The organism is Paenibacillus sp. PsM32 (genome assembly GCF_030433815.1).
Lineage (GTDB): Bacteria > Bacillota > Bacilli > Paenibacillales > Paenibacillaceae > Saccharibacillus > Saccharibacillus kyungheensis.
In genome coordinates this window covers 115343-216141 of record NZ_JARUWY010000010.1, presented here as the reverse complement: position 1 = coordinate 216141, position 100799 = coordinate 115343, and the positions used below count along the sequence as shown (strand labels likewise).

Sequence of the window (100799 nt, the reverse complement as noted above, 5' to 3'; positions counted from 1 at the left end):
ATACACATACACATACACATACACATACACATACACATACACATACACATACACAGGAAAAGTTTACTTATAGTTCCGTTTGTGATCTATCTGTATTTATGACAGGAAATTGAGCAAGTTTGCTCTGTAATGCTCGAAAAGCAATTCCACGTTCATCTCCTAATACAAAAGCATGTACACCTTTTTTCTGCCAGTGTTCATATTGATTGATTTGACGTGGAATAGCGCAATATGGAATCTGTCTGGAAGTGGCGACTTGCTGAATATGATCTAATGCTTGACGCACGAGAGTATGCTCGGTCTGCCAGGGTACACCATAAGATTGAGACAGATCAGCCGCGCCTTCAAGAATCATATCGATCCCTTCTACACTCAAAATCTCATCAATCTGTTCCACGCCTTCAACAGTCTCAATCATCGGTATAATCATAACTTCGTGATTCGCACGTTCCATATAATCCACTAGATTGTCTCTACCAAAAATGCCCGGTCGTCCGCTATTCATACTGCGTTGTCCGATAGGAAAATATTTAGCCGCTTGAATAACAGCTTCAACCTGCTCTTTGTGTTCCACTTGCGGAATAACAATTCCCATTGCTCCACTATCCAGCACACGTAAGATTTCTTTGGCATTAATGTCTGCGATACGTACTAACGGGGTAATGCCTGACTGTTCTGCGGCTCGAATCATATGCTCAACCGTTTCAGGATTAATCATGACATGCTCCATATCAATGATCACAAAATCAAAACCAGCATAAGCAATCACTTCAATCATAATCGGTGCAGGTACAGAAGCGATCAATCCGAACACTGTCTGCTTTTGCGCTAATTGTTGACGTAGCCGATTGGTAGTTAACATGTTGCATGGCGGTAAGCATATAATGGATTGATGCCGTTTTTGAAGCGTAGCTCACCATCTCCAAATAGTCTTCGTTTGGTTAACTCTTCAATGAGTACGGTCTCAGCGAACAAATCAAAACAGTCAAATCGTTCTTGATGCTGTGGATGTTGCTGTTGATAATCGTGAATAATATCGGCTGTCATTTTCCAGAACGATTCTTCAGGAAATTGGTAATGCTGCTCCAAAAACATACATAATTCTGTTGCCGCAATAAAAAAGAAAGCATCATATGAAAAATCGCGTACATCTTCAGGGCGATCTGTTTTGATAAATGAATTGCGATTGATCTTCGCATGACTCGCTGGCTCAGGTGTGAGATCAGGGCATAATTCAGGCTCAGCCAGATGAGCGACAGAGAACCGGACACCATCATGAAAATCTTTGAGTGCAATCCGTACAGGCCATCCTTGTTGATGAATTAAAATAATATTTTGCCCGTGTGATTCCATTCCTATTCCATGAGCATATAACATATGGATAATCGGAGTGACTGTTGCTTGTAACATCGCATATGTCCATTGCGCTACCCCATATTGTCGTATCCACGAATCAATCAAAGGAACACCATTAGATTGCACATGGCATAGTCCATTAAAAGGAACTCCATCTTCGCCTTCTTTCAAATAAGTATGCAGACTTTCACGCCAGATCGTTCCTAAAGAACCATAAGTCTGTGCTTGGCGATATTCTGGCAATTTCTCATAATCAAAAGTAATGCCTGCTCGCTCACGTAACACTACAAATCCAAGCTGTTGTGCTGTTTCATTTTGTTGAATCAATTGAGTTAACCAATCTGTAATCAGCGATCCATTAAGCACGGTATGCCCTGCTAAAATACGTGCTGTGGATGTATTCGTAATACTGAGTGCCATTTTGAGATAAGGGGCTTCCGGTCTAGTCTGATTGCCAAGTGTACGAATAGATTGCTGTGCATAATAAGCATCATTTCCATAACCCAGCGGAACAATCTGTTGACTGGCAAGTTCGCGGTAAAAAGCAGAACTAATTTTGTTTTTCCACTGCCACGGATGAACCGGAATCATATAATAATCGTTACTGTTCAACTGTTGCTGTTGTAATCTCTCTTGGAATTGTTGCCATTGCGCTTGTCCTAATGCTTCTTGCATAAATGAGTCATGATCATCCACACCAGTTGAAAAAGCCGCCCGACTGTATTGTTTTGATACAGCTAACCAGATGGGATACAGCGATTGTTGAAATTCGGGGCCGTATTGAGCATTATCTTCTAACGTGAATCCGATTCTAGATTTGTAACATGGATGGTACGGATGACCGTCTTTGATCTGTCCTTCTAAAAAGTCATATTGACGTTGCTCTGCGGTTAGTGCATTTTCTTGCGTATCTGCTTGAGATTGTAAGTCTTTCAAAAGTGTCTGCTCTAGCTCATTGCGAAATTGTTGTAACTTTTCACCTTGTTGTACTTGTTGCAATACTTCATTCAGAAATTCATGCAAACGTGCAGTCTCTTGTTGACCATCTGCGGATATACGTGTAACAGGCATCTGTTGTAATCTCACTCTGCCAAAACTAAGCATGCGCTTACCTGCACATGTATATTGCACCACTTGCTGATCTGTATTCTGACCGGCTATTGTGAACTGATGCGGAGACTGTTGATTGATAGCCGTATCATAAGCGGATGCTGTCTGAGTATAAGGAAGAATATCTTCATAAATAATCGCTTGCATTAATTGACGAATAATCCGTTGCTCTACTGCTTGAAAATGTTCGGAGTGTAGCGCTTGAATCATATAAAAAGGATCAGCAGGTTGTGTTGAAGATACCGTTGAATACGTTGGACGTTGTTGTGTAAAAGACATTATTTCACCTCAAATAAGAGTAGTAGTGTTCCTATCAAATTGCAGTCATACGATAAGCAATAGTGAGCATTGCAAAATCGGTTGATTATCTTTTGGCTATATATAAAGGATTAGGAATATCGAGAAAAGAAGGCTGATCTCCTTTGGCTTGAAAACAACTAATAAAATTGGCTTTAGCTGGTAACGTTTCTACGTGTAGTAAAGATTCAATCAGACGGGAAAGACGGACATGTTGTGTTGATTGTGCTTGTTCGTTCCATCTAATCAATTGCTGTTGTAAGATATTCCAATAATGCTGTTCACTGCACTGTTCATAGTGAGCAATCGCATGAATAAGTGAGCCTAAATGATTGACTACAAAATAGTATTGTGTTCTAAGCCATGCTGTATAAGAATCGTATAGTACATGACTGTCTGCCTCGATCAAAGGCTGTATCCACTCTTCTACTGCCGGGCAAGTGCGATCAATACTTACTCCTTCCAGATCACGTACATAATAACAAGCAGGCAATCCATCTTTTAAAGAAATTAACGAATTTTGTAGATGTGCTTCAAAGCTTATTCCGTAATCAGCAAAAACACGTAATAACGATAATAATGTTATCTCTGTATAGTGTGATAACCATAATGATAGATCAGGCATTGTATCTGCCGAACCCTGCCGAATAACCGATATTAATTTGAGTTCCGCAGAATGAGGTGCTTTTTCTAATAATGAAGCCACTACATACGTATGCTCAGGATCAATACGTTGTGGACGATAAATCACTGTCATAGCAGAAGTCCATTGTTCTTGTTCTGCTAATGTCATCTGGATATCATCATTAGTCTGATTATGACTAGCTGACTTGTTATGATCTAATCCCTTATGAAGAGATCGATCAGTATTCAATTGTGTAAGTAGCGACTGTACTTTCACCGAGCTATACCCTGTTTCTGTTAATACTTTGAAATGATTTGATTCAATCGCTGTCCGTTGATGATCTATAATTCGCGCTGCATCGATTGTACGTTGTGCTTGTTCGGTTGTATTTTCACGAATAAGATTGGTAATTCGGATATGCAAAGGCAACTTGTATCCTCTGCCGTCTTGCTTATTCCATACTGTTCTGACAGAAGAAGTCGGATATACTTCATCACCTAACGATCCCAGTAAAATAATGTGTTGATTCTGTATCGCCTGTTGCACGATAGATAATGTCTGGATATAGTTCACTTGCCACGGATGCATCGGTAATAGATGATACTGATCCCACAGCGATCCTAATCGTTCTTGGGCTTGCTGACGTACTGCTAGCGAGATCGATTCTTGTCTTGCTTGCTCGTGTAACCAGTGTTCATCTATATATGCAGAATGTACAGCTAGATAATACAATTGAAAGCTGGCTCCCATTTCCGGGCTATACAGTGATAGTTCAGATATTGAGAACCCTTCGGAACTTTTGGGAAATGGATGAAACGGATGACCTGCAATCAGCGATTGTTCTGAATAGATATAATCTTGTTTATCTACAGCATGCTGAGATAGATGATGATTATAATAATGTTCCATTTTAGTGAGACTGTTCTGGATTCGTGCTTGCATCAATTGCTTTTGCGAATCCCGTTGCCCGGTCTCTGTATAATGACTTAATTCTTCTATAACGTAATCAATCAATTGCACAGCCGTTATCACTTCTGTTACATATTGCTCATTAATCAATACAAATGTATCGATATAATGATGCTGTCCGATAAGCGAATCATACGTAATCCCTGTCTGTATCCAGCGTTCTGTAAAAGGAAGCTGAATCAATATAGATGTATACGACTGTTCACTTTCCAACTGTTGTTCAGATATCATGTGCTGTTGTAATAGCGGGAAATTCTGAAGTACAGTGGTGAGCTTAGAATCAAATTGCTTTGTTTCTCGCAAATAACTGTTAAGTAATGCTTGTATTGTTGAAGTCAATGCCAGCGGATGATCGGTATGCAGATGATGTTGATATTGATTCATATGATTGTGATTATCCGTTGTTTGCTGTATTTTTTTGTTACTATGACGGGTATCTACAGAAGACACATTATGCACTCCTTTTCGTATGATGAATAGACTTCGTCGGTTCTGCTGTCTGACGCATAAAAAAGGCAGCCGGAATTGTTACTAAAATGATGATGCTCAATACCCAAAATCCTTCATTGATCGTATGCAATGTACTGATGGCATCGGAATTGCCATATCCGATAAGCTGAGTACGTCGAACTTCGTAATAGACTGAAATAATCACGATACCAAGTGAAGAAGTCATGCGGCGAATCACATTATTCATTGCTGAACCTTGAGATACAAATTGTTCAGGAATCGCATTTAATCCTGCTGTCGTTACAGGCATATTCGATAATCCTAAGCCCACTCCGCGCAACATCATAAGTACAAAGATCACCCAGAGCGGTGAATCCAATTGGAGCATCCCAAGCATAGCTGTAGTGATACAAGTCACCGACAGACCTACAAGCACAATCATTTTCGGCCCTTTACGATCAAGATGTTTACCTGCAATACGGACAAATATTCCTGTAAAAATCGCAGACGGTAAAAACACCAACCCTGTAACCATAGCGCTATATCCGTATACATTTTGCACCAGTAAAGGAACCATAAAAATCGTAGCAAACATCGCAATAGCCTGTACACTCACTACGACGACACTAAGCGCATACGTAGGAATATTGAAAATTCGTAAATACAGTAGCGGTTGCTCTTTGGTTAATTGCAGACGTACAAAGATGATTAACAACACGATGCCTACACCTATAAGAACCAGATTCGACCAGACGACCATATCGGCTAGATGTTTAATTTGACCCAGTGTTAGCAAAATAATGCCGACTCCGAGTGTCACCGTAATAAATCCACTCCTATCAAAAGTACGCTTGCGATCAGCAACAGAGTGTGGCAAATATTTCAGCCCGATCATAAGCCCTAACAGACCGATCGGTACATTCATCCAAAATAACGACTGCCAGCTTCCCCATTCAATCATCAATCCGCCTACTGTCGGTCCAATAGCAGGTGCAACCATAATTGCAATTCCCCAGATACCAGTTACACGACCACGTTCATTTTTGGGAAAAGCATCAAATATGATTGCTAGCGAAAGTGGAATCATTAGCCCGCCTGCAACACCTTGCAGACCTCGAAAACAAATAACAGACACTAGATTCCAGGATAGCGATCCAAGTACTGATCCCAGAATAAATAGAAGCAGACCGAGTAAATAGATTGTTTTTTTACCAAAACGATCTCCTAGATATCCTGTTAATGGCATCGTCATTCCCATACCTAGCAGAAAAATAGTAATAATCCAGCTTGTTGAACTAGCACTACTATGAAAAACATTCATAAATTCAGGAACAGCCGGATTGAGCGAGCTGTTATTCAAAATCACTGTAAATGTCCCTAATAAAATACTACATAAAATCATCCATTCAGACGAAATAGTAAACCTAGAGCTGTGATGCTTCATTATAATGTAGAAGTCTGCAAAGCTTGATACGCTGTCGTTACAGCTTCACCAAAAATACGAGTTACTTCTAACACTTGTTCTTGTGTAATAATCAACGGTGGCAAAAAGCGCATCACTGTAGAATGTCTACCTCCGACTTCAAGAATCAATCCACGTTTCAGACATTCTTGTTGAATCAGACTTGCTAATTGTGGATATGCAGGATAGTGCCCTAGATGATCCATTATTTTCTGATCATTAACAATCTCGACACCGATCATTAATCCACGACCACGAATATCACCGATACATCCTGTCTGTTGTTGAATATGTTGCAACTGTTCTACCAGCAATGCACCCATTTGAGTCACATGTTCAGGGATATGGTGTTCACGAATATAGCGTAGTGTTGCAAGTCCTGCTGCCATAGCCATCTGATTGCCTCTAAATGTACCGATATGAGCGCCCGGATTCCATTGATCTAACTCTTTGTTATAGATCACTACAGATAGCGGTAAGCTTCCTCCGATTGCTTTGGACAATACCAATACATCTGGAATAATTCCTGCATGTTCAAAAGCATATAACTTACCTGTCCGACCTAGTCCTGTCTGTACTTCATCAATAATAAGTGGGATATTGCGTTCTTGCGTAATACGGCGCATTTCGCGTATCCATTCGACAGGAGCAGGAATAGAACCACCTTCACCTTGTACCACTTCAAAAATCATTGCACATGGCGATACAATACCACTTTCAGGATCATCGAGAAGATTTTCGATATAACTGCTACTGATCTGGTGGGTCTGTTCTCCTCCTACTCCAAATGGGCAACGATATTCATAAGGATACGGCATAAAGTGAACATCAGGGATTAGTCCATTCACTCGTTCTTTTTGACCCAATGTACCGCTCAGACTCATTGCCGCATGGGTCGATCCATGATATCCCCCTTGAAATGATAAAATGCTACGCTTACCTGTTGCAGTCTTGACTAACTTTATCGCGGCTTCAATCGCATCACCACCGGTAGGTCCACAAAATTGTATTTTGGCATTTTGTGCAAACGATGGTGGTAGACTTGCAAATACTTCTTCTACAAATTTTTCTTTAAGCGGAGTCGTTAAGTCCAATGTATGCAACGGATGTTTGCTAGTCAGCAATTGTTGCATCGCTTCTATCACAACAGGATGATTATGTCCAAGCGCCAAAGTTCCTGCTCCAGCCAGACAATCATAATAGACTTTGCCATCCATATCGGTAATATGAATACCTTCAGCTTCTTTGATCACAATCGGTAATCGGCGAGGATATGAACGAGCATTGGACTCTCTCTCAGATTGGCTTTGCAAATAACGTGTATTTTGAGATAAGGCTGAATCTACAGTTTCTATCATCATAATCGCTCCTTTGATATTGATAATCATTTTCAATTAGGCACTTCTCTAGTATATGGAATAAATTACTAGACTCCATAGACATTTACGTCCTGTATTTGTACAAATACTACATCTTCATTTTTAGGAATCGTTATCACACAAAAAGACGACTCTATATAGGAGCATATAGAAATCGTCTTTTTTAGATTATTTAGAATGTTTCTGATAAGTCCACTGACCGATAAGCTTCTGTATTTCCTCTGGATTGAAAGGCATTGAATCAAGTGTATCTGATTGTAATATAGTATCTACTACGATCTGTTGGTCTATAAATTGACCTCTGATCCAGACATAATGCTTGTGGATAGGCAGTGCTATCTGCCAATGTTCTGTTTGTGTTTGCGATTCGCTAGATGGATAATGACACCACTCCACAGCAGTCCAATCTATAGCATCTGTTGATAAAGCGACCGGTACATGTGGAATAAAGCTACCTGCTCGTACCAGTATAATAATTGGGATCTCACCTTCTGTTATATGATGCCATGTAGAGCCTGTATATCTCTGACCTGTCTGATAATCGATCCATTCTCCAGATGGAGTATATACATCTCTGGATGTTATTCCTTGTTCTAAGATCGGAGCAATTAATAGATCTGTACCTAGCAAATATTGATCTTCAATCTGCCAGACACCCGGCTCATTGGGATATTCAAGTAATAATGGACGTAACAATGGAATCCCCTGCTCTGCACTTAGAACAGCTTGCGTATAAATATAAGGCATCAGCTTATATTTTAAAGATACTGCTTTTCTAAAATCTTCTACAAACTCTTCGTCATAATGCCATGGCTCTTTGGGTGGTGCTCCATGACAACGACTATGCGAAGTCAGCATACCAAAAGGCATCCAGCGGCGATACAATTCTCGCGGACTTTGATGGACAAATCCACCAATATCATGACTCCAAAATGTAAAACCACTTAATCCTAAAGACATCCCTGCTCGCAAAGACGCTGCCATACCGTTATCGGTATTCTCTACATCCCCACCCCAATGTAGCGGATAACGTTGACTACCCGCCCACGCGCTACGTGCCCAGATAATAGAATCGCCGGTGACTTTTTGCGTAATCTCAGACACTGCCTGATTATAACGAAGAGGATATAGATTATGCTCTTTCCACCCTTGCTGACGAGAATAATAAGACCCATGAATCGGTGCACTTTCTCCAAAATCTACTTTGATCGCACTGACTCCTAGATGTAACAGTCCAGCAATCTTTTGTTGATACCATTTCACTGCTTCCGGGTTAGAAAAGTCTAAAATAGCATCTTCTCCGGCAATATAACCGTTCCCATCACTGATGGCATATCCTTTTTCAATGATTTCTTCGTATAAAGGATTGGATGGCATGAAGTAAGGATATTGCCATAAGCTAATTCGGTATCCTTGCTTACGTAAATCAGTGATCATTTGCTCTGCATTATCAAATCGACTGCTCGAAAATTGATAATCACAACGCCAATCATGTTCAAACCAACCGGTATCCAGATGAATGACATCACAAGGAATCTGATGCTCTTGTAATTGATAAGCGACTTCTCTCACTTCTTTTTCAGATTGATACGTAATACGACTCATCCATAATCCGAACGACCACAATGGCGGAACCGTAGACTTGCCAGTTAATGAGGTGTAGCTGGACAATATGTCTTTGGGTGTACCAAAAAAGAAAAATAAATCCAACTCATCTTCACCAATATAGATTGTATTTGCTCCATCAAAATGATGTCCTACATCACAGGTCATCGGACAACTATGATGAAAAAACATACCATAGCCACGATTGCTCCATAATAACGGAATCGGCTTATACATATCTGCGGTCTGGGCGCTTAATGGATCATAAGTAAACCAGTTAAATTTTTGTCCTCGCTTATCCATTTTCAAAAAGGATTCTCCACCACCATATAAACGTTCTCCCGGAGATAGAGCAAAACTCGCCGCCAGACTACGATTCATATCTTTGGCAGATCGGATAAAACAAAACGGCGTTGGATCAGAACTGAGAATAGAAGCTTGATCTGCTAAATGATGTGTACGTGTTAATAGCTTACCTGTTGCATCTCGAAATTCTATTTTCCAGGGAGCATACTTTATCGTCACTGAACCATAATCACTGATATACGTAGTCTGTTCTGCATCATGTTGATGTAGTGCCCACTCTGTACTGACAGGCAATTGCTGTTCTACTAACATCAGGCTATGACGGGGCTCTAACTTCGATTGGCGAGTTGCTAACCGAATCCGAACTGTTCTGGCATCGACGAATTGTAAGTAAAAAGGAAAAGTAGGTGATTCTTCATACGCTGGAAATTCCCACGATTCTGTGGCTGTAAATGGTAATGTATATTTTCCAAAATCCAATCGGGGCTTCCGTGAATATCGTTCCCACCGTATCTGACCTGTCGCTGTCTCAGGATCGAATTCCTCTACCCGCATTCCCATAAAATATGTATTTTCGATACGTCCAAATTCTTTACTCATGTCTATCGGTTCGCCAAGTAACGGTGTATCATATAATCGAATCATACGTTATTATCCTCCTATAGTATATGGTGTATGAAGTCATTGTGACAGCAAATAAAGCAAAATTGATAACGGTTACATATGAGATTATTGTATACTTTTGAGTAACAGTAACCTATGCCTATTCTATGTATTATTCGCACAATATTACGATTTTATTGACAATGGGTTCTAACGGAGGTTCATTGCAGATGGATATATCACCCCCTTATGAAATTACACAGATTCCTGATAAAACATTTCCTATTAATATTTTTCATGTTACAGAACCGAATTGGCGCTGGGTTCCATTACACTGGCATGAACATTTAGAATGGATGATTGTACAAAAAGGGTCTTTTCGTGTTCAAGTGGGTACCGAGCATCAAGATATTACAGTCGGAGATATTGTTTTTGTAAATACACGCCAGATTCATGCTGCTTTTCCTTTGGAAGAAGATACTGAACTGATATGTATCGTATTTAACGAGGCATTGATTCGAAATATACAATTGGATCACACTGAATCACGTTATATTCGTCCGCTTTTGGAGAATCGTCTGACGTTGCCAGCGATTTTCACCAGAGATCATCTATTATCTCAGCATATTACATTTTATCTGCAACAGATGATTATTGAGTATGAGCAATCTACGCAAGGTTCAGAACTGCTGATTAAATCGTATTTACTGGCTTGTATTGGTTGGCTTTATCGAATGGCAGAACAGGATCGTATCCATGTACAAAAGTCCAATCTTCATCCTTCTTATATGCAGCCTTTATTTCAGCATCTCAGTCATCATTTCCGAGAACATATATCTGTGGAGACTGCTGCGAATCTATGTCAACTAACTCCTACTTATTTTTGTTATTTATTTAAAAAGACCACTGGCAAAACATTTATCGACTATATCAATATGTTACGTATTCATGAAGCAGAGCAGTTGTTACGCTCCGGGCAATGGAATATCAGTGAAGTGGCGTATCATTGCGGATTTGCAAGCTTAAATTATTTTGGCAGAGTGTTTAAGCAATACAAACAGATGTCTCCTCGTCGATGGCTTCAACATATTAAAGAATAAATATAAGGTCTGAAGGGGCATTTTTGTGTATAGTGTGTGTGTTTCTACGTATGTCGTAAAAAGCAGTTTATCTTTCTCCATCCTTAAAATACAATAAAATGGAAATTAAACCATATAAAAGGTGGGGTATTCATGTTGATACGCAAGCAGATTGCTATTCTTTTATCCACGCTATGCTTATTTACATTACTAGGGTCATGGACTTGGAACTCTGAAGCCGAAGCAGCAGGCACTTGGAAACAGATCTGGTCAGATGAATTCAATGGATCAAATGGAACAGGTGTAGATGGTTCCAAATGGAATTCAGAAACAGGTGCTGGTGGTTGGGGAAATAATGAGTTACAGTACTATACCAATCGTACCAATAATGCTTATATGGACAATGGCAATCTGATTATTCAAGCGTTGAAAGAAAATTATAATGGTGCTCCTTATACATCTGCTCGCTTAACAACAGCTGGCAAATTTGATGTGAAATATGGAAAAATCGAAATGCGTGCCAAACTGCCTTACGGTAAAGGAATCTGGCCTGCATTCTGGACATTAGGTAGCGATATCGGTAGCAATCAGTGGCCAAATAGCGGTGAGATCGACATTATGGAATATGTAGGACCTAATGCTCCTAATACCGTATACGGAACGATTCATGGGCCTGGTTATTCCGGTGCTGGCGGTCTATCCGCAGGGTATACAATCGGTGAAAATATCAGTAACGCTTATCACACCTTCTCTATCGAATGGGAACCTAATGTAATTCGCTGGTATGTTGATAATAATTTATATCATACTCGTACATCAGCAGATATCGGTGGCAACAAATGGGTATTTGATAAGCCTTTCTTCTTATTACTTAATCTAGCTGTAGGTGGCAACTGGCCTGGATATCCTGACGCAAGTACTACTTTCCCACAAAAATACGCTATCGATTATGTACGTGTATTCCAGCGTTCTGGAGACACAGGCAATATTGTAGCACTCAAAGCGACAGCGAATAACAAATACGTTGCGGCTGAAGATTATGGAAATGCTCCTCTTCTAGCTCGTTCTACTACAGTCAGTGATTGGGAAAAATTTGAGCTTATCGATCTTGGTAATAATAATGTTGCACTACGCTCTATGGCGAACAATAAATATGTATCCGCTGATAATACCGGTGCAAGCCCATTAATCGCTAATAAGACTGCGATCGGAACATGGGAAACATTCCAAATGGGAACCACAGCGGATGGGAAGCGAACATTCAAATCATTAGCGAATAACCTCTATGTCTGTGCAGACAATTACGGAGATAGTCCGCTCATTGCTAATCGCAGTACAGTCAGTGGTTGGGAAGCTTTTGAAGTCATTAAGCAATAATATCGATAACTTATTCTGTTGAAAATGAATAAGCTATTGTTGATGTCAGACCTGTTTTATTGGCTGACGATTTATATACAAAAAAGGAAGCCTTGAATTAACTGGGGCTTCCTTTTTTGTATTAACATTGTGATTATCTATACGTTGTTATCAGATTATTATTTAGAAAGTGTAGAATTATGATTAGCAGCGCGTAAATATCGGAATAAAAAGAGGATTATGATCGCGATCCAGATTGCAAACACTAAGAAAATATTACTGAATGTATTAGCTCCACCAGCATACCATACACTATTTAAAGACCATGGAGACTTCACACGATCCAATATTAATCCCAGTACAGTTGTACCTATAGCTCCTGAAATAAAGCTTAACATCATATATAATCCCATACCGACCCCTACTTGTGCACCAGCTAATGTACGAGAGACTGTATTGGCAAGCCCGACTTGAGCAAAAGTCAGCCCTGTATTGCCGATCACAAGTACCCCCATAATCAACCAATACGACCGATCTGTAAATACCGCTAATAGAGCATATGTTATCAGTTGCAGTACAAACGCAATCCGTAGCAAAAATGTATTTCCTTTGCTATCTGCAATCCGTCCACCTACAATTCCAAATATAGCAGCGATCAATGCACCGGGAAACATAATCAGACCGATTGTAAATGAAGATAATTGATGAATATTGCTTAACATTTGTGGAATCAGATATGGAACACATAGATTAAATATCAACGCCAGACAAGCGATAATCATCGTCGTTGTATAGGTCGAATTACGGAAAATAGCTGGATCCAAAAATGGCTGATCCACTTTACGAATATAGATCACAAAAACAATTAGCATGACAATCGTGATAATAGCCAGAATAAGACTGACATTAGTAATTGCTAATAAAAGCAATGTGACTGTTGTCGCTAATAGGATACCACCCCAGATGTCTATTTTCAGCGGACGTACTTGATCTTGATTGAGATATTTGCGAAAAAAAGGAATAGTCACTAACGATAACAAAGAAATCGCAAACAAATAACGCCAATCTGCAAAACTGGTAATCATGCCGGCGATAATCGGCCCCATCGCCGTACCGAGTGCCATGCCGGAAGAAGTAATTCCGAGCGCTCTTCCCCGCTTTTCAGCAGCTATATAACGAATAGGAATAATCATCGATGATGCTGGAATAACAGAGGCACCTGCGGATTGTAGAATACGACCTGCGATCACCATCCAATAATCTGAAGCGACAAACCCAACAATAGAACCTATCGCAAATAAACATAGTCCAATCGTCATTAAATTTTTGAGCCGATATTTATCTGCTAGCTTGCCATACGTTACCGAGCCAATCGCATAGATAATAATATAGGATGTGACTACCCAACTTACTTGAGAGCTACTAAGATCAAAATCGTGACGAATCGAAGGCAAAGCGACGTTAAACATCGTGGAATTCATAACCGAGATAATCATCGCTAATGCTAGAATATAGATAATTTTCATAATATACCTGAGTGCTAGTCTTATACACTCTCTACAGGTGGCATCAGACTAGCACTATTCTTTCCTTTATCTTATTATTCTGGACGGTGACCGCCCGGAGGAGTAACTACTTTGAGATCAAGTGATTGAATATTGGCAATCACACGATCCATACGAAGCGGGCCAGGTGTATCAGGGAAGATATAGTGTTCATACTCATCACCCAACAAACGGAAAAATGGTTCAAACAATCCACTTACCAGTACACCTACAAATTTCGTATAGTGTGTATCCAGACGGTAAGAATGGACGGTTCCTGCTGGCACATGCAAGAAATCTCCTGGTAACAATTGAACTTCTTCACCATTCGCCCACATCGTCATCTGTCCTTGTACACAGAAAAATGTCTCGGTATGATGCTCATGGTAATGGGATACGATAGCGTCTCCTTTAGGGCCTTCTGTAGATACCATAATATAATCTCCATCTGTAGAAGCTTGAGTTGCGAGTAGACGATGCAGTTGGTCACCTGTTAGCAATTTGGTTCCTTCGCCACTTTCTAATACATACGATTCGACAGCATCTGGAATCACACTGTTATTTACTAATTCATAATTAGGAAATACTGTCTCTGATGTAGCGAAAGTAATATCTGCTTGTTGCATAGCTTGTTGTAGATGTTCTGTAGCATACGTATGATCGCTTACAGCCGGATACTCATATGGTGTATGTGATTGTCCTAATATTTCATAAATATCTGTTACATTCCCTGCAATCGAATAAGAGATAAAAGCATTACGATGGGCAAGCAATTGATACGCATGTTCTGTCATTGGTGGAATATGTGCATAATCACCCGGCAATAATAGATGACTTTGACCGTTGATAACAAATTGAACTTTACCTTCTAATACAAAGATAGATTCGTAAGTATGTTGATGAGTATGAAGCGGGAACGATTCTCCTTTGGGTCCTGAAATAATAGCTGCCGATAAAATATCGCCTGTACTTTGAAAATTCGCTATCACAGTTGCTAACTGCTTACCAAAAAGATAACGCTGTCCTTCTCCTCTACGAAGTAAGTAAGGGGCTAACGTATCTGGTAAATGTGTAATTAATGATGTTGTTGTCATAAGTTCCTCCTGAAATGGTGATGATTCATATAGTCTGTCAACGTGTGTGTTGATCTCTTGTACTATTTTATTGTAGCTAAATCTCCAAATTTGAAATATAGTTGAATACGACAAAAAATTAGGAAAATGCGACATCTGATTATGAAATATAAAGGAGATTCATAATGACATCATCGCCTCGATCATTTGAAATGTTTCAGCATCCTTTTCTGATCGAAACCCCCATTTCTTTCCAAATGGTTACGGTAAAAGGTTCTTTTCAAGAACATGCTCATGAATTTTATGAAATTATCTATATAAGTGAAGGCAAAGGAACGTTATTTATTCATAAAGATTCATTACAGATTGAAGAAGGAGACTTGTTTTTTATTCCGATCGGGATCCCTCATTTACTCAAATCCGAATCTGCTACACCTGCTGTTCCTTTGCAAATGATGACCTGTATGTTCCAAACAGAGTTGTTAGCTCCTCAAAACTCACTAAAAAACGAATTAGAACGTGAATTTGACGCAATAGCCCAATTTTTTCGTCAAAGTGAAGAGTGGTTACGGTATAAAGATCAAGGTGGCGAATTTGCTAGAATAATGTATAGTATGAATTTTGCTGTCAATTCGCAGTCTCCTGGCTACCATTACAAATTATATATTTGCTTGCTTGATTTACTGAATACCATGTACCGACTCAAGCAATTCAGTCTGCTATCCAAACCGGATAAATTAGTGGACCCTGTAGCTTTTGCCATCGAATATATTCAAGTACATTATCGTAACCCGCTCAAAATGGAAGAGTTCTGCCAATGGTTATCGATCAGCCCCCGTCATCTACAGCGTAAATTTAAAGAAACAACCGGTTATACGTATACCCGGATGTTGCAACAAGTTCGTGTACAAAAAAGTTGTGAATTGTTAATCAACACTGATTGGAGTATTCAGCAGATTGCAGACGAAGTAGGAATTCACGATATGAAGTACTTTTACCGACTATTTAAAACAAGCTGTGGTCTAACTCCTCTTCATTTCCGCCAACAAAATATTCGTACCAAATAAAAAGAACCTTTCTGCTACAGTGTGTACTGTAACGAAAGGTTCTTTTTTATTGATTATAGGTGTCACTATAATAGTATGTTGTTTTTCACCATTACATTAAAACAATGCACTTGGTGAAGTATTGATTTTCCACAAACCATCAACTAATTCAAATTTCACAAGCATACGCTCGACAGGTTGTGCATCTTTAACATAAGGAACAGTTAAGCGATATACACGAGTGGTATCTGTCATGCTGATCATTTTAGCTGTAGAACGATTGAATTCTAACTTGCTGTCTTCGTTCGACACCACTTGTGCCAGCTTGCCGTTGTTCTCGATTACATATTTTTGAATATAAGCTTCGCTTGCTTGTTTGGTATATGTTTCTGTCAAATATGCTAATAATTTAGCATGTGTATTGATATCAGTAGATAAGTAACGATATGTTTTGTTATTTAAAGAAAAAGTACTATCAGTTGTAGATGTTTTGCCACCTGTAGAAGTGTATACGTATCTTTTTTCAGCTTCAACGATAAGTGGAGTTACACTATCGTGGTTTAACTTTTTCACTCCAGTCCATACGCCATCTTTTGTATAATAGGAAACTGCTGGTGTCGTCGCAGTCGTTGCTGTAGATGTCATCGCTTTGGATGTACTAGCCGCAGGTAATGTTGAAGTTGCAGATGCTGCTTGTACAGAATGTGCTGAATATAAAGATGCCGTTACCAATGCAGTAAGTGCCCATGTGCCGATTGCCAATTTATTTACTTTTTTCATCATTTCATTTCCTCTCAAATGTGCTTTCTTCAAATTTTATAAGTGTAATCGTTACTATGTAACCTCTTTATTATGACATATCCATAAGACATATACCACTTTCGCTCAAAATATAACCATTTTTAACCATTCAAAGTAAATGCAACCTTTTATTTTAGATCACGTCTATACTATTGTTCATATATTATATTTTACATATTAATTTACTAAAGGAGCTCTTACAATGATATACTCTACGATTCGTTCTACTGCTAAAATAGTTACTATTGCTTTATTTTCTACTGCTCTCTCTGCAACTCCACTGTCTGCTTTGTATACCGAGCCATCAACAACTGCTTATGCAGCTACTTCATCTATAACTCAATCTACGATTCAAGTCATGCTCAACGAGAACAACATTACACAAGATCTCCAAACACCCCCTGTTATGATCAAAGGTTCTGTATATCTACCTTTACGCGAAATCAGTCAAAAAGTAGGTATTCATACGTATTGGAATGCATCCCAACATACAATTACACTAACTTATCCAAAATATTTAACTGAATTGAATGTACAAAAAGGGACGGTTAAAGTTAATACAAAAGTAAAAAACCTCCCACAAGCTATAGTTACGATTAAAAATTTTACTTATGTACCCGCACGTATGATCGCCGAAGCTTCCGGTCAGCAGGTGAGTTGGAACAGCAAGAAAAAGTTAATTACTTTCAAATCTGATATCACTTTCGATAAAGCAAATAGCAAAACAGCTACAATCTGGTTCAGTAACCAAAATAATGAGTTATATTTCTCTTCTTCTGCTTTTGCTACACCCGTACTTGCTGGAAAGTTAAACAATAAGCTAGAAAATGTATCTCGTCTTCAAGTCTATGATGTGAATACAGGTGGACATGTTGTGGAATGGTTAGATAATTATGGCGAACCGAGTATTAATTATGATTTTTATACAGCCTTTATTAAAGATGATAAGATTGTTCGTCAGGCGAATGTCGACTACTGGCAACGGTACGATGACAATATTTTTCAATACAAAGGCAATGCCGTGCTTGTTAATAAAGATACACTTGAATTTCTAGATAGTGAAGGTAAAATCACTTCTACTCGCAACCTGGCTACCTTAGCAGGTATAAAAACTAATTACTCGGTAGTTGGAATCAGTGATCATTATTTAATTGTGCGTCCTAATCGTACAGGTCTTCTTACATTAATTAATTTACGAGATAAGTCTAGCATTCTGCTCTATAAAGAGTTATTGAATAAAGAAGAACAAGAGTATTGTGAAGGTAATGATGTGCCCTATCATGGAGATGATCTGATATTTACAGGTGAAAATAAAAGTGGAGCTTTGACTTTTAAAAATCAAGGGTATTCAACAAGCGGAGTGAAAAAGTATGTATATACGATAAAAGATTGATTATAAAATAGATATTATTTTGAATGATCATAGTGTTATAAAGTAAAAACTAGCTACATCCTATCCTTATATGTGCACAGCAAAAAGGAATTGAATAAGCGACTATTCAATTCCTTTGCTGTACTATAATCTATATATTTGATCTGTCATTACACTACTACTATTAACTTCTTAACAAAATAATTCTGATTACTATTTATATTTCATCCAAATCAAGGTAACAACTGCTCAACCGCTTGACGAACATCCGGTTGATCCAGTTCTCGACCGAAGATGGATACACTTCCACTATCTTCGCGTGAACGGATTAAGCGTCCCATGCCTTGACGGAGACGAAGTAGCATGTAAGGCATATCGACTTCTTCAAAAGCATTTACTGCTTCCGCGCGGCGTGAAGCAAATAATGGATCGTTCGAAGGGAACGGTAATGACCAGACAATCACATTGGACAACGAAGGTCCTGGAATATCTAACCCTTCCCATAACGTAACTGCACATAATACACTAGTCTCATCTTGTTGGAAAGCAGAGATCAAATGACTGATCTCGGCAGATCCTTCATATAACATGCGATATTTAGCATACCCTGTAAAATTTTGTGTACTTTGACGGAACGCAGCTAATTCCTCAACAGAAGAGAATAAGATAAGAGCACGCCCACCCGATTGATCCAACAATCCAAGTACTCTTTCAGACTGTACATTGACAGCATTGAGATCCAACAATCCCAAAGAAGCACCTGATGTAGTCGTCACACCTGGCAATACAGGCATTAGATTCGCTTGCATTTGTTCTTTGTAATCGTAAGGAGAAGCTACTGAGAAGGCAAGATATTTATCGATTCCCAGACTATGCGCAATATAATCAAATGAACCTTCTACCGATAACGTTGCTGAAGAGAAAATAACAGGCATTTTTTTAGCAAATACTTTCTCGTTCAGAATTTCTTTTACTTTTTTCGGCATAATCACCAGTGTAAGATCCGCTTCTTCTCCTGTGACCCATGAGATCAACTGATCTTGTTTGCGACAAAGGTTCAGTGCGATTTGAATCATTTCTAGATGTTCTTCTACAATTTTGAGCTGATAATCATCCAGTGTAAATAATGCACTTTCAAATACTAACTCTTCTTCAATCACAGCAATCTGTGCTTGGACACGTCCGACTTGGTTCATCAGATCTTCGTTCCAGTTGATTTCTTTGCGATCTGAAGCAGGTACAGGCTGACTGTACTTCGCTAACTTTTCGAACAAAATATCACTTTCCAAAATCACTTCTTCTACTGCAAGTGCTAACGTCTCACGAACTTCTCCTTCTAACAAGCGCACAACAATACTTTCAAAAAGAGAATGTTTTAATTTGTGTGTTAAGGCATTTTGAGCTGCTGTTTCTAACAAATGACCTTCATCAAATACAACTGAACTGTGATCAGGCAGTAAAGGAAGTTGCCCTTCCCGTTTGCGAGCATCATATGTCCAGACATGTTCCATATAAAAGTCATGTGAACAAATAATCAAATCAGACGATTTACGGTAATGTTCACGCGATAATGTCTGACCACAGCGATGACGTTGCGGGCATACCAGACAATCTTGAAATACATCCCAACCTATCCGATTCCATTCGCCATCGGTCAATTCAGGATACTCTTTGCGGTTACCATATGGATAAAAAGATTGCATTGTATCCGGGTAATGTACAAACTCCGGCAAACCGGCATAGATATCGCGATACACATCACTTTCTGTTGCATCATCACGTACTACATCCAATTTGTTTAAGCAAATATACTGATCCGGCGATTTCCCTAGACGGGCATCTACTACCAGATTAAGATGCTTGGCAAGCTTGCTAATATCCCCTTCTGGTTTGACCAGCTGTTCGATCAACGACTCATCGGCACAAGCGATAATAGCAGGCTTGCGTGTATAACGAGCATAAGCAATAGCATATAAAAGGTAGACTAGTGTTTTCCCTGTACCTACACCCGCTTCTGCAAAAATAGTTTTCTTTTCGGCATATGCTTTTTCCAATTGAAAAGCCATATAAATCTGTTCGTCTCTTACCTCAAAACCTGCTTCGGGTAAAATATCATAAAAAACATCCGCGATCCAATCACTCGCCTGCTTAATAAATGGTTGTCCGGGATCAAATGTAAATGGATAAGTGTTCAATCCGTGTATTCCTCCAAGTGATCTGATTTAGTGCATCCTTTCATTATACCTCAAATGTGAACAACAAGGTACAACTGTTTATGAACAAATTTTTCACAATTGAAGATATAGATATGAAATATACAAAAAAAGCCGTACTATTCAATGATTTGTAATCCACTGAAATCGTACGACTTTGATCTAACATTGTTGTTGTACAAAAATGCAGTACAAAATAAACAATGTACAAGTTCTTTTTATTTCAACAATCCTTTTTGCTGTAAAAACGTTTTGGCTACTTCGGATGCAGGTTTCCCTTCAACATCCACTTGATAATTCATTTTGCGCATCTCATCATCTGTAATCTGACCGGACAAATGATCTAAAGCTTCTGCTACTTCAGGATATTGCTTCAAAGTCTCATCACGCATCAATGGCGCACCTTGATAAGGTGGAAATAATCCTTTATCGTCTTTGAGCACTTTCAACTTATATCGTTGCAATTCACTATCTGTAGAATAAGCATCCATCAATTGAATATCACCGGACGCGATTGCACTATAGCGTAATTTCGGTTCCATCGTTTGCAAATTAGGAAATGTAAATCCGTACAACTTGGTCATGCCTACATATCCATCATTGCGATCAGCAAATTCGCGTGTAAAACCTACTTTGACTTGTGACGATACATTTTGTAGATCTGAAATATTTTCTAAATTATTCTGCTGTGCGTAAGCCTCAGGAACAGCTAAAGTATACGTATTGTTATATTCCATCGGAGATAACATATCCATATTAAACTTTTTCGCCATTCCTTCTTTCGCTTGATTGTATACTTGATTGCTATCTGTACTTACAGCATCTTCTTTCAAAAATTCAGCTAACGCTGTACCTGTAAACTCAGGATAAATATCGATATTTTTATTTTTTAGAGCGTTAAACAAAAATGGCGTTTTACCCATTCCTGGCTTGAGTTCAACTGTTAGATTGGTATCTTGTTCGATTAATTCTTTGTACATATTGATCAAAATTTCGGGTTCTGCTCCAAGCTTACCTGCAATCACCAGATCTTTTTGCGTATTATTCAGTAACGGAATCACACTTACCGCAATCACGATCAATGCTGTAGCTGATAACCAGATAATAGATTGACGGAATGATCTTTTTTCGATCACACGTAGCAGAACATCAAAGATAATCGCTAACAATGCCGCAGGTACAGCACCCAAGATAAGCAAAGCTGTATCGTTACGGTCAATACCGAGCAATATGATATCCCCTAATCCACCTGCACCGATCAAAGCTGCTAATGTAGTCGTTCCGATAATAAGTACCATCGCTGTCCGAATACCCGCCATAATAACAGGCATCGCTAAAGGCAATTCGACTTTAAATAATCGTTTTGTTGGGGTCATTCCCATCGCATCAGCCGCTTCTAATAACGAAGGATCGACTTTTCGGATACCTGTATATGTATTACGCAAAATCGGCAATAGCGCATAGATTACGATCGCTACAATTGCAGGTACAATCCCGATCCCTAATAACGGAATCAATAAACCGAGCAAAGCAAGCGAAGGAATCGTCTGTAATACAGCGGCAATACCTAATATCCCTTCAGATATTTTCAAATGACGTGCGATATAAATACCTAACGGAATAGCAATAATTAAAGCACATAACAAAGCTACAAAAGAAATAAGTATATGTTGAGTCAATGCTTGTAATAACTGATCTTGCCGCTGAATCATTACTTCCCATATATTATTCATTATTCAGCGTCTCCTTTGCTAGATATAGATGTTTTTTTGAGCAGCGAAGGTGAATTGAATGTATACGATTCCCCTTGTACAGAGCTGAAAAATTCACTTACAAATAGATGTGCAGGATGATGTAACAACTGCTCTGGAGTATCGACTTGAATCATTTTCCCTTCACGCATTAGACCAATCCGATCTCCTAACTTGAGCGCTTCTTGAATATCATGGGTGACAAATACAATCGTTTTCTGAATCGTCACTTGAAGTTCTAACAGATCGTTTTGCAATCGTTCTCTGGCTAGCGGATCAAGTGCACTGAAAGGTTCATCCATTAAAATGACAGGTGGATCAGCAGCAAGCGCACGCAGTACACCGATACGTTGTTGTTGTCCGCCTGATAATTCATCCGGCTTACGAGTGCGGAACACTTTAGGATCAAGCCCTACCATATGAAGTAATTCATCGACACGTTTATCTATTTTTTTGCGATCCCATCCACATAATTCAGGAGTGATAGCAATATTCTCTTCTACCGTCATATGTGGAAATAAAGCGATCTGTTGAAGCACATACCCTATACTTTGACGCAGTTCATGTACAGGAGCATCATTGACTTGTTGATCATTAATAGAAATAAATCCTGAGCTTGGTTCTATTAATCGATTGATCATTTTGAGAGTTGTGGTTTTACCGCATCCACTTGGCCCAACCAATACGAAAAATTCACCTTTTTGAATATGTAAATCCATCGGATGTACAGCAATCGTGCCATCTTCATACTGTTTGGATACTTGTGCAAATTTAATCATGAACATGCCTCCTATTTATAATCAATCTCATCTCTATGTAGTTATGTATAATAATATTTGTAAATAAATACGTACGATAGAGTGTGAACAACAAAAGATTTCTTACAATAAAATAATGGAATATTAACTATATTTCACTTCTTTTACTATTACCCAAGTTATATCCAATGGAACACTTAAAATTAAATACAAAAAAAGGCTCTATAAGTGATTAGCTTATAGAGCCTTTTAGCACCTTAATTACACATAAGTTTATAATTTGTTGTCTTTATATCAACAACTTATTTTCTAGGCAAGTTCAATGGATCGCGTTCGCTGTCCACTCTACGATCATTCAAATCAGGATCAACATTTACACTATCAATACCTGTTCCTGTTGTAGCAGTTGTTGTATCTGTATCATAATATTTTGTATTGGAAGCCTGATTTTTGCGGAAGATATCATATACTGTTACTTGGCGACCTGTATGCTCATCAACCAAGACTAGAATTTGACCTTCTTTTACATTGTTTTCGTACTCTTTTGCTTGATCTTCAGGAATACCAAGACCAATAAGTCCACCTACTAATCCACCACCAGCAGCTCCAGCTGCTGCGCCTGCTAATGTTACTGCAATCGGACCTGCTGCCATAATTGGACCAAATACTGGAATAGCCATCATACCGATACCTGCTAGCAATCCTGCTACCCCACCGATTGTACCACCAGCCGCTGCTCCTGTTGCAATGCCTTCAGGTGCTTTGGTTCCTGTTTCTTCACTGATATGCTTCAGATCTTTTTTGTCTTTGGCGATAACAGAGATATTGTCTTTGTTAATACCAGACGCTTTCAAGTCTTCGATCGCTTGACTAGCTTGTTGTTCTGTTTGGAATACGCCTACCAATTTGTCGTTGTTCAATTCGTTAGTGTTATTTAAATCGTTAGTGTTATGAGTTTCCATAGTGTTTATCCTCCTTGGATTGTAAGCAAATTTATATTGTTCTGTTTCTATCGTTCTGCTATATGATTAACCGTAAAAAAGTGTTTAAAACAGCTATTTTTGGTTATATTCTAATATTTTCATTATTTGTAAAATTATAAATAATGATGTGATGAGTCCTATTGATTAATTGCGGTGTAATGGATTAGTTGGCGTAGAAGAAACATCTTTATCAACTACATTTTCATTACTACGTCCCAGACGTGCTTCTTCACGTAAAATAGCTGTCTGCTCATCTTCGTTTATATTAGCACGATCATTGTTCATCGAATCTGTCGATACCGTATGATCCACAGGTGTACTCAAATGATCTGTTGCTGGTGTTGCCGTTGTTGTTGGGATCGTTGGTGATGCTGCATCATTATGATCATAGAATCGACTATTAGAAGCATGGTTATTGCGGAAAATATCATAAATCATATTGCGATGACCCGCAGATTTGTCTACCAATACCAAAATCTGTCCTTCATTTACATTGTTCTCGTATTCTGCTGCTTCATCTTCAGGAATACCAAGTCCAATCAGACCGCCTACTAGACCACCAGCACCTGCGCCGACTGCTGCTCCTGTTAATGCGACAACGATTGGGCCTGCTGCCATAATCGGGCCAAATACCGGAATAGCCATCATACCCAGACCTGCAAGAAGACCGGCAGTACCGCCTAACAATCCTCCTGCTGTTGCACCTGTAGCAATCCCTTCAGGAGCTTTTGTTCCTGTTTCTTCACTAATATGTTTTAAATCTTTTTTGTCTTTTGCAATAACAGAGATTTGATCTGTAGAAATACCCTCGGCTTTTAATTGTTCAATCGCACGAGTTGCTTGTTGTTCTTCTACAAACATTCCTACAACTTTGTCATTTGTTTGCTCGTTATTGATTTCATTTGTATTGTTATGGTCCATCATTTTTCTTCATCCTCCTCAGGATAAGTACACTTTTTTTGAAAAGTTGCATCATGTATAAATGATTGCATGTAAGTAATAATTGTGCAGACAATTGAACTGCACTTTTTTTATATGTGTTTGTCGCTTATAGTGTTATTAACCGTATAAAAAAGATTAAACCAACCAACATTTGGTTAATGGTAGCGCTTTTCTTCTAATATACACTGCTATAATCACTACTTCTGATCACCATTTATGTTTATTGACTCTCTTTATTCAAACGGTATTATTTCTATAATGTTATATGTAATACTCTATCGTATTCATTGTCTGAGGATCGTGCGATGTTTTCTAAAAAAATATAAAATAAAAAAAACAAGCGATCATCTATACACTGGTTTACAACAAAAATAAATATTTCATTTTTGTCATTTTTAGTGATAGTTTATCGCTTGTTTGTATAATATGAAGTTATTGATCTAAACCTTTTTTGAGATCATCAATCAGATCTTCTCCATCTTCAATGCCTACCGAAATACGTACTAATCCTGGTGTAATGCCCAATTCTGCTCTTCGTTCTGCTGGAATAGAAGCATGAGTCATACGTGCAGGTACTGAAATAAGACTTTCTACAGCTCCTAGACTTTCTGCTAATGTGAAATAAGTCAGCTTTTTGAGTAATTCTGCTGCTTTGGCATCACTACCGACATCAAATGAAATAATACCACCAAAACCTGTTGTTTGCTTTTTGGATAATTCATGTTGTGGATGAGAAGTTAGACCTGGATAGTAGACTTTGCCTACTGCTGGATGTTCGGTTAAAAACGTTACGATTTCTTGTGCATTACGTTCTATCGCTTCCATACGTAGTCCCAATGTCTTGATCCCACGAATCAATAACCATGCATCTTGTGGCCCTAGAATTCCACCGACAGCATTTTGAATAAAATGGATCTCTTCAGCAAGCTTTTCACTATTTACTACAACTAACCCTGCTACCAGATCACTATGCCCTCCCAAATACTTAGTTGCAGAGTGAAGCACAATATCTGCTCCTAATGGAATAGGATTTTGCCAGTATGGGGTAGCAAATGTATTATCGACGACAAATAATAGATCATGTTGATGGGCTACATCGGCTACAGCGCGAATATCTGTAACTTTAAGCAAAGGATTGGTTGGCGTTTCCACATAGATAGCTTTAGTGTTCGGTTGTATCGCTTGGCGAATAGCATCCAGATCGGTTGTATCTACAAAAGTAGACTCGATCCCCAGACGTGCTAACACTTTGGTGAAGATACGGTATGTACCTCCATAGACATCATCTGTAAGCAAAATATGGTCGCCTGTATTGAACATAGTAAATACGGCATGAATAGCCGCCATTCCTGAGCCAAAAGCAAATCCTTTATATCCTTCTTCTAAGTCTTTAATCAATTCTTCCAATGCAAATCGTGTCGGATTGCCTGTACGAGAATATTCATATCCTTTGTGTACACCAATCTCTTCTTGCTTGTACGTACTTACTTGATAAATAGGCACATTGACTGCGCCTGTATGAGGATCACCAGAGATACCGCCGTGAATCAATTTTGTTTTGCGTTTCATATTTAAATACCACCTTCATAAATTTGTTTGCTTAAATAACGTTCACTACTATCCGGGAAAATGGTGACGATATGAGCACCATCGGGCGCTGTTTCAACTTCTAAAAGAGCAGCATGAAGCGCTGATCCTGCTGAACTTCCGATCAATAATCCTTCTAGCCGAGCCAATTCAGCGACACGATGAAAAGCATCTTCATCACTGATCGTATGAATTGTATTGAAATACGATTTATCCATAAATTCAGGAATCATCTCCATCCCGATTCCTTCGGTTTTGTGCGATCCCGATTCGCCGCCATTGATAATAGAACCTTCGGGCTCTACAATGACTGTTTTGATATTTGGATTTTGCTCTTTCAAATAACGGCTTGTGCCCATAAATGTACCACCAGAGCCTGCCCCTGCGACAAATACATCCACTTTCCCTTCAAGATCGTTCCATATCTCAGGTCCCATCGTTTGATAATACGCTTTGGGGTTATCTGGATTGGTAAATTGCCCCGGACAATATGCACCCGGTATTTCTTCTACCAATTCACGTGCTTTATCTATAGCACCACGCATTCCTTTCGCTGTCGGAGTATGCACAATTCGAGCTCCTAACGCTTTCATTAAGGTCTGCTTTTCGATACTGAATTTCTCTGGCACAGCAAATACAACAGAAATATCTTCATGGATCGCCGCCATCGCTAGACCTATCCCTGCATTTCCTGCTGTCGCTTCCACAAGTGTGCCACCTGGTTTGATTTTGCCGGTAGCCAGTGCATCGTGAAGTAACGCTTTACCTACCCGATCTTTGACACTGCCTCCAGGATTCATAAATTCTAACTTGGCAAATAACCGAATACCTCTTGGTAAATCATACGCATTGATTTCCACCAGTGGTGTATTTCCGATCAAATCCATAGTACTGCGATATAAAGCCATTCGAGTTTGCTCCTTTGATGATCTAATCATTGTGTGTTGTTATATGAATAATCATAATAAATATTGTATTTTAAACCATTGGTCAATAAATAGGAAAATAAAAAAACCAATTAAACAAGTAGGAATTATCAATCTATACTTTGAGTGTAGTAAGATTACGGTTAAAAGTCAAACAAGTCAGCACTTATTCTCATAATGGGAAAAACTATACTTCCGCCTCTTATAACACATGTGATCACAAAAAAGCCTGTCACTATTCACTGAATAACAGCGAACAAGACAGACCTTTTTGTACTAACTTCTTTTGTTGTTCATTGATACATCTACTTTTCTTCTCCAGGAGAACGTCTAGCAAAATCGACAAATTGAAATTTGTCTAATCGATGCCTTGATTCGGTATACTGAAAAAGAGTCGTATCTTCTAAATGAACATAGTTGCGTACTACAACAACATGAGTGTACTCTTTTAAGTCTAACAATTCATAATCTTCAGTGGTTGCATCTTCTACAGAAATTACTTTTTTAGCATAACTGATCTGCAAATTCAATTCTTGTTCCAGATAAGCATAGATCGATCCGCTAGCAATTTCTGTTGTTAACAACGGGACAATATCAGAGCGGAAATAGTCTTTATCCAGAATGACCTTTTCGCCTTCTATATTGCGAGCACGAATCACTTGCCATACAGTTGCATGTTTATCTGTTTCCAAATGACGAGCTACTGCATGAGGTATAGGAATATGCTCTGTTTTGTAAACAATCGTTTGCGATTTGCGTCCTATTCGTTCAGACATTTCTTTGAAGCTAACCAGACCACTTAACGGAAAATTCATTCGTCCAATATCAAGTGCAAATGAACCTTTGCCTTTGATCTTATGAATAAACCCATTCTCTGAAAGCAATTGAAGTGCTTTGCGCACTGTTTCGCGAGAAATACCATATTCTCTGGTTAGATCATTTTCAGAAGGAAGTTTGGTACCCGCAGCGATCTCACCGGATTGAATACGTTCTGAATAATCATGATAAATTTGTAGAAAAATATTAGTATTCACTTGTCATCACCACATTTATTGTAGCACTTTTTGAATCATCTGAAATCAGCAAATTGTTTTACGCAATATACCAACGTCACCGAGATCAAGCTTATTGTTTAAGATGAATTTTTAGAATCTGATACTTCAAGTCATTGACTGTACCCGGAAGTTCTTCAATCGATTCAATCATATCTTGACCATCTGGCACAATAATAGGTGTAACGATCGGATACCCTGCTGCCTGAATCACATCACGATCAAATTCTAATAACAATTGACCTGCTTCTACTGTATCTCCTGTCTCCGCATGGACTTTAAATCCTTCGCCTTTGAGACCTACAGTATCAATACCTACATGAATCAGAATCTGTACACCAGTAGCATGTTCCAAAATCATAGCATGCTTACTATTCGCCATAATATGCACAACAGTTCCGGCAAATGGAGCAACAATCTTGCCATCTGTCGGTTCGATAGCGATCCCTTGACCCATTTGTCTTTCAGCAAAAGCAGGATCAGGTACCTGTTCCAACATAACCGCTTCTCCTGTGACAGGAGCTAATACTTCCAACACATCCACTGCATCTGCATCACTGGTAGCATTCGATTGAGAACCAGATAGCGCTTGATGAGCAGAACCTTTAACCGATTCGGTCGTTGTTGGAGTCGTTGCTTTGGATACATTTTTCGTATCATCAGCAGAACTGTTATTTTGCTGACGACGGATCATAATTTTGCCGTATAACAATGTCAGTGTAAAAGGAACAATCAATACGATTGCCATACCGATAAAGAATACGCCCCACTGATCCGGGAAAATAGAAAGGAATCCGGGAATACCGCCGACCCCTATTGAATACGCCAACACATGATTAATCGTGAGCAACACCCCTGCGATAGCTGAACCAATCATTCCGAATACAAAAGGATATTTGTAACGAATATTAACCCCGAAGATCGCCGGTTCAGTTACACCGAGAAAAGCGGATACAGACGATGTAATCGCCAGACCTTTACTTTTTTGATCTTTCAAAATAAGTACCATAGCTAATGCGCCTGCACCTTGAGCAATATTAGATAAAGCTAACATTGGCCATAAGAAGGTGCCGCCTTGTGTTCCGATCAACTGCACATCGACTGCAAGGAACGTATGATGCATTCCTGTAATAACTAGCAATGCATACAATCCACCATAGATTAGACCACCTAGAGCAGGAACGGTATCAAATACATAGACAAAGCTACTTGTAATCACATTACCAATTGCAAACGTAACCGGCCCGATAACGGTAAATGCAAGAAAACCAGTTACTAATAAGGTAATAGGAGCTAACAATAACAGTTTAAAAGAATCAGCTATTCGTTTATTTAAAAATATTTCGATGCGTGATAATACGTAAGCGGATACAAGTACAGGTAATACTTGTCCTTGATAACCGATTTTATTGATTTCCCAGCCAAATAGATTCCATACAGGTACAGTGCCACTATTGACAGCATCTGCGTATTTGTAAGCACTCATAAGATCTGGATGAACTAGAATCAGACCGAGTACAATCCCGAGTAAAGGACTACCGCCAAACCTGGTGGTCGCTGACCAACCGATCAATACAGGAAGAAACGTAAAGGCTGTACTGGCTATCGTATTTATAATAGAAGCAAAATCTTTCCATTGTGGATATACATCAACTAAAGATTGTCCTTCAAAGAAAATACCTGCCCCTGTCAAAATATTATTAATCCCTAATAATAAACCTGCTGTAACGATCGCTGGCAAAATCGGAATAAAAATATCAGCTAGTGTTTTGATTGCTCGTTGAATCGGATTTTGCTTTTTACTAGCTGCACTTTTCACATCGTCTTTGGAAGCACGATTACCGCCCGTAATCGCTATCATTTCGTTGTACACTTTATCAACAAGTCCGGGACCGATAACTACTTGATACTGACCTTGCGATGAAAATTGTCCTTTAACCAGATCATTCTGATCCAACGCATCTTTGTCTACCAGACTATCATCATGCAAAGCAAATCGTAATCGTGTTACACAGTGTGTAGCTACTTCTATATTTTCTTTGCCACCGACTGCGGCTATAATCTGCTCTACACTTTTTTTATCGATATCTGCCACCTAACCCCACTCCTTCACTATGTCTGCATGTTCATGTACTTGCAAAGTAGAACAGATTGATTCTGCTCTACTCCACTCATACTTTATTTGTATAGATTAATGATTGATTATTTGGATCAATTATTGAGAACGATTGGATACAGAACGATCTTCATGCAGAAGCCACATATAAGACGCATACGGTTCTAAAGTTATGGATTCACTTACATGTGGTGTAGTGACTGTATTGCCGATCAATAAAGTAGCCGCATGTAATTGTGCTGAACTGTATTGTTGTGTGATCTGCTCTGGTAAATGAAATACTGCTTGTTCTGCACTAAAATTAGAAATAACGATGATGCGCTCATGTGTATTGCTACGTGTATAAGCAAATATCTGAGGATGGGACTGATCTAATCGTTCATATGTACCATCGGTGAGCACTTCTATTTGCTGGCGAAGTGTAATCAATTGACGATAATGATGATAAACGGAGAACGGATCATGAAGCTGAGACTGTACATTGATATCTGGATAACGTTCATCTACTTTGATCCATGGTGTTCCTGTTGTAAATCCTGCATTAGTGCTGCTATCCCATTGCATCGGTGTACGTGAATTATCACGCGAACGTTCACGAATAATATCTAATGCTTCTGTCGCTGATTTGCCTTGTTCTTGCAAAATGCGATACATATTCGTAGATTCTATATCTCGAAATTCATCAATACTTGACCACTGCGGATTAGGCATCCCTATTTCTTCACCTTGAAAAATATAAGGTGTTCCTTGTAAGCCATGCAAAGTGGTTGCTAATAATTTGGCACTTTCTACGCGGTATTGATCATCATTTAGAAAACGTGATAATGCGCGCGGCTGATCATGATTATTGAAAAATAAAGCGTTCCATCCTCCCCCTTGCTGCATTCCTACTTGCCAGTGGGACAATAATGATTTTAATGCTTCAAAATCATACGGCATCAATTCCCATTTCTGACCATTCGGATAATCTACTTTCAAATGATGAAAATTGAAGGTCATCGAAAATTCTTTTTCCTCTGGATTAGAATAACGTATACAATGCTCCAGTGTTGTTGATGACATTTCCCCTACCGTTACCGCTTGATAAGGTTCAAATACTTTTTCATACAACTCTTTTACATACTCATGTACACGCGGCCCATCAGTATAAAATTTACGACCGTCTCTAATAGCTAGACCACCTTCATCGGTATCGGTTGGGAAATTCTGATCTTTGGAGATCAAATTAATAACATCCATCCGAAATCCGCTAACACCCTTATTTGCCCAAAAAGTCAACAAATCAATCACTTCTTGTCGAACTTTAGGATTTTCCCAATTTAGATCAGCTTGCGTTTTATCAAATAATGTCAAAAAATATTGTCCGCTATGATCATCATATTGCCATGCTGAGCCGCCAAATTTGGACTGCCAGTTGTTAGGAACACCGCCGTCTGGAGCAGGATCACGCCAGATATAATAATGCCGATACGGATTGTCTTTGGATTTGCGAGCTTCCTGGAACCAGTAATGCTCTGTTGAAGAATGATTGACTACAATATCAGTCATCAAATACATATCACGTGCTTTGATCTCTGCGATCAATTCTTCCATATCTTCCATCGTTCCATATTGAGGATGAATACGGTAGTAATCGGCTACGTCGTAACCGTTATCATTTTGTGGGGATAAGTAGACAGGTTGTAACCAGACAATCTCAACACCTAATCCTTTTAGATAATCTAACTTTTGAGTAACGCCTTTGATATCGCCTGTTCCTTTGCCTGTCGTATCATTAAAACTTTGTGGATAGACTTGATACACGACCGATTTGCGCCACCAGTCTTGTCGGGTAATTTGGACTGATTGTGTGGATAAAACATTCATATTCACATTTCTCCTTGAATCAGATTGCTATCGATGTTTATAATATCGCTTACATCTAACTTGTATATACAGGATTATATTCTTGTATATACAAGTTGTCAACGACTATTTATTTTAGCAAAATGGAGCTATGTGTCTACTGGCTAAATAGGCATAAAAAAGACAATTGTACAGTTTAATTACCTGTACAATTGCCTTATGGTTTTCTGATGGCTATTTACAAATTATCTATCATTCATTGGTGTTTTACTCGCAGATCGATTTTTAATGATCTATGAATTACATTTCATCATATTGTGCATTAGAAGCGTTATTTTTGCGGAAAATATTATAAATTTCAGCTCCACGTCCTGTTGATTCATCAACTAATACCAGTATTGCTCCCTCATTGACCCGCTCATCATAATGACGTGCATCTTCTTCAGGTACACCATAGCCTACTAGACCACCAGCAAGACCGCCTGCACCAGCTCCTACAATCGCTCCTGTAAAAGTAGCCGCTATTGGCCCTGCTGCTAATATTGGCCCGATACCCGGAATCGTTAAAGCTCCTAATCCAATTAGCAGACCAGCGACCCCGCCGAGCACTCCACCTGTAGCTGCACCGGAAGCCATGCCTTCTGCTGTATCCATATCAGTCTCTTGCTCTATTCGTTCGATCTCTTCATGGTCTTTAGCAATAACCGAAATATCTTGCTCTGTAAATCCTGCTGCTTTCAAATCTTCTAACGTACGACTAACTTGAGCTTCGTTATCAAATACACCCACAATTTTATCTAACACTTTATCGTTTTGATCCATTTTATAATCATCCTTTAATAAGCGAATTTGTAATATGTAGAATACGAACTTCTTTCTACTTAATGGAAAGAACGTATGGGGATATTTTAAACATAACCCTCTTGTACTAAACATTTTACTTCTCCCCATCACTAACCTCACATATGTAAACGCATACAACTGACATTGATATTTTATATTTATTTTGTAAGCGTTTTATAAATAGGAAAATCATTTATTTATATGTTTTTTGTTAAAATGACTACTTATATGACAGCAAATTTTACATACTTCTTGATCTTTTTGAATAGTAGATTGATATTCTCTATGTTCTATAAAGCCTGTACTGACAAGGAATATGCGCTTTTTTACTATTCACTTCATGATTCACATATTTACGGTTTAACCGTTATATTTCTACAATAAGACTATACACATAGCGGTACACCACTTCTTTATTATTCTATCGTTTCATCAGAAAGGAGGACTATGATGCAAAGAAATGTATCGAATACCGTTCATACTGATTCTATTTCTGAAGTTAGCGTATCTGATCGGCGTAAGTCACTTTGGAAAAGGATCACACGTAATTGGGAATTATACATCTTAATAGCACCTGCATTTTTGTACTTTCTTATCTTTCATTATGGACCTATGTATGGCATTCAGATTGCTTTCAAAAACTTTCTGCCCGCACGAGGGATCGCCGATAGTCCCTGGGTAGGTTTTACGCATTTTAAACGTTTTTTTGAATCTTATTATTTCTGGGATTTATTATGGAATACATTAAGTATCTCGTTATACGAATTAGCTGTTGGTTTTCCTTTACCTATTTTATTAGCACTCGCTTTTAATGAGATCAAAAATGGATTTTTCAAACGCACTGTACAAACTGTAACGTATGCTCCTCATTTTATTTCTGTTGTAGTTATGGCAGGGATTATTATTACATTTCTTTCTCCTTCCACAGGAATCATTATCAAATTTATAGAATGGTCAGGCTTTACCGCGCCTAATCTACTGACCGATCCGGCATGGTTCAAAACGATGTACGTCTTATCCGGTGTGTGGCAAAGTACAGGTTGGGGAACTATCATATACCTTGCTGCTCTTTCCGCGGTCGATCCACAGCTACATGAAGCCGCTATTATGGATGGTGCAAGCCGTTTTCGGCGTATTATTAGTATCAATATTCCAACCATTATCCCGACGATTACAATTTTGCTGATTTTGAGTATAGGGAGTATCTTAGGCGTTGGTTTTGAGAAGATTTTGTTATTGCAAAATGCTCTTAATATGAGTTCTTCTGATGTTATTGATACATTTGTATATCGTACCGGTCTAATTAATGTACAGTACAGCTTCTCAACAGCAGTAGGTCTATTTAATTCAGCGGTTAATGCGATTCTATTGATTACTGTGAATCAGATTGCTCGTCGTACAACAGAACATAGTCTATGGTAATTCATGTACAGCTTATCTATAACGTATTAAGGAGGGATAATCTATGGCTGCTGTGATCAAAGAAACCAAAACAGACCGTTTGTTTCTGATTTGCAACTACCTGTATGTGACGATCGCTTTTGTACTAGTACTCTACCCTGTTATCTACATTTTAAGTGCTTCGATCAGTACACCTTCTTACGTCAATTCAGGCGAAATGTGGCTGTTGCCCAAAGGAATTACATTTGAAGGATACATTAGGGTTTTTGAAAATAGTAAAATCTGGGTCGGTTATGGAAATACGATTTTGTATACGGTTGTCGGCACGTTAATCAATCTACTGGTTACTTTACCTGCGGCTTATGCACTCAGTCGTAAAGATTTTGTAGGACGAGGGTTCTTTATGGGAATGTTTCTAGTCACAATGTTTTTTAGTGGTGGTCTGATCCCTACGTATCTCATCGTCAAACAATTAGGTCTGGTGAACTCGATGTGGGCATTGATCTTGCCAGGAGCTGCTTCGGTCTGGAACATTATTGTAGCGCGGACGTTTTTCCAATCTACGATTCCGATTGAACTTCAAGAAGCCGCTCATATGGATGGATGTACGAATTTGAGATTATTTCTAAAAATCGTTGTTCCGTTATCAACACCTATTATTGCAGTAATGGCACTATTCTATGGTGTAGGTCACTGGAACAGTTATTTTAACGCTTTGGTATATTTAAATGATCAATCCAAGTATCCGCTACAAATGGTATTGCGTCAGATTCTTGTTTTGCAAGAAATGTCTACTTCTGCTCAAGGTGCCGCTACGAGCGGTGAAGCTGCAATGGCGATGAATGCCAAAGCAGATATGGCGGCTCTGCTCAAATATGCTGTTATTATTGTTGCCACATTGCCGATTATTGCGGTCTATCCTTTTGTTCAGCGTTATTTTGTACAGGGCGTTATGATAGGATCAGTCAAAGGGTAAGCGCTTACGATCGAATGTCTACTATCATTTACAAGGAGGATTATTATGACAAATCAATCTCCATTTCGATTCCGTTCTACTTTTATGCGCAAAACAGGTACAGTCGCATTATCGTTGGTATTAGGAACGACGCTACTTGCTGGTTGTTCCGGTGGCAAAGCTGAAGAAGCCGCCAAGTCGAATTCGGCTGAAAATGTAAGCAAAGAAGGCTTCCCTATCGTCAAAGAAAAGATTACTTTATCAATGATGGGCCCTGATGTTGGTCTACAGAACTGGAAAGACATGCCTGCTTTTCAAGAAATGGAAAAGTTAACAAATGTGTCGTTCACTTTCGAAAATCCACCACTGGATAGCTTTGAAACGAAAAAGAATCTAGTATTTGCCAGCGGTGAATATCCAGATATCTTCTATGCTTCTTCTCTCACTCAAGCAGACGAAGTCAACTACGGAAATCAAGGTATTTTGCTTCCACTCGAAGGTCTAATCGATAATTATGCACCTAATCTCAAAAAGCTGATGGACGAAGATCCATCTATCCGTAAATCGATCACTACACCGGATGGTCATATTTATTCATTACCGGTAATCAATCAGCAAAGTATCTGGTATCGCAGTCCGATGTGGTATAACGGTGACTTTTTGGAAGCATTGAAAGTTAAAGATCTACCAACCACTACCGAAGGATTGTATGATCTGTTGGTTCGTTTCCGCGATGAAGATCCGAATGGCAATGGCAAAAAAGACGAAATTCCTTTAGCTTCTGTCAAATTAGATGATATTCGTTCATGGTTATTAGGTGCTTGGGGTATCTATGGAGAAGATATCTATAATGATGCAGATGGTAAAGTACATTTTGCTCGTACCGAAGAAGGATATCGTGAATTTTTAACATATATGAATCGCTTGTGGAATGAAAATCTGTTAGATCATGAAACGTTCTCACAAACTCCTGATCAGAAAAAAGCCAAAGGGGCTAACAATCAGCTAGGTCTTTTCCAAGATTGGCATGCTTATTTTACACATGGCGGTAAGCCGACAACCAAAGACCCGATGTTTGTTCCTGTGAAAAGTGATGCTGTAGACAAGCCGGCTGTTGCTATTCACCCGGGGTTATCTACCGGATCATTCGCTATTACTGAAAGCAACCCTTCACCAGAAGCTTCTATGCGCTGGGTCGATTATATGTACAGCTATGAAGGTGCTATGCTGTTCGACAAAGGCCCTGAAGGTCTGATGTACGAGACGGTTAACGAAAAAGATCATACTAAGAAATGGAAAGAGCTCCCAAGCCAGTACAATAGTCGTGAAGATTACCGTGGGACATTAACACCGAACTATGGTACGCCAGCGCCTACTTTATTAAGCCCTGATTTGCAAAAAGGATTAAAAGAAGAATTTGATACGTGGGTAGATAAGCAAAATGACGAAAAAATTCTTGCCTATGATCCACAGCCACCTTTCCCTATTCTGTATCTAACGCAAGAAGAACAGGCTGAAATTTCAAGTCTACGTGCAGATATGGATACGTATATTGAGCAAATGGAAGCCAAATTTGTTACCGGACAAGAACCGTTAACCAGTTGGGATACGTATCTAGCAACGATCAAGCAAATGGGTGGAGATCGGATTATAGAGATTTATCAGGTAGCGTATGATCGCTGGAAATCAAGCTAAAGAGGTAGACAAGTATACAGCACAAGCACATTATTTATGTGATTTATGTGATTTATGTGATTCATGCAATTTATGTGATTGATATGTAAACGTAGAAATGTACTCATAAAAAAAGACCTCTTTCCGCTAGAGATAGCGATTGAGGTCTTTTTTTATCATCTTTTTTATCCTACAAACAGTGTTGCTCCTGATTATCCTGTACTGTTGTTAATCGGTAGATTATGATCTTCATTTTGCAGACTTTGCTTACGATATTGCCCCGGTGTACAGCCTGTTTCTTTTTTAAATTTGCGAATAAAATTAGCGGTATCCAGATATCCTACACGCAGAATAATATCTTTCAGTGGATCGTTGGTATCGTTCATCTGCCGGATCACTTCATCCATACGCAATTGCCACACATATTGAGAAAACGTATACCCTGTTTTTTCTTTAAAGGTGCGGCTAAGATAGGAACTAGAAATAGAAAACTGCTGAGCCACACCTTCCAGACTTAACGCATAATCACAATACTGTTCCCGTACATAAGCAAGCACTTGATCCATCATAGATAATTGCTTGGTTTCTTCTTTGTGTTCTGCACATGTACAGATGCGTGCAATCAATAGATGTAGTTGTTCTTCTAACTCTTCTGTACGTTCAAAAGAAGCCAGCTTCGGCATATCGCGTATACTTCGTATTAATCCCACTTCTGAAGCCGCTTTGAGCACTGTATTTAATAGATCGAATAAAACACACCGCATCAGTGAAAGTGGTAAGGCTTGTGAGCGTACGTCTGCCACAATCGTCTGCACCATATGGGAAGCAACCATAATATTACCTTGCTTCAAGCTTTGAGATAATTTTAATAACGATTCATTTGTAATCCAATAATGTTCACCTGAAGGACGATCCGCTTCACTATTTAATTGATCAAAGTATGTGACACTATGCTGGGTATCCGTTAATCGATATTCCATCGCTGTTGCCGCTTCGATAAAAGATTGATTCAACTCATCCAGACGTGTATAACTTGTGCCTACCCCTACAGTTGGCAACGTATAATAATGTTCAAACACAATTTCTCTAACTGCTTCTACAATCTGTTTCATTTGTTGCTGACGCTCTACTTCTTCAAGCTGATGCCAGCACACCGCCAAAGCTAACCGATTGCCTGATGAGTACTCTATTCCATAAATATGTGCATTCAAATGAGGAAGATCGATTTCTGCTAAAATATCCGGTAAAAATAAATACGGGTCCAGTAATTTCTCCAAGCGCTGAGTCTCGGCTATGTCTGTATCTGTAGCTTGTAATGTATCTGTATATCTAGCTTCAGATAACATATCACTGGCTACAATCATGACAAAATATTGATGATGATCGGCTTCCAATCCCAGACTGTCTATAACACGTATCGTCTCTGGATCTTCTGGCTTGCCATGCTTCATTAACAATAGTAAGCACTGATGACGAACATACGGTTCCTGCATATCCATCTGATATCGATAATCATGCAATGTGTTTTTGATCCATGTCCACTCATTAGAAGTGCTACTGGAGACAGATGGGATGGTTGAATGATTGGTTTTTTCTTTTGCAAATTCAACCAGATCACGTAGTGGATGATACTGTCTACGCGCTAATAATACTGCGATTGGGATACCTACTAGAGCAATCAATCCGAACACCAATATAATCAATGTCTGAATATGAAAAATCCGACTAAAAAATTGATCACTTGGCATAGTCGTTACATATGTCCAACCATTTTGCGCTGAAGTGACCGACACTACAGACTGCGGTTTTCCATTCAACATCATACTATGAATACCTTCTCCTAGATCTGAAAGCGTATTCAATTCTTGATTTTGCACCGGTTGATCATGGTTGTTGACCGTCAGTACCTGACCTGTATTGTCAAAAATATAACTATTTCCTTTAAAATCATTCAAAATCGAATCCATCATTCCGGTCAATTTGGATTCTTCAATCACATACACTACAGACGCATATGGATACGCATCAGCAGGCTTGATCGGCACAATATGTAATAACATCGACCTTTGGCGTGAATGAGTCCCCAATTGCTCGGTTAAGCGAGTCATCGGATAATTAATCTCATTAAGGTCATGTGTAATCTGTTCATTTGTCCAATTATTAAATTCATATGTTCGTCCAAAAACCACATTCAAATTACTTAATCCTTGAGAAGAATAGATCATCGAATCGTTATGAAAATAAAGAAATAACTCATCAATAATCGAACTATTCGCTCGATATTGAGCCAGTGTATTAATCGCTTCACGACTATAATACGGATGCTTCACCATGTAAGAAGTCAGATTGTTATCATAACTGATCCGGGCTGCAATATCGCTTAACTCTTTCATCCGTCCATCTATCGTCATTCGTACCTGACTTAACTGATTCACATTGGATTGCTCTATTTCAGTACGTAGACTTTTAACAGCGCTTTGATAGACCAGAACAGTAATCAAAATAAGAGGAATCAGAAAAATAAGTAAATAAGACAACATATAACTCCGCAACAACCTTGAACTTGTACGCTTCGGATTCATCTGCTTCCTCCTCACATCAAACGTAATTACGCTATGATTATTGGATCATTGATATTAAATTTACATGTATTCAACAAATATTCACAACTCAATTGTAACGTATTTTTGCGGGCTGAAAAGGTATTTTTGCGATTTGCTTACAAATTTAGTTCTTTTTGATCATAAATGAATTGTTTATAACGTGTAAAAGATAACACTCTATTTACAATCCTGGTTATGTTTATACGTATCTTCTATTTTTGCTATTCCTTTTTATCCATTTTCTGTTATACTGTTGGTGAAATCCCGAACAGAAAGGATGATTCATAATGATGACTATTGAACGTACACCCCATCACACGCCGCATAGAACCTATTTCCAATCGGGAGAAATGAACGGATAACGTAAACAAGCTCCCGATACAACAAAGGAGCTAACTGAATTGAATATTAATGATTATGGATATAACGATTATTTTGCTGCACACTTTGCAGCCTATGAGACGTCGGAACGTCTTATTCCAGCACGGATTAGTGCCGTGTTCAAACATGTATACCGTGTTGTCTCTGAAGATGGAGAACAATTAGCCAAATTAAAAACATCTTCATTTCGCGATGCTCTGCGAGTCGATCGCCCTTCGATTGGTGATTTTGTCGCTCTGGAGAGCCATCCCGGTGATACTTCACTCATCCATCAAGTGTTACCGCGCAAAACGATTATTTTGCGTGATGATCCTGATATTGGTGAACAGGTGGTTGCTGCCAACTTTGATTATTGTCTACTCGTTTGTTCGGCAAATGATGACTTTAATTTGAATCGTATTGAGCGTTATTTAACGATTGCGTGGAATAGCGGAGCACAACCGCTTATTATCGTAACCAAAAGCGATCTAACCGATCAATTGGATCACTATCTTCAACAATTAGAAATAGCTGGCTTTGGTGTTCCTGTCTATCCAGTCGATAGTATTCATGGTGACGGATTAACAGAACTACAAGCGCATTTTGCTGTAGGAGACACACTGGTATTGCTTGGTTCTTCTGGTGTCGGTAAATCTTCACTCGTTAACGCACTTGCAGGCGAATACAAAATGAAAACAAATGCAATTCGCGAAGACGATGCCAAAGGTAAACACACTACTACTCATCGTGAACTCCATTTACTACACAATGGTATAATCGTGATCGATACTCCCGGCATGCGAAGTCTGGGTATAGGGCAAGCTTCAACTGGACTGGAAGAAACATTCCATGATATCGAATCTCTAGCCGAACAATGTCGCTTCCACGATTGTGCGCATACAGAGGATCAACCAGACTGCGCGGTGCAACAAGCATTAACCGAAGGCACACTACCAACTAAACATTACAACAACTGGCTCAAACTCAAAAAAGAACTAGCCTACAATGAACGCAAAAATAACGTCACTCAACTGCGCCAAGAAAAACAAAAATGGAAAACCTTATCCAAAACACATAAACAAAATTCCAAAAACCGCGCAAATCGCTAATTACTATACAAAATCAAATCACATTTAGGTATGTTGGATAAGCATCTGTGAATAGATACTTTCTCCATCCCAACTCTATATGCTATCCCACACTCCCGGCTGTCTATCCCCATTAGACAGCCCCTTTTTTTATTTCCCACTATATTATCCCTTCACAAAATCTTCTTCCCATTCTCACAATAATCCCACTATATCTGACTCTCACTTACCATCTCAATACTATCTATTACTTTCCCACTACATTCTCACTCCCCTCCAAATCTCCCACCCAAACTCCACCTACCCTCCCCCACCCAAGACTTTAATTCCTCCCACTCCCACCGTAGAGCGGAGCGGAGCGAATAGAATCGTTCTGAAAGAGCGAAGCGATCGCCTTTGCTATGAAATCCCGACCGCCAAGCGGTCATTCAAGGGATTCCATAGCACCAGCGACGACAAGAACGATTCTATTGGCGCAGCCCTCCCACCCCCCCATGAGAATTAAATCCCCCTTTTTATACATTTTCATTGACTAACCCCCAAGAGAAGCGTAAAATTTATGATTGCGATTATATTGTACGTCGGTGCAAAATTAAAATTTTTATATATAGGGTGATGAATATGTCTACGAGTCCATACCGGATTTTATTATTTTATAAATTTGTCAAAATTGATGATCATGAAGCACTTGCCGCAGAGCATTTGAAATATTGCAAAAAGTTAGGTATCAAAGGAAGAATTCTAATCGCACCAGAAGGTATTAACGGTACATTGTCAGGTGATTTTGAACAGACTGAACAGTATATGCAAGACTTATTAGCAGATCCACGATTTGCAGATACAGTGTTCAAAATTGATGAAGCAGAAGAACATGCTTTCAAAAAAATGTTTGTACGTCCAAAAGATGAATTGGTCACTTTCCGCTTTGAAGAAGAATGGGATGCTAGTGAGTTTACAGGCAAACACCTTTCACCGAAAGAGTTCTATGAACAACTTCAACAAGAAGATGTGATTGTTTTGGATGGTCGTAACGATTATGAATACGATATCGGTCATTTCCGTGGAGCGATTCGTCCAAATGTTGAATCTTCTCGCGAGTTCCCTGAATGGATCAGAGAAAATATGAGCGAGTTCAAAGACAAAAAGATTCTCACATACTGCACAGGTGGCGTACGTTGTGAAAAGCTAACCGGTTTCTTGATGAAAGAAGGCTTTAACGATGTCGCTCAACTTGAAGGCGGTATTGTGACTTATAGTAAAGACCCTGAAGTACAAGGTCGATTGTTTGACGGAAAATGTTATGTATTTGACGAACGTATTTCGATTCCAATCAATCATACCGATGAAGATATTATTGTAGGCAAATGCTATCATTGCGAAGCACCAACAGACGATTATATCAACTGCCCGACTTGCAATCTGCAACATGTAGTATGCGAATCTTGCAAAGAAGAACACGAACACTTCTGCTCGGATGCTTGCCGCGAGCAAGTAGCTGTTACAGCTTCTAACTAAATAGATAACATCAAAAAAAAGCCATTGATCTTTAAAAAGATCAGTGGCTTTTTGCTAATTATACTATTCTTTTATACGTTTAGACCAAATGACATGCAACCCAGTGATCACTACCCATATTGCGAAATACAGGAACTTCGTCTTTACAACGCTGTTCTGCAAATGGACAGCGAGTATGAAATTTGCAACCAGAAGGTGGATTGGCAGGGCTTGGAATATCCCCTTTTAACACGATTCGTTCACGCTTTAACTTGGGAATCGGAATCGGTACAGCAGACAACAAAGCTTTGGTATATGGATGTAGCGGATGACGGAACAATTCATCTCTGGAAGCTGTCTCTACCATTGAACCGAGATACATCACCCCAATACGTGAACATAGATGTTCGACTACACTCAAATCATGCGAAATAAAAAGATACGTTAATCCTTTACTTTCCTGTAAATGACTAAACAGGTTAATAATCTGAGCTTGAATTGATACATCAAGCGCTGATACCGGTTCATCAGCAATAATCAACTCTGGATTCAATACCAATGCTCGGGCAATTCCGATCCGTTGACGTTGACCTCCAGAAAATTCATGTGGAAAACGATCAATATGGTAGGACGATAATCCGCAAGAAGATAGTACTTCTTTGACCCGATCACGAATATCGGAAGCAGATGCTAGACCATGATCTAACAAAGCTTCACCTATCGCTTCGCCTATCCGTACACGAGGATTAAGCGAACTGTATGGATCTTGAAAGATCAACTGCATTTTGGGACGTAACTGTCGCAACTGCTCCGGTGGTAAATGATAAATATCGGTTCCTTTAAATCGAACTTCTCCGGCAGTTTTGTCGGTTAACCGAATAGCTGTACGTCCTACTGTACTTTTGCCACTACCCGACTCCCCAACCAGACCAAATGTTTCTCCTGGCTGAATCGTAATACTAATATCATCGACAGCTTTGACCTGTCCCACTGTTCGACTAAGTAGACCTGATTTGATAGGAAAGTATTTTTTGAGATGCTGAATATCTAGCAGTGCTTCAGACATGAACGGTTGCCTCCTTTTCATATAACCAGCAAGCCGTTTTTTGACCGTTTTCTAGATCACGTAGTGGCGGTTCTTCAGTACGACAAATATCCATACAATGCTCACATCGCTCATGAAAATAACAGGATTTTTGCAATTCAAGCGGGTTCGGTACATATCCTGGAATCGAATACAGTTCTTTTTGCCGTTGATTGATAATAGGCTTAGAACGTAGTAGCCCTTGAGTATACGGATGGCGAGGATTAGCAAATAATTCAACCACTTCGCCTTCTTCTACTATTTTGCCCGAATACATAACAATCACATAATCTGCCATTTCAGCAACCACGCCTAGATCATGTGTAATCAGCAGAATCGACATATCCGATTGACTACGAAACTCTCGTAACATATCTAGAATCTGTGCTTGAATTGTGACATCAAGCGCTGTTGTGGGCTCATCGGCAATTAACAGCTTGGGATCACAAGAGATGGCGATAGCGATCATAATGCGCTGTAACATCCCTCCACTTAATTCATGCGGATATGACTTAGCAATCTGTTCTGGCCGAGAAATACCTACTTGCGTAATCAATTCTAATACTCGCTGTTGTGCTTGCTTTTTATTCATTTTTTTGTGAATGATTAATGGCTCGCTCATTTGTTCACCGATCGTAAGTACAGGATTGAGTGAAGACATCGGTTCTTGAAAAATCATAGCGATATCATTCCCACGAATACTTCGTAGATGATTTTTACTCAAATTCAATAAATTTTGCCCATCAAAATCAATCACGCCGTCTGCAATCCGTCCAGCAGGCGCTTCGATCAATCCCATTACAGAGAGTGCAGTGATACTTTTACCACAACCGGATTCACCGACAATACAGACAATTTCACCGGGACGAACATGCAAGCTGATATCATCGACTGCTTTGACTGTACCATCATCGGTATCAAAATAGGTGCTTAAATGCTGAATATGCAATAACGAGTCGGTACTCATGTTGATTCACCTACCTTTTTTGTTTCGGATCAAGCACATCTCGCAACCCATCACCAAAAATATTAATGGCTATCACTGTTGCGAAAATAGAAAAACCGGGTGGAACCCATAACCACGGACGTTCTTGAAAATCGATCATATTATTTGCCGCATCAATCATATTGCCCCATGTAGGTGTAGGCGGCATAACACCTAGTCCAAAGAAGCTTAATACCGATTCACTAAGAATAGCGCCACCAATATTCAGCGTAGCAATCACTATTAATAATGGGACTAGATTCGGTAATAAATGATTCACCAATTTACGACGATCACGTAATCCTAAAACGATCGTTGCTTGCATAAATTCCCGTTCACGCAAAGATAACAATTGCCCTCTCACCATACGTGCCAGTGAAGGCCAACCTACCAGACTAAGAATAAGCATTACGATATACATTCGGTAATCTGTAGGTACTTTCCATTCTGATAATAAGGCTCCAAAAATAAACAATAACGGCAGACTGGGAATCGTGAGTAGCAGATCAGCGATACGCATAATCACTTGATCAACAATCCCTCGATAATATCCTGCTATCGCTCCTAACAATGTTCCGATAAATACAGACAAAAACATCGATGCAATCCCTACTGTTAACGAGATTCTTCCTGCTTGCATCACACGTGTTAATACATCCCGTCCTAACTTATCGGTTCCCAGCCAGTGATGGATATTAGGCGCTTTATTCATCATTGCCATATTCACTTTATTGTCGGTATACGGCGAAAATAAAGGCCCTACAAAACAAAGCAAAAACATAAACACAACGACTGCAAATCCACCTACAGCCAATTTATTTTTGACTAATTTACGAATCGACTGTCGCCACAAAGACGATTTGACAGCTTGAGGTCTATGGGTAGATACATTCGTCACTTCAGCCTGTATAGATGGCATATGATCCTCCTTAGTCCGCTAGATTTTTACACGCGGATCAGCGACATGATACAAAATATCCGATAATAACGTACCGATAACGGTTAATACAGCAATAAACATCGTAAAGCCCATTAATAGCGGATAATCTCGAACTGTAAATGATTGCATATATAATTGACCTATCCCTGGCCAATTGAAAATTCGTTCAATAATCAGCGACCCACCAAATAGCGCAGGTAATTCAAATCCTACCAGTGTAATCGCAGGCAATAATGCATTACGCAAAGCATGGGTAAATAACACTTTGCGCTCACTCAATCCTTTGGCACGAGCCGTACGGATATAATCTTGCTGAATAACATCAATCATATTACTGCGGAAATAACGGGTTAATGATCCTACACCCAGCAATGTCATAACAATGACCGGCAACGTCATATGATGAATCACTTCTTTTAGATAAGCCATTCCTGTAGCATTGCTACCTGTCGTTAACATGCCTCCCGGCGGTAACCATTTGAAGTCAACCGCCAATATTTTAATCAGAAATAGTCCAATAAAAAACGACGGAATCGACATAGCGGCAAAGATACCGACCATCACGAGCGTATCAAACCATGAATACTGCTTATACGCTGCGATTACACCGATAATCACAGCGATAAGCCACGTTAGAAATGTAGAGACAATCGCTAACAAAAATGAATTCCATACATACTGATTAAATAACGTGAGTACCGGTTGTTGCTTATCCAGCGAATACCCAAAATTCCCATGAAACGCATTGTTCATCCAGATGATATATCGCTCTAATAACGGTTTGTTTAGCCCGTATAACTCACGCAATTCCGCTTTGCGTTCAGGACTTAACTTGATATTACCTGTTATAAAATCCCCCGGAGTTAACGCATACAGGCAAAAGATCAATAACGAAGCTGCTAATAAAATAAACAGAGTATACGCTAGACGCTTGATTAAATAGCTACTCATATGCTCAACTCCTTGTTACCGATTACTTCAAATTCCATTGCGGTACACTTGATGCAATACCGTTAAATGGACTGACTGTTAAGTCTTGAATACGTCCGTTATAGGCATAGACCACTTTTTTGTAGTTGGTGAAAATAACAGGTAGATCATCATTTAATAATTTGAAAATGTCTGCATAGATTTTTTTGCGTTGTTCAATATCATTGGTTGCTAATGCTTCGTTGTATAATTTCACAAATTCAGGATTATCATACCCTTTGATCTCTCCATCCAAAAATTGCACTAATCCATCTGAAGGATCGGTTAACATCGGTGTCGAGAATGAAGCTAGATCATAATCTCCGCCTTCGACTTTGGAAGCAAGTGAGTTAAAGTCTGCAAATACTTCCGGTTGGAAATCAACGCCGATCGCTTTGAAGTTTTCTGTAGCGACAGCGATAAAGATATCCGTTTGTGGACTTTTGGAACCTAGATAATGAAGAGTCAGCTTTTGGCCATCTTTTTCACGAATACCATCTGCTCCAGCGACCCAACCTGCTTCATCGAGCAATTGATTCGCTTTTTCTGCGCTATAGGCATAAGGATTAATACCCTCTGTTGTATATGCCCATGAGATAGGAGCCGCAGGAATATTAGCTATTTCTCCTGCCCCTTGATTCGCGTCTACATAAATACTTTGACGATCCAATCCGTAAGCAATCGCTTGACGTACTTTTTTATCTTTCAAAGCTTCATGTTCCAGATTGGCTTGTAAAAAGCTGTACGTGCTTGGTGTATACGGCAAAATATCTACAAATCCCAAACTTTTGAGTTTATCGATATTTTCTTGTGTCGCACTAAAGGAAGCAAAATCAATTTCCCCTGTCTCCACATACTGCCAGGTATCTCCTTCTGATGTTTTGTAGATAAAGTTTTTTGTTTTGGGAGCGCCTTTGAAATAATTCTCATTAGCTGTAAAACGCACTTCTTGTCCCGGAATAAATTTGGTTAATACATACGGTCCATTCCCAAGTGGAGTCTGATGTAACTTTTTGATATATTCCAGTTCGCCGAATTTATAGTCTTTGCCATAATAAGCTTTGGACAATACATCGCTACCTAACGTCAATAGTGCAGTTGCATTAGGCTTCGCAATCGTAACTGAAATAGTCTGTGGATCAATAACTTTAATACCAGAGATAGTAGACGCTTTGCCAGCTTTGTAATCTGCTCCACCTACGATGCCTAATGTTGGAATAAGCGAATCATTGTCATACGATTTGTCATGCAAAATCGTCCATGTGAACGCTACATCGTCTGCTGTAAGCGGTGAGCCATCACTAAATTTCAAGTTTTTACGCAAATGAAACGTATATGTAAGTTGATCTTTGGACAAGTCCCAACTTTTCGCTAGATTCGGAGCCGGTAGCCCTTTATCATCTGTTGTCACAAGCGGTGCATACAATAATGAAGAGACATTGCCATCATATCCACTTTGATGAAAATAAGGAGTAAACGCTCCGGCTGGATCAGTTAACGCCATAATGATCGTATCTGTACGTTGCTGAGCAGTAGCAGGTAACTTGGTAAGATCAGGTGCTTTGAACAAACTGGTTAGAGCAGTCGTTGGTGATGCTTCGGTTGTACCATTGGCTACTGAAGAACTGCTATTATCAGCTCCTCCACTAGAGCATGCTGTAAATAACAAAGAAGCCATAAGCACGCCGGATAGTAAAGTTACACTTTTTTTCATTATACATTCCCCTAATATTTATTATTCCGACCTGTTAACTATGTTATTAGTCGGTAAAGCTATTATAGGAATCTAAAGCGGTTCTGTAAAGAGAGAACTTAAAATCATTTCCGAAAAAAGTTAATATATAACAGTTGGTGAGATCAGTCGTGTGTTCAATTCTGCTTATATCTCAGCGCACAGCAAAAAGATCGCTCCTGTATAGAAACGATCTAATCGTATATAAATCTTTATTTATTGATTATCTTCAATAAAATGCATTAACATCTGCTGTAGATGATCAATAGCATGAGTTCGCAGACTATAGACAGTGAGCGTTTCTCCTTGAATATGGGCATGAAGTAATCCAGCACTGCGTAACTTGGTCACATGATCATGCGTAATTCCTTTCGATAATCCCAAATAACGTACAATCTCAATAAAGCTACGTGGACCATTATATAGATATTTTAATATTTTCAACCGGCTCTGTTCAGCCAATGCCCGAATGACTCGATATTCATAAGGCGGTAATTCAGAAGAATCGCCCAGATATAATTTGGCGGGATAATGACAGATAACAAATGAATGATATGCATAAATAATATTAAGCGGTTTGAAATGATAATGAGGTACAAGAATCAGACGCTTGAATTCAGCATGCGGTTCAAATACAATACCGTTGGTCACTTCATCTACAAAAGTAGACAGATGATGGTTCTGCATCAATATCGCTTGCTTCTGCTCATATTCTTGTTGCAGCCCTACGATGATCTGCTGATCGATCCGGGAAAAGTAATATTCATTCCATTGTTGGAACAACATCAATATTCGGCTACGCAGACGAGCCACTCCGGTAACCGGCAGTGACGTATGTTCAGCGATTAGTACTTCTAGTTGCTTAACTGTCATATCTTCTATCCATTGTATAAATTGTTCCGGTGTCTTGTGAGGACAACAACAGACCAGCAAAACAATCAATCTCCACTCTGCGTCGATTCCCGTCTGAGCAAGACGCTCTGCAAATGCAGGAGGTAACTGCTCCTCTACCGATTTGGCCCAAGAAGGATCTAAATCGATCTTTTTGTAAGAAGGACGGCAGATATACGTATGCAAGCTGTTAAGACATTCATATAAAGGGTTAAATTGAAGCTCAATTGTATAGGATACTGACTTGGGAACCGTCACCGAATCACTCAATACAGACACAACCTTTCTTGGGCGTATTTTATCGTATCAAGGATAACTTTGGCAATCTCTGATCATAATTGCAGTCAGTTATTGGTTACAAACCACAACAAAAAAAAGCTGTTTCTTTGATTATGATAGCCTTTGTTGATGACTACTTTCTCTAAAGAAACAGCTTTCCGTTATAACCAGATTGAAATAAAGATTATTAACATGAAAATCAATATGTGGATGAAATAGGTTGTTGCTCTGCTTGCTTCAAAGCAACACGCGCTGTATTTGCCAAAAATGTAGCGGTACTGCTTAATGCACGTTCATCTACATCAAATGACGGATGATGCCACTCTTGCGGACCAGACGTACCGACAAAGATAAATACACCTGGCACTTCTTTTTGATAAAATGAAAAGTCTTCGCTTGCTGGTGATACCGCAGGCTCAACCACTTGAAGATTGCTTTGCTCTGCTGCAATCTGGGTTGCACCTGTCCACTGCTCATCATTGAGAACAGGAGGAGGACCGGCTAACCATTTTACTTTGGCAGAAGTTCCAAAAGCAGTGGCTACCCCTTCGACAATCTGTTCAAATCGAGATAGCACTTGCTCCCGTACCTTTTCATCAAATGTACGGATCGTTCCTTGCAGGACAGCGAGATCAGGAATCACATTCCATACATGTCCGCTATTCAACTGGGTCACGCTAATAACAGCACCTTGTTGAGAACTGATATTACGACTAACGATAGATTGTATTGCTGTTACAATATGTGCAGACACCACGATAGGATCAATCCCTGCTTCTGGTACCGCAGCATGTGTACCGACTCCTGTCACTTCTACAATAAATCCATCTGCCGCTGCCATCAGTGCACCATTGCGAATCCCTACTGTGCCTACAGGCAGGTCAGGCTTGTTGTGAAGTCCGAAGATCGCTTGTACACCTTCAAGCGCTCCATTGGTAATTACTTGCTGTGCTCCTTTGGCTTTTTCTTCGGCAGGTTGAAAAATCAATCGCACTCTTCCTTGCAGTTGATGTTCTTGTTCTTTGAGCAAATACGCCGCCCCTAACAAAGAAGCAGTATGAAAATCATGACCACATGCATGCATTTTACCATTTACTTCTGAAGCAAAAGCAAGTCCTGTCTCTTCTTGTACAGGCAAAGCATCAATATCTGCACGTAACGCAATAACCGATTCACCGGTTCCTATTTCTGCAATCACACCTGTTTTCAAATTAGGAAAAGACAAAATCTGAATATCTGCCGCTTCTAACAATTGACGGATATAAGCTGTTGTCTGTATCTCTTCTCCTGATAATTCAGGATGACGATGAATATGTCTACGAATATCGCTAAGTTGCTGTTGAAGCCCTTCTATTAACGCCATGCGCTATTTACACCTCCAATGAAGCTTCTACCTCTGCCTTAACAAAAGCCTGTTGTAATAATTCAAATGAACGCACACGTTTATGAAAATTCTGAATCACTGTATGCACTACCAATTCTTCTATACCATATCGCTGACGAATATCAGACAATTGTTGATACACCGACGAAGGAGAACCTTTGACTACTTTGGCTTCTTTTACTTCAATTCGATATTTTTCAGCAGATTGTCTACCAAATTCTTCGGCTTGTTCGATGGTAGCTACTGTAAGTACTTTACCACTTTCCAGATGAATTTTAACAGATAGATTCTCACCTGCTAATTGAGCAGCTTCTTCTTCGGTCTCAGCGACTATAACAGATAAAGCAAGAATAACATGTGGCTTCGGATATTCGATCGAAGGAACAAATTGTTCACGATAATTACGTACAGCTGTAAGAGCCACTTCTTCATCTCCGTTAATAAATTGGGAGAACACATAGGGTAATCCTAATTTGGCCGCTACTTCTGCACTATTGGAACTCGCTCCAAGTACGAATAGATCAGCAGGTTGCGCAGGATTTGGACTTACATGGATACCTGCTAGCGCATGATCGTCTGCTATTCGATTGTAAATATAATTGCGGGTTTCTATAATTTTATCGGTTAAGCTTACAGCGCTTGTCTGATGATCTCCTTGTAAAGCACGTGTTGATCGGGGTAATCCACCTGGAGCACGTCCTATGCCTAATTCTACTCTGCCCGGTGCAAGTGTAGATAATACATTAAAGTTCTCGGCGACTTTGTACGGACTATAATGTTGCAACATCACTCCACCTGAACCAATCGTAATTTTTTTGGTTTTGGCGAGCAAATAAGAGATCAATACTTCCGGTGAAGAACCAGACACATTAGCAGAATCATGATGCTCGGATACCCAGAATCGACGATACCCCAATTCCTCGGCAATTTGAGCAAGCTCTATCGTATGTCGAAAAGCATCTTCTGCACTTTCTCCTGCAAATCGTGGACTTTGATCCAAAATACCTATCGGAATACTCATCTTCTGTTCCTCCCTCAATCGATCTATGTGTATTATTTTCTAAATAGAATACGTAGCCTGCGGTGTAATACGGCTCAAAAATTGACGGGTACGTTCTTCTTTGGGACGTTGAAAAATCTCTTCCGGTGTTCCTTCTTCTACAACTACGCCACCATCCATAAAGACCACATGATTAGCGACATCTCTGGCAAAATCCATTTCATGTGTTACTACAATCATGGTGATACCTTCTTTAGCTATTTTGCGAATTACACTTAACACCTCACCCACCAGTTCTGGATCAAGTGCTGAAGTCGGTTCATCAAAAAGAATTACTTCTGGATTCAAAGCCAGTGCTCTAGCAATTCCTACACGTTGTTGCTGACCACCGGATAGCTGGCTTGGATAATGATCCAACTTGGTGCCAAGCCCTACTTTCTCAAGTACCTGTACACTGATCTCACGTGCTTTATCTTTGGCTATTTTGCGAACAATCGTTAATCCTTCCATTACATTTTCGAGTGCTGTTTTGTGTTTGAATAGATTATATTGTTGAAATACCATCGCTGTTTGTTGACGTAGCGCATGGATTTCTTTTTTGGTAGGATGCTTCGTATCGACACGTAGATTACCGATTGTAATCTGTCCTGCATCAGGCTTTTCCAAATAATTAATACAGCGCAGTAATGTCGTCTTGCCTGAACCGCTCGGGCCCAAAATGACCACCACTTCACCTTTTTTAACTTGTAGATCGATATGGTGAAGCACTTCCTGTTTGCCAAATGACTTGGATATTTGCTCCAGTTGAATCATATTACATCACACCTCCACGATGATAAGCGTTGAGACGTTTTTCTAACCATCCACTACCCCGTTCGATCAATAAGGTCAGTCCCCAGAACAAGACAGCAGCGGCGATATACGCTTCAAAGTATTTCCAATTGTTCGCAGCAACTACCAGTGCTTGGGCGTTAATTTCTATAACAGAGATCGTATAAGCAAGTGTAGATCCATGTAACATCCCAATCACTGAATTGGACAAATTCGGAAGGCTGACTGCTAACGCTTGTGGTAATACGATTCGGCGTAACGCTTGTGGTGTTGTCATGCCAATCGAATGAGCCGCTTCGATCTGTCCACGATCTACAGCAACAATACCTGCTCGTACCACTTCAGACATATATGCTCCTGCTGTAATCGAAAATGCGATAAATACAAATCCAATGAGCGGAATCGATGCCGAAGTAAATGACCATCCTAAGTGAGTAGATACACTATCGATCAGAATCGGTAAGCCAAAATAAATTAACAATAAATGCATCAACATCGGTGTACCGCGTATAAAAGTCACGTAAGCGGTAGAAAGTTGAGACAATCCAGGAATTCGATAAATTCGACATAAGGCTACCCCCGTTCCTATCAATAGACCGCAGATTACAGATACGAAAGTAATCATAAGCGTAGTCGGTAATGCTTTAAAAAGGCTTAGAAAGGCTGTCCACATAAACGATGGATCCAGTGTCATCCACTTCTACCTCCTTTGCTAAGTGCAGATACAGGACGGGTTAGCCATTTGCGTCCCATCACTTTAGAACTCTGCCTTACACTTGCTTCATGACGATGTAGACGACGTTCTAACCAGAGGAATCCTTGTTCCAAGATCATACTGATTACAAAGTAGATCAAAGATAAAGCAATATATGTCTCTACAAAATGTTGTGTAGCTGTTCCTAACGTCTGTGATCTGCCTGTCATTTCCATCACACCTAGAGTAAACGCAAGTGAAGTGTCTTTCAGATTGCCGATCACCAGATTACCAAATAACGGAATACTGATCGCTAACGCTTGTGGCAAAATAATACGTGTAAACGTCTGATATCCGCTCATGCCTATGGATTGCGCGGCTTCAATCTGTCCTTTATCTACTGCACTGACTGAAGCTCTTATCATTTCAGAGACAAAAGCTCCACTGTTCAGTGCATAAGCCAGAATCACAAAGTACAACACTGCTACTCTAGAAATATCAATATTGATCCATTGTAGAATCGTCGGCAGTCCATAATAGATCAGAAATAATTGAATCAGAATCGGTGTCCCGCGAAAAAAGGAGACATACACTTGCGAGATACGCTTAAGTACAGGCACATTGTATAGACGGGGTAACGCGACAAGCATTCCGATAATAAGACCTAGTAGAATCGAGCTGCCTACAATGAGCAGTGTTATATTGAGATAAGCTAATAATTTAGGAATAAAATCAAACACATAGGTAATATCGAATTTTCTGCTCATGTATGATGTGCTCCTTTCTACTAGCTATTTATTATTTATTTGGTTACTTTGGCTTCTTCTAACGTTTTGGTGAAGTCATCGCCTAACCATTGTTCGCTTAATTTTTTGAGTGTTCCATCTGCTTTGATTTCTGTGATCGCTTGATCGATCTCATCTGCCAGAGGTTGCTCATCTTTGCGGAACACGAAAAAGACATTGGATTGATTTAACGGTTCTCCGACTGTTTTGAGTGCTACATTACCGTCTGCATCTGTATTGAAACGATTAGCAAAATCTGTCGTAATCGTGGCATCTACCCGTCCTGATACGATTTGTTGAACAGTATCATTGGCTGCTCCACTACTATAGACAACATCTATACCGTTGTTATGTGTCTTGTTATATTCATTAAGTAGGTAAGCCGCATTACTTGTAGCTCCTGTAAGCACTTTTTTCCCGACCAGATCATCTAATCCTTTAATCGCATTATTATCTTTCGCAACAGCTACACGATTAAGGAAAATGCTATATGGCACTTTGTTAAACAGATATTTTTGTTCACGTTCAGGATTCGTCTCCATCTGGTGAGCGACAAAATCTATTTTGTTTGTTTCTAAGCTTAGTAGCAGATTTGAGAATTCCATCGTTTTAAATTCAAATTCTACATCTGGTAGACGTTTATCGATCTCACGTACCAATTCCACATCGTATCCGGTAAGCTTGCCATTTTCATCAATAAAGCAGACATTCGGAAAGGCTGTACCTGTACCGACGATAATTTTTTTGACACCACCTGTAGACGCTGTTGCATTATTGCTATCTGATGCAGAAGATGTTCCTCCTGCTGAACCTCCACTTGATTCGCTAACAGATGCGCAACCCGATAGTACCAGCATCCAAACAACTGCCCATAATGTAAGTACTGTTAACCCTGTTTTTTTTCTCATTTTCTTCTTCCCCCTAATTCATATCAACTTAATCGGATTTAGCATGTGATAAATCTATCATCGTCCTTTCTCAGCGTCAATGACCTGGATAATAGGAAAGTTCTATCGGTGTATTGAACAAATCAATAGGTGTGAGGGAAACAAATGATAGGTAGAAGTGTGCAATAGAGTACAGGCGCTATGAGGGTAGATTATTCTTGTCGTCGCTGGTAAAAGAATATCCCTTAAATTTACCGCTTTGCGGTGGGGATATTCTTTTAAATGCGAGCGCTTCGCTCTTTCAGAATGAATCTTCCCTCTTCGCTTGTGCTTGGTGGGATGATGGTAACAGATGACATGCTACTTGGGTGGTGCATTTGTTTCCCTTGTGGGAGGGTAGCAAGTAAAGATAAAGATGATGTTAGTTGGAAAGATTAGGCGTATTGCGTCATCTTTATATTGATTTGTTCTATAGGTCATTCATTTGCTATAAGATATGCATGTGAAATGGTGGTTGTTTTTGATTACTTTTTTGTTGTCTATATTGATTATGATTTGTGGATATCGATTATTGATTTTTAGAAAGATACGTTTGTCTTTCCTTCTACTCTTTTCGTTAGATGGTAGAGTGAAGTAGTGATTGGTCGGGTTGTTGGCTACGGAAGTAGTCGTTTTCGTGTAGTAATTCGGCTAGTGTGGTAGCGAATGTTGATGGTTGTTCTTTTAGTGTGATTAGACTGGTCTGTAAAGAGATTCCTGTGACTTCTGGAATATAGATCGGTACCAGGTCGCCACGCATCACTTCTTCATGCACACTAAGTCCGGGTAAAAAGGCGATGCCTGCTTTTTGTAATACTAGCTTTTTGGCAGTTTCAGAATGATCGACATGGAAAGCGATATCTGGCGGAAATTCAAGACTTTCGAATACACGATGAATCCGAAGCCAATCTAATGATCCGCATTCAAAGAAAATTAAAGGTTGTTCCTGCAATGATGCGATCGTTGCACGTCCTTTTTGTACAAATGGATGATCTTTGTATACATATAGTGAAATAGGATCTTCGTAAAAAGAAACTGTTCGAATCGCCGGATGCATCACTTTACGGACGAACCCGATATCGATTTCTTTGTTCATTAATTTATGCAACAGTTGATCAGTCGTTGAAGTGATCAGCTTAAAATTGGTTTGTGGATATTTTTGTTTGAGTTTGGGAAGCAGTTCAGGAATAACATAATTAGAGACAGCTACAGTACAACCGATGGTCAGCTCCTGTGGTGTGACTTTTGCTGTTTGAATACGTTGTTTGCCTTTTTGGATCACTTGTAAGACTTGCTGTGCATACGGTAGAAATCTTCTTCCTTCTTCGGTCAATAAAATTTGTCGACCCAGACGTTCAAATAATTTGCAGCCAAGTTCTCTTTCTAATGTCTGGATACGTGCTGATACAGACGGTTGAGAAAGGAATAACACTTCTGCTGCTTTATTAAAACTGCCATAATGGTTGATATAGACAAATGCCTCTATATTTTCAATATTCATCATTCCATCCCCTTTCTTACTTTTCCCATTAACTAACTTGGTTTTATGTATCATATTCCCTGTTTTGACACTTGTCAACGGAAGAATATGCAATTTGAAATAACCCGTCACCCCTTATGACCACTGGGATCAGGAGCAACGGGCACTTCTTTAACTTATCACCATTTTGGGAAAATCGTTTATACTTAAATTAGATGATAGCACAGCGTATTAAACACGACTTACACTTTTAACGTTTTAGCTTGATACCGATTCTGTGGAATAGGCACTCCCAAATTTTCACGTAATGTATCGTACTCATAATCTTGACGATAAATCCCCTTCGCTTGCAAAATAGGCACAACCAAATCTACAAAATCGTGTAATCCGCTTGGAAGATCCGAGTGAATAATAAATCCATCCGATCCTTTTTCCAGAAACCATTCTTCGATTTGATTAGCGATCTGCTCCGGTGTACCGATAAAATTTCCACGCGGTGTAGCTGCTTGTAATGCAACTTCGCGTAAAGTTAGACCACGCTCACGCGCATCTTTTTTAATTTTATCTGTTCCACTACGGAAACTATTACTTCCGATATCATGTAAGTCTGGAAAAGGCTCATCCAATGGATATTGTGAAAAGTCATGATGATCAAAAAAGCGTCCTAAAAAATCAAGTGCTTTATCAATCGTCACCAGATCAGCAATTTCGCGATATTTCTGCTCGGCTTCAGCTTCGGTTCTGCCAATAATAGGCGATATCCCTGGCAAGACTAATAACTCTTCTTCCTGACGACCATACTGAACTGCACGCTTTTTCACATCGGTATAAAAGGCTTGCGCATCACTTAAAGTCTCTTGCCCGGTAAAGATCGCATCGGCTGATTGGGCGGCTAGATTTCTGCCATCTTCTGAAGAACCTGCTTGGAAAATGACAGGCTGTCCTTGACGGGATCGTCCGATATTCAAAGGACCTTGAACAGAAAAATGCTTCCCTTGATGATTAAGTGTATGCAGTTTCTCAGGATCAAAAAAGACACCGGACTCTTTATCTCTAACAAAAGCATCTTCTTCCCATGAATCCCATAATCCTTTGGTTACTTCTAGATATTCAGCCGCAATCTGATACCGTTCAGGATGAGAAGGATGGTCGCCTCGACTGTAGTTACGTGCCGATCCTTCAAGTGGAGATGTGACCACATTCCATCCAGCACGTCCTCCACTGATATGATCGATCGAAGACAATTGACGTGCCACAGTAAATGGCTCGCTATAGCTGGTAGATATTGTTCCTACTAACCCGATTCGGGAAGTGACTGCTGCAAGCGCAGACAATATCGTAACCGGCTCAAATCGATTCAAAAAGTGTGGTAATGACTTTTCATTGATAAACAATCCGTCGGCAATAAAGACCAGATCGAACTTGCCTTCTTCTGCTTTGAGCGTCTGCCGTTTGTAGAAGTCAAAGCTTACACTTGCATCACTTTGTACCTCGGGATGTCGCCATGTAGACATACTTCCTCCAATCCCATGGATGATTGCCCCAAATTTCAATTGTCGTTTGTGATTGGTCATCATTGATCACTCCTTCTTTTTATCGTTACGATCGATAATAGTTTATAGAATATTTATAGTCAGTATTTCAGTATTATTGGAAGATTAAATTACGGTTGCTGAGGATTGAGCTGATTCTGCTTCTTGAGCTAACAACTGAGCCAACCCTTCCAAATCAGTTTCTAAAAATGCAGTATATGTGCCATTACGACCTACTTCGACGACAGGCACATGCCGGATACCGTATTTAGCTTCAAGTACATCGCGTAGACCATCGTTACCTGCAACTTCTAGATTGGTATAATGATGATTATTTAATTTTAGATAGTTCTTAATCTCCCCGCAGAAGTGGCATCCTGTTTTACTCCACAAAATAATATGTTGACCTTGATTTGCAGTAGTTTCAATTGTTGATGACATGTCGTTGTCCTCCTCTGAATATAGGTGTGCATTACAATAAAAGTGATTCTTTTGGAAATAGGTTTGGCATTTGAATTATATCTTATAATTCCGACCTATTAAGTTGGTTAAGATTACATAAAGTCTAGCACCCTGCTGTCCACAGCGTCAATTGATTACTATATCAATACATTCTATACATGTATCAAAATCTTCTATCATTGTAGTTAAAGTCTTTACCTATCTCATATTACCTCCACCTAGCGATTGATTTTCACCTTTTCAAAACCGATCATTATGATGACGAAAAGTGTGCGCTATTAAGATATAGTTAACTAGGCTTCTTCTGTATAATAAGAATATGTTGTACTTGATTATATTTAAATCTGAATCACTTCTTATGACATGCTAAAATAGAAATCAGTATTTGATGTGAAAGGAAGTCAAACTTTGCAAAAATCACAAGATTTCTTAAAGTATTTATTTTTATTCCGTTTATTATTAACGATGATTATTATTTATAATCTAACCATTTATTATATGGATCATTCTTTTCTTGTGTGGATGCTGTTTTTTGTCACGATGTGTTTTTACGTATTTATGCTATGGTCTAGTATTAAATTGTCGATTACTTATATTATCGTTTTTACGCTTTTTTTGTTCTCAATGATCTGGCTTTCTGCTTATATTTCCAAAGAACCTCAAGATTATAATTCTGTTCTATGGGCATGGTTTGTGATATTAAGCTTTATTTCAAGTCGAGAGCAAAAAGTAGCGACTATAGTATTGATTATAGTAGGCGTAGTGATGTTAATTTCCGGGCTAGACAATGGTTATCCGTATAGTCTGATTGTTGTGCTTGCCAGTATCTATTTTGGCATTCACAGTCTTAGCCGTTATATTGGTGTGCTGAAGATTAACAGTGAACAACTTAAAGAACTGGAACAAGTTCATATGGAGCTACAACGAACTTATGCAGAATTGCAGGACAGTACCGTCCAATCGATACGATATGCTGCATTAACCGAACGTACGCGGATAGCAGGAGAGATTCACGATGGATTAGGTCATCATTTCACTTCACTTATTGTACAGATGCAAGCTTTGAAATGGATGATCAAGCAAGATCCTGAACGCGCTGAATCGACTGTCGATCAGTTGCTAGATGTATCCAGACAAGGTCTTGCCGAAGTTCGTAGTGTGGTGAAAGATTGGTCTGTGCACGAAGGTGGTATCGAAGGTCTGCAAGAATTAGCGACTCAGATCACCCATCGTGCAGGGTTACAATTAAGCTTTAACGCTCAAGGGACTTTTAGTATATGGGGCGAATTAATTGATAGCGTATTATATCGTGTATTACAAGAGTCATTAACTAATATTATTCGCCATGCTGAAGCCAGTACGGTTGAGATTACTATTACTGAGACTGCTCAGCATGTCCAACTTTCAATCGCTGATGATGGTAAGTATCGTAGAGATCAACCGTTACAATACGGATTCGGTATCCAAAATATGATTCGCCGTTGCGAAACAATACATGGTCAATGTACATTTGCTGCTCGTCCACAAGGCGGTCTCTGGATCAAAGTGACACTGCCTCTGAATAATCACCCGATCACTAAAAATTAAATGAATCAAGGAGAATCTCTATATGAGTTCAACAGAGCCTATACGTATTATGTTAGCAGATGATCAAGCTCTTATCCGGCAAGGGATTCGTTATGTACTTGATCTACAAGCCGATATGCAAGTGGTTGCTGAAGCCGCAACAGGTCAAGAAGCGATCCAATTAGCATTACAATATCGTCCACACCTTATTTTAATGGATATCCAGATGCCTGAATTGTCAGGTATAGATGCTACCCGCCGTATTCTATCGGTACATCCTGAGATCAAAATTATTCTATTAACTACATTTGATGTTCAAGACTATGTGATTGATGGTATACGTGCAGGTGCTTCTGGTTATTTGCTCAAAGATATTGATATGAATGATATGATTGTCGGGATTCGGTCGATTCTGGCAGGCGGTGCAATCTATAATAGTACAACTGCTGGAGGAGCACTCATTCAATTATTAGGTGAAAATGAATCGGCATACCCACCCAACTCTTCCTATGTTCCAGCGCCTGTGTTAGAGCCATTAACAGATCGTGAACTAGAAGTATTGCAAGCGATGGCTTATGGCAGACGTAATTTTGAAATTGCAGAAGAATTATATGTATCTGAAAGTACGATCAAAACACATGTGCATAATATTATTCAAAAGTTAGGTGTAAAAGACCGTACACAAGCTGTCGTGACTGCAATCCGTCAGCAGTTGGTAAAATAGTTCATCTATCTATGGATTAGAATATATACAAAAAAAAGTCAGTTTACGTTGAGTGTTTTCTCTCTCGGTAAACTGACTTTTTTTGATATACTGCTATTTATTGTATTTGCTTTATTACCCTTTGACCGATCCTGCCGTCATTCCTGTAACAAAGAAACGTTGTAAGAAAATAAACAGAATAACCATCGGTACTGCGGTAATCACCACTCCTGTTAATAGCAACGTATAGTCGGTGACATACTCGCCGCGGAACTGCATCAAAGCTAGTGGCAATGTTAATTTGTCAGTACTGTTAATCAGCAACATTGGAATCAATAGATCATTCCAGACCATTACAAATAGAAATGCGGCAGTTGCTGCCAGCGAAGGCCCGGATAACGGTAAGACTAGACGCCAGTAAATTTTCCATTCACTTGCACCATCAATACTACCCGCTTCCATCATCTCTTTGCTTAACATTTCCATAAATCCTGTTAGTGTAAATACAGTTAAAGGCAATAACCCTGCTGCCGTTACTAGAACCAATGCACCAAGATTATCAGACCAGCCGATTTGGCGTACTAATGAATACAGTGGCAACATACTAACCTGTGACGGAATAATTAAGCCGGCTACAAAATAAACAAAAGTATATCTTCCCATACGTCCACCTAGACGAATAATCGCATACGCAATCAGACTGCCTAGAAATAGATCAAGAGCAACAGTACTTAGTGTCACACGAGCACTATTCCAGAAATACTGCCACATCGGTTGAGCATCAAAAATCGATATAAAATTTTGAATCGTCCAGGGATTCGGCCAGCTTAATGGATTAGCAAAAAATGCCTGACTTGTTTTGAACGAAGATGTGATTACAAAATACAATGGTGCTGCTACAAGCAGAGCATACAGCACCATAATGATACGTCCGATCCATTTCATCGCAGTTCACCATCCTGCTGCTTATCTATTCGGCGTTCGATCATCCGTTAGCACCGCCTCTACGAAGAGCTTTAAATTGCGCCATCGTTAACAGTCCTAGCAGTACAAGGAAAATCATCGAACCTGCGGAGGCTAGACCAAATGAATAATTCGAGAACGCCAGATGATAAATGTACGTTGTCAGAATTTCGGTCGCATAGTTAGGCCCACCATCTGTCATAACAAAGATCAGATCAAACGCTTTGAATGATTGAATCGTTGTGTACGATACAACAATCGTTGCAGATGGTGCAAGTAATGGCCATGTGACTTTGCGGAAAATCTGGAAACGTGTCGCTCCATCAATACGTGCTGCTTCCATTAACTCTTCTGGAATCGCATGTAGACCGGCAATAAAGACAATCATCATCTGTCCGGCATGCGCCCATATTTGCACAAATGCAATAGCATACAATGCTATATTCGCATCTCCTGTCCAGCTCGCTGTAAATTGCTCCAATCCACCACTAGTTAAAGCAGTATTTAACAATCCGAGAGAAGGATCATAAATAAACGACCAGATTAACCCTACCGATACAGACGATAAGATCGCTGGAAAAAAGTACAATGCACGTAGAAACACACGAGTACGTGTATTTTTAGCAAGAATTAATGCAAGAACCAACGACACAATCGTCTGAATAATAACAACCGTTAACATAAATTTCACATTATTAAAAAATGCTTTGCGAAACACAATACTATCGAAGCTATCTTTATAATTAGATATCCCTACAAAATCGTAAGAAGTCGATACGCCATCCCAATTGGTAAAAGAATAAAATAAACCAGATACGGCTGGATAAACAAATAGCCCTGTATATAATAACAGTCCGGGTAGCATAAAGAACCAAAGTGTTTTGCGATTCATCATAAGTTCCTATTACCTTGCCCTTCAGCGCTTCTATGATCTAAAGCGCGTTTTCTGCTTATCTTGAGATTTACTTAATTTGTTGATCTACAATCGCTTGTGCATCTTGCGCAGCTTGTTCAGGTGTTGCTCCACCTAGTACCGATTGAATAGAGTTGGTGACTGCTTTTTGATTTTCAGAATTCAAAATAGTAAAACGAGGTTGGAATATAGTCTTTTTGTCTGCCCAATCGCCAGCAATTTTCAATTCTGGACTATCATAAGTGATATCTTTCAATGTTACATTTTGTCCTGTTTCATTTGCATACTGACTAGCCACATCCGGTTGACTCAAAAATTCAAGGAATTTTTTAGCTTCTGCTTGATGTTTAGAGCGACTATTTACACCTAACATAAATGTACTGGTGTGTACCCCTTCATATTTGGCTTGATCTGCCGATACAGTAATAGGTGCTAATAATGCTTGTTTTAGTTCTGGATTCTGTTTTGCATTCTGTGCTAGTTGATAAGAACCGCTTGCTAACATCGCTGCTTTTCCTTGAATAAATAAAGCACCTGCTGCTGCGTCTTTCGTTCCTAGCGAGTTGTCTTGGAAATAACCATTATCATTCAACTCTTTAAATTGAGTTAACGTTTTGACCCAGAATTCATCTGTTAATTTGGCTTGACCTGCTTCAACTTTGGTGAAAATATCTTCGCTTGGTTCGTTATTCATCACCATTGTATTCATTAACTGCCCTGGACCAATATCTGCTCCAGCAAAAGCAATCGGAATAATTCCGTTTTGTTTGAGTGTTGCACATAATTTAAGGAATCCATCCCAATCGGTTGGAGGGGTCAAATTATATTTTTTGAAAATTTCAGTATTATAGATCGGTTGGTTGTACACCAATTGATAAGGTAAAGCCCATTGCTTGCCATCTTTGGCACCTACATCAATTAAGTCTGCATTGTAATTTTTCAAAAAAGACTCATTGGTTAAATCTGTATATAGGCCTGCTTTGGATAAAGCTGCGTATTGTGCACCCGGGAAAGAAGCAAATACATCTCCTACAGAACCATCGGTTAATTTAGCTTGTGCTGTAGATTGATATTGATCTGAAGTTAATGTCTGCATATCTACTTTGATATTTGGATTTTTCGCTTCAAATTGATCAATGATTTTCTGAAACGCTTGTGTATCTTCTCCACGCCAATGTAAAAAGCTGATCGTTACTTTTCCATCTGCCGAGCTGTCCGAACTATTTCCACAAGCAGATAGAACCACCGTCAGTAGTAAAGTCAGTGCCAAAACAAAAGAAGATTTCATTTTTATATTTTTCATTACGCGTCCTCCATCTGCTGTTAGAATCTATTGGTACATCAGTAAAAATGATTATTGTCGTCAAAACCCATCATTTTAGTGGGAATACCATGATTTAGATCATAGCAATTTGATTGTAAACGAACAATGTCATTTTGTCTTGTATTATTTTGTCATTATGTAGTATATAATAAAGAAGTTAGATTACATTTGGAAAGGATGAAAGTTCAATATGCTTCGTTCTATTGAAACAAATCGTGAAGTGGTTGAACGGTTTCTTATTTCTCCTTCCTTATTCTCACAATCCGGAGGATTAAGAATTGCTCAAGCGGGTCGTTATTTTCTCAAAGCCCATAGTAGACGTTTATTTACAGGCATTGATAATTGCTTTTGGATCGCTAATCGACATGGCGGAGTGATTATTCATAAAGGTCAAAGTTATATTCTTGGCTCTTACAACGTATGGTGTATTTCTCCTAATGAGCCTTTTGAATATATTAATAATATGGATGAAGATCTGGAAACGTATTATATTTGTTTTACCGGTCCTCAAGCCAGATTACTTATAGAGCAAAGTGGTATGCATCAAGGATATAGTGAAGTTAGTGCAGAATTATTTGATCAATTACAAGAAAAGTTCGAACAGATTTTAGCTACTAATGAAGATTCCAATGAATTTAGCAGTGAATTGCGACGATTGGAATTGTTATATAGCATTTTTGCAGAATTATCTTCTGACCATCCTTCTCATGTGAATCATTATGTATCCGATGTATTATCATCGACAACTTCATGGATGGAAGAAGCGATCGCTTATATTCATAGTCATTATGATCGCGGGATTACAGTCGCAGATGTTGCCAGTCATGTCGGTGTACATCGTACTCATTTTAGTAAACAATTTCATCAGGTGCATCAGACTCCTCCAGCTGAATATATTCGTAGCCTCAAAATGAGCAAAGCACGTCAATTACTTACCGAAACCAATTATTCATTAGCAGAAATTGCTTACTCGGTCGGTTATCCTGATCTATTCTCATTCTCCAAAGCTTTCAAAAAACATACCGGAATCACCCCGAAAAAGTACAGAACAGAGCGCTTTTAAGCAAAATGGTAACTGAATGACTTATTTAGGTATTACCCGTTATCTACAACAAAAAAACCTTCAGTCTTTAATAGACTAAAGGTTTTTTTGGTATACATTTTTATGATTTATAGCTTAAAATTCATTTTTTGAAAGTGATATATAAATATTAAACAGATGGAGCGAACATGACTTGTTCAAATAAGTTTTGTACACTTTCCAAAGCTTCCAATTCGTCTTTACCACGAGTAGTTAATTCGATTTCTGTTCCAGCAGGGATAATCATCAACATCATACCCAAAAGACTTTTCACATCAACTTCTCTACGGTTGTCAGGGTTACCAAAAGAAATACGAATATCAGAAGCAAAGCGTGAAGCTTCGTTAGCGATTGCTGTTAGGTGACCTCTGTCTAAGTTTTGTTCTGTTTTGAATGTATTGATTCTCATTATAAAAGTTCCTCTCGTGCACTGATCGATGCAGTGCTTTGGTTTATTTTTTTGAATAATCATGTAATTTACATCATTTGCATACATAAAGCTTATCCGTACATCTTTTTGCAAAAATAGCCCCTCAAAATACCCCTACCGCATATATCGGCAGAGGCTTGAGTATTTAGTACAGCATGTTCAATATTTGATGACTGCGATATTATTGCAATGTTAAATCTTTATACCAGGTTAATTCGTCTCCCGCTTGATTGCGGAATGTTAAAGTAAACTTGCCTTCTTCACCAGCAATACGTCCATCATAAATAAAGCCGAAATTGCGATGATCGCTACTTGCATAAAATCCATTATTGCCTTCTTGACCGTTCTTCACAGCTTCATCAAATGTAGCTGATTCACTGTAACCTGGCCCAGTCCAGTCTAAATTGCTTACCAAGTATCCTTCAGGAAATTCATTTAAACGTACAAAAAATTGCCCCGGCCCTTGTTGCACAATTGTAATATCGACTTGACCTTCATTCGCAGGTGTTAGCTCTGGCTTAGCAGCAGGAACACTTTCATTTCCACTATCTGTTGTGCCTGTAGCACCTTCTGTACTCGACGATGTTCCGTCTGTACCGGTTGCTGAATCTGTACCTGTTGCAGGCTGGTCTGTACTTCCTTCTGTTGAAGGAGTTGCAGATTCGGTTGGTGATTGTTCTGTGGTTCCATTATCCGTGGATGACGGTTGCTGTGTACTATTGCCAGAACAAGCGCTGATAATCAAAAAAAGTAAAACGAGCGCTCCACCGAGTAACGATTTGGATAAGCGATTCATTGAGCAATCCTCCGCTCCAGATGCTGTTATTTCAATTGCAGACGGTGTGCCACATGCAGGGTTGGACCTACAAATTCGTTCAGACGGAATCCGTTAGCAATTGCTTGAGTAATGAAGTTTTTCGCGTCAGCATAAGCATCTTTGACCGACAATCCTTTAGCAAGTCCAGCTGTTACGGCTGCAGAAGTGGTACAACCTGCACCATGTGTAAATTCCGTTGCAATCGCATCAACTTCGAACCAGTCAAATGTTTTGCCATCATACAATAAATCCAATGCTTTGCCTTCTTTGATCTTGCCGCGTGTTTTGATTAATACGTGCTTCGCTCCACGCTCATAAATAATAGCAGCTGCTTGCTTCATTTGATCTTCTGTAGTGATAGGACCTGTTTTAGCCAATTGAGAAGCTTCAAACAAGTTCGGAGTCACTAGATCTGCACCAGGAATCAAGAATTCTAACATCGCTTCTGTATTTTCCGGTTGAAGAACTTCATCTGTGCCTTTGCATACCATTACAGGATCAATAACTACGCGATCCATAGGATAACGATTCAGATGATGCGCCACCAGTTCAATAATGTCTACTGAACCTAACATACCTGTTTTCAAAGCATCAAATCCGATGCCATCTAACACGGTACGCAATTGCGCTTCCACCACGTTCAGATCAATAGGGAATACTTGATGATCCCATGTTTTAGGCTCCATAGCAACAATCGTTGTAAGAACGGTCATTCCATATACGCCCAATTCCTGAAAAGTTTTTAAATCGGCTTGAATACCAGCTCCACCGCTTGTATCTGATCCGGCTATAGTTAACGTTTTAGGTATAGTCATCTTTGTATTTCTCCTTCACTACATAATAGTTTATTTTAGCATAAGCTTACATGAGAATGAACCTTTTTCTTGAAATAAAATGTAATTTTCATTGATTATTTCTTCAAACTGTCATAAATTCATCTTTTTCGATAGACTTTAATTTGACCACCATTTTGAATAACATCTGCGTAATCAAAAATAGATACCATCGTAGTCGCTAACCATGGTTGTATCCAACTTTGACCCATTTTAGTAAATATGTAATCCGGTGCAATACAAAAACTAGCATGAATAGCTTGCTCTTCCGCATTGTTCCAGATAAGTACATCTAAAGGTTCAATCATTCCTAGCTGGGTTGTATCAGTAATCGCAAAAACTTGGTCATAATTAAGAGCATCTAATGAACGTAAAAAAGGAGCTTGATGTAACCATAACTGGATAATAGAATCTGTATGATCAGGTGAACTTGCTAACGCCAATGTAGCTGCAAAACAATTTGCTCCACATTGATCTGCAAAAGAACCGTTATATTGTTCGACTCGATTTTTCACAAAAGGATGCACATCAATAGAGCCGATCTCTTTAATACCTCTAGGATGGTCTTTCATTTGCTCTAACATCCATTGCTGTATCCAATTATTCTTCATCTCCATAGGATAAGTTTGCCAGAGGTCAGAAGTTAATAGCAAATAAGAATGCTCACCATAAGGAAATCGATTAGACATACTCTCTATTGTGGAGATATACTCAATAGCTTGCTTATCATAATATTTCAGTTCATTTTCCTGATAGACTTGACCTCTTTGTAAAATATATTGCTCCTGAAAAATAGCTTGAAGCAAATCAGCAGACACTTGAGCACGCTGATCTGAACTACACATCCATACATAAGTTTTATAAGGAATCTCCCATAAATTATAAATAAATCCATAATCAATATAAAAAGAAGGATACGTATCATAAAATTCAGCTTGAGTGAATATTACAAATCCTTGATTCAGAAGTTGATGAACAATCTCTTCATTTTGTATAAAAAAAGGTTCATAAAAAGGTAAAAAATGTTCTCCCCAATAATCAAGCTTATCTGCTGAAATTTTCCATTCCTTTAGATAACGTTGTGAAGCAGACTGTATATTAGACATTAGCTTGTTCCTCATAATATTTCGCCATTTCTACAATCATTGCACCCATTCGTTCATTTTCGGGAGATACGATGCGTGTGATGCCTGCTTGAGTGAGCGCTTCAGATGTTACTTTGCCTACAGATACAGCCAGTACTTGTTGATTTAGAGCAGATCGCAATTCATCCTCATATCCGTTCTTAGAAGCATCTTTGAATAAATAACGAACTTGAACAGCCGTAGTAAAGCAGATTGCATCGATTTGGCTCTGCTGGATATCTTTACGCAATTGCTGTAATGTCTCTGCTTCAGGCTCAATATTGAGATAAGGCAACAACGTATGTATAGATGAAGCACCTTTCGCTTCCAAAAACTGAACCAAATCTGGAGCAGGTTCTCCATGCAATTGTATCCATATTTGTTCTTTGGTAAAAGTAACTGATTCTAACTGTTCTTCCAGACCTTTCATCGTGCCATCTGAGTCTCGAATATCCGGTGCTAGTTCTTGCGTTTTGAGAAAGTTATATGTTTTGTAACCACGGATTGCGATTTTGGCTTGTTGAACAGTTTGAACAAATGCGTCTTTGATTCCCAGGCGATCTGCGGCATCGAACAACGCTTTGGCACCTATCCCTGTTGTGAAAATAACCCATTCTGGTTGATTTTCGATAAATAGACGTAATTCTTGCTCCATCTCTTGCTCTTTAAATGTAGTTACCCCTTGTAACGATCGAACAATAGCGGTTCCACCTTGTTTTTGGATCAATGATGACATTTCGTCTAATTTTCTCGAACCTGCGATCACAATCGTTTTGCCACTCAACGGCTTGGCTACTTTATTCATCGTAATCCCCCCTCAAACATTCTGTTTCTACTATTAAACACTTGGCTATATCAGTGCGACCAATAAAATTAAAATTGATTTTCATTTTAGCAAAATAGCCTTACTAGATGTAATAATCATTTCAACTTTCTATATCTTACAATGTTACTTGGTTTTTGGTAACCCCTTGTGTTGAAGATGCTTTTGTAGAAGCTTGTACCCGACTGATCACATAAGAAATACACAGGAATCCGATTAATCCAACGATAGCGATTATGATCGACATTCCGTATGCAGGAACCCATACGCCTAAAGTGATCCCTAGAGCGGCTATTGCTCTTGCTCCTTGTGTCCCTATTCCATTGACAGCCATATAAGAACTACGTGATTGATCGTTGATAATTTGAGCTAGTAAAGACTGACGAATAGGCACATGGATTAATTCACCTACAGTAGCTAACAACATCGCTCCAACAAGTATCCATAATGTATTGCTAAATGCTATCACTGCAAAACCGGTAATATAGATCAGAACCGCTATATTCATCCAAGAAATTTGACGTTTGGAACGACGGATCACGCCAGCAAGAAATAAAGAAAGAAGTACAATCCCGATTGTATTTTCGATCTGAATCATGCTTAGAATTTTGATACCGTTTAGTTCTAACTGCCAATTGCCCCAGATCAACATCGATTGTGGAACAAATTCTTTTTGCAGACGAACTCCTATATATTGAGTCAGATGAAATTCAGTAGATAACAATAGCATATTTCCCAAAACAAATATAATAAAAAGTCGATCTTTCCACACTTGATGATAATTGCGAATAATCAATTTTCCGCTAGTAAGGATATTCCACCGCTTGGTCTGTTGTGCACTGGCTTGTGGTACATACGTTTCTGTAATCAAAAAGACTGTAATTAACCAGATCAGCAACCCTGTGACCGTCAATAGTCCAAACAACTCCATCCGATGTGAACTGAACAGTGCTCCACCAATAAATGCTCCGAATGTAATCGCGAGATTGATCGACCAATAATTGACGCTATACATTAATGTACGCGTCTGTGGTGTACTTACATCAATTAACATAGCATCTGAAGCCGGTATAATTAGACCATTGCAGAGACTATGTACAATCATCATCGCAAATGTAATCCATGCAGACTGTAAGTACGGCGAGTTAGCTAGCATCATACCGAGAAAAGCTAGACATTGAATACCTTCTCCCCATACCATTAACTTTTTACGTCCCCACCGATCTGCCAAATACCCACCATACAATCCTGCAATAAGCTGAACCATTAAGCTAGAAAATAATAAAACACCTGCAATACCTGCACCAAGATAGCCAGCAAAATAAATCGCCATAAATGGAAAAATCATTGTTCCTGTTAATCTGGTTATAAATGTAGTCAAAATACGCAGTTGAATAGTTCGATGTAGTTGCAAAAATTCCATTTCTAATTCCCCCTCTTCCAGTTCTTTTATTATCAACTGGAGAAAGAGGAAGAAAAAGAGTAAGATTAAATCAATCGTTTCCCCTTTTATAAATTGTAACTCAGCAACACTTAGGAGAGTAAAATATGAAACATCAAGAGCATTACATAACCATTCTATTATCATTAGATGATCCAGCTATACATAGTACACATACACTAACGATTGATCATTTAGCCTCTCTTCTGCACTGTACAACCCGCAATGTCAAATGGATTATACGTAAATTGCAAGAAGAAGGATATATTCACTGGCAAAGCGGTCGTGGTCGTGGACATCATTCTACGCTAACGATACTCCACTCACTTGAACATGTATTAAGTCTCTATTTTGAGCAACTGCTTACTCAAGGTAAATTGCAAGAAGCTGCGCAATGGTTACAACATCCACAGTTACCCCATACTTATATTCAACGACTTCAATATCGGCTTGAACAGCAGTTTGGACTTCATATCGAACATCACGGTTCTCAGACACTCGACGTGTTACGGATTAACCAGAGTCGTATTTTAGAGTCATTAGACCCAGCATTTGTATTTACAGCTTTTGAGTCTCATTTAATCGGTCAAATGTGTAACTTATTAATAGCTTATCAAGCAGAATCGCAGACGTTTGTGCCTCAATTGGCTCATTATTGGGAAAGCGACGATACCGATCAATGTTGGACGTTTTATTTACGTAAAGGTGTTCGATTTCATCATGGTCGAACTTTAACGGCTCAGGATGTGAAATATACATGGGAGCGTCTACGCGATCTCGATTCACCGGCTTTTTGGCAATTTACACATGTTGAATCTGTAGTCATTCATAACGATTATACGATCAGCTTTGTTCTACAACGGTCTGATCCCTTTTTCTTGAACTATATTAGTTCATTGTGTATGTCGATTCTTCCGCATGATCATGATATAGCGGATAAAGGTCGACAATTGGTCGGAACAGGAGCTTTTCGCTTAACGACGGCTAGTGAGGATCATATTATATTAGATGCTTTTGATGGTTATTTTGAAGGAAGATCGTTGTTGGATCGGGTTGATATTTATTTTGTGACAGCTGATTATCAAGCAGACCGACGTTATCAGCTATTTCGTCAGAATAAAGCTACCGATTATACTGATCCAGCTCAAGTGAATTACAAAGTGATTGGATGTAACTTTATTATGTTCAATTTTTGCAAAGAAGGGATTCAGCACGATTTCACTTTTAGGCAAGTGATTCATATGTTGTTGGATCGTCCGTTATTGACAGAGCAATGTTCTGATTATTGGCTCAAGCCTGCTTACAGCTTATTTCCGTGGAAAAGTAAACAAACACATGCTCCTACATATTCATTAGAACAAACACGTGAATATCTGCAACAAACAGACTATCAAGGGCAACCTTTGAATCTAAATTATCTGAATCGAGCAGAGAACCATGCAGTCTGTCTATGGCTACAAGATCGTGCGCGTTCGATAGGTCTGACCATTAATCTATGCCCGCGCGATTCATTTGCTTCTCAAGCAGTGATGCAAGAAGCTGATTTATTTATGGGGCAAGAAATGTTAGAAGAAAATATCGTCTGGGGATTGCTTAACTTTTTTAGTAACCGCTCGACTTATGTACGTCAATTATTAAATCCTGCTCAGTTAAAAGAGTTAGATCAATTATTGGTTCCTTTTGTAGCAGCACCGTTGCCTGATTATAGTAAGCATGTTGAAAAGATTGAGCAGTTTTTACACACTTCGTTTTTATTTATACCTGTCTATCATTCCAACCAAAAGTTGTTATTTGATCCTTCTTTTCAAGGGTTATATCCTGATGCATTTGGTTGGATCGACCTATCGAAATTATGGATTAAGCCTACGCTATCGTAAAAAGACTGAACCTTATTATCAAGGCTCAGTCTTTTTGGTTTTAACTATTCTATTTATATTCTATTTAATAGCACTTTATTATGGATTTAACTCGGGCGTTCTATCGTAAATTGTTGTGCAAGTCCTGCGTAATTATTGCCTGCAAGACGAGCGACAGGTTTCAATACATCTGCCCAGATATAGAAGTGCTCTGCATCGACTACTTTTTCATCAAAATGGTAACAAATAATACGTACAAGCAGTAAATCTTGTACAACTTCACCGCTATCATTACTAATCGGTACATGTTGTTCTAACACACATTCAAAACGAATCAACGCTTCTTCAAGACCAGGAACTTTTATTTTGTCACTAGGAATTGTATGAAGAGTTGTTAATTCAAGTTCGCTTTGATCGCCTGGTAGTGAAGCAGCTGTATGGTTCATCTGCTCGGTTAAGTCTTCATGCACAATATGAACTACTAACTCTTTATTTTCGATGACATTACGTGCGGTATCTTTCATTTCTCCATTTTTGCGTGCCACCGAAATAGAAAGCATCGGTGGATCAGAAGCCACGATATTAAAATAACTAAATGGAGCTAGATTAAGCACCCCTGTATTGGATTGACTGGTAACAAAAGCAATCGGTCTGGGAATTACAGAACCGGTGATTAATTTATAATTATCTATATTAGTAATAGATGTGGGATCGATCGTAATCATAATCATTCTCCTTTTTTTCTTCTATAGAATACGTATCCTTTTATACTTTAAACTAAATTACGATTTTCTTACCAAATCGAATGGAATAAGGATAGCAAAAAGCCAACCTAACTCCTCAAAATAGGAATTAAGTTGGCTTACTCCAATTAATTACATACCGTGTTTAACATTAACACGTTTGATAAACAATGCACACACCAGACCGATCGCCGCAATCACCACAGCAAAGATAAAGGCATGTTGTACCCCTACTGTAAATGCTGCTAATACATTCGACGGATCTTTCGGATTAGCGACACCACTCAAGAAGTTAGCACGACCAGCACTCAGAATACTTACAGCGAGCGCTGTACCGATAGCTCCAGCAACTTGTTGTAGTGTATTCATAATCGCTGTACCATCTGGATAGTATTCACGTGGCAACTGATTCAGACCATTGGTCTGTGCTGGCATCATAATCATTGATATACCCACCATTAATGAAGCGTGTAACCCAATAATCAGACCCACCGGAGTTGTAGAATGAATTCTAGTGAATAAGAATAATACAATCGTAGCGATAGATAAACCAATAATCACTAACCATTTCGGACCGAATTTATCAAATAAACGACCCATGACTGGTGACAAGAAACCATTCAATAGACTACCTGGCAACAATACAAGACCTGCACCCAATGCAGTCAACGCCATACCTTGTTGCAAGTACAATGGCAAGATCAACATAGACGATAAGATCATCATCATACAAATAAATACAAGAATCAGACCGATTGTAAACATCGGGAATTTGAATGCTCGCAAGTTGATCATCGGTTGCTTCATTTTCATCTGGCGGAAGCCAAATAATAATAGAGATACTGCACCCAATAATAAAGTTCCGATTACAACAGGGCTTCCCCAACCGCCAGAACCTTCACCTGCACTACTGAATCCGAATACGATACCACCGAATCCAAGTGTAGATAATACAATCGAGAGAATATCGATTTTGGGCTTGGTGATTGTCGATACATTTTCTAAGAACATCACTCCAAAGATCAAAGCGATCACAAGAAACGGCAACGAAATCCAGAAAATCCAGTGCCATGTTAGATTAGCTAAAATCAGACCTGAAATTGCAGGCCCAATCGCTGGTGCAAACATAATAACTAGACCGATCAAGCCCATCGCTGCTCCACGCTTCTCAATCGGGAAAATAATAAGAATCGTATTAAATAGCAATGGTAATAACAATCCAGTACCTACAGCTTGCAACACACGAGCAATTAACAAGATTTCAAAGTTAGGTGACAATGCAGCTACAATCGTACCAACAATCGAAAATGTTAAAGAAGTAATAAATAATTGTCTTGTACTGAACCATTGTAGTAATAATCCAGATACAGGAACCAGAATACCTAACACCAATAAATATCCTGTTGTTAACCATTGAATTGTTGCTTCATCTACACTAAGTAATCCCATCAAAGAACTGATCGCTACATTCAATGCAGTTTCACTGAATAAGCCGATAAATCCACTTAATAACAATGAAATCATAATCGGTAATACTTTGTACTGTCTTCCTTCTGGCTGACCTTTGATAGCATCTGCGTTCATACGTACGTCCACGTTCCCATCCTCCTAAAACTGTCTCTATCTATTGTTTATTTTGTTAATACAGCTGTCTTCATGATAGCCGATAAGTAATCGGCGGCGATCAACATCGGTTGTTTACTTTGATTGGTTAGGGAAATAATCAAAGCACCTTCCATCATTGATATCATGAGCAATGCAGCTTCTTTGGCACGAACTTCTAAAGCACCTTCTTGTTGCAAACGTTCTGCAATCACTTCTTGCCAATCGATAAAAACATCCTGACAAGCGGATCGTAGTTTGTTACTTATACATGACGTTTCTACTGCTGCCCAAAAACTAAAAGGCAGAAAGCCAGTAAACCCGGATTTTTCAGTATCATCTGCCATATCGCGAATAAAAGCTTGAATTGCATCGCCTGTTGTTTGATGTTGTTCAAAAACAGATTTGAACTTTTCCAATACATGATGATTGGTTTTCTCAATACATACATAGGCTAATTCTTCTTTGCCATTCGGAAAATAATGATACAAAGAACCTTTAGGCGTATCACTTTCTTTGATAATCTGACTTAATCCTGTAGCATGATACCCTTGTGAAAAGAAAAGTCTTGCAGCTGTCTCTACAATCAGATCGCGTGAGTTAGACTTTTCAGCCATATGTTCACATCCTTCAAATTCATTATAACGATCGGTCTACATAATTAAAACGGTTTTCGGCAATATTGTCAAACTTTTATTTTATTCGTTTATTTGATTACGCTTTCCTTCGATTTCCCCTTATTGTTCTATAGAAAGATGTCGATAAATATCAATAATATCGTCTACAGGCATTCGCACAAGACTGCTAGAAGACGGAGCTACAAATTCTCGTATTCCTTCTATAATGGGCTCTTTTTGAAATCCCCATGATGCTTTAGCTTTTTGACTGTATTGAAGATACACTCCTTTACCGACAAAACAAGCGATTTGGGGTTGATAGGTTTTTAGCTTTTCTCGTAATTGTTGACGACCTGTTGCATATTCTTCAGGCAAAATATCTTCTGCTCCACGGGTAGGACGGGAAACGATATTTGTAAATCCATAACCTATTTCTAATAAATCATGATCTTCGTCCGGTCTATACAATCGATCCGTAAGACCAGATTCGTAAAGAATTTTCCAAAACCGGTTACGTGGATTGGCATAATGGTGCCCTACTTCTCCTGAACGTAGACTTGGATTAAATCCGATAAATAAGATCGATAAGCCTTTTTTCAAATGATCTTGAACTTCTGACATATATAGTCCTCATTTCCTATAACATTTTTTCCTTTTTTTCGACAAAATATATACAAAATATGAGTCTATTGACCGATATATATTTTAACAGCTTCATAATTACTCATTTATCACCTTAAAAGTTGACCTGACCCTTACAATTCAAACGGTTTTCTAAAAATATATAAAAGCAAAGGAATGATTAGCATGATTAAATTAAACGAACAAGAAATTTATGCTGTCCTTCATAAACAATTAAGCAAAAATTTCCCTATACAAACATTTGACCTTCGTTACCATATTGAAGCAGACCAACGCTTAATTGATGAAAAAGGATCCGTTCACCTGACCAACAAACATTACTGGGTTAAAGTAATGGAGTGCACATACCCTACGCACTCTCGTCCTATTCTAATGAGCGAAATTATTTACTTTTTGAGACAAGAATATATGGACAGTACGATTCGTGTATATTTGCAACAAGATTCTCTTGGTATTGTCACTGCTTCAGCAGAGATTTCTTTTCAAGATGCAGTTACATTAGAGCCTGAACAATTGAAAAGCTTGATCGATATCGCTTTGATTAGCAAAGACAAAACATGGTTTGACGAATTAACAGCAATGTACTTGAACTTAACGCGTCCACTACCAAGTCACACTTCCATCTAACAATCAAATAAGTAGTCTATGATTGGTTTACTCCACAGGAGCCTTTTCCCGCCAGAAAAGACTCCTGTTTTTTATATCCAGATTAAATGGTATGATAAGAATTAAAAACGGGTAAATGATACATATCTAAAGGAGGTACATTTATGGAACCAAATCAGCCTTACCATCCGCCTGGCAATCAGAATCCTCCCCCATTTGCTCCTTACCCACCACAATATCCGATGACTAATAACGGAAAAGCAATTGCAGCACTTGTTTTAGGTATTTCTTCTTTAGTTGCTTTGTTGATGTTACCTGGTATCGGAATTGTTATTGGTATATTAGGCATTATTTTCGGGATTCTTGCACTTAAAGAATTAAAAACACGTAGACAAGCAGGTCAAGGAATGGCAATAGCAGGATTAATCTGCGGTGCTTTAGGCACACTCATTCATTTGATTATGATCGCTTTTATCGTATTTGCTTTTATTGCGGCATTTGCGTATGGAACAAATGAAGGATCGTATAGTGAAGATTCATATTATGAAGATGGTGTGGAAACAGATATCAACACCGATTCTTTTTACTAATATGTAACACGAAGCCAAAAGCATGAAAAAACCGGTGCAGATACGCATCGGTTTTTTTGTTGATCCATTCGTTCTTTTGATCGTAGCGTTACATATAAGACAATATTCAAGAAGCATCACTATAAAATCGAACTTGAATATTTGAAGGATCTGTCAACCATAATTGCCCTTCTGTTTCTTCTACAGGGATACCGGCTGCTCTAGCACGATCAGCAACTTCTTGAATAGAAGCCTGATCTGGCATTTTCAATGTGTAATAACTGATACCTGCGGCATTTGCCGGAGCGATAGGAGCACCAACACCTGCCCATACATTGAGTCCTAAGTGATGATGATAACCACCCGCAGAGATAAATAATACACTGCGATCGTCAGTAAGCATAATTTCAAATCCTAATATATCCACATAAAATTGACGAGCCGCTGCTAAAGTAGGCACATGGAAATGAACATGTCCGATTATTGTACCTGCGGGTAACCCTGTCCATTCTTTGCCTTCAGCCAGTGCTAATAACCCATCTACATCAACAGGATCGGTTCCCATAATATATTGCCCGCGTTCGTCTTTTTGCCATGTTGAACGAGGACGATCTGCATAGATTTCAATACCGTTATTATCAGGATCATTCAAATACAATGCTTCACTAACAAGATGATCACCTTGCCCGATTTGTTGGTTACGCATCGCTAAATTACGAAGCACCAATCCTAAGCTAGTCCGATCAGGTACAAGAATAGCAAAATGATATAAGCCAGCCGCAGATTGGCGTGGTAAAATCTGCGCATTTTCGATTTCTTCTAATTGAAGTAAAACAGTATGTCCATCCGCAGTTAAGTCTGCTGTGGTATCGTCTTGACGTAATATTTTAAGTCCAATAACCTCTGTGTAATAAGTTAATGAACGTTCTAATTGGCTAATACGAAGTTTGACCAGCCCGATTTGAAGTGCTGGATTAATAATAGGAGTATTCATAGGAAAGTCCCTTTCTTTTCATTAGTTATTTTATATAAGTATATTACCATTTAGAAAGTAACTATGCAAGTATAAGTTAATATAAACAGCGTATATGTAAGTATTGATTGTAGATCGTTAATTTGGAGTGATAATAAAAAAAGTGATCTTCGAAAAGATCACTTTGGGTTGTACTTATATGATTACATACTGATTATTTATTAACTGCACATTATTGTCTAACGATTAGTTATTTAAATCAGGTTCTGTTCCCCATACAAGATCACCTTGATAGTAAACAGCTACTTTATTCCACTCTGTTAATTCAGAAGTATCTTTGTAGGAATAATCATTTGCTTGAGAAGGTCCGCTTTGATTTTTCTGGATTGTAAATGTCATTGGACCTGTTTCTCCACCTGCTCTAATGATTCCTGCTTCTGCATTAAATAGCAATTCGATATAGCTATCTGCTTGTGCATATGTTTTTTCCAGACTAACAAAGTTAGGCTCGATATTTCGAGAACCGAAGCTTACGTTACTCGCAGAGAAATTTTTGGCAGTCAAATCTTTACCACCATTGAAATAGTAACGTACACGAATATCACTCAAGTTCACAGGTGTACCGCTAGTGTTCATAATATTAAATGTAGGTTGGATGCTGTTGCTACCTGCTGTTGTACCTGATTTGTATTGCAACACGATCGAATCTTTTACATTGCCGGACATTGCCATCGGTGTAGCTATAACAGGCATCGACAATTGACTCATTTGTCCATCACCGTATACTGCATTAACAACGTAACCATAGATTTGACCATTTGTTACAGAAGTATCTGTATAGACTGCATCGGTTACACCTGTTGTCAAAACAGTCGTTTCGTTGGCTTTAAAACTGTCATACGTATTGTTTACTACATTATAACGTCTTACGTTGTAACTTTTGGCATTATCAACAGGAGCCCAAGTTAAAACGACTTGTTCAGAACCTGCACGAGCATTCACTTGAGAAGGTGCGGCTGGAGCAGAAGGAGTATCCCAGTTAATATCGTTTTTCACTACATTGCTTTCGATTGCAGCATTAACGCTAGGCGCCACAAGAAAACTTCCCGCCGTTGTTCCCAGAATAGTAGCAGCAAGTATAAGTGAAGCTTTTTTAGATTTGTTTCCCATGAATCATATACCTCCGTATTGTTTTTTTTAGATATAATTGCTCGGTAAAATGTTTTGCGTCTCATCATGCTGTTAAGTATTCGGCTCTATTCTTCTATGTTGATATTGTAATGATTTTCTGTGCTCCTTTCTTCTTTATCATTCTGTACATTGTTAGAATATAGCGGTTACACAACCTCTAACAACAGAGCCTCGTGAATGATTATTAAACAGTAAGTATTGCGTTTAAACACATGATTCAACAAAAAGTAACATTTTTGTCATTGTACATAATTAGCGTTATCATTTCAATCGTCAAGAAAATGACAATTCCTATTGAGACTATAGAAGTTAAAAAAAGGCATAATAGAGTAGAACAATCTTACATCGGTAGAGGAGAATATACAGTGAAATCATTATTAACGTCTCTATTTATACTCAATATACGCACTTCTATTAGCTTCACTTCCTTGCTGATTGGCTTAGTGATAATAACCGGCTGTAGCGCATCACAATCAACAACAACTTCCCCTTCATCAGAGTCACCAAGTACATCTGTACATACCGAACATTCTATGTCGATGGATCATATAGGCACAACAGCTACTGCGCCAGAAGGTAGTGTCACGAAGCGCCCTACTCAGATAACAACGCCACCGCAGACGATCACAAGCAAAATGATCAATTTAACTGCCCAAACGTCTTATTTAGAAATTGAAAAAGGTAAATATTTGCCTGTATGGACATTCAATCGTTCTGTACCTGGCCCACAGATCGAAGTGACAGAAGGCGATATAGTGACGATCCATTTAAAAAATAAACTTAACGTGCCTCTTTCGTTACATGTTCATGGTGTCGTCTTACCAAATGATATGGACGGCGTGCCCGGAATGACTCAAGATGCGATTCAACCGGGGGACAGCTTCACTTATACGTTCAAAGCGAATCATGCAGGTACGTACTGGTATCATTCTCATCAAGATAGCTTAAATCAGATTGGTAAAGGGTTATACGGCTCTTTTATTGTGAAGAAAAAGCAAGATTCTGTCTCTGCTGATCATACACTGGTACTGGACGAATGGTCAGATCCCAATACAACTGCTCCTGAAAGTGAAAGTAATATACTAGCTATCAATAGTAATCTAGGTGCTTACAATATCTATACGGTTAATGGACGAAGCGGAAAATCTATTGAACCGATCGTAGTTCATCAAGGGGATCATGTACGTTTGCGATTGATTCATGCAGGTAATATGACTCAGACATTATATATTCATTCCCCTGCTTATCGTGTCACAGCAACTGATGGACAAGATATCAATCAACCGCAGGTATTGAAAAATGGATTACTGGTTATCGCTCCTGGTGAACGGTATGATATCGAATTTACAGCAGATCAGGTGGGTCTATCGTGGATAGGTATGGTCGGAGAGTCTACATTTGCACAATCTGTTCGTATTCCTATTCTAATCGAGAAGGATAATAGTCAACCTACTGCAACTGAAATAGAGCAACAGATTACAGCACAGCAAGCACAGATGGCATCTATTTCAGATGGTAACCAAGCGGCGCTTGATCTTACAACATATGGTCAACCAACTACAAGTGATTTTACATTATCTTCTGCATTTGATCGTGAATACACGTTAGATTTGGATATGGGTGTAATTGATGGTAAAATGTCATATACGATTAATAAAGAAGCCTATCCTCAAGTTAGCCAGCTCAAAGTGAAAACAGGCGAAGCTGTCAAAATAACGTTAATTAATGAATCGAAAAATGAAGATCACCCTATGCATCTTCATGGTCATTCATTTGAAGTATTATCCAAAAATGGTCAAGCATTAACAGGCTCACCGATCTGGAAAGATACTATCAATGTGCGCCCCGGTGACACTTATGTCATTGCTTTTCGCGCAAATAACCCGGGGATGTGGATGGTGCATTGTCATGAACTTCATCACGCATCTATGGGCATGATGACTGATGTCATCTATGAAGATTACAAATCGCAATATCAACCTGATCCAGAAGCAGGCAATATTTCAGAGTAAGAAGTTTTTGCTATTTTTGATATTCGTTACATTAGTGTAAATAAAACCATAAGATAATTGTTTATTATAGTTATATTCTCCCCTTGTAGTAGATAGTGAGAAAATGTTCATTCCTAAATGAACCCCTACACTTCAACTAGAAGGGATTTTTTATTACGCTTCAAATACAATATACAGGCAATGTATAGAATCCTATCAAATTGTGTTTTACACATACCGATGTAGTATGATAGATAAGAATGTTACACCATCCAGATATACATCCATTTACCAAGAATATCATATGTGCAAATTAGGATAAGCTAATATGCTGTACTTACAAATCATAAGTTTAATCTGTCTAAAGGTGGAGTCGACGACACAATGAGAGAATCGCTTCGAAAGCTTAAAATCTTACAGTTATTCACAGCTTTATATCGCGCTAAAATTATAAGGATACTGATTCCTGTAGCTATTCTAGCCATTATTTTTGTATATGGAAGACATGAGATTCAGAATATCAATTTAGCTAAAATTATTCATGAGTTACGTATGATGCCTGTTCATATCGTTATTCAACTAATCATTGCTTCTTTTATCGCTGTATCGGCAATGAGTACTTACGATTATTTAATACGAAAGCAGTTCAAGCTTGATGTGAATTGGAAAACAACTTATCGGTATGCATGGATCGCAAATACATTCAACAATATGATTGGGTTTGCTGGTCTTACCGGTGTAGGCTTACGTACATTGCTGTATAAGAAAAGCGGCGTCCCTATGAAAACGATGGGTGCTGCAGTACTTTTCTTATCTCCTATTGTATTAGTAGGATTGTCTTTGCTCGGCTGTTTGACATTGATCGGTGTGTTTCCAGTTGAACCTATTTTTCAGGAGCATCCATGGCTTCGATTAGGAGTATGGGGAGTCTCATTATATCTACCGTTCTTTTTATTAATGCAACGTTCTTCATTATTTGCGAAATGGTTCCATAAAGGAGATGGCAAGTTACCCTGGAAAGTCATTGCCGCTTCGATTGGCTCTTCTTTACTTGAATGGGCTTGTGCGGGTACATTGTTCTGGCTATTCGCTTTTTATGATCTGAATCATTTACCGTTTGCTCCGGTATTCGGTGTGTACGTTGTAGCTGCGATTGCAGGGATTATTAGTATGGCTCCTGGTGGTATCGGGGCATTTGATCTGATTGCTTTGCTTGGATTACACACCTTAGGTGTTGATCCATCGCGCGCGCTAACGATTTTGTTATTATTCCGTATTTTCTATTTTGTTGTTCCGTGGTTGATCGGTTTGGTATTGGCTGCTTTTGAAATGAGTCCAAGCACTAAGCAAATGCGTGACATGCTATCGACCAGTCTGGATGCTTCGCGTAACACATGGGTTAAATTTTGGGGATGGCCTTCTCAATTTGGCTTACTAAGTGATCTAGGTGCATGGGCACTCGGCAAATTAGTTTTTGCCAGCGGCGTTATTTTGCTGTTATCGGCGGCAACTCCCGGCTTGATCGATCGTTTACGTTTTATGGAGCATCTATTGTCTTTACCGATTATGCGCTTCTCTGAACAATTGTCTGTTATTATCGGGATTATGCTGATTATTGTATCACGGGGTATTTCGCTTCGTATTCGGCGTGCATATTTGCTGACAGGCGCTTTGCTGTTAACAGGGGCTATTTTCACCTTTGCCAAAGGGTTCGATTACGAAGAAGCGATTATTCTACTGATCGTAGCATTGGTACTATGGGTGTCACGTGCTCGCTTTAATCGTGAAAGTACTAGCATTTCTATACGTAGTATCTGGATCTGGGCGTTACTTGCTTTTATTTCAGCATTATCGTATTACTTGATTGGTACACATATTCATCCTGCTATTTTGCGACATTTGCCATTACGTGCACAGCACTGGTTTTTAGACCCGCACGAATATGCGGTTACAGCGGTGATTGGATTTATCGGGGCTTTGATTTTGATAGCCTCTATCTTCACTCTTCGTCCGCATCGTTATACAGGTGTTCGTCCAGATGAAGCACAGATCGAAAAGTTTACAGATTTTATTGGTAAAGAAGACGGTAATCTGCTGACTCACCTTCTGTATCTAGGTGATAAAAACTTTTACTGGGCGCAAAATGATCAAATTTTAATCCCTTATTCTCGTGTACGTGATAAATTAATTGTACTCGGTGATCCAATCGGAAATAAAAATTTGGTCGGAGCAGCTATTCAAGAGTTCCAAAGTTATGCTGACCATTATGCTTTAACTGTAGTCTTTTATCAGGCGGCACCTGAATATTTATCCATCTATCATGAAAATGGTTATAACTTCTTTAAGCTTGGTGAAGAAGCGCTTGTACCATTAGATACCTTTACACTAAGTGGTAAAAGTAATCAAAACTTGCGAACAGCTAAAAATAAATCTGATCGAGAAGGACAGACGTTTGAAGTACTGTCTCCGCCTTATCAAGCGGATCTATTAGCAGAGCTACGTCAGATTTCCAATGAATGGTTAGGCGATCGTAAAGAAAAAGCTTATTCGTTAGGTTGGTTCAATGAACCGTATATCCAGCGTTCTCCACTGGCTCTACTTCGTAATGCAGAAGGTCAGATTTTAGCGTTTGCAACACTGGCTCCGGCTTATGACCAGAATCAAGTGATTTCCATCGATCTCATGCGTCACTTGAATGACACGCCAAATGGTACGATGGATGTATTGTTTGTGTGCTTGATCGAATGGGCAAAAGAACAAGGATATTCTTATTTCAATCTAGGCATGTCTCCACTGTCCAGTGTAGGGGAAAATCAAAATGCACATCGTGAAGAAAAATTAGCACGTCTAGTGTTCCAATATGGAGGGCACTGGTATGGATTTGAAGGATTACGCCGATACAAAGAAAAATTCTCTCCTGAATGGCAAGCTAGATATCTAGCGTACCCCGCAGGGATGGCACTTCCTATTCTTACCCTTGATCTGGTACGTCTGGTCTCACGTCGTCCTGAACAAGCAGAATCAGTGTGATACATGTAGAGACACAAAAAGCTCCGAACTCACTTCACAGTGGATTCGGAGCTTTTTTATACGATCTTATGAATAACGATTAATTATTTTACAGCTTCTAATTTGGTGATAGTCATTGATTTGATTTTATCATCACCAGGGATCGCTTTTTCAGTATACTGGAAGCTTACTTTTGATTCTTCTTTCAAGTTTCCTGCTACTGTTTGAGCTGCATCACTTAATTGGAATACCATCGGTTGACCATCTACCATGATTTCAGCAGAATGTTCGTCTGCTAATCCTGTAAATGTACCTGTTGCACTTTTCGTTTCAGCGGCAGAAGAATCTGTTGTCGTGTCAGTAGCTTCGTTGTTATCGTCTGCTTCTACACTTTCTTCTGTTGTTCCAGCTGTATTATCATCTGTAGATTGGTTGTCCTCTACACTTTCAGATGAAGAATCATCTGTCGTTCCTGTAGCAGGTGGTGTCACCTCTGTAGTTGTGTTGGTTTCTGTAGTACCGGTGCTACCATTTTCAGCAGGAGCTGTTGCTGGTTGCTCCTTATTGCCACATGCCGCCAACATTAGAATGCCGACTAACAAGATTAATGCAAATGGAGTCCGTTTCAGTAGTAATTGAATATTTCGTTGCATCATAAATGCACCTCCTCAAGTAATGTAACGCATAACTGTGGCAAAAGTTGCAGACGATCACCTATTCAGCATCCAAGCGTATATAAAGATCATACCAGATTGACACGACTCCGCAAAATTTTTGTCATTTTGCAGAGATAGCTTTTGGATTCTGAACAGCTATTACTTTACCAATCTATACAAAAGGGACTACGATACTGGTCTATTATTGCGCCAGTACAGCAGTCCCTTGAAGTATTTATCTTGATGCACAGTATATTAAGGAATATACTGCTGTACGATTTGACTTACTTGTCCATCTTTTATTGTAATGTGGTATGGAAATACCGTAGGATCAAGTAGATCAGGTTTTTGGAAAATCGCATTTAGCTTTTGAATACTAACAGGCTCATTCCAATTGGTATCAATATCTTTCCATTGACCTGTATGATCATAAATTTGCATCAATACTTTTGGATTAGCTGCTACTGCATAATTATATGTTTGTGTATCATCATTAGTAATGTAGTAACCATCAGGTGCTCCATCAATGCCACTATTCGGATTTTCTTTATTAAATTCAACATTCGCTGCTTCTCCGAGGTACCAGTTGATAGGATCAACAGTCAGTTCATAGTTGCCATTGTTAGAATCACGGTCAATTTTGTTGATAAACACAGTATAAGTTCCGTCTGCCGGTACATTAGCAGCAGGTGCATACGTATCTGCATACACGCTTTGTGTAACTGTAGCAGCATCGGCTGTGACCGTTCCTGAAGTCTGAGTCAAGCTTCCAGAAGTCAAGAGGATCAATGAAGCAGCCCCTGCACCAAAAATACCCATCATCGTTTTAAACATCGCTTCATCTCTCCTTAAAATGGTCGGTCAGCTCAATAGACCGCCAACAATAATGTGTTGGTAACTGATTAACCTTGTGTAGCCTTTATTACCCGTATTACGTACTTACAGAACCATGTAACTTTTTTCCAATTAGTGATTCTTGTATGATTTTTATCTTGTTCAGGTGTGAGTAAGTGGCTTACTTCTATATTCAGTATACTGCAAATATTTTATGCAAAAGTTGCAATAAAGTTAAAAGTGAATAACAAAATTAATACCTTGTCCTAATACCTGCTCTAAGCGTTCGAAAGAAGTTTATTGTGAAAAGATTAGAATTGTATGATGCGGTTATATATAACGTAGTACACCACAAACAACGAGGAGGAATTCATAATGTCAGAAGAATCACATATCGTTAAAAAAGACGGAGAAATCGCAACAGGACAGGTGGAAACTACACTAAATCGTTTGAGTGATGATCAAAAAGAAGATATTTTAAGCAATTTTGAATCGTTTAAGTCTTATTTGGGCAAACGTATTCAACTTGGGGAATCTATCGGATTAGGCGAAGAAAAATTAGCTAAAATTGCACAAAAAGTTGCTGATTATCTAGCTACTCACGAAGAACCACGTAACCGCGAAGAGAAATTGTTATATGAATTGTGGAAAGTCGGCGATGAAGACCAACGTCACAAACTGGCTCACTTGTTAGTACGTATGGTTCAAGCAGACAAATAAAACAATTTGTCATTTATGCCTCTAGCAAGATTATGTTGCTTATAAATAATATATATCAAAAGAATCTGCTCCTGAAGCATCAGTGTCTGATGATAGACACGTTGACTTCAAAGCAGATTTTTTTGTTGCGATGGTTAGGCTATTTTAACGATTACGATAACTTGACTTACTACGCCATACTTTTCTTTCGATTTGTTCATAATGATAAATGCCTAACTCCATCAAGCTTTTAGCGAGTGATATTCGTGTAAATACTCTATGTACTACAACAGCAATCAAAACTCCTAAGAAAGCTCCGGCAAGCACATCTGTAGGATAATGGACACCTGTCCAGACTCTAGCAATAGCGATACCTGAAGCAAGAATCAACCATATCCAACCATCGCGACGACGGAATAACCAGATCGTCATAGCAATAACAAATGCACCTAACGCATGATTACTTGGAAAAGAAGCATTAGCTTCATGATGAACTAACTGGAATACTTCATGATCGACAAAGGGTCGATCCCGGTAAAATAATTTACCTAATATCCAGCTTGTTGTAAATCCGATTAGTGCCGACAATAAAGCTTGCGTAATCATACGACGATTAGCGTGTGCGCGTGTAAACCAATAAATCAATGCTCCAATCACAAAAAACACAACAGCATATTTTGATAAAAATAACATCAATGGATTTATAAATGAAAACATGGTTGCTCCATCATTTATCCAGCGAAAAGCCTCATAGTCCACCTGTGAAACATTCAATTGCAGTTCCTCCTTTACATCCTAACCCAATATTTTAAAGCAATCATTTACTTTTATCAACTCAGTGTAAATTTAATGTAAACATAATGTAAAAATCCACTTTATCTATATACTAGATGTAGTGGATTTTGGATATACATTTCTATTAGATACCGTTTACGATTCGTTGGGCTCGTATATTTCCCTGACGTATTACTTCTTGCTCATCTATAGTGATTAATTGGCGTTGTCTCATCAATATTTGTCCATTTACGATAGTTGTATCTACATCTGCCCCATTTGCGCTATACGCAAGTAAAGAAACAATATGATGGACAGGCTGTAAATGAGGTTGACGCAAATTAATCAAAATCATATCTGCTTTTTTGCCTACTTCTAATGTACCTGTTTCATGATCAATCGCTAATAATTTGGCACTTTCTATAGTCGCCATTTGCAATGACTGGTACGCAGGCAATACAGTTGGATCGCCATAGTCTAATTTTTGTAACCATGTGGCTGCTTTGATCTCCTGAAACATATCCAGTGTTGTAGCACTTCCTGCTCCATCTGTACCTAATCCTACCGTAATCCCCTGTTTCATCATTTCGGTAACTGGGGCAATACCACATCCCAATTTCAAATTACTCACCGGATTATGAATAACCCCTCCACGTATTCCTTTTAAATATTGAATATCTCGTTTGGTCAAATGAACACTATGTGCTAATATCACATGCAATTGCTCAAATAATCCTAGCTCATATAGATATTGTGTCGGTGTCTGCTCATAACGTTCACGCATCGTGATTACTTCTTCTTTGGTCTCAGCAAGATGAATATGAATCGGTAACTGATACTGCTTCGCGAGTTCTATCACTTCTAGCAATGAATCCGGTGGACACGTATAGGGTGCATGCGGGCCGAACATAGTGGTGATACGCCCATCTGCTTGTCCATGCCATTGTTCTACCAGTTCTATCGCTTCTCGAATACGTGCATCTTGATCATCGTCATGAAAGACCAATCCGCGTGTTAACGAGGCTCTCATACCGACTTCCTCTACAGCTTGAGCAATCTGATTCATATGCATATACATATCGGCAAAAGTTGTTGTACCCGAACGAATCATTTCAGCCATCGACAATTTGCTTCCCCAATAGATATCTTCTGGAGTCATTTGCGCTTCAGCAGGGAACATTTTCTTTTCTAACCAATCCATTAATTTGAGATCATCAGAAAATCCTTTTAACAAATTCATCGGTGTATGTTGATGTGCATTGATCAAGCCTGGCATCGTCACCATATCAGTACCGTCAATAAGCTGTACATCGTCATGATTTATCTGTTCTAGAATGATAGGATCGATCGCTTGCTGATCTTTGTGAATAATATGCTCTATTCGATCGTTATGAATCACAATATCACCGAGAAAAGGGGCTTCTTCTTTATTCATCGTCAAAATCGTAGTATTGCAAATATGGATACGCATTATTTTTTGCCTCCTGTATAATAAGATCATAAGCTCTGTTCTTACCATACACATTGACGTAACGTTAAGGTCAACAACAAAAAATCTTATCCCAATCTGAGTTAGATTAGAATAAGACTTTACTTTTTAATATCGCTAGATCTTTATTGTAAGTTGGAGATTGCTGTTTTTGCGATCTATAATATATCGTAACGCAAATAGCCGTAAAGCAAACAAAGATTATGATTCCAATCTAAATCCGCCGCCATCTCCTTGAGCTTCATTAAAGTCTACCGAGAAGCCAACTTCTGTTCCACTTCCCACTTGTTTGATATTCCATTGTTCAAAAGTTCTAGAATTGCTCCAACCTGATGATTCTGCTAACCATGTATACGATATCTCGGAAAAGTTTTTAAGTATATATTCACAAGTCAGCCCTGAACCATAGACTCCAATATGATATTCATTGCCTAATTCTTTGAAGGTATCAATAATCTTTTGAAAATAGTGATGAACAAACTCGCTTAGATCTGTTGGTGACGCATCAAAATCGACTGCAAAATAAATCGTAGAACCTTGCGGCTGTCCAATCGTATGTTTGGCATAATTGTAGGCAGATGTAGCATCACTTTCTCCGACTTCTTGTGAGAAATACGATACCGATGTTGGATATCCATTTTCCCAAACAGCTACAATATACAACCCTGCTTGAGTTAGCGCTTGAGCTTCAGTCTTTGTTAGATTTTTGTGAGGATTATTCTGATTGTAATATCTAGCAATAAAATGATATCCGGCTTGCTTTAGCTCTAATGCTTTTTCTTCGCATAACGACTCTGTATCAATACCTTTGTCTGTTGGACGTTCTTCAGCTGGATTCATTGAGATGTATCCCCTTTTTGATCAGATAGTGTACCAAAAACAAAAAGTACTTGTTAATATGGAGATTGTAACATTTTTCCAGTTAGAGTTACACTATTATAAATGAAGGATTTTTTAATCATGACTTCTACCTCAAAATAGTATATGTAATAAAAAAGCAGTTCTCACCTGATGTGAAAACTGCTACAGTCTATGACCCTATTCTATATTGCTTATATAATCGATTCACCAATTTCTAACAATGGAACTTCGATCTTCACTGTATCTGGATATTTAATACCTGCTCCTGTATTCAACACGACTACTGATTCATCACGACCAATCCAGCCTTGTTCAGCCAATCGTTTAGCCGCGGCAAATGTAGCTGCACCTTCAGGGCACACAAACGCCCCTTCATATTCAGCGATATGTTGTTGCTCTTCTAGCAGTTCTTGATCTGAAATAGCAATCGCCATACCGTCTGTCTCATACAATGCACGCAATACTAGAAAATCACCAAGTGCTTTGGGAACATTAATCCCAAAAGCAACCGTCGTTGATTGCTCCCAGAATTCAGAGCGTTCTTTCTTTTCTTCCCATGCTTTGACAATCGGGGCGCATCCTTCGGCTTGAACAGCAACCAATCGCGGTAATTTGCCTGCTAACCAGCCGATTTCTTTCAGTTCTTGTAACGCTTTGTAAATACCGATCAGACCGACACCGCCACCAGTTGGATACAGAATAACATCTGGCATTGCCCAGCCTAGTTGTTCTGCTATTTCTAACCCCATCGTTTTTTTACCTTCGATCCGATAAGGTTCTTTGAGTGTAGATGCATCGTAAATCTGATCGTGTTTTACCTTTTCTGCAACCATTTTACCGGCGTCACTAATCAATCCATTGACCAAAAATAACTCTGCACCAGACAAAGACACTTCAGTGCGAGTAATAGAAGGAGCATCTTGAGGCATGACAATCGTTGCTTTGATCCCTGCGCGAGCCGCATACAGCGCCCATGCCGCCCCTGCATTACCATTCGTTGGCATCGCAAATTGCTGGACACCTAACTCTTTAGCTTTGGAAATACCTACTGCCGCTCCTCTTGCTTTGAAGCTTCCTGTTGGAATCAAACTTTCATCTTTCATATATAAATGAGTCAGTCCATAACGTTCACCTAACTTGGGCATAGGAAGTAAAGGAGTCATTCCTTCTCCTAACGTGATGACATGATCTTCATGCTGTACAGGTAATAATTCATGATAACGCCATAGATCAGGATTGCGTTCTCGAATAGCAGATCGTTTCACTTCATTACGGACACGTTCTAGATCATACCGTACTAATAGTGGTGAACCACAGGTACAAAGTTGTTGGATTTTATTTGCATCATACGTTGTATCACATACCGGACATTCCAAATGAGAAACATAACTGTACGTCATCATGGATTCCTGCTTCCTGTTATAATTTGCAAATCAATACTACAAATCATAACAGTTCTTCTCCGGCTTTGCCAATTAATCTGACATGTTAACTTGGTTATTACATATGAATAAGAACTGTATATCTTTGTCTCGATTTTAATCTGCACCCTATATCATTTAAGCTTGCAATTGCTTGAATTCACTAGGACTGATGCCATAATATCGTTTAAATATTTTGCTAAAATGTTCAGGAGATTCATATCCTACACGTTCTGCCACTTCATATCTACGTAGATCTGTTTCTAACAATAAATTGCGACTCTCTTCCATACGTAGCTTGATCACATATTCCCATAGATTAAAGCCTGTATTTTTTTTGAACAAATAGCTTAAATAATTAGGGCTGACATGATTTTTTTTGGCTACATCATGAATAGTTAACCCTTTTTGTCCATAACACTTTTCGATATAAGCTTTGACCTGAGATACGATCAGATTATACGGATTCTTTCCTTTGTTCTCTTCTATTACTGCTGTTGGCTCACTGACTTCATGCTTTTTCCAGTACATATCTCCATAATAAAAGACATGATGATCTGGATATTGAGTATGCCACATTAATGCCCGGTGAGCTTGTATATTTAATTGATTGATAAATTCGTTTCCTTTCAAAATCTGACTGATCCCTATCACATTGGGAATATGCAAATAGTTATTAATATGGTTATGCAATAACTGCCCCAATTGATTCAATTGACGAATCTTATGATGCCATCCTTGAAGATATGATGTCTCATCCCATTGCATAATCATATTAACTTCACATTCATCTGTCTCGAAAATAACGCTATTCCACTGATTGTGTACCAATTCGACTGCCAGATTCATTACCGCATAATTGAGCAAATAGTGATCGGCTACCGTGAGAGCGACCTGATTTGAAGTAAGCGGTTGATACTGAATTTTGATCATAGCGTAATAAGGACCATGCAATCCTAACGATTGATATACCGATTCTTCTTGAGGTATATAAGCATGTGGAGCAAATAACTGATTTAGCTTGATATGATTTTGAATCGTATGTCGTTGCATCTGAAAATGATTGCCTTGAGCCCAATGAGTATGTTCAATCGCTGGTCTAGCGATATTAACATGCAACAATACTTCTCGCACCGAATCTAGAAACGGCTCAAGCTCAAGCGGTTTGATTAAGTAATTTTTGACACCCAGACGGATAGCTGCCTGTGCATATTCAAATGTATTATGTGTTGAAACAACTATTATTTCGATAGAAGGTTTGATCAATTTCACCTGTTGCATATCGTCTATTCCATTCAAGCCTGCTACTTCAAGATCGGTAATTAGTAGATCAATATCGTATTCACGAATATAATCCAATCCCTGCAAAAATGTAGTTGCCGAAAAAATATGTTGGATATTCAGCCCGGAATGTAATAATAAAGGACTTATTGTTGCGATCATCTCTTGATCATCATCTAGCATCAGAATGTTATACAAGTATGTATCCTCCTCAGATGTAAGATCTATACACATATCCATAATATACCAGAAGTTTAAGCGCTTTAACATACTTAAAAATAAAATAATCAAAATAGGAATCATAATTCATTATAAATCCTATTATCACATCACTTATACCAACAAAAATACCAATAAAAAAAGACTAAAGCTTCTGCCTTAGTCTTTTTGTCTCTCTACTATATAATGCTACTTATACTGTTACATTCACTGAAGCTTTTGATTCAAGCATTTTATTTTTTTCTTCGAATTTTTTATTGTGTGAAGATACATAAGCTTGACTGTAGGCTTCTGGTTCTAAATATTTTTTAGCACTATTTACAGCGGCTGCTCCTTCGACGAATGTACCTGCAATTAAGTATAATTTATTTGTGTATTCAATTAAGTCTCCAGCAGTAAAAATACCGGGTTGAGTCGTTTGACGCTTCTCATCAATAATCGGACGTCCATTTTCATTGACTTCTATTCCCCAGTGAAGTAGCGGGCTAAGATCACCGATCATTCCATGATTGACGATAACTGCATCTACAGGCAGATGACGTACTTCGCCTGTCTCTACATGGGTGATTGTAATCTCATCAATCTGAGTTCCATTATGACTTTGAACAGCTGTTAAGCCATAAGGTGTTAGTACTTCTTTACAGTTCTGCTTCATCGTTACTACACTTTTCTCGTGTCCGCCAAACTCATGACGACGATGCACTACTGTTAGACTAGCTGCAATTGGTTGTAGCGCATTTGCCCAATCTACCGCAGAATCTCCACCGCCAGAGATAACAACATGCTTGCCTGCAAAAATATTTAATTCTTGGACAGTATAATGAAGATTGGTTACTTCATAACGATCTGCACCTTCAATTTCTAATTTGCGCATCGTTGGAATACCATGTCCCATCGCCAAAATAATCGTTTTACTATAGTGCTGTTCCCCTGTTGCCGCTGTAAGCAACCAATTGCCATCTTCTAGCCGCTCCACACCTGCTATTTTCTGATTGAGAACGACAGTTGGCTCAAATGTCATTGCTTGTTGAATCAAGTTTTCGATCAGTTGTGCTCCACTTAAAGGTGGAAGTCCGCCTACATCCCAAATCATTTTCTCAGGATAAATTAAGATTTTCCCACCTAATTGCGGATTGTATTCGATAATCTTGGTCTTCATATCTCTCATTCCACTATAAAAAGCACTATATAATCCTGCGGGTCCACCGCCTATAATCGTCACATCATATAACTCTAATGCAGTTGTCACAACAGTCACTCTCCTATTTGATAAGTTATTCTTTATAATCTTAATTGATAATGATTATCATTATAGATTAGAAAATGAACGGTTTCAATACTATCTAGAAAATAGATACAATTTCAGCTTTTTATTTTTAATATGATTTTATTTGAAAATAATAAATAACTAGAATTGTGGTAGTTAGCAGAATTGTAAGCGATTAAATGTAACAACAATGGTTATATCCATTTTGCCATATCAATTATATTCAGCTATAGTCTAGTAAGTATGTAAGTATGTAAGTATAAAGAAGTAGATTACAGATAGGATGGGTTTGTGAATGAGAGATAAAGTTGTTATCCCGTTGTGGGCAGCTGGTATTTTTCTAGTTGTTATGAACACAACGATGTTCAATGTTTCTTTACCGCGTATTCTTGCTGATTTACATATTAGCTCTTCGCTCGGTTCATGGCTAATTTCAGGATATTCGATCGTGTTTGCTTTATCGGTTGTTATTTTCAGTCGCTTATCTGACTGGTATCCTGTACGTAAATTGTTAATGGTAGGCATACTGCTATTAGTTGCTTCATGTGTAATCGGATTTACCGCAAATAATTTCCCAATGGCGATGTTAGCTCGTATTTTGCAAGCTGCTGGTGCAGGGCCGATGCAAGGATTAGGGCTTGTACTTGCCACACGTTATGTGCCTAATGATCGACGAGGCAAATCGATTTCTCTTATTGCAGCAGGTGGTTCACTTGCTTTTGGTATAGGCCCTGTATTGGGTGGATTTCTAACAGATAGTCTGGGATGGAATTCGTTGTTTTTGGTCACAGGATTAATTGTTTTGCTTGTACCTGCTTATTGGAAAATGCTTCCTTCTGAAAAGGAATTCTCTTTCAAAAAAGATCAGAAGTTCGATATTGTTGGAGCAGGATTATTGGTGATCGTTATCCCGTCTCTACTATTAAGTATTGGTCGCTTATCATGGGTGAACTTATTGATCGCTATTGTAGCTTTTATCGTATTGGTCTTTCATTTACGCCGATCTTCCAATCCGTTTATTTTACCCGAACTGTTCCGTAATACCGCTTATCGTAAAATGCTCTTTATGTCATTTTGCTGTTTTGCGATCAATCTAGGTATGGTTTTTCTAATCCCATTAGTGCTTAATCAGGTATTCGGTCAATCAGCTTCATTTAGCGGATTAATGATCTTCCCGGGTGCTATATTATCAGCGATTATGACGCCTATTATCGGTCGCTGGATCGATCAGTATGGTAACTATCGGTTATCTTTTATCGGTTATATCATTATGGTGGTTACATTTGCTGGATTAATCGGATTTCTCACCTTCTCACCTTATGTATTGATGGCTGCTTATATGTTGCTAGCTTCTTCGTTCTCAGCCGTAGGCGCTTCTCTACAAAATGAAGTATCTCGTATGCTTCCACGCAAGCAATTATCATCAGGTGTAGGTGTTTTCCAATTGACTCAATTTTTTGGTGGTGCTACAGCAACAGCTGTTTTCGGATTATTAATTGCTCGCAATCCGTTCGAGTCGTCTTCAGGAATTTACCGTATGAATTATGTAGTGTTGTTAACGATGACGGTATTGTCGCTAATCATGTTAATCTGGTATATGCGTAGTAAACCTGTAGAACCTGCCGATCATCATATCAAAATTTAGTTTGGTACCAGTTACATTTTATACAATACGTACTGCCAGTATAGCTGGATACCCAGCTTTTATTGGCAGTTTTTCTTTTTATAGTGTGTAATATCTTATTTTTTGGTATGCTGAATGGTGAACTCTATTACATAGTTAAGGTGGGAAACGGTGAATGTCTATTTTATCGCATCTTTCCTGGATTTTTATTGCGATTAATATCTTTTTCGCTCTTTTTATTGTGTTTTTGGAAAGACGCAATATTGGGGCTACATGGGCATGGCTAATGATACTGGTCTTTTTACCGGTGGTTGGGTTTATTGTCTATTTATTTTTTGGTCAGAATTTGAGTCGGGTCAAAAAATTTAGATTGCGCAAAGAATTCAGGTCGATTATTGAATCCGTTGTAGAAGATCAGCGTCAAGAATTTCATTCCAGAAGTTTCTCGTTTAATGATCCTTCAATCGGTCGTTATCATGAATTAGTGCATATGAATTTGATTAGTAATTATGCGCTGTATACACAGGATAATGCTGTTCGTATTTTTGCAGATGGTAATGAAAAGTTTGATGCTTTATTTGAAGATATTGCTAACGCCAAGCAGTATATTCATATCCAGTATTATATTATTCAGCGGGATGAATTGGGTCGTAAGTTAATTGATGCCCTTACAGCCAAAGCGCGCGAAGGTGTTACTGTACGATTGATTTATGACGCGTGGGGCAGTTCCAAAGTTAACAAAAAATTCATCCATGAATTACGTGAAGCTGGCGGTCAAGCTGCTGCCTTTTTCCCACCTAGTATTCCCAAAGTTAATTTTAAATTAAATTATCGAAATCATCGCAAATTAGTCATTATTGATGGAGATTGTGGTTATATCGGTGGCTTCAATGTGGGCGATGAATATCTAGGCAAAGTCAAACGATTCGGGTACTGGCGTGATACTCATTTACGTGTAGAAGGCTCGTCTATTTTGCAAATGCAGACTCACTTTTTGCGAGATTGGCATTTAGCACTGAATACTCCAATGTCTGAAGATTATTCACTATTTGCTGTAACCAAGCCATTTACTGGTAAGATTGGAATGCAGATTGTATCCAGTGGCCCGGATAGCAGCTTGGAGACGATTAAGTATTCGTATATCAAAATGATCTATGAAGCCAAAAAAAGTATTATGATTCAGACACCGTATTTTATACCGGATGAAAGTATGATTACTGCGCTCAAAGCGGCAATGCTTTCCGGTGTTCAAGTGCATCTCATGATCCCCAAAAAACCAGATCATCAAATGGTCTACTGGGCTTCTTACTCGTATTTGCGTGAATTGTTAGAACTGAATGTTAGTTGTTATCTGTATGAAAAAGGATTTCTGCATGCCAAAACGATGGTGATTGATGGTACGATTGCTTCGGTCGGTACAGCCAATATGGATATTCGTAGTTATAAGCTGAACTTTGAAGTGAATGCGATTGTCTATGATAGCGAAACAGCGACCAAGCTAGAAGAACTCTTTTTACAAGATATCTTGGATAGCAAAGTTCTTACACTGGCTGATTATGAGAATCGTCCACTGTATCAACGGATGCTTGAATCGTTCGCTCGTCTGCTTTCCCCGATATTATAAATAACTAAAAACTCGCTACTGCCTGAATTCTTGTTGTGAAAGAATATTCCGGTTAAATAGCGAGTTTTTTTAATTTAATAATTTGATTTAATCCGTAGACTGATAGTTTTTCCAATCTTTAGCACGCTTCTGTAAACGATCAAGATTTTCATCAAAATCTGCCTAATAATCTACAGCACGATCCCATAGTTTTGTAGCCTTTTCCAATTATAGAAGCACTCCATATGATCTTTGTATTCATTGTGTTCCCCTTTAGAGTAAGTATTTTATTGTACAAATTAACTATTATGTTAGATAAATCTATGATTATTATTCTAATATCAATTATTAATATTTTCTATTCAATAGATCACATTTATTTTGATTGACAGTTTGTACCCTCCATATTATGATTCAGAATAATATTTCTCATAAAACCTATAGGATTTATGTAATTAATTGGAGGGGATTAAGAATGTTACCATTTTCTACAGCATTTTTACAAAAGTCAGTTGTTCGTAAATCAGTTATTGCCTGGACACTTGCTGTCTCTGTTGTCGCTTCACCTGTGTTATACAGCAGTACCAGTTATGCAGCTACTGCGGTTGTCGCACAGCATGAGGTCAGCGCTTCGGAATACTCACAATTTTTGCAATCCAAATTCAATATTTCAGTAGCGAACGGGATTAGTCGTGGGCAGTATATCCAAGACCTTGCTACAGCACTTCAATTAACTCCAGAAAAGTCGGATGCTACATTTACTGATGTACCATCTAACCATAAGCTATATAAAGCAGCTACAGCTTTATATGAGAATGGTATCCTCTCCAGTACTACTGTTCATCCTAATCAAAAGTTAGACGCACGTACCGCTGTTTATTTCGCTGTCAAAGCAGCTGGTCTCAAGGAACTGGCGTATACATATCCTCCGGCTAAAGTAAAAACTGCACTTGCCAAGCTGGCGATCAAACCAACTTCTGTATCGACCCAAACAGGTCAAGAACTGGCTGTAGCTGTAGACAGTGGTTTATTGCCGAAATCTCTGTATAAAGCTGTAACTGCATCACAATCTACTTCTCCGTCACCTGTATTTGTAGAGACATTGCTTGGACAGGTGTTGCAATTTAAAGGGCAATACAAACACTATCTCGGTTACACCAGTGATGATGATATCTATGCCAAATTGCAAGATGCTTATAACACGTCACGTTTAATTCAAGCACCAGAATTGCAAGAATTAGCGAACAAAGCGTTAGAAGAAAACTTGGTGACTGGTTACAATGTCAAAGATAGCCGTTATGAAGCTAATTTTATAGACGCACTGTCTCTAAATTACGGTCATGATGATATCAAACATGCGGTTCAATTGATTGGTTTGTTACGTAGTGAAGGGATCTCTGCCAAAGTACAATTTGAACCGAAAACATCTGCATTTATTTATTTGAAAGAATGGGGCGAGCCTAAATCAACTGAGGATTATCATGTGTCTCAGATCGCTAATGGCAACTATATCGCTAATGCTAAAGAATATGATTTGGCTTTTGAATTTGCTAATAGTGCTGACAAAAACAAATTCCAAAAAGTCATTCTAGCTTATGCGAAAAAAGATAGTGAAGATCAAAAAGGTCTGATCTATAACTCTTGGTGGCAACCGCTCTACTATTCTCAGACAGCAATCAAAGACTATGACGTGATTAGCAATAACAAAATCACTCAAGGCAATTATTATGTACAATCATTCTCTTTGAAAGAAAAATCTGCTGATGTGGCTGCTGGCTTCAAAGCGCTTGATCCTTCGCTCAAAGTGGATAGTTATCAATTCTGGGTAGATGGGCCATTCTTCAATTATTTGAACGGAGATTCTAAGTAATCACGTTTTTGCGATTTGTAATATGGTGTAACGATCATCCTGTAAACATTGTGCGATTTAAGGTATCATTTATATCTATACGTTTTTAATAAAAAACTGCCACTTATGCGTAATCAATAATGTGGCGGTTTTTTGTTTGCTTTTATCATTAAGATTAGTTAGTTTTTGATACGTGCAGGAGCGTAATAGTGAATTATTTATGTTATGTATCTCGGGTGATTTTATTTTGGTTTTATTATTATGAATTTTTCATATGGTGAAATAATTTTTATAGTGTTGTAAATATATATTCCCCCTTAAAATTGTGATTTATTCATCTGATCAATTTGTTCATACTAAAAAAGCCTCAAACTATAAATACCACTTTCTCACGAGCAAAGTGATATCTACAATTCCAGACTTTTCATATATAATATTTCGATATTTACAAGTTTATTTCCAACATCAATTGGCAAAATGACTATTAGAATAGTACTTTTCTCAACTATTATTTAATATGATATCCATTTCAATGTTGAATAATGTTGTATATCGTTACGTTCGCACATAGATTAGTTCTCGCTGTATATCGTTATTAAGATATCCTACAATGTTATCTACCGCATCTTTATAAAAGCATTTGTAATTATCATCGGATACATAACCAATATGCGGTGTTGCTAATACATTGTGTAATTTGCGTAATATATGATCTGACGGTAAAGGCTCTGTATCAAATACATCTAATCCAGCTCCTGCAATCGTCCCATCTTGTAATGCTTCGATCATTGCAGTCTGATCGACAATGCCTGCACGTGAAGTATTGATCAAGTATGCAGAAGGCTTCATCAAAGCTAATTCGGATTTTCCTATTATTCGGCGTGTGCGATCACTAAGTACCAGATGGATCGATAGAAAGTCGCTTTCAGCTAATAGTTCTTCTTTGGAAGCTGCCAATTGCACATGAGCCGCCTCTGCTCGTTCAGCTGTTAGATTTTCACTCCATGCCAGAATATTCATTCCCATCGCTTGTCCGATCGTAGCCATTTGTTGCCCGATTTTACCTAATCCCAATAGCCCTAATGTTTTTCCTTGTAATCCGATTCCAATCGTACTTTGCCATGCTCCATTGTTGCGAAACGATTCATTTTCCTGGATCAAATGACGGGACAATCCTAAAATAAGCGCCCATGTTAATTCAGTCGGTGCAGCTCCTTTTCCTCGTGTTCCGCAGACTGTAATTCCTAATTTCCCTGCTGCTTTGAGGTCAATCGAAGCGTTGCGCATGCCTGTAGTAATCAGCAGTTTAAGATTAGGCAATTTACGAAGTACATCTTCTGGAAACTTCGTCCGTTCACGCATAATAACTAGAATTTCATAATCCTGAATCGCTTCAATCAATTCATT

The 100799-nt window shown here is 38.8% G+C and carries 81 protein-coding genes (1 of these 81 cut by a window edge); 21 read left to right on the top strand and 60 right to left on the bottom strand.

The annotated features are described in order from the left end of the window. Positions 1–67: 67 nt before the first annotated feature. The 6 genes from QCD85_RS18425 to QCD85_RS18400 form a co-directional block, all read right to left on the bottom strand. The gene (locus QCD85_RS18425; RefSeq protein WP_301263494.1) at positions 68–862 is read right to left on the bottom strand and encodes an HpcH/HpaI aldolase family protein; all 795 of its coding nucleotides are present in this window, start codon (positions 860–862) and stop codon (positions 68–70) included. Beyond that, complete coding sequence (locus QCD85_RS18420) at positions 856–2745, bottom strand: IucA/IucC family protein (RefSeq protein WP_301263493.1); 1890 nt, start codon at positions 2743–2745, stop codon at positions 856–858. The genes QCD85_RS18425 and QCD85_RS18420 overlap by 7 nt, the downstream gene beginning before the upstream one ends. An 85-nt stretch (positions 2746–2830) precedes the next feature. Next, positions 2831–4807 (bottom strand): IucA/IucC family protein, encoded by a 1977-nt coding sequence (locus QCD85_RS18415; RefSeq protein WP_301263492.1) that lies wholly within the window; start codon positions 4805–4807, stop codon positions 2831–2833. Between the two features lies 1 nt (position 4808). Further along, positions 4809–6209, bottom strand: coding sequence for an MDR family MFS transporter (locus QCD85_RS18410; protein ID WP_367317663.1), 1401 nt, complete (start codon positions 6207–6209; stop codon positions 4809–4811). Positions 6210–6250: 41 nt separating this feature from the next. Next, on the bottom strand, positions 6251–7630 hold the full coding sequence (locus tag QCD85_RS18405; protein ID WP_301263490.1) for an aspartate aminotransferase family protein: 1380 nt from the start codon (positions 7628–7630) through the stop codon (positions 6251–6253). Positions 7631–7816: 186 nt separating this feature from the next. Continuing rightward, positions 7817–10204, bottom strand: a complete 2388-nt coding sequence (locus tag QCD85_RS18400) for a glycoside hydrolase family 31 protein (RefSeq protein WP_301263489.1) — start codon at positions 10202–10204, stop codon at positions 7817–7819. Positions 10205–10392: 188 nt separating this feature from the next. Here QCD85_RS18400 and QCD85_RS18395 point away from each other — a divergent pair, with 188 nt between their 5' ends. Then, entirely contained in the window at positions 10393–11262 is an 870-nt protein-coding gene (locus tag QCD85_RS18395) for a helix-turn-helix domain-containing protein (protein ID WP_301263488.1), read from the top strand. A 132-nt stretch (positions 11263–11394) separates the two neighbouring features. Further along, positions 11395–12618: a glycoside hydrolase family 16 protein gene (locus QCD85_RS18390; RefSeq protein WP_274170054.1), complete on the top strand. Its 1224-nt coding sequence runs from the start codon at positions 11395–11397 to the stop codon at positions 12616–12618. Between the two features lie 158 nt (positions 12619–12776). Here QCD85_RS18390 and QCD85_RS18385 read toward each other — a convergent pair whose 3' ends face one another. Next, positions 12777–14123: an MFS transporter gene (locus tag QCD85_RS18385; protein ID WP_301263487.1), complete on the bottom strand. Its 1347-nt coding sequence runs from the start codon at positions 14121–14123 to the stop codon at positions 12777–12779. A 74-nt stretch (positions 14124–14197) separates the two neighbouring features. Further along, positions 14198–15235 carry a quercetin 2,3-dioxygenase gene (locus tag QCD85_RS18380; protein WP_301263486.1) on the bottom strand — a complete coding sequence of 346 codons (1038 nt, stop codon included), beginning with the start codon at positions 15233–15235 and terminating at the stop codon, positions 14198–14200. Positions 15236–15399: 164 nt separating this feature from the next. Between QCD85_RS18380 and QCD85_RS18375 the strand changes: the two genes are divergently transcribed. Further along, entirely contained in the window at positions 15400–16281 is an 882-nt protein-coding gene (locus tag QCD85_RS18375) for an AraC family transcriptional regulator (RefSeq protein ID WP_301263485.1), read from the top strand. Positions 16282–16377: 96 nt separating this feature from the next. Here QCD85_RS18375 and QCD85_RS18370 read toward each other — a convergent pair whose 3' ends face one another. Then, positions 16378–17040, bottom strand: coding sequence for a DL-endopeptidase inhibitor IseA family protein (locus QCD85_RS18370; protein WP_301263484.1), 663 nt, complete (start codon positions 17038–17040; stop codon positions 16378–16380). 223 nt (positions 17041–17263) lie between these two features. Between QCD85_RS18370 and QCD85_RS18365 the strand changes: the two genes are divergently transcribed. Then, a complete protein-coding gene (locus tag QCD85_RS18365; protein ID WP_301263483.1) occupies positions 17264–18454 on the top strand; it encodes a stalk domain-containing protein in 1191 nt (396 codons plus the stop codon). Positions 18455–18666: 212 nt separating this feature from the next. On the opposite strand, the gene QCD85_RS18360 is transcribed toward QCD85_RS18365, so the two are convergent. The 11 genes from QCD85_RS18360 to QCD85_RS18310 form a co-directional block, all read right to left on the bottom strand. Further along, on the bottom strand, positions 18667–20628 hold the full coding sequence (locus QCD85_RS18360; RefSeq protein WP_273616106.1) for an ATP-dependent DNA helicase: 1962 nt from the start codon (positions 20626–20628) through the stop codon (positions 18667–18669). 236 nt (positions 20629–20864) lie between these two features. Further along, a complete protein-coding gene (locus tag QCD85_RS18355) occupies positions 20865–22379 on the bottom strand; it encodes an ABC transporter permease/substrate-binding protein (protein ID WP_273616105.1) in 1515 nt (504 codons plus the stop codon). Beyond that, positions 22379–23176, bottom strand: coding sequence for an ABC transporter ATP-binding protein (locus QCD85_RS18350; RefSeq protein ID WP_301263482.1), 798 nt, complete (start codon positions 23174–23176; stop codon positions 22379–22381). Before QCD85_RS18350 ends, QCD85_RS18355 begins: the two co-directional genes overlap by 1 nt. Before the next feature lie 281 nt (positions 23177–23457). Then, positions 23458–24117, bottom strand: a complete 660-nt coding sequence (locus QCD85_RS18345; RefSeq protein WP_301263481.1) for a general stress protein — start codon at positions 24115–24117, stop codon at positions 23458–23460. Between the two features lie 165 nt (positions 24118–24282). Then, positions 24283–25062 carry a general stress protein gene (locus QCD85_RS18340; RefSeq protein ID WP_441005633.1) on the bottom strand — a complete coding sequence of 260 codons (780 nt, stop codon included), beginning with the start codon at positions 25060–25062 and terminating at the stop codon, positions 24283–24285. A 450-nt stretch (positions 25063–25512) separates the two neighbouring features. Then, a complete protein-coding gene (locus tag QCD85_RS18335) occupies positions 25513–26649 on the bottom strand; it encodes a bifunctional cystathionine gamma-lyase/homocysteine desulfhydrase (RefSeq protein ID WP_301263480.1) in 1137 nt (378 codons plus the stop codon). Between the two features lie 2 nt (positions 26650–26651). Continuing rightward, a complete protein-coding gene (locus QCD85_RS18330) occupies positions 26652–27575 on the bottom strand; it encodes a PLP-dependent cysteine synthase family protein (RefSeq protein WP_273616102.1) in 924 nt (307 codons plus the stop codon). A gap of 323 nt (positions 27576–27898) precedes the next feature. Next, positions 27899–28627, bottom strand: coding sequence for a trehalose operon repressor (gene treR, locus QCD85_RS18325; protein WP_273616101.1), 729 nt, complete (start codon positions 28625–28627; stop codon positions 27899–27901). A gap of 91 nt (positions 28628–28718) precedes the next feature. Beyond that, entirely contained in the window at positions 28719–30740 is a 2022-nt protein-coding gene (gene treP, locus QCD85_RS18320; protein WP_301263479.1) for a PTS system trehalose-specific EIIBC component, read from the bottom strand. 120 nt (positions 30741–30860) lie between these two features. After that, on the bottom strand, positions 30861–32627 hold the full coding sequence (gene treC / locus QCD85_RS18315; RefSeq protein ID WP_301263478.1) for an alpha,alpha-phosphotrehalase: 1767 nt from the start codon (positions 32625–32627) through the stop codon (positions 30861–30863). A 279-nt stretch (positions 32628–32906) separates the two neighbouring features. Continuing rightward, entirely contained in the window at positions 32907–33428 is a 522-nt protein-coding gene (locus tag QCD85_RS18310; RefSeq protein WP_273616098.1) for a general stress protein, read from the bottom strand. Positions 33429–33899: 471 nt separating this feature from the next. On the opposite strand from QCD85_RS18310, the gene QCD85_RS18305 reads away from it, so the two are divergent. Genes QCD85_RS18305 through QCD85_RS18295 form a run of 3 tightly spaced genes read left to right on the top strand, consistent with a single transcriptional unit; the run spans position 33900 to position 37500 of the window. Then, entirely contained in the window at positions 33900–34871 is a 972-nt protein-coding gene (locus tag QCD85_RS18305) for an ABC transporter permease (protein WP_274170077.1), read from the top strand. 43 nt (positions 34872–34914) lie between these two features. Further along, complete coding sequence (locus QCD85_RS18300) at positions 34915–35826, top strand: carbohydrate ABC transporter permease (RefSeq protein WP_273616096.1); 912 nt, start codon at positions 34915–34917, stop codon at positions 35824–35826. 45 nt (positions 35827–35871) lie between these two features. Beyond that, entirely contained in the window at positions 35872–37500 is a 1629-nt protein-coding gene (locus QCD85_RS18295; protein WP_273616095.1) for an extracellular solute-binding protein, read from the top strand. A gap of 191 nt (positions 37501–37691) precedes the next feature. Here the strand turns inward: QCD85_RS18295 and QCD85_RS18290 are convergent, their stop codons facing one another. Beyond that, a complete protein-coding gene (locus QCD85_RS18290) occupies positions 37692–40061 on the bottom strand; it encodes an AraC family transcriptional regulator (protein ID WP_301263477.1) in 2370 nt (789 codons plus the stop codon). Positions 40062–40483: 422 nt separating this feature from the next. On the opposite strand from QCD85_RS18290, the gene rsgA reads away from it, so the two are divergent. Both rsgA and trhO read left to right on the top strand, forming a co-directional pair. Further along, positions 40484–41551: a ribosome small subunit-dependent GTPase A gene (gene rsgA, locus QCD85_RS18285; protein ID WP_301263476.1), complete on the top strand. Its 1068-nt coding sequence runs from the start codon at positions 40484–40486 to the stop codon at positions 41549–41551. 600 nt (positions 41552–42151) lie between these two features. Beyond that, entirely contained in the window at positions 42152–43045 is an 894-nt protein-coding gene (trhO, locus tag QCD85_RS18280; protein WP_273616092.1) for an oxygen-dependent tRNA uridine(34) hydroxylase TrhO, read from the top strand. A gap of 79 nt (positions 43046–43124) precedes the next feature. Here trhO and QCD85_RS18275 read toward each other — a convergent pair whose 3' ends face one another. The 15 genes from QCD85_RS18275 to QCD85_RS18205 all read right to left on the bottom strand — a co-directional run bounded on the left by QCD85_RS18275 (position 43125) and on the right by QCD85_RS18205 (position 58977). Further along, a complete protein-coding gene (locus QCD85_RS18275) occupies positions 43125–44090 on the bottom strand; it encodes an ABC transporter ATP-binding protein (protein ID WP_301263475.1) in 966 nt (321 codons plus the stop codon). Beyond that, entirely contained in the window at positions 44083–45075 is a 993-nt protein-coding gene (locus QCD85_RS18270) for an ABC transporter ATP-binding protein (protein ID WP_274170081.1), read from the bottom strand. Before QCD85_RS18270 ends, QCD85_RS18275 begins: the two co-directional genes overlap by 8 nt. Positions 45076–45085: 10 nt before the next feature. Then, positions 45086–46012, bottom strand: coding sequence for an oligopeptide ABC transporter permease (gene opp4C, locus QCD85_RS18265; protein ID WP_273616089.1), 927 nt, complete (start codon positions 46010–46012; stop codon positions 45086–45088). An 18-nt stretch (positions 46013–46030) separates the two neighbouring features. Next, a complete protein-coding gene (locus tag QCD85_RS18260) occupies positions 46031–46984 on the bottom strand; it encodes an ABC transporter permease (RefSeq protein ID WP_301263474.1) in 954 nt (317 codons plus the stop codon). Positions 46985–47006: 22 nt separating this feature from the next. Then, positions 47007–48716 (bottom strand): ABC transporter substrate-binding protein, encoded by a 1710-nt coding sequence (locus tag QCD85_RS18255; protein WP_301263473.1) that lies wholly within the window; start codon positions 48714–48716, stop codon positions 47007–47009. A 234-nt stretch (positions 48717–48950) separates the two neighbouring features. Continuing rightward, positions 48951–49895 carry an ArsR/SmtB family transcription factor gene (locus tag QCD85_RS18250; RefSeq protein WP_301263472.1) on the bottom strand — a complete coding sequence of 315 codons (945 nt, stop codon included), beginning with the start codon at positions 49893–49895 and terminating at the stop codon, positions 48951–48953. A gap of 208 nt (positions 49896–50103) precedes the next feature. Continuing rightward, on the bottom strand, positions 50104–51267 hold the full coding sequence (locus tag QCD85_RS18245; protein WP_301263471.1) for an amidohydrolase: 1164 nt from the start codon (positions 51265–51267) through the stop codon (positions 50104–50106). A gap of 7 nt (positions 51268–51274) precedes the next feature. Next, a complete protein-coding gene (locus QCD85_RS18240; protein ID WP_301263470.1) occupies positions 51275–52309 on the bottom strand; it encodes an LLM class flavin-dependent oxidoreductase in 1035 nt (344 codons plus the stop codon). A gap of 39 nt (positions 52310–52348) precedes the next feature. Beyond that, complete coding sequence (locus QCD85_RS18235) at positions 52349–53101, bottom strand: amino acid ABC transporter ATP-binding protein (protein ID WP_274170086.1); 753 nt, start codon at positions 53099–53101, stop codon at positions 52349–52351. 1 nt (position 53102) lies between these two features. After that, on the bottom strand, positions 53103–53813 hold the full coding sequence (locus tag QCD85_RS18230; RefSeq protein WP_301263469.1) for an amino acid ABC transporter permease: 711 nt from the start codon (positions 53811–53813) through the stop codon (positions 53103–53105). Further along, positions 53810–54580, bottom strand: a complete 771-nt coding sequence (locus QCD85_RS18225; RefSeq protein ID WP_301263468.1) for an amino acid ABC transporter permease — start codon at positions 54578–54580, stop codon at positions 53810–53812. The genes QCD85_RS18230 and QCD85_RS18225 overlap by 4 nt, the downstream gene beginning before the upstream one ends. Positions 54581–54615: 35 nt before the next feature. After that, entirely contained in the window at positions 54616–55506 is an 891-nt protein-coding gene (locus QCD85_RS18220) for a transporter substrate-binding domain-containing protein (RefSeq protein ID WP_441005632.1), read from the bottom strand. 595 nt (positions 55507–56101) lie between these two features. Further along, complete coding sequence (locus tag QCD85_RS18215; RefSeq protein WP_273616080.1) at positions 56102–57025, bottom strand: LysR family transcriptional regulator; 924 nt, start codon at positions 57023–57025, stop codon at positions 56102–56104. 221 nt (positions 57026–57246) lie between these two features. Then, positions 57247–58578 (bottom strand): LLM class flavin-dependent oxidoreductase, encoded by a 1332-nt coding sequence (locus QCD85_RS18210; RefSeq protein WP_373461957.1) that lies wholly within the window; start codon positions 58576–58578, stop codon positions 57247–57249. A gap of 84 nt (positions 58579–58662) precedes the next feature. Beyond that, positions 58663–58977, bottom strand: a complete 315-nt coding sequence (locus tag QCD85_RS18205; protein ID WP_301263466.1) for a glutaredoxin family protein — start codon at positions 58975–58977, stop codon at positions 58663–58665. A gap of 429 nt (positions 58978–59406) precedes the next feature. Here QCD85_RS18205 and QCD85_RS18200 point away from each other — a divergent pair, with 429 nt between their 5' ends. Beyond that, positions 59407–60585: a sensor histidine kinase gene (locus QCD85_RS18200; protein ID WP_301263465.1), complete on the top strand. Its 1179-nt coding sequence runs from the start codon at positions 59407–59409 to the stop codon at positions 60583–60585. A 22-nt stretch (positions 60586–60607) separates the two neighbouring features. Then, a complete protein-coding gene (locus QCD85_RS18195) occupies positions 60608–61288 on the top strand; it encodes a response regulator (protein ID WP_273616076.1) in 681 nt (226 codons plus the stop codon). 114 nt (positions 61289–61402) lie between these two features. Here QCD85_RS18195 and QCD85_RS18190 read toward each other — a convergent pair whose 3' ends face one another. The 3 genes from QCD85_RS18190 to QCD85_RS18180 all read right to left on the bottom strand — a co-directional run bounded on the left by QCD85_RS18190 (position 61403) and on the right by QCD85_RS18180 (position 64446). Continuing rightward, positions 61403–62212, bottom strand: a complete 810-nt coding sequence (locus QCD85_RS18190) for a carbohydrate ABC transporter permease (protein ID WP_273616075.1) — start codon at positions 62210–62212, stop codon at positions 61403–61405. Between the two features lie 40 nt (positions 62213–62252). After that, positions 62253–63125: a carbohydrate ABC transporter permease gene (locus tag QCD85_RS18185; RefSeq protein ID WP_273616074.1), complete on the bottom strand. Its 873-nt coding sequence runs from the start codon at positions 63123–63125 to the stop codon at positions 62253–62255. 67 nt (positions 63126–63192) lie between these two features. Continuing rightward, complete coding sequence (locus QCD85_RS18180; protein WP_301263464.1) at positions 63193–64446, bottom strand: ABC transporter substrate-binding protein; 1254 nt, start codon at positions 64444–64446, stop codon at positions 63193–63195. 211 nt (positions 64447–64657) lie between these two features. Here QCD85_RS18180 and QCD85_RS18175 point away from each other — a divergent pair, with 211 nt between their 5' ends. After that, the gene (locus tag QCD85_RS18175; RefSeq protein WP_273616072.1) at positions 64658–65530 is read left to right on the top strand and encodes an AraC family transcriptional regulator; all 873 of its coding nucleotides are present in this window, start codon (positions 64658–64660) and stop codon (positions 65528–65530) included. Positions 65531–65678: 148 nt separating this feature from the next. On the opposite strand, the gene QCD85_RS18170 is transcribed toward QCD85_RS18175, so the two are convergent. From QCD85_RS18170 to QCD85_RS18145, 6 genes are all read right to left on the bottom strand, one after another. Further along, complete coding sequence (locus QCD85_RS18170) at positions 65679–65957, bottom strand: HPr family phosphocarrier protein (RefSeq protein WP_273616071.1); 279 nt, start codon at positions 65955–65957, stop codon at positions 65679–65681. Between the two features lie 202 nt (positions 65958–66159). Then, positions 66160–66774, bottom strand: a complete 615-nt coding sequence (locus QCD85_RS18165) for a hypothetical protein (RefSeq protein ID WP_301263463.1) — start codon at positions 66772–66774, stop codon at positions 66160–66162. A 26-nt stretch (positions 66775–66800) separates the two neighbouring features. After that, positions 66801–67610 carry a bifunctional hydroxymethylpyrimidine kinase/phosphomethylpyrimidine kinase gene (thiD, locus tag QCD85_RS18160; protein ID WP_273616069.1) on the bottom strand — a complete coding sequence of 270 codons (810 nt, stop codon included), beginning with the start codon at positions 67608–67610 and terminating at the stop codon, positions 66801–66803. A gap of 119 nt (positions 67611–67729) precedes the next feature. Next, positions 67730–68734, bottom strand: a complete 1005-nt coding sequence (locus QCD85_RS18155) for a hypothetical protein (RefSeq protein ID WP_301263462.1) — start codon at positions 68732–68734, stop codon at positions 67730–67732. Then, entirely contained in the window at positions 68727–69557 is an 831-nt protein-coding gene (locus QCD85_RS18150; RefSeq protein WP_301263461.1) for a uroporphyrinogen-III synthase, read from the bottom strand. Before QCD85_RS18150 ends, QCD85_RS18155 begins: the two co-directional genes overlap by 8 nt. 136 nt (positions 69558–69693) lie before the next feature. Further along, on the bottom strand, positions 69694–70998 hold the full coding sequence (locus QCD85_RS18145; RefSeq protein WP_301263460.1) for an MDR family MFS transporter: 1305 nt from the start codon (positions 70996–70998) through the stop codon (positions 69694–69696). A 125-nt stretch (positions 70999–71123) separates the two neighbouring features. On the opposite strand from QCD85_RS18145, the gene QCD85_RS18140 reads away from it, so the two are divergent. Continuing rightward, on the top strand, positions 71124–72893 hold the full coding sequence (locus QCD85_RS18140; RefSeq protein ID WP_301263459.1) for an ABC transporter substrate-binding protein: 1770 nt from the start codon (positions 71124–71126) through the stop codon (positions 72891–72893). 86 nt (positions 72894–72979) lie between these two features. On the opposite strand, the gene QCD85_RS18135 is transcribed toward QCD85_RS18140, so the two are convergent. The 4 genes from QCD85_RS18135 to QCD85_RS18120 form a co-directional block, all read right to left on the bottom strand. Then, the gene (locus QCD85_RS18135) at positions 72980–73597 is read right to left on the bottom strand and encodes a flavin reductase family protein (protein WP_273616065.1); all 618 of its coding nucleotides are present in this window, start codon (positions 73595–73597) and stop codon (positions 72980–72982) included. A gap of 150 nt (positions 73598–73747) precedes the next feature. Further along, complete coding sequence (locus tag QCD85_RS18130; protein ID WP_273616294.1) at positions 73748–75199, bottom strand: DHA2 family efflux MFS transporter permease subunit; 1452 nt, start codon at positions 75197–75199, stop codon at positions 73748–73750. 47 nt (positions 75200–75246) lie between these two features. Continuing rightward, entirely contained in the window at positions 75247–75834 is a 588-nt protein-coding gene (locus QCD85_RS18125) for a TetR/AcrR family transcriptional regulator (RefSeq protein ID WP_273616064.1), read from the bottom strand. Between the two features lie 120 nt (positions 75835–75954). Further along, positions 75955–76455, bottom strand: coding sequence for a mismatch-specific DNA-glycosylase (locus QCD85_RS18120; protein ID WP_301263458.1), 501 nt, complete (start codon positions 76453–76455; stop codon positions 75955–75957). Positions 76456–76641: 186 nt separating this feature from the next. On the opposite strand from QCD85_RS18120, the gene QCD85_RS18115 reads away from it, so the two are divergent. After that, on the top strand, positions 76642–77103 hold the full coding sequence (locus QCD85_RS18115) for a hypothetical protein (protein ID WP_273616062.1): 462 nt from the start codon (positions 76642–76644) through the stop codon (positions 77101–77103). 143 nt (positions 77104–77246) lie between these two features. Further along, positions 77247–77672, top strand: a complete 426-nt coding sequence (locus QCD85_RS18110) for a DUF4190 domain-containing protein (RefSeq protein ID WP_301263457.1) — start codon at positions 77247–77249, stop codon at positions 77670–77672. A gap of 106 nt (positions 77673–77778) precedes the next feature. On the opposite strand, the gene QCD85_RS18105 is transcribed toward QCD85_RS18110, so the two are convergent. Further along, positions 77779–78645, bottom strand: a complete 867-nt coding sequence (locus QCD85_RS18105; RefSeq protein ID WP_274170098.1) for a VOC family protein — start codon at positions 78643–78645, stop codon at positions 77779–77781. Positions 78646–78870: 225 nt separating this feature from the next. Next, positions 78871–79794: a cellulose binding domain-containing protein gene (locus tag QCD85_RS18100; protein WP_301263456.1), complete on the bottom strand. Its 924-nt coding sequence runs from the start codon at positions 79792–79794 to the stop codon at positions 78871–78873. 386 nt (positions 79795–80180) lie between these two features. Between QCD85_RS18100 and QCD85_RS18095 the strand changes: the two genes are divergently transcribed. Next, the gene (locus QCD85_RS18095; RefSeq protein WP_301263455.1) at positions 80181–81827 is read left to right on the top strand and encodes a multicopper oxidase family protein; all 1647 of its coding nucleotides are present in this window, start codon (positions 80181–80183) and stop codon (positions 81825–81827) included. 363 nt (positions 81828–82190) lie between these two features. Beyond that, positions 82191–84836, top strand: a complete 2646-nt coding sequence (gene mprF, locus QCD85_RS18090; RefSeq protein ID WP_301263454.1) for a bifunctional lysylphosphatidylglycerol flippase/synthetase MprF — start codon at positions 82191–82193, stop codon at positions 84834–84836. A gap of 83 nt (positions 84837–84919) precedes the next feature. On the opposite strand, the gene QCD85_RS18085 is transcribed toward mprF, so the two are convergent. Then, positions 84920–85471: a hypothetical protein gene (locus tag QCD85_RS18085; RefSeq protein WP_301263453.1), complete on the bottom strand. Its 552-nt coding sequence runs from the start codon at positions 85469–85471 to the stop codon at positions 84920–84922. A 255-nt stretch (positions 85472–85726) separates the two neighbouring features. Then, the gene (locus QCD85_RS18080; RefSeq protein WP_301263452.1) at positions 85727–86305 is read right to left on the bottom strand and encodes a hypothetical protein; all 579 of its coding nucleotides are present in this window, start codon (positions 86303–86305) and stop codon (positions 85727–85729) included. 375 nt (positions 86306–86680) lie between these two features. Here QCD85_RS18080 and QCD85_RS18075 point away from each other — a divergent pair, with 375 nt between their 5' ends. Further along, positions 86681–87025 (top strand): DUF3243 domain-containing protein, encoded by a 345-nt coding sequence (locus QCD85_RS18075; protein WP_204824274.1) that lies wholly within the window; start codon positions 86681–86683, stop codon positions 87023–87025. Between the two features lie 144 nt (positions 87026–87169). On the opposite strand, the gene QCD85_RS18070 is transcribed toward QCD85_RS18075, so the two are convergent. The 6 genes from QCD85_RS18070 to QCD85_RS18045 form a co-directional block, all read right to left on the bottom strand. Next, complete coding sequence (locus tag QCD85_RS18070) at positions 87170–87778, bottom strand: undecaprenyl-diphosphatase (RefSeq protein WP_301263451.1); 609 nt, start codon at positions 87776–87778, stop codon at positions 87170–87172. Positions 87779–87923: 145 nt separating this feature from the next. Continuing rightward, positions 87924–89249, bottom strand: a complete 1326-nt coding sequence (locus tag QCD85_RS18065; RefSeq protein WP_301263450.1) for an amidohydrolase — start codon at positions 89247–89249, stop codon at positions 87924–87926. A 219-nt stretch (positions 89250–89468) separates the two neighbouring features. Next, positions 89469–90107: a DUF1906 domain-containing protein gene (locus QCD85_RS18060; RefSeq protein WP_273616052.1), complete on the bottom strand. Its 639-nt coding sequence runs from the start codon at positions 90105–90107 to the stop codon at positions 89469–89471. Between the two features lie 212 nt (positions 90108–90319). After that, complete coding sequence (locus QCD85_RS18055; protein ID WP_301263495.1) at positions 90320–91528, bottom strand: threonine synthase; 1209 nt, start codon at positions 91526–91528, stop codon at positions 90320–90322. 159 nt (positions 91529–91687) lie between these two features. Then, positions 91688–93028 (bottom strand): response regulator transcription factor, encoded by a 1341-nt coding sequence (locus QCD85_RS18050; RefSeq protein ID WP_301263449.1) that lies wholly within the window; start codon positions 93026–93028, stop codon positions 91688–91690. 214 nt (positions 93029–93242) lie between these two features. After that, entirely contained in the window at positions 93243–94298 is a 1056-nt protein-coding gene (locus QCD85_RS18045) for an NAD(P)/FAD-dependent oxidoreductase (protein WP_301263448.1), read from the bottom strand. A 313-nt stretch (positions 94299–94611) separates the two neighbouring features. Here QCD85_RS18045 and QCD85_RS18040 point away from each other — a divergent pair, with 313 nt between their 5' ends. The 3 genes from QCD85_RS18040 (at position 94612) to QCD85_RS18030 (ending at position 99413) form a co-directional block, all read left to right on the top strand. Next, positions 94612–95961: an MFS transporter gene (locus QCD85_RS18040; RefSeq protein WP_273616049.1), complete on the top strand. Its 1350-nt coding sequence runs from the start codon at positions 94612–94614 to the stop codon at positions 95959–95961. A 154-nt stretch (positions 95962–96115) separates the two neighbouring features. Then, positions 96116–97564 carry a cardiolipin synthase gene (gene cls, locus QCD85_RS18035; protein WP_273616048.1) on the top strand — a complete coding sequence of 483 codons (1449 nt, stop codon included), beginning with the start codon at positions 96116–96118 and terminating at the stop codon, positions 97562–97564. 454 nt (positions 97565–98018) lie between these two features. Next, positions 98019–99413, top strand: coding sequence for a hypothetical protein (locus tag QCD85_RS18030; RefSeq protein ID WP_301263447.1), 1395 nt, complete (start codon positions 98019–98021; stop codon positions 99411–99413). Between the two features lie 534 nt (positions 99414–99947). Here the strand turns inward: QCD85_RS18030 and QCD85_RS18025 are convergent. Beyond that, positions 99948–100799 carry the 3' portion of a D-2-hydroxyacid dehydrogenase family protein gene (locus QCD85_RS18025; RefSeq protein WP_301263446.1) on the bottom strand. Its footprint extends 120 nt past the window's final position, so the window shows 852 of its 972 coding nt (coding positions 121–972); the start codon falls outside the window, past its right edge; its stop codon occupies positions 99948–99950.

Excerpts from the sequence above, each read along its gene's own strand:
- QCD85_RS18185 (WP_273616074.1), bottom strand. The coding sequence starts at position 63,125 with ATGATGAATCGCAAAACACTTTGGTTCTTTATGCTACCCGGACTGTTA.
- QCD85_RS18190 (WP_273616075.1), bottom strand. The coding sequence starts at position 62,212 with ATGAAATGGATCGGACGTATCATTATGGTGCTGTATGCTCTGCTTGTA.
- QCD85_RS18225 (WP_301263468.1), bottom strand. The coding sequence starts at position 54,580 with ATGAGCAGAAAATTCGATATTACCTATGTGTTTGATTTTATTCCTAAA.
- QCD85_RS18060 (WP_273616052.1), bottom strand. The coding sequence starts at position 90,107 with ATGAATCCAGCTGAAGAACGTCCAACAGACAAAGGTATTGATACAGAG.
- QCD85_RS18305 (WP_274170077.1), top strand. The coding sequence starts at position 33,900 with ATGCAAAGAAATGTATCGAATACCGTTCATACTGATTCTATTTCTGAA.
- QCD85_RS18380 (WP_301263486.1), bottom strand. The coding sequence starts at position 15,235 with ATGACAACAACATCATTAATTACACATTTACCAGATACGTTAGCCCCT.
- QCD85_RS18235 (WP_274170086.1), bottom strand. The coding sequence starts at position 53,101 with ATGATTCAACTGGAGCAAATATCCAAGTCATTTGGCAAACAGGAAGTG.
- QCD85_RS18370 (WP_301263484.1), bottom strand. The coding sequence starts at position 17,040 with ATGAAAAAAGTAAATAAATTGGCAATCGGCACATGGGCACTTACTGCA.
- QCD85_RS18345 (WP_301263481.1), bottom strand. The coding sequence starts at position 24,117 with ATGGAAACTCATAACACTAACGATTTAAATAACACTAACGAATTGAAC.
- QCD85_RS18080 (WP_301263452.1), bottom strand. The coding sequence starts at position 86,305 with ATGTTTAAAACGATGATGGGTATTTTTGGTGCAGGGGCTGCTTCATTG.
- QCD85_RS18275 (WP_301263475.1), bottom strand. The coding sequence starts at position 44,090 with ATGTCTGAAGCACTGCTAGATATTCAGCATCTCAAAAAATACTTTCCT.
- QCD85_RS18215 (WP_273616080.1), bottom strand. The coding sequence starts at position 57,025 with ATGAATATTGAAAATATAGAGGCATTTGTCTATATCAACCATTATGGC.
- QCD85_RS18135 (WP_273616065.1), bottom strand. The coding sequence starts at position 73,597 with ATGATTACGATCGATCCCACATCTATTACTAATATAGATAATTATAAA.
- QCD85_RS18385 (WP_301263487.1), bottom strand. The coding sequence starts at position 14,123 with ATGAAAATTATCTATATTCTAGCATTAGCGATGATTATCTCGGTTATG.
- QCD85_RS18425 (WP_301263494.1), bottom strand. The coding sequence starts at position 862 with ATGTTAACTACCAATCGGCTACGTCAACAATTAGCGCAAAAGCAGACA.
- QCD85_RS18085 (WP_301263453.1), bottom strand. The coding sequence starts at position 85,471 with ATGATGCAACGAAATATTCAATTACTACTGAAACGGACTCCATTTGCA.
- QCD85_RS18205 (WP_301263466.1), bottom strand. The coding sequence starts at position 58,977 with ATGTCATCAACAATTGAAACTACTGCAAATCAAGGTCAACATATTATT.
- QCD85_RS18310 (WP_273616098.1), bottom strand. The coding sequence starts at position 33,428 with ATGGATCAAAACGATAAAGTGTTAGATAAAATTGTGGGTGTATTTGAT.
- QCD85_RS18405 (WP_301263490.1), bottom strand. The coding sequence starts at position 7,630 with ATGATGATAGAAACTGTAGATTCAGCCTTATCTCAAAATACACGTTAT.
- QCD85_RS18210 (WP_373461957.1), bottom strand. The coding sequence starts at position 58,578 with ATGACCAATCACAAACGACAATTGAAATTTGGGGCAATCATCCATGGG.
- QCD85_RS18170 (WP_273616071.1), bottom strand. The coding sequence starts at position 65,957 with ATGAGAATCAATACATTCAAAACAGAACAAAACTTAGACAGAGGTCAC.
- QCD85_RS18295 (WP_273616095.1), top strand. The coding sequence starts at position 35,872 with ATGACAAATCAATCTCCATTTCGATTCCGTTCTACTTTTATGCGCAAA.
- opp4C (WP_273616089.1), bottom strand. The coding sequence starts at position 46,012 with ATGCCATCTATACAGGCTGAAGTGACGAATGTATCTACCCATAGACCT.
- QCD85_RS18260 (WP_301263474.1), bottom strand. The coding sequence starts at position 46,984 with ATGAGTAGCTATTTAATCAAGCGTCTAGCGTATACTCTGTTTATTTTA.
- QCD85_RS18390 (WP_274170054.1), top strand. The coding sequence starts at position 11,395 with ATGTTGATACGCAAGCAGATTGCTATTCTTTTATCCACGCTATGCTTA.
- QCD85_RS18230 (WP_301263469.1), bottom strand. The coding sequence starts at position 53,813 with ATGACACTGGATCCATCGTTTATGTGGACAGCCTTTCTAAGCCTTTTT.
- QCD85_RS18040 (WP_273616049.1), top strand. The coding sequence starts at position 94,612 with ATGAGAGATAAAGTTGTTATCCCGTTGTGGGCAGCTGGTATTTTTCTA.
- QCD85_RS18115 (WP_273616062.1), top strand. The coding sequence starts at position 76,642 with ATGATTAAATTAAACGAACAAGAAATTTATGCTGTCCTTCATAAACAA.
- QCD85_RS18030 (WP_301263447.1), top strand. The coding sequence starts at position 98,019 with ATGTTACCATTTTCTACAGCATTTTTACAAAAGTCAGTTGTTCGTAAA.
- QCD85_RS18240 (WP_301263470.1), bottom strand. The coding sequence starts at position 52,309 with ATGAGTATTCCGATAGGTATTTTGGATCAAAGTCCACGATTTGCAGGA.
- QCD85_RS18075 (WP_204824274.1), top strand. The coding sequence starts at position 86,681 with ATGTCAGAAGAATCACATATCGTTAAAAAAGACGGAGAAATCGCAACA.
- QCD85_RS18220 (WP_441005632.1), bottom strand. The coding sequence starts at position 55,506 with ATGAGAAAAAAAACAGGGTTAACAGTACTTACATTATGGGCAGTTGTT.
- QCD85_RS18180 (WP_301263464.1), bottom strand. The coding sequence starts at position 64,446 with ATGAAAAATATAAAAATGAAATCTTCTTTTGTTTTGGCACTGACTTTA.
- QCD85_RS18105 (WP_274170098.1), bottom strand. The coding sequence starts at position 78,645 with ATGAATACTCCTATTATTAATCCAGCACTTCAAATCGGGCTGGTCAAA.
- QCD85_RS18400 (WP_301263489.1), bottom strand. The coding sequence starts at position 10,204 with ATGATTCGATTATATGATACACCGTTACTTGGCGAACCGATAGACATG.
- QCD85_RS18245 (WP_301263471.1), bottom strand. The coding sequence starts at position 51,267 with ATGGCGTTAATAGAAGGGCTTCAACAGCAACTTAGCGATATTCGTAGA.
- QCD85_RS18065 (WP_301263450.1), bottom strand. The coding sequence starts at position 89,249 with ATGCGTATCCATATTTGCAATACTACGATTTTGACGATGAATAAAGAA.
- QCD85_RS18330 (WP_273616102.1), bottom strand. The coding sequence starts at position 27,575 with ATGGCTTTATATCGCAGTACTATGGATTTGATCGGAAATACACCACTG.
- QCD85_RS18155 (WP_301263462.1), bottom strand. The coding sequence starts at position 68,734 with ATGTCTAATATACAGTCTGCTTCACAACGTTATCTAAAGGAATGGAAA.
- QCD85_RS18410 (WP_367317663.1), bottom strand. The coding sequence starts at position 6,209 with ATGATTTTATGTAGTATTTTATTAGGGACATTTACAGTGATTTTGAAT.
- QCD85_RS18145 (WP_301263460.1), bottom strand. The coding sequence starts at position 70,998 with ATGGAATTTTTGCAACTACATCGAACTATTCAACTGCGTATTTTGACT.
- QCD85_RS18375 (WP_301263485.1), top strand. The coding sequence starts at position 15,400 with ATGACATCATCGCCTCGATCATTTGAAATGTTTCAGCATCCTTTTCTG.
- QCD85_RS18055 (WP_301263495.1), bottom strand. The coding sequence starts at position 91,528 with ATGACGTACAGTTATGTTTCTCATTTGGAATGTCCGGTATGTGATACA.
- QCD85_RS18300 (WP_273616096.1), top strand. The coding sequence starts at position 34,915 with ATGGCTGCTGTGATCAAAGAAACCAAAACAGACCGTTTGTTTCTGATT.
- thiD (WP_273616069.1), bottom strand. The coding sequence starts at position 67,610 with ATGACTATACCTAAAACGTTAACTATAGCCGGATCAGATACAAGCGGT.
- QCD85_RS18365 (WP_301263483.1), top strand. The coding sequence starts at position 17,264 with ATGATATACTCTACGATTCGTTCTACTGCTAAAATAGTTACTATTGCT.
- QCD85_RS18140 (WP_301263459.1), top strand. The coding sequence starts at position 71,124 with ATGAAACATCAAGAGCATTACATAACCATTCTATTATCATTAGATGAT.
- QCD85_RS18195 (WP_273616076.1), top strand. The coding sequence starts at position 60,608 with ATGAGTTCAACAGAGCCTATACGTATTATGTTAGCAGATGATCAAGCT.
- QCD85_RS18100 (WP_301263456.1), bottom strand. The coding sequence starts at position 79,794 with ATGGGAAACAAATCTAAAAAAGCTTCACTTATACTTGCTGCTACTATT.
- QCD85_RS18110 (WP_301263457.1), top strand. The coding sequence starts at position 77,247 with ATGGAACCAAATCAGCCTTACCATCCGCCTGGCAATCAGAATCCTCCC.
- QCD85_RS18340 (WP_441005633.1), bottom strand. The coding sequence starts at position 25,062 with ATGATGGACCATAACAATACAAATGAAATCAATAACGAGCAAACAAAT.
- QCD85_RS18165 (WP_301263463.1), bottom strand. The coding sequence starts at position 66,774 with ATGAATCGCTTATCCAAATCGTTACTCGGTGGAGCGCTCGTTTTACTT.
- QCD85_RS18395 (WP_301263488.1), top strand. The coding sequence starts at position 10,393 with ATGGATATATCACCCCCTTATGAAATTACACAGATTCCTGATAAAACA.
- QCD85_RS18255 (WP_301263473.1), bottom strand. The coding sequence starts at position 48,716 with ATGAAAAAAAGTGTAACTTTACTATCCGGCGTGCTTATGGCTTCTTTG.
- QCD85_RS18420 (WP_301263493.1), bottom strand. The coding sequence starts at position 2,745 with ATGTCTTTTACACAACAACGTCCAACGTATTCAACGGTATCTTCAACA.
- QCD85_RS18130 (WP_273616294.1), bottom strand. The coding sequence starts at position 75,199 with ATGAACGCAGATGCTATCAAAGGTCAGCCAGAAGGAAGACAGTACAAA.
- QCD85_RS18175 (WP_273616072.1), top strand. The coding sequence starts at position 64,658 with ATGCTTCGTTCTATTGAAACAAATCGTGAAGTGGTTGAACGGTTTCTT.
- QCD85_RS18290 (WP_301263477.1), bottom strand. The coding sequence starts at position 40,061 with ATGAATCCGAAGCGTACAAGTTCAAGGTTGTTGCGGAGTTATATGTTG.
- trhO (WP_273616092.1), top strand. The coding sequence starts at position 42,152 with ATGTCTACGAGTCCATACCGGATTTTATTATTTTATAAATTTGTCAAA.
- cls (WP_273616048.1), top strand. The coding sequence starts at position 96,116 with ATGTCTATTTTATCGCATCTTTCCTGGATTTTTATTGCGATTAATATC.
- QCD85_RS18125 (WP_273616064.1), bottom strand. The coding sequence starts at position 75,834 with ATGGCTGAAAAGTCTAACTCACGCGATCTGATTGTAGAGACAGCTGCA.
- mprF (WP_301263454.1), top strand. The coding sequence starts at position 82,191 with ATGAGAGAATCGCTTCGAAAGCTTAAAATCTTACAGTTATTCACAGCT.
- QCD85_RS18335 (WP_301263480.1), bottom strand. The coding sequence starts at position 26,649 with ATGAAACGCAAAACAAAATTGATTCACGGCGGTATCTCTGGTGATCCT.
- treC (WP_301263478.1), bottom strand. The coding sequence starts at position 32,627 with ATGAATGTTTTATCCACACAATCAGTCCAAATTACCCGACAAGACTGG.
- QCD85_RS18150 (WP_301263461.1), bottom strand. The coding sequence starts at position 69,557 with ATGAATAAAGTAGCCAAGCCGTTGAGTGGCAAAACGATTGTGATCGCA.
- QCD85_RS18270 (WP_274170081.1), bottom strand. The coding sequence starts at position 45,075 with ATGAGTACCGACTCGTTATTGCATATTCAGCATTTAAGCACCTATTTT.
- QCD85_RS18350 (WP_301263482.1), bottom strand. The coding sequence starts at position 23,176 with ATGATTAAATTTGCACAAGTATCCAAACAGTATGAAGATGGCACGATT.
- QCD85_RS18120 (WP_301263458.1), bottom strand. The coding sequence starts at position 76,455 with ATGTCAGAAGTTCAAGATCATTTGAAAAAAGGCTTATCGATCTTATTT.
- QCD85_RS18355 (WP_273616105.1), bottom strand. The coding sequence starts at position 22,379 with ATGAATAATATATGGGAAGTAATGATTCAGCGGCAAGATCAGTTATTA.